The organism is Microbacterium sp. NPDC089695 (genome assembly GCF_044749085.1).
In the GTDB taxonomy this organism is placed as follows: domain Bacteria; phylum Actinomycetota; class Actinomycetes; order Actinomycetales; family Microbacteriaceae; genus Microbacterium.
The window spans coordinates 667452-776864 of record NZ_JBIVHG010000001.1; the positions used below are offsets into that span (position 1 = coordinate 667452).

At 69.6% G+C, this 109413-nt stretch carries 113 protein-coding genes (2 of these 113 running past the window's edge); 36 read left to right on the forward strand and 77 right to left on the reverse strand.

Annotated elements, in window-relative coordinates; translation table 11 throughout:
• Together ACIPYT_RS03320 and ACIPYT_RS03325 are read left to right on the forward strand one after the other, a co-directional pair.
• Positions 1–453 carry the 3' portion of an NADH:flavin oxidoreductase gene (locus tag ACIPYT_RS03320; RefSeq protein ID WP_401070626.1) on the forward strand. Its footprint begins 624 nt before the window's first position, so the window shows 453 of its 1077 coding nt (coding positions 625–1077); the start codon falls outside the window, past its left edge; the stop codon is at positions 451–453.
• 112 nt (positions 454–565) lie between these two features.
• On the forward strand, positions 566–1144 hold the full coding sequence (locus ACIPYT_RS03325; protein ID WP_401070628.1) for a TetR/AcrR family transcriptional regulator: 579 nt from the start codon (positions 566–568) through the stop codon (positions 1142–1144).
• A 37-nt stretch (positions 1145–1181) separates the two neighbouring features.
• Here the strand turns inward: ACIPYT_RS03325 and ACIPYT_RS03330 are convergent, their stop codons facing one another.
• From ACIPYT_RS03330 to ACIPYT_RS03340, 3 genes are read right to left on the reverse strand one after another with little or no spacing between them, the layout of a single operon-like run.
• A complete protein-coding gene (locus tag ACIPYT_RS03330) occupies positions 1182–2117 on the reverse strand; it encodes a DMT family transporter (protein ID WP_401070630.1) in 936 nt (311 codons plus the stop codon).
• Positions 2114–3346, reverse strand: coding sequence for a beta-ketoacyl-[acyl-carrier-protein] synthase family protein (locus ACIPYT_RS03335; protein WP_401070632.1), 1233 nt, complete (start codon positions 3344–3346; stop codon positions 2114–2116). Before ACIPYT_RS03335 ends, ACIPYT_RS03330 begins: the two co-directional genes overlap by 4 nt.
• Positions 3343–3870, reverse strand: coding sequence for a CGNR zinc finger domain-containing protein (locus ACIPYT_RS03340; protein ID WP_401070634.1), 528 nt, complete (start codon positions 3868–3870; stop codon positions 3343–3345). The genes ACIPYT_RS03335 and ACIPYT_RS03340 overlap by 4 nt, the downstream gene beginning before the upstream one ends.
• Positions 3871–3998: 128 nt before the next feature.
• Here ACIPYT_RS03340 and ACIPYT_RS03345 point away from each other — a divergent pair, with 128 nt between their 5' ends.
• On the forward strand, positions 3999–4877 hold the full coding sequence (locus ACIPYT_RS03345) for an alpha/beta fold hydrolase (RefSeq protein WP_401070636.1): 879 nt from the start codon (positions 3999–4001) through the stop codon (positions 4875–4877).
• A 116-nt stretch (positions 4878–4993) separates the two neighbouring features.
• Positions 4994–5761: an alpha/beta fold hydrolase gene (locus ACIPYT_RS03350; RefSeq protein ID WP_401070638.1), complete on the forward strand. Its 768-nt coding sequence runs from the start codon at positions 4994–4996 to the stop codon at positions 5759–5761.
• On the opposite strand, the gene ACIPYT_RS03355 is transcribed toward ACIPYT_RS03350, so the two are convergent.
• Positions 5704–6132: a MerR family transcriptional regulator gene (locus ACIPYT_RS03355; protein ID WP_401070640.1), complete on the reverse strand. Its 429-nt coding sequence runs from the start codon at positions 6130–6132 to the stop codon at positions 5704–5706. The genes ACIPYT_RS03350 and ACIPYT_RS03355 overlap by 58 nt on opposite strands.
• Positions 6133–6227: 95 nt before the next feature.
• Between ACIPYT_RS03355 and ACIPYT_RS03360 the strand changes: the two genes are divergently transcribed.
• The 4 genes from ACIPYT_RS03360 to ACIPYT_RS03375 all read left to right on the forward strand — a co-directional run bounded on the left by ACIPYT_RS03360 (position 6228) and on the right by ACIPYT_RS03375 (position 10711).
• A complete protein-coding gene (locus ACIPYT_RS03360) occupies positions 6228–7154 on the forward strand; it encodes a PHP domain-containing protein (RefSeq protein ID WP_401070641.1) in 927 nt (308 codons plus the stop codon).
• Between the two features lie 142 nt (positions 7155–7296).
• Positions 7297–9228, forward strand: coding sequence for a pyridoxamine 5'-phosphate oxidase family protein (locus ACIPYT_RS03365; RefSeq protein ID WP_401070643.1), 1932 nt, complete (start codon positions 7297–7299; stop codon positions 9226–9228).
• A 41-nt stretch (positions 9229–9269) separates the two neighbouring features.
• On the forward strand, positions 9270–9521 hold the full coding sequence (locus ACIPYT_RS03370; RefSeq protein WP_401070645.1) for a hypothetical protein: 252 nt from the start codon (positions 9270–9272) through the stop codon (positions 9519–9521).
• 104 nt (positions 9522–9625) lie between these two features.
• Entirely contained in the window at positions 9626–10711 is a 1086-nt protein-coding gene (locus ACIPYT_RS03375) for an NADH:flavin oxidoreductase (protein WP_401070647.1), read from the forward strand.
• 139 nt (positions 10712–10850) lie between these two features.
• Here ACIPYT_RS03375 and ACIPYT_RS03380 read toward each other — a convergent pair whose 3' ends face one another.
• The 9 genes from ACIPYT_RS03380 to ACIPYT_RS03420 all read right to left on the reverse strand — a co-directional run bounded on the left by ACIPYT_RS03380 (position 10851) and on the right by ACIPYT_RS03420 (position 19465).
• A complete protein-coding gene (locus ACIPYT_RS03380; RefSeq protein WP_401070648.1) occupies positions 10851–11849 on the reverse strand; it encodes a proline racemase family protein in 999 nt (332 codons plus the stop codon).
• Positions 11846–12871, reverse strand: a complete 1026-nt coding sequence (locus ACIPYT_RS03385) for an Ldh family oxidoreductase (RefSeq protein ID WP_401070649.1) — start codon at positions 12869–12871, stop codon at positions 11846–11848. Before ACIPYT_RS03385 ends, ACIPYT_RS03380 begins: the two co-directional genes overlap by 4 nt.
• 66 nt (positions 12872–12937) lie before the next feature.
• Positions 12938–13948, reverse strand: a complete 1011-nt coding sequence (locus tag ACIPYT_RS03390) for a Gfo/Idh/MocA family protein (protein WP_401070650.1) — start codon at positions 13946–13948, stop codon at positions 12938–12940.
• Positions 13945–14637, reverse strand: coding sequence for an N-acetylmannosamine-6-phosphate 2-epimerase (locus ACIPYT_RS03395; protein WP_401070652.1), 693 nt, complete (start codon positions 14635–14637; stop codon positions 13945–13947). The genes ACIPYT_RS03390 and ACIPYT_RS03395 overlap by 4 nt, the downstream gene beginning before the upstream one ends.
• Complete coding sequence (locus ACIPYT_RS03400; RefSeq protein ID WP_401070653.1) at positions 14634–15542, reverse strand: BadF/BadG/BcrA/BcrD ATPase family protein; 909 nt, start codon at positions 15540–15542, stop codon at positions 14634–14636. Before ACIPYT_RS03400 ends, ACIPYT_RS03395 begins: the two co-directional genes overlap by 4 nt.
• Positions 15539–16291: a glucosamine-6-phosphate deaminase gene (locus tag ACIPYT_RS03405; protein WP_401070655.1), complete on the reverse strand. Its 753-nt coding sequence runs from the start codon at positions 16289–16291 to the stop codon at positions 15539–15541. Before ACIPYT_RS03405 ends, ACIPYT_RS03400 begins: the two co-directional genes overlap by 4 nt.
• Entirely contained in the window at positions 16288–17121 is an 834-nt protein-coding gene (locus ACIPYT_RS03410; RefSeq protein ID WP_401070657.1) for a carbohydrate ABC transporter permease, read from the reverse strand. Before ACIPYT_RS03410 ends, ACIPYT_RS03405 begins: the two co-directional genes overlap by 4 nt.
• Positions 17118–18086 (reverse strand): carbohydrate ABC transporter permease, encoded by a 969-nt coding sequence (locus tag ACIPYT_RS03415; protein WP_401070658.1) that lies wholly within the window; start codon positions 18084–18086, stop codon positions 17118–17120. Before ACIPYT_RS03415 ends, ACIPYT_RS03410 begins: the two co-directional genes overlap by 4 nt.
• Before the next feature lie 32 nt (positions 18087–18118).
• Entirely contained in the window at positions 18119–19465 is a 1347-nt protein-coding gene (locus ACIPYT_RS03420; protein WP_401070660.1) for an ABC transporter substrate-binding protein, read from the reverse strand.
• A 183-nt stretch (positions 19466–19648) separates the two neighbouring features.
• Between ACIPYT_RS03420 and ACIPYT_RS03425 the strand changes: the two genes are divergently transcribed.
• The 3 genes from ACIPYT_RS03425 to ACIPYT_RS03435 all read left to right on the forward strand — a co-directional run bounded on the left by ACIPYT_RS03425 (position 19649) and on the right by ACIPYT_RS03435 (position 23221).
• Positions 19649–20347 carry a GntR family transcriptional regulator gene (locus ACIPYT_RS03425; RefSeq protein WP_401070662.1) on the forward strand — a complete coding sequence of 233 codons (699 nt, stop codon included), beginning with the start codon at positions 19649–19651 and terminating at the stop codon, positions 20345–20347.
• A gap of 142 nt (positions 20348–20489) precedes the next feature.
• A complete protein-coding gene (locus ACIPYT_RS03430; RefSeq protein ID WP_401070664.1) occupies positions 20490–22292 on the forward strand; it encodes an AMP-dependent synthetase/ligase in 1803 nt (600 codons plus the stop codon).
• A 17-nt stretch (positions 22293–22309) separates the two neighbouring features.
• Entirely contained in the window at positions 22310–23221 is a 912-nt protein-coding gene (locus ACIPYT_RS03435; protein WP_401070665.1) for a DUF1295 domain-containing protein, read from the forward strand.
• 30 nt (positions 23222–23251) lie between these two features.
• Here the strand turns inward: ACIPYT_RS03435 and ACIPYT_RS03440 are convergent, their stop codons facing one another.
• Complete coding sequence (locus ACIPYT_RS03440; RefSeq protein ID WP_401070667.1) at positions 23252–23641, reverse strand: TetR family transcriptional regulator C-terminal domain-containing protein; 390 nt, start codon at positions 23639–23641, stop codon at positions 23252–23254.
• On the opposite strand from ACIPYT_RS03440, the gene ACIPYT_RS03445 reads away from it, so the two are divergent.
• Both ACIPYT_RS03445 and ACIPYT_RS03450 read left to right on the forward strand, forming a co-directional pair.
• The gene (locus tag ACIPYT_RS03445; protein WP_401074862.1) at positions 23591–23731 is read left to right on the forward strand and encodes a hypothetical protein; all 141 of its coding nucleotides are present in this window, start codon (positions 23591–23593) and stop codon (positions 23729–23731) included. The two genes, ACIPYT_RS03440 and ACIPYT_RS03445, sit on opposite strands and share 51 nt — an antisense overlap.
• Positions 23732–23800: 69 nt before the next feature.
• Positions 23801–24142, forward strand: coding sequence for a hypothetical protein (locus tag ACIPYT_RS03450; RefSeq protein WP_401070669.1), 342 nt, complete (start codon positions 23801–23803; stop codon positions 24140–24142).
• Between the two features lie 37 nt (positions 24143–24179).
• On the opposite strand, the gene ACIPYT_RS03455 is transcribed toward ACIPYT_RS03450, so the two are convergent.
• Both ACIPYT_RS03455 and ACIPYT_RS03460 read right to left on the reverse strand, forming a co-directional pair.
• Positions 24180–26639, reverse strand: coding sequence for a glycosyl hydrolase 2 galactose-binding domain-containing protein (locus ACIPYT_RS03455; RefSeq protein WP_401070671.1), 2460 nt, complete (start codon positions 26637–26639; stop codon positions 24180–24182).
• Between the two features lie 62 nt (positions 26640–26701).
• A complete protein-coding gene (locus ACIPYT_RS03460; RefSeq protein ID WP_401070673.1) occupies positions 26702–27523 on the reverse strand; it encodes a helix-turn-helix domain-containing protein in 822 nt (273 codons plus the stop codon).
• A gap of 101 nt (positions 27524–27624) precedes the next feature.
• On the opposite strand from ACIPYT_RS03460, the gene ACIPYT_RS03465 reads away from it, so the two are divergent.
• Positions 27625–28578 carry an NAD-dependent epimerase/dehydratase family protein gene (locus ACIPYT_RS03465; protein ID WP_401070675.1) on the forward strand — a complete coding sequence of 318 codons (954 nt, stop codon included), beginning with the start codon at positions 27625–27627 and terminating at the stop codon, positions 28576–28578.
• A 16-nt stretch (positions 28579–28594) separates the two neighbouring features.
• On the opposite strand, the gene ACIPYT_RS03470 is transcribed toward ACIPYT_RS03465, so the two are convergent.
• The 7 genes from ACIPYT_RS03470 to ACIPYT_RS03500 form a co-directional block, all read right to left on the reverse strand.
• Positions 28595–29266 carry an AroM family protein gene (locus tag ACIPYT_RS03470; RefSeq protein ID WP_401070677.1) on the reverse strand — a complete coding sequence of 224 codons (672 nt, stop codon included), beginning with the start codon at positions 29264–29266 and terminating at the stop codon, positions 28595–28597.
• A complete protein-coding gene (locus ACIPYT_RS03475) occupies positions 29263–30942 on the reverse strand; it encodes an ABC transporter ATP-binding protein (RefSeq protein WP_401070679.1) in 1680 nt (559 codons plus the stop codon). Before ACIPYT_RS03475 ends, ACIPYT_RS03470 begins: the two co-directional genes overlap by 4 nt.
• A gap of 39 nt (positions 30943–30981) precedes the next feature.
• Positions 30982–31935 carry a DUF1177 domain-containing protein gene (locus ACIPYT_RS03480; protein ID WP_401070681.1) on the reverse strand — a complete coding sequence of 318 codons (954 nt, stop codon included), beginning with the start codon at positions 31933–31935 and terminating at the stop codon, positions 30982–30984.
• Positions 31936–31962: 27 nt separating this feature from the next.
• Positions 31963–33249, reverse strand: a complete 1287-nt coding sequence (locus ACIPYT_RS03485) for a M20 family metallopeptidase (protein WP_401070683.1) — start codon at positions 33247–33249, stop codon at positions 31963–31965.
• Positions 33250–33340: 91 nt separating this feature from the next.
• Positions 33341–34906: an ABC transporter substrate-binding protein gene (locus ACIPYT_RS03490; protein WP_401070685.1), complete on the reverse strand. Its 1566-nt coding sequence runs from the start codon at positions 34904–34906 to the stop codon at positions 33341–33343.
• A gap of 23 nt (positions 34907–34929) precedes the next feature.
• Entirely contained in the window at positions 34930–35823 is an 894-nt protein-coding gene (locus ACIPYT_RS03495) for an ABC transporter permease (protein ID WP_401070687.1), read from the reverse strand.
• Positions 35810–36823 carry an ABC transporter permease gene (locus ACIPYT_RS03500; protein ID WP_401070689.1) on the reverse strand — a complete coding sequence of 338 codons (1014 nt, stop codon included), beginning with the start codon at positions 36821–36823 and terminating at the stop codon, positions 35810–35812. The genes ACIPYT_RS03495 and ACIPYT_RS03500 overlap by 14 nt, the downstream gene beginning before the upstream one ends.
• A 164-nt stretch (positions 36824–36987) precedes the next feature.
• Between ACIPYT_RS03500 and ACIPYT_RS03505 the strand changes: the two genes are divergently transcribed.
• Positions 36988–37842 carry an IclR family transcriptional regulator gene (locus ACIPYT_RS03505; protein ID WP_401070691.1) on the forward strand — a complete coding sequence of 285 codons (855 nt, stop codon included), beginning with the start codon at positions 36988–36990 and terminating at the stop codon, positions 37840–37842.
• A gap of 17 nt (positions 37843–37859) precedes the next feature.
• Complete coding sequence (gene pepE, locus ACIPYT_RS03510; RefSeq protein WP_401070693.1) at positions 37860–38594, forward strand: dipeptidase PepE; 735 nt, start codon at positions 37860–37862, stop codon at positions 38592–38594.
• Between the two features lies 1 nt (position 38595).
• On the opposite strand, the gene ACIPYT_RS03515 is transcribed toward pepE, so the two are convergent.
• From ACIPYT_RS03515 to ACIPYT_RS03540, 6 genes are all read right to left on the reverse strand, one after another.
• A complete protein-coding gene (locus tag ACIPYT_RS03515; RefSeq protein ID WP_401070695.1) occupies positions 38596–39543 on the reverse strand; it encodes a ribokinase in 948 nt (315 codons plus the stop codon).
• Positions 39540–40484, reverse strand: coding sequence for an ABC transporter permease (locus ACIPYT_RS03520; RefSeq protein ID WP_401070697.1), 945 nt, complete (start codon positions 40482–40484; stop codon positions 39540–39542). Before ACIPYT_RS03520 ends, ACIPYT_RS03515 begins: the two co-directional genes overlap by 4 nt.
• Positions 40481–43231, reverse strand: coding sequence for an ATP-binding cassette domain-containing protein (locus tag ACIPYT_RS03525; RefSeq protein WP_401070698.1), 2751 nt, complete (start codon positions 43229–43231; stop codon positions 40481–40483). The genes ACIPYT_RS03520 and ACIPYT_RS03525 overlap by 4 nt, the downstream gene beginning before the upstream one ends.
• A gap of 60 nt (positions 43232–43291) precedes the next feature.
• Complete coding sequence (locus ACIPYT_RS03530) at positions 43292–44329, reverse strand: BMP family protein (protein ID WP_401070700.1); 1038 nt, start codon at positions 44327–44329, stop codon at positions 43292–43294.
• Positions 44330–44372: 43 nt separating this feature from the next.
• Positions 44373–45368, reverse strand: coding sequence for a nucleoside hydrolase (locus tag ACIPYT_RS03535; RefSeq protein ID WP_401070702.1), 996 nt, complete (start codon positions 45366–45368; stop codon positions 44373–44375).
• A 202-nt stretch (positions 45369–45570) separates the two neighbouring features.
• The gene (locus tag ACIPYT_RS03540) at positions 45571–46503 is read right to left on the reverse strand and encodes a nucleoside hydrolase (RefSeq protein ID WP_401070704.1); all 933 of its coding nucleotides are present in this window, start codon (positions 46501–46503) and stop codon (positions 45571–45573) included.
• A gap of 106 nt (positions 46504–46609) precedes the next feature.
• Here ACIPYT_RS03540 and ACIPYT_RS03545 point away from each other — a divergent pair, with 106 nt between their 5' ends.
• Entirely contained in the window at positions 46610–47623 is a 1014-nt protein-coding gene (locus tag ACIPYT_RS03545) for a LacI family DNA-binding transcriptional regulator (protein WP_401070706.1), read from the forward strand.
• A gap of 326 nt (positions 47624–47949) precedes the next feature.
• Complete coding sequence (locus ACIPYT_RS03550) at positions 47950–48492, forward strand: hypothetical protein (RefSeq protein ID WP_401070708.1); 543 nt, start codon at positions 47950–47952, stop codon at positions 48490–48492.
• Between the two features lie 131 nt (positions 48493–48623).
• Here ACIPYT_RS03550 and ACIPYT_RS03555 read toward each other — a convergent pair whose 3' ends face one another.
• A complete protein-coding gene (locus ACIPYT_RS03555; protein WP_401070709.1) occupies positions 48624–49241 on the reverse strand; it encodes a DUF1684 domain-containing protein in 618 nt (205 codons plus the stop codon).
• An 80-nt stretch (positions 49242–49321) separates the two neighbouring features.
• On the opposite strand from ACIPYT_RS03555, the gene ACIPYT_RS03560 reads away from it, so the two are divergent.
• Positions 49322–50227 carry an SDR family NAD(P)-dependent oxidoreductase gene (locus ACIPYT_RS03560; RefSeq protein WP_401070710.1) on the forward strand — a complete coding sequence of 302 codons (906 nt, stop codon included), beginning with the start codon at positions 49322–49324 and terminating at the stop codon, positions 50225–50227.
• 9 nt (positions 50228–50236) lie between these two features.
• Here the strand turns inward: ACIPYT_RS03560 and ACIPYT_RS03565 are convergent, their stop codons facing one another.
• From ACIPYT_RS03565 to ACIPYT_RS03575, 3 genes are all read right to left on the reverse strand, one after another.
• Entirely contained in the window at positions 50237–50926 is a 690-nt protein-coding gene (locus ACIPYT_RS03565) for a GPP34 family phosphoprotein (RefSeq protein ID WP_401070712.1), read from the reverse strand.
• Between the two features lie 120 nt (positions 50927–51046).
• On the reverse strand, positions 51047–51691 hold the full coding sequence (locus ACIPYT_RS03570; RefSeq protein WP_401070714.1) for an MIP/aquaporin family protein: 645 nt from the start codon (positions 51689–51691) through the stop codon (positions 51047–51049).
• Positions 51692–51880: 189 nt separating this feature from the next.
• Positions 51881–53164, reverse strand: coding sequence for a serine hydrolase domain-containing protein (locus ACIPYT_RS03575; protein ID WP_401070716.1), 1284 nt, complete (start codon positions 53162–53164; stop codon positions 51881–51883).
• An 86-nt stretch (positions 53165–53250) separates the two neighbouring features.
• Here ACIPYT_RS03575 and ACIPYT_RS03580 point away from each other — a divergent pair, with 86 nt between their 5' ends.
• Both ACIPYT_RS03580 and ACIPYT_RS03585 read left to right on the forward strand, forming a co-directional pair.
• Complete coding sequence (locus ACIPYT_RS03580) at positions 53251–53565, forward strand: DUF2470 domain-containing protein (protein ID WP_401070717.1); 315 nt, start codon at positions 53251–53253, stop codon at positions 53563–53565.
• 70 nt (positions 53566–53635) lie between these two features.
• The gene (locus ACIPYT_RS03585; RefSeq protein WP_401070719.1) at positions 53636–54283 is read left to right on the forward strand and encodes a heme oxygenase (biliverdin-producing); all 648 of its coding nucleotides are present in this window, start codon (positions 53636–53638) and stop codon (positions 54281–54283) included.
• A gap of 10 nt (positions 54284–54293) precedes the next feature.
• On the opposite strand, the gene ACIPYT_RS03590 is transcribed toward ACIPYT_RS03585, so the two are convergent.
• Complete coding sequence (locus tag ACIPYT_RS03590) at positions 54294–55688, reverse strand: ATP-dependent RecD-like DNA helicase (protein ID WP_401070720.1); 1395 nt, start codon at positions 55686–55688, stop codon at positions 54294–54296.
• Positions 55689–55855: 167 nt separating this feature from the next.
• On the opposite strand from ACIPYT_RS03590, the gene ACIPYT_RS03595 reads away from it, so the two are divergent.
• Entirely contained in the window at positions 55856–56926 is a 1071-nt protein-coding gene (locus tag ACIPYT_RS03595; protein ID WP_401070722.1) for a hypothetical protein, read from the forward strand.
• Between the two features lie 18 nt (positions 56927–56944).
• On the opposite strand, the gene ACIPYT_RS03600 is transcribed toward ACIPYT_RS03595, so the two are convergent.
• From ACIPYT_RS03600 to ACIPYT_RS03645, 10 genes are all read right to left on the reverse strand, one after another.
• Entirely contained in the window at positions 56945–58954 is a 2010-nt protein-coding gene (locus ACIPYT_RS03600) for a cytochrome c oxidase assembly protein (RefSeq protein ID WP_401070724.1), read from the reverse strand.
• An 85-nt stretch (positions 58955–59039) separates the two neighbouring features.
• Positions 59040–59327, reverse strand: coding sequence for an HU family DNA-binding protein (locus tag ACIPYT_RS03605; RefSeq protein WP_050724056.1), 288 nt, complete (start codon positions 59325–59327; stop codon positions 59040–59042).
• 333 nt (positions 59328–59660) lie between these two features.
• Entirely contained in the window at positions 59661–60350 is a 690-nt protein-coding gene (locus ACIPYT_RS03610) for an endonuclease domain-containing protein (protein WP_401070726.1), read from the reverse strand.
• Positions 60351–60751: 401 nt separating this feature from the next.
• Entirely contained in the window at positions 60752–61057 is a 306-nt protein-coding gene (gene rpsN / locus ACIPYT_RS03615; RefSeq protein ID WP_017829734.1) for a 30S ribosomal protein S14, read from the reverse strand.
• 3 nt (positions 61058–61060) lie between these two features.
• The gene (gene rpmG / locus ACIPYT_RS03620) at positions 61061–61231 is read right to left on the reverse strand and encodes a 50S ribosomal protein L33 (protein WP_017203558.1); all 171 of its coding nucleotides are present in this window, start codon (positions 61229–61231) and stop codon (positions 61061–61063) included.
• Positions 61231–61467, reverse strand: coding sequence for a 50S ribosomal protein L28 (gene rpmB / locus ACIPYT_RS03625; RefSeq protein WP_017203559.1), 237 nt, complete (start codon positions 61465–61467; stop codon positions 61231–61233). Before rpmB ends, rpmG begins: the two co-directional genes overlap by 1 nt.
• A gap of 206 nt (positions 61468–61673) precedes the next feature.
• Positions 61674–63008 carry an ABC transporter substrate-binding protein gene (locus ACIPYT_RS03630; protein ID WP_401070728.1) on the reverse strand — a complete coding sequence of 445 codons (1335 nt, stop codon included), beginning with the start codon at positions 63006–63008 and terminating at the stop codon, positions 61674–61676.
• An 89-nt stretch (positions 63009–63097) separates the two neighbouring features.
• Positions 63098–64000: a carbohydrate ABC transporter permease gene (locus ACIPYT_RS03635; RefSeq protein ID WP_401070730.1), complete on the reverse strand. Its 903-nt coding sequence runs from the start codon at positions 63998–64000 to the stop codon at positions 63098–63100.
• A complete protein-coding gene (locus ACIPYT_RS03640; RefSeq protein WP_401070732.1) occupies positions 63997–64926 on the reverse strand; it encodes a carbohydrate ABC transporter permease in 930 nt (309 codons plus the stop codon). Before ACIPYT_RS03640 ends, ACIPYT_RS03635 begins: the two co-directional genes overlap by 4 nt.
• A complete protein-coding gene (locus ACIPYT_RS03645; protein WP_401070734.1) occupies positions 64923–66932 on the reverse strand; it encodes a beta-galactosidase in 2010 nt (669 codons plus the stop codon). The genes ACIPYT_RS03640 and ACIPYT_RS03645 overlap by 4 nt, the downstream gene beginning before the upstream one ends.
• 140 nt (positions 66933–67072) lie before the next feature.
• Between ACIPYT_RS03645 and ACIPYT_RS03650 the strand changes: the two genes are divergently transcribed.
• Positions 67073–68083, forward strand: coding sequence for a LacI family DNA-binding transcriptional regulator (locus ACIPYT_RS03650; RefSeq protein WP_401070736.1), 1011 nt, complete (start codon positions 67073–67075; stop codon positions 68081–68083).
• A 17-nt stretch (positions 68084–68100) separates the two neighbouring features.
• On the opposite strand, the gene ACIPYT_RS03655 is transcribed toward ACIPYT_RS03650, so the two are convergent.
• The 22 genes from ACIPYT_RS03655 to ACIPYT_RS03760 form a co-directional block, all read right to left on the reverse strand.
• Positions 68101–68871, reverse strand: coding sequence for an IclR family transcriptional regulator (locus ACIPYT_RS03655; protein ID WP_401070738.1), 771 nt, complete (start codon positions 68869–68871; stop codon positions 68101–68103).
• Between the two features lie 89 nt (positions 68872–68960).
• Positions 68961–69404 (reverse strand): YbhB/YbcL family Raf kinase inhibitor-like protein, encoded by a 444-nt coding sequence (locus ACIPYT_RS03660; RefSeq protein ID WP_401070740.1) that lies wholly within the window; start codon positions 69402–69404, stop codon positions 68961–68963.
• 56 nt (positions 69405–69460) lie between these two features.
• Positions 69461–70303: an alpha/beta fold hydrolase gene (locus tag ACIPYT_RS03665; protein WP_401070742.1), complete on the reverse strand. Its 843-nt coding sequence runs from the start codon at positions 70301–70303 to the stop codon at positions 69461–69463.
• A 2-nt stretch (positions 70304–70305) separates the two neighbouring features.
• On the reverse strand, positions 70306–71241 hold the full coding sequence (locus ACIPYT_RS03670; RefSeq protein ID WP_401070743.1) for a 3-hydroxyacyl-CoA dehydrogenase NAD-binding domain-containing protein: 936 nt from the start codon (positions 71239–71241) through the stop codon (positions 70306–70308).
• A 25-nt stretch (positions 71242–71266) separates the two neighbouring features.
• Positions 71267–72040, reverse strand: a complete 774-nt coding sequence (locus tag ACIPYT_RS03675) for a class II aldolase/adducin family protein (RefSeq protein ID WP_401070744.1) — start codon at positions 72038–72040, stop codon at positions 71267–71269.
• A 29-nt stretch (positions 72041–72069) separates the two neighbouring features.
• Positions 72070–72654 carry an amino acid synthesis family protein gene (locus ACIPYT_RS03680; protein ID WP_401070746.1) on the reverse strand — a complete coding sequence of 195 codons (585 nt, stop codon included), beginning with the start codon at positions 72652–72654 and terminating at the stop codon, positions 72070–72072.
• The gene (locus ACIPYT_RS03685; RefSeq protein ID WP_401070748.1) at positions 72651–73796 is read right to left on the reverse strand and encodes an FAD-dependent oxidoreductase; all 1146 of its coding nucleotides are present in this window, start codon (positions 73794–73796) and stop codon (positions 72651–72653) included. The genes ACIPYT_RS03680 and ACIPYT_RS03685 overlap by 4 nt, the downstream gene beginning before the upstream one ends.
• A 43-nt stretch (positions 73797–73839) precedes the next feature.
• A complete protein-coding gene (locus ACIPYT_RS03690; protein WP_401070749.1) occupies positions 73840–74883 on the reverse strand; it encodes an ABC transporter substrate-binding protein in 1044 nt (347 codons plus the stop codon).
• Between the two features lie 89 nt (positions 74884–74972).
• Positions 74973–75818 carry an ABC transporter permease gene (locus tag ACIPYT_RS03695; protein WP_401070751.1) on the reverse strand — a complete coding sequence of 282 codons (846 nt, stop codon included), beginning with the start codon at positions 75816–75818 and terminating at the stop codon, positions 74973–74975.
• A complete protein-coding gene (locus ACIPYT_RS03700; protein WP_401070753.1) occupies positions 75815–76603 on the reverse strand; it encodes an ABC transporter ATP-binding protein in 789 nt (262 codons plus the stop codon). Before ACIPYT_RS03700 ends, ACIPYT_RS03695 begins: the two co-directional genes overlap by 4 nt.
• Positions 76604–76797: 194 nt before the next feature.
• Positions 76798–77508 carry a DNA-3-methyladenine glycosylase gene (locus tag ACIPYT_RS03705; protein ID WP_401070755.1) on the reverse strand — a complete coding sequence of 237 codons (711 nt, stop codon included), beginning with the start codon at positions 77506–77508 and terminating at the stop codon, positions 76798–76800.
• Between the two features lie 5 nt (positions 77509–77513).
• A complete protein-coding gene (locus tag ACIPYT_RS03710) occupies positions 77514–79271 on the reverse strand; it encodes a hypothetical protein (protein ID WP_401070757.1) in 1758 nt (585 codons plus the stop codon).
• Complete coding sequence (locus ACIPYT_RS03715) at positions 79261–80076, reverse strand: TIGR03943 family putative permease subunit (protein WP_401070758.1); 816 nt, start codon at positions 80074–80076, stop codon at positions 79261–79263. Before ACIPYT_RS03715 ends, ACIPYT_RS03710 begins: the two co-directional genes overlap by 11 nt.
• Positions 80069–81034: a permease gene (locus ACIPYT_RS03720; protein ID WP_401074732.1), complete on the reverse strand. Its 966-nt coding sequence runs from the start codon at positions 81032–81034 to the stop codon at positions 80069–80071. Before ACIPYT_RS03720 ends, ACIPYT_RS03715 begins: the two co-directional genes overlap by 8 nt.
• 71 nt (positions 81035–81105) lie before the next feature.
• On the reverse strand, positions 81106–81522 hold the full coding sequence (locus ACIPYT_RS03725) for a Fur family transcriptional regulator (RefSeq protein WP_401070760.1): 417 nt from the start codon (positions 81520–81522) through the stop codon (positions 81106–81108).
• 60 nt (positions 81523–81582) lie between these two features.
• On the reverse strand, positions 81583–82461 hold the full coding sequence (locus ACIPYT_RS03730) for a metal ABC transporter permease (protein WP_401070762.1): 879 nt from the start codon (positions 82459–82461) through the stop codon (positions 81583–81585).
• Positions 82458–83300 (reverse strand): metal ABC transporter ATP-binding protein, encoded by an 843-nt coding sequence (locus tag ACIPYT_RS03735; protein ID WP_401070764.1) that lies wholly within the window; start codon positions 83298–83300, stop codon positions 82458–82460. The genes ACIPYT_RS03730 and ACIPYT_RS03735 overlap by 4 nt, the downstream gene beginning before the upstream one ends.
• Positions 83297–84331, reverse strand: coding sequence for a metal ABC transporter solute-binding protein, Zn/Mn family (locus ACIPYT_RS03740; RefSeq protein ID WP_401070765.1), 1035 nt, complete (start codon positions 84329–84331; stop codon positions 83297–83299). The genes ACIPYT_RS03735 and ACIPYT_RS03740 overlap by 4 nt, the downstream gene beginning before the upstream one ends.
• Before the next feature lie 231 nt (positions 84332–84562).
• Entirely contained in the window at positions 84563–86254 is a 1692-nt protein-coding gene (locus tag ACIPYT_RS03745; protein ID WP_401070767.1) for a glycoside hydrolase family 13 protein, read from the reverse strand.
• 127 nt (positions 86255–86381) lie between these two features.
• Positions 86382–87260 carry a carbohydrate ABC transporter permease gene (locus tag ACIPYT_RS03750; protein ID WP_401070769.1) on the reverse strand — a complete coding sequence of 293 codons (879 nt, stop codon included), beginning with the start codon at positions 87258–87260 and terminating at the stop codon, positions 86382–86384.
• Positions 87260–88225 (reverse strand): carbohydrate ABC transporter permease, encoded by a 966-nt coding sequence (locus tag ACIPYT_RS03755; RefSeq protein ID WP_401070771.1) that lies wholly within the window; start codon positions 88223–88225, stop codon positions 87260–87262. Before ACIPYT_RS03755 ends, ACIPYT_RS03750 begins: the two co-directional genes overlap by 1 nt.
• Complete coding sequence (locus ACIPYT_RS03760) at positions 88222–89541, reverse strand: ABC transporter substrate-binding protein (protein ID WP_401070773.1); 1320 nt, start codon at positions 89539–89541, stop codon at positions 88222–88224. Before ACIPYT_RS03760 ends, ACIPYT_RS03755 begins: the two co-directional genes overlap by 4 nt.
• Positions 89542–89642: 101 nt before the next feature.
• Here ACIPYT_RS03760 and ACIPYT_RS03765 point away from each other — a divergent pair, with 101 nt between their 5' ends.
• The 3 genes from ACIPYT_RS03765 (at position 89643) to ACIPYT_RS03775 (ending at position 91758) form a co-directional block, all read left to right on the forward strand.
• Entirely contained in the window at positions 89643–90863 is a 1221-nt protein-coding gene (locus ACIPYT_RS03765; RefSeq protein WP_401070775.1) for an ROK family protein, read from the forward strand.
• Positions 90864–90865: 2 nt separating this feature from the next.
• The gene (locus ACIPYT_RS03770; protein ID WP_401070777.1) at positions 90866–91396 is read left to right on the forward strand and encodes a 2'-5' RNA ligase family protein; all 531 of its coding nucleotides are present in this window, start codon (positions 90866–90868) and stop codon (positions 91394–91396) included.
• Between the two features lie 158 nt (positions 91397–91554).
• On the forward strand, positions 91555–91758 hold the full coding sequence (locus tag ACIPYT_RS03775) for a hypothetical protein (protein ID WP_401070778.1): 204 nt from the start codon (positions 91555–91557) through the stop codon (positions 91756–91758).
• A gap of 217 nt (positions 91759–91975) precedes the next feature.
• Here the strand turns inward: ACIPYT_RS03775 and ACIPYT_RS03780 are convergent, their stop codons facing one another.
• Positions 91976–92869 (reverse strand): helix-turn-helix domain-containing protein, encoded by an 894-nt coding sequence (locus tag ACIPYT_RS03780; RefSeq protein ID WP_401070780.1) that lies wholly within the window; start codon positions 92867–92869, stop codon positions 91976–91978.
• A 100-nt stretch (positions 92870–92969) separates the two neighbouring features.
• Between ACIPYT_RS03780 and ACIPYT_RS03785 the strand changes: the two genes are divergently transcribed.
• Genes ACIPYT_RS03785 through ACIPYT_RS03800 form a run of 4 tightly spaced genes read left to right on the forward strand, consistent with a single transcriptional unit; the run spans position 92970 to position 96034 of the window.
• Positions 92970–94205, forward strand: a complete 1236-nt coding sequence (locus tag ACIPYT_RS03785) for a multidrug effflux MFS transporter (protein ID WP_401070782.1) — start codon at positions 92970–92972, stop codon at positions 94203–94205.
• Positions 94206–94227: 22 nt separating this feature from the next.
• The gene (locus ACIPYT_RS03790) at positions 94228–95253 is read left to right on the forward strand and encodes a zinc-dependent alcohol dehydrogenase family protein (protein WP_401070784.1); all 1026 of its coding nucleotides are present in this window, start codon (positions 94228–94230) and stop codon (positions 95251–95253) included.
• A 59-nt stretch (positions 95254–95312) separates the two neighbouring features.
• Positions 95313–95723 (forward strand): cupin domain-containing protein, encoded by a 411-nt coding sequence (locus ACIPYT_RS03795; RefSeq protein ID WP_401070786.1) that lies wholly within the window; start codon positions 95313–95315, stop codon positions 95721–95723.
• The gene (locus tag ACIPYT_RS03800; RefSeq protein ID WP_401070788.1) at positions 95720–96034 is read left to right on the forward strand and encodes a carboxymuconolactone decarboxylase family protein; all 315 of its coding nucleotides are present in this window, start codon (positions 95720–95722) and stop codon (positions 96032–96034) included. The genes ACIPYT_RS03795 and ACIPYT_RS03800 overlap by 4 nt, the downstream gene beginning before the upstream one ends.
• An 8-nt stretch (positions 96035–96042) precedes the next feature.
• Here the strand turns inward: ACIPYT_RS03800 and ACIPYT_RS03805 are convergent, their stop codons facing one another.
• From ACIPYT_RS03805 to ACIPYT_RS03820, 4 genes are all read right to left on the reverse strand, one after another.
• On the reverse strand, positions 96043–97380 hold the full coding sequence (locus tag ACIPYT_RS03805; protein WP_401070789.1) for a dihydrolipoamide acetyltransferase family protein: 1338 nt from the start codon (positions 97378–97380) through the stop codon (positions 96043–96045).
• Between the two features lie 122 nt (positions 97381–97502).
• On the reverse strand, positions 97503–98483 hold the full coding sequence (locus ACIPYT_RS03810; RefSeq protein WP_401070791.1) for an alpha-ketoacid dehydrogenase subunit beta: 981 nt from the start codon (positions 98481–98483) through the stop codon (positions 97503–97505).
• A 1-nt stretch (position 98484) separates the two neighbouring features.
• Complete coding sequence (locus ACIPYT_RS03815; protein WP_401070793.1) at positions 98485–99609, reverse strand: thiamine pyrophosphate-dependent dehydrogenase E1 component subunit alpha; 1125 nt, start codon at positions 99607–99609, stop codon at positions 98485–98487.
• Between the two features lie 107 nt (positions 99610–99716).
• A complete protein-coding gene (locus tag ACIPYT_RS03820) occupies positions 99717–100784 on the reverse strand; it encodes a histidinol-phosphate transaminase (protein WP_401070795.1) in 1068 nt (355 codons plus the stop codon).
• Positions 100785–100863: 79 nt separating this feature from the next.
• Here ACIPYT_RS03820 and ACIPYT_RS03825 point away from each other — a divergent pair, with 79 nt between their 5' ends.
• The 3 genes from ACIPYT_RS03825 to ACIPYT_RS03835 all read left to right on the forward strand — a co-directional run bounded on the left by ACIPYT_RS03825 (position 100864) and on the right by ACIPYT_RS03835 (position 101908).
• Positions 100864–101070, forward strand: coding sequence for a ribbon-helix-helix protein, CopG family (locus ACIPYT_RS03825; protein ID WP_401070797.1), 207 nt, complete (start codon positions 100864–100866; stop codon positions 101068–101070).
• Positions 101071–101073: 3 nt separating this feature from the next.
• The gene (locus tag ACIPYT_RS03830; RefSeq protein WP_401070798.1) at positions 101074–101436 is read left to right on the forward strand and encodes a type II toxin-antitoxin system death-on-curing family toxin; all 363 of its coding nucleotides are present in this window, start codon (positions 101074–101076) and stop codon (positions 101434–101436) included.
• Between the two features lie 67 nt (positions 101437–101503).
• A complete protein-coding gene (locus tag ACIPYT_RS03835) occupies positions 101504–101908 on the forward strand; it encodes a phage holin family protein (protein WP_401070800.1) in 405 nt (134 codons plus the stop codon).
• A 12-nt stretch (positions 101909–101920) separates the two neighbouring features.
• On the opposite strand, the gene ACIPYT_RS03840 is transcribed toward ACIPYT_RS03835, so the two are convergent.
• Together ACIPYT_RS03840 and ACIPYT_RS03845 are read right to left on the reverse strand one after the other, a co-directional pair.
• Positions 101921–103207, reverse strand: coding sequence for a hypothetical protein (locus tag ACIPYT_RS03840; RefSeq protein WP_401070802.1), 1287 nt, complete (start codon positions 103205–103207; stop codon positions 101921–101923).
• Positions 103204–103467: a hypothetical protein gene (locus tag ACIPYT_RS03845; protein ID WP_401070804.1), complete on the reverse strand. Its 264-nt coding sequence runs from the start codon at positions 103465–103467 to the stop codon at positions 103204–103206. Before ACIPYT_RS03845 ends, ACIPYT_RS03840 begins: the two co-directional genes overlap by 4 nt.
• Positions 103468–103623: 156 nt before the next feature.
• Here ACIPYT_RS03845 and ACIPYT_RS03850 point away from each other — a divergent pair, with 156 nt between their 5' ends.
• Both ACIPYT_RS03850 and purB read left to right on the forward strand, forming a co-directional pair.
• Positions 103624–104163, forward strand: coding sequence for a low molecular weight protein-tyrosine-phosphatase (locus ACIPYT_RS03850; RefSeq protein ID WP_401070806.1), 540 nt, complete (start codon positions 103624–103626; stop codon positions 104161–104163).
• Complete coding sequence (gene purB / locus ACIPYT_RS03855; RefSeq protein WP_401074734.1) at positions 104160–105542, forward strand: adenylosuccinate lyase; 1383 nt, start codon at positions 104160–104162, stop codon at positions 105540–105542. Before ACIPYT_RS03850 ends, purB begins: the two co-directional genes overlap by 4 nt.
• A 3-nt stretch (positions 105543–105545) precedes the next feature.
• On the opposite strand, the gene ACIPYT_RS03860 is transcribed toward purB, so the two are convergent.
• The 3 genes from ACIPYT_RS03860 to ACIPYT_RS03870 are packed head-to-tail and all read right to left on the reverse strand — an operon-like array spanning position 105546 to position 108013.
• The gene (locus ACIPYT_RS03860; protein WP_401070808.1) at positions 105546–106979 is read right to left on the reverse strand and encodes an MFS transporter; all 1434 of its coding nucleotides are present in this window, start codon (positions 106977–106979) and stop codon (positions 105546–105548) included.
• A 51-nt stretch (positions 106980–107030) separates the two neighbouring features.
• Positions 107031–107384: a hypothetical protein gene (locus ACIPYT_RS03865; RefSeq protein WP_401070810.1), complete on the reverse strand. Its 354-nt coding sequence runs from the start codon at positions 107382–107384 to the stop codon at positions 107031–107033.
• A complete protein-coding gene (locus ACIPYT_RS03870) occupies positions 107381–108013 on the reverse strand; it encodes an acyl-CoA synthetase (RefSeq protein ID WP_401070812.1) in 633 nt (210 codons plus the stop codon). Before ACIPYT_RS03870 ends, ACIPYT_RS03865 begins: the two co-directional genes overlap by 4 nt.
• 327 nt (positions 108014–108340) lie before the next feature.
• Here ACIPYT_RS03870 and ACIPYT_RS03875 point away from each other — a divergent pair, with 327 nt between their 5' ends.
• Entirely contained in the window at positions 108341–109249 is a 909-nt protein-coding gene (locus ACIPYT_RS03875) for a hypothetical protein (protein WP_401070814.1), read from the forward strand.
• A gap of 15 nt (positions 109250–109264) precedes the next feature.
• On the opposite strand, the gene ACIPYT_RS03880 is transcribed toward ACIPYT_RS03875, so the two are convergent.
• A protein-coding gene (locus ACIPYT_RS03880) for a sulfurtransferase (protein ID WP_401070815.1) crosses the window boundary here: on the reverse strand, positions 109265–109413 show its final stretch. The gene runs 685 nt beyond the window's last position; 149 of the gene's 834 nt are visible here — the last part of the coding sequence; its start codon lies beyond the right edge, outside the window; its stop codon occupies positions 109265–109267.

The window sequence follows — 109413 nt, forward strand, 5'->3', positions numbered from 1 at the left end:
CCGGACTTCCAGATCGGCTGGCGACTCTCGGTCGAGCGGTACGGACTCGAGCTCGAGGAACTCCGCGAGATCACTGCCGAAGTCTTCAACCGGGAGCTCATCGATTACCTCGACCTCGCACTCTGGGACACGACTCAGGTCGTGAGGGAAGGGACGCACGCCGGGCAGACCATGCTCAGCGTCTTCACCAGCCTGGATCGGAAGCAGGCTCGGCTCGGCGCAGCCGGGAAGATCATGACCGCCCGACGCGCTGGAGAACTGCTCGACGAGGGGTGCGACTTCGTCGTCATCGGCCGCGCCGGCATCCTTCAGCGCGACTTCCCCGAGAAGGTGCGCGAGAACCCGCTCTACGAGAGCCCGACGCTACCCGTCACCGCACAGTACCTTCGCGACGGCGGACTCAGCGAACGCTTCATCAACTACCTGCAGGGATGGCAGACGCTCGTCTACTAGACACTCCCTGAGCACGCCCCCTGAGTCATCCCCGGCCGCTCAGGGGGCGTTCTCGCGTTTGCAGTCATCACGGCCAGTCGATTGTTTACCGAAGATTCGGTAATATGGAGTGATGGCCCGCCCTCCACTCATCGACGACGACCAGCTCCTCGACCTTCTCACCGACGTCTTCCGCGCGAAGGGCTATGAGGGCGCCGGCATCAATGATCTCGCCGAGGCCTCCGGGTTGAAGCGCGCGAGCCTCTATCACCGGTTCCCCGGGGGCAAGGAGGAGATCGCCGAAGCGACCCTGGTCAAGGTCGGTGAGCGGTTCTCCTGGATCCTTGAACCGATGCGGGAGGATCCCGTCGTGGAACGTGGGATCGTGACGACCGCGGAACGGCTGAGCGACTTCTATGGCGCGGGCACGCTGGCATGCGTGCTCGACACGATGACGACAGACGGCACGCCTCCGGCCGTCGTGGATCGTGCACGGCACTTGGCGAAGGCGTGGATCGACTCCATGGTCGATGCGGCCATTCGTGCGGGTCAGGAGCCGGTGAATGCTCAGCGTGCGGCGAACGAGGTGTTCCTGAGGATCGAAGGGGCGCTCGTTCTCGCTCGAGTTACCGGAGAGACGCTACCGTTCGTGAATGTCGTCTCGCTCATCCCCAGCCTCCTCGTCGGAGAAGGAGAAGAGGCGGCAGCGTAGAACTCGCCCCCTTCGGGGGACGTAATCGGCAGTCCACTCACTCCACGAGCCGGTCGACGCCGCGCCGCCGCGTTCGAATGCGGTCTTGCGCGAGCAGGATGCCGAGGATCACGACCAGGCCACCCACCGGTTCGTTCCAGCTGACGGATTCGTGGAGGATGAGGACGCCGAGAGCCACGCCGACCATCGGGGTGAGGTAGGTCACCGTGGATGCACGCGTCGGACCCCAGGCACGGACGGTCGTCTGATTCCAGATGTAGGCGACACCCGTGCCCAGGGCGCCGAGGGCGAGGATCGCGAGGATCGGCCCCGCGGCCAGCGAGATCGGCTCAACTGCGAGAAGCGGAGTGAGCAGGATCATGACGGCCGCGGCGAGGCCGATGTTCATGAAGGAGAACACGAGCGGGCTCACTCCGGAGTTCGACACGAACTTCCGCATGTACGCGAAGCTGAACCCGTAGCACGCGGTCGCCGCGAGCATCGCCATCTGCGCCGGAACGCTCTGCTGCAGATCGAGACCCTGCCAGGGCGCGACGATGACAATGACTCCGACGATCCCCAGCGCGACGCCGGCGAGCTGGCCGGCGCGCAGCTTCTCGACACGGAACACCGCGCCCGCCATCACCGCCGCCATGATGGGTGTGGTCGCGTTGTAGATGCTCCCCAGGCCCGACGAGACGTACTGCTGCGCCCAGGCGAACAAGAGGAACGGCGCGACGCAGAACGTCAACGCGATGACGAGGAGGTGTCCCCAGAGTCTGATCGCCCGCGGGAGCCGTTCGCGCCGCACCAACATCACCACACCGAGCGTGAGCGCCCCGAGCACCAGCCGCGCCCAGACCAGCTGGCCGGGGCTGACGGCCTCGAGTCCGACCTTCATGAACAGGAAGCTCGAGCCCCACACCACGCCGACGAGGACGAACTGCACCGTCACCCAGGACGACCCCGGTGCCACGCGCTCGCTCTCGGTCATCCGACGGCCGGCGTGAAGACGACGGAGGCGTTGTGTCCGCCGAAACCGAACGAGTTCGAGATGATCGGCCCCGGCTGCCACTCATAGGCGCCGGTGACGACATCGATGTCCATCTCGGGATCCACCGCGGTGCCACCCAGGGTCGGTGGGATCGTCCCGGTGGCGAACGTCAGTGCGACGGCGACGGCCTCGACAGCCCCGGCTGCGCCGAAGGAGTGACCGGTGACGCCCTTGATGCTCGTGACCGGCGGCCGATGCTCTCCGAACAGCGTCGCGATGGCACGCGCCTCTGCCAGGTCACCGGCGGGCGTCGATGTGCCGTGCGCGTTGACATGCGCGATGTCCGCCGGTTCCAGCTCCGCGTCGTCGATGGCCTCCCTCATGCAGCGCAGTGCCCCCGCCCCCTCTGGTGACGGAGCCGTGAGGTGGTGGGCGTCGGAGGTGGAGCCGGCGCCCGCGACGACCATGTAGACACGTGCACCGCGCGCGCGGGCCTGCTCGAGAGGCTCGAGGACGAGGATGCCTGCGGTCTCGGACGCGGACAGACCGTCGCGGGCACTGTCGAACGGGCGGGAGATCCCCGAACTGCTGAGTGCGCGCATGTTCCGGAACCCTGCGATGCACGTCGGGGTCAGGCTGTGGTCCGCGCCACCTGTGAGGACGACGTCGGCTCGCCCTTCTGCGATGAGGCGCGCGCCGAGGGCGATGGCGTCCGTGGCGGATGCGCAGGCGGTGGTGATGGTCTGCGAGGTGCCCTGGATGCCGTACCGCAGGCTGAGCGCGGCAGCGGGTGCGTTGGGCATGGTCATCGGGACGGTGAACGGAGACACCAGACGTTCACCCCGTTCCGCGCGAACCCCCATCTGCGTCTCGAGGGTGTCCACGCCACCGATACCCGTCCCGAGCGCGATGGACATGCGGGCACGGTCGACGTCCGGCCGCAACTCCCGGCCATCCTCATCGGAGGCCGGCGAGTCAGGGTGAGCGAGGAGGCCCGCATCGGCGAGCGCCTGATGACCGGCGGCGACAGCCAGGTGTGCGACGCGGTCGAGCCGGCGCGCGGTCTTGTAGTCCATCCACTCGGACGAATCGAACTCGTCTACCGTGCGAACCGCGCGGGGCGGCGCCTCGTGGAACAGGCTCGTCCAGAACGCCTCCACCCCGACACCGCCAGGGGCGACCACTCCGATGCCGGTGACCGCGACGGCGCGCAGCTCCCTCTTCTTCACTTCGACTCCTCGTGTTCGCGGGTCTTGCGGTAGTGGCGAGCGGACTTGGTCCGGGCGCCACAGGTGTCCATGGAGTGCCACCGCCGGCTGCCGTTGCGCGACGTGTCGAGGAAGTAGAGCACGCACTCGGGGTGAGCGCACTGACGGATGCGATCCGGTCGGGTCTGCAGCAGCTCCGCGAACTGCCGTGCCGCTTGCCACGCTGCAGACCAGCCGGGCTCTGTCTCGGGCCTCGTGACAGGCGCTCCGTCGACGAGAAGTGTCACCTCATGGCCTCGGGCGAGTACGACATTGAGGGCCGAGTAGGCATCAGCGCCGGGAGCCTCGAGGCATGCCCTGATCGCAGCGCGAGCCTGGCGGAGCGCGTCGACATCCTCGGATCCCGCGTCGAAGCCGTACTCCGCGAACCAGAGCGACGCCGCATCCGGATCGTCGAGGAAGTCGACCTTCTTTCCCTGCTCGACCCATTCGGTGTTCACGAGGTCGAGCGAGAGCGTCTCGCCCACCAGTAGTCGTTCACGCATAACCGCAATCATACCAGCAAAGTTAACTTGACTGGTAAGAGATAGACGACGTATGGTCTTACCGTTCATCCTCGTTTAGACAGTTACAAGGATGCACATCGGTTCATACGCCCATAAGGAGAACAGTCGTGACCATCCCCATCCCCGCCGTCGAGTACAAGTCCGAGGAATTCGACGGCATCGAGATCTTCTACCGCGAAGCCGGCCCCGCCGACGGCCCCGTCGTCCTGCTGCTGCACGGCTTCCCGACGTCCTCGCACATGTTCCGCGACCTCATCCCGTACCTCGCCGACCGGTTCCGTGTCATCGCGCCCGACCTTCCCGGCTACGGCCAGAGCTCGGCACCCGCGCACACGGACTTCGACTACACGTTCGACAACGCGGCGCTGTACGTGCAGAAGCTGCTCACGCGCCTCGGCATCACGCGCTACGCGGTCAACGTGTTCGACTACGGCGCCCCCACGGCATGGCGCCTCGCCCTCGCCGACCCCGAAGCGGTCACCGCGCTCATCGTGCAGAACGGCAACGCCTACGACGAGGGCCTCGACAACGACTTCTGGGCGCCGATCAAGCGCTACTGGGCTCATCCGAGCGCGGAGAACCGCGACGCCCTCCGCGGTCTCCTTACCCTCGAGTCGACGAAGTTCCAGTACACCGACGGCATGGCGCACCTCTCGCGCATCTCGCCCGACAACTGGGTCGCCGACCAGGCGCTCATGGATCGGCCCGGCAACGACGAGATCCAGCTCGACTACTTCCTCGACTACGGCACGAACCCCGGCCTGTACCCGGCCGTGCAGGAGTGGCTGCGCACCCAGCAGCCGCCCACCCTCGTCGTGTGGGGCTCGAACGACGTGATCTTCCCCGAGGCCGGCGCTCACCCCTACAAGCGCGACCTCACCGACATCGAGTTCCACGTCTACGACAGCGGACACTTCCTCCTCGAGGACCGCCCCGACGAGGTCTTCCCCGTCATCCACGACTTCCTGCAGCGCACACTCGGCTGAGGACTCACAGCGGCGGTCGGCGTGAGTCCGCCGGCCGCCGCTTGCCTTCACACTGATGTCAATGTGGGACCATCCTCGGATCCCTATGCAGCCGATACGGCGAGAGGAAGCAGAAGATGGTGCGCATCGACTGGGGCCGCGAGACCCTCAACTACACCGACGAGGGAACAGGCACCCCGATCCTGTTCCTCCACGGACTGGGCGGCAACGCCAATAACTGGCTGAACCAGCGTCGAGCTCTCGCGGACCACCACCGTGTCATCACACTGGATCTGCCAGGTCACGGTCGCTCGACCGGCGCGCGCGTGCCTTTCGAGCGCTATGCGGAGGCCGCTGCCCGAGTCCTCGACCGCATCAATGCTTCGAATGTCTCCATCGTGGGGCTGGCCATGGGCGCGCGGGTGGGAATCGCTCTGGCACATCGCGCTGCGCGGCGAATCTCCCACCTCACTCTCGTCAACGCCTACCTCACGCTCCCACCTGACGAGCACGAGAAGCGTGTCGCCCTTTATGACCTGCTGCTGCAGCGAGATGGCGCACGCCGGTGGGCGGACACGCTCCTGGAGGGAATGGGCGTCGCGGACATTCCGGGCATCGCGAGAGGCTTCGTCGGCTCGCTCGACCAGATCCAGCCGCTGCACATCAATCGGATCTTCCACGAGGTCGACGAGATCGAGCAGAACAACGACCTCCGGGACCTGGATATCCCGATACAGGTCATGATCGGCGAGCGGGACAAGCTCATCCCCGCCAGCTCAACGGAGGAGCTGCTGACGATGATCCGCTGTCCGGTGATCCATCGATTCCCCGACAGCGGACACCTTCCCTACCTCGAGGAACCAGCCAGCTTCAACTCCGCGCTGGATGCCTTCATCCACTCCTGATCAATGTCGCCACCCGCATCGCCACCGGCGACAGCCCCCAGGTATTCGTCCAGCGCACGAAGGTTCTCGCACAGCAGGGCCACACGATCTCGCAGCTTGTCCCGCTCCTGGGCGATGCGGGACACGAACCCGGGGTCGTCGTACTTCGAGCACGCCGCCTCCGCCAGACACGGAAGGACCTCACGGATGATCTCGGTGGTCAACCCCGCGCCGAGGAGACCTCGAATCTGCTGAACCCGAGCAACGTGCGCCTCATCGTAAGCGCGATACCCGTTCTCCTCGCGCTTCGGAGACAGCAGACCCTGCTCCTCGTAATACCGAAGAAGACGCGTCGAGATACCGACCCGCTCGGACAGCTCCTTGATCCTCATCGTCACCCCTTCGCTCTTGACATCACATGGATGTCAAGGTTTGACACTAGTTTAGCGCCGCGTGAACGACGTGGGGCGGAAAGAAGAAGGCTCATATGACCCGCCCGTCGCCGCGCACGAGGTCAGGTATCGCGATTCAGGCACCTGGCACACCCGCCGACCTGCATCTGCATTCCAACCACTCCGACGGCACGGAGCGGCCGGCCGAGGTCATGCGGCGCGCTCACGACGTCGGGCTCCGTACGGTATCGCTCACGGACCACGACCAGATCTCCGGGTGGGAGGAGGCGGCCATCGCCGCGAACTCCCTCGGTATGACCTTCCTCCCTGGAATGGAACTGTCGGTCCGAGGAGCCAAGGACACCCTGCACCTGCTCGCGTACTTGTTCGATCCCGATGACGCACCTCTGATGGATGAGGTTCGTCGGATCAGAGAAGACAGGTTGACGCGCGCTCGACGCATCGTCTCCCGGCTCACGCCGACCTACGGCATCACATGGGACGACGTCACTGCAGGCACCGCGGACGGAGTGACCATCGGCCGCCCCCACATCGCCGATGCCCTGGTTTCCGCAGGCGTCGTGTCCTCCCGCGCTCAAGCGTTCGACGACATCCTCGATGTCCGCCACGACTACTACGAGCCGCTCTACTCGCCTTCCGTGATCACCGCGGTCCGTCTCGTCGTGGCTGCAGGCGGCGTCCCGATCCTCGCGCATCCCATCACCGGGCCGGTCGACAGAGTGCTCTCTACAGAGCGCGTCGCGGAGCTCGTGGAAGCAGGCCTTGCCGGGTTCGAGGTCGGGCACCGCGACAATACTTCCGAAGGACGGCAGATCCTCTCCGCCTACGCCCGCGCCCACGACCTCATCGTCACGGGATCGAGCGACTATCACGGAGACGGCAAGCCGAACCGACTCGCCGAGAACACCACAGACGCGGCGATGGTCGAACGCATCATCGCCCAGGGGAACGGGGCCACACCCCGTTACCCGGCAGCGGGACCACGAGGCGGCGCCGCATGAGCTCGTAGAAGGCATTCCCTCCAACATCGGCTGGCGCCTCACCCTCACCGGCGATCTACCGCTCACGCCACGCACGCGACCCCCATCCCCGCAGCACTCGATCATCACCCGCTCGCCGGAGCGGGCTTTAGAAGGAACAATCATGCGCCATTCCCCCCAAGCGAGCTGGCACGACGGCGAAGAGCACATTCACCGCATACTCGGGGTCCCGCTCGGGCCCAATCCGACCATCCACGGCCTTCCACCCGCCTACGGGATGTGGATGGCGGAAAGCCCACTGCTGGCTTTGGGGACCACCGACGAGGACGGTCGAGTGTGGACGACAGTCATTGGTGGCGCGGCGGGAGTGACTTCTCCCATCGCTCCAGGCGTGCTCGCCTTCGACACGCGAGCGCAGCTGGCATCACGCACGCGTGATCTGTCCTCCTTCAACGGCTTCGACCCAGTCATCAGCGCACTCTTCTCCGCCGACTCGGCACACGACATCGCATCGGATCCAGAAGCGCCGCGACAGGTAGAGCACTCCGGCAAGGGCAAGTTGCTTGCAGGGCTGGCTCTGAACCTCGAGGAGCGCACCCGCGTGAAACTCGCCGGACGGATGCTGAAAGGGATCGTCAACGATCTGCCTGCAACGGACGGAGCAGAATCCTCGCTCGTTCGCGTGAAGATGGCCGTCGCCATCGACGAGACCCTCGGCAACTGCCCGAAGTACCTCAACAGGAAAGCGGTCTGGCCGCACGACCCCTCGCCGAGGCTCGAGAGCGACACTCTGCCTCTCCCCGAGGACGCTGTGGCCCTCATCTCGAGAGCGGACATCATCTTCATTTCCAGTCGACACGGCAGCGACAGCATGGACACCAACAATCGCGGCGGCACCCCCGGATTCGTCCGAGTTGCCACCAACTCCGCAGAAGAGGGCGTCACCCTCGTCTACCCGGAGTACTCAGGAAATCGCCTGTATCAGAGTCTCGGCAACCTCGCCTCCGACGCAGCCATCGGAGTCGCGATCCCCGATTTCGAGACCGGCGACATCCTCCATCTCAGCGGGGTGGCTCAGATCCTCGTCGGGTCTGATGCGGAGCAGGAGCTACCGCACTCCCGACTCGCAGTCCGCATCACCGTCCACGACGCTCGGTTCGTGCGCGAAGGCCTACCGTTCCGAGGACAACTCCTGGATCCCTCGCCCTACAATCCCCCCGTCCGCGCACTCGCGCGGGAGATCGAGGCGAGCGGCGGGAGCGTGCTGCAGCCGACGAGAACGACCGGTCGGCTCGGTGCCGCAACCCTCATCGACCGCTCACCGATAACCTCGACCATCGCCAGGTACACATTCCGATTCGCCTCGGATGACGTCAATGCCGGCGAACGAGCGCCGTGGACGGTGGGACAGCATGTGACCCTCGACTTCTCCCGCGTCCTCGCCCAGGGTTGGTCCCACATGCGCGACCACGATCCGAGCTCCCTCAACGACGACTACATCCGCTCCTTCACGGTCATCACCGCGCCCCAGCGAGATACGTCGTGGGGGCACACGACGTTCGAGCTCATCGCTCGCACGCACGGCCCCGTCACCCGGCTGCTGTCGCTGGGGGCTGGAGGGGAACCGCCCGTTCGCGCCGACGTGCTCGCGTTCGACGGTCACCCCCTCCTCCTCGGCGATGACCATGAGTATGGTCGCCCCTTCCCCGACCTCACCATCGTCGCCGGCGGTGTCGGCATCACGCCCGTTCTTGCTGCAGCCGACGCCCTCGCAGTGGCGAGCCGCGACGGCACGGTGAGAATCCTCTGGAGTCTGCGCGGGGAAGACATCGCACTCGCCTTCCATCTCCTCGACCATGCCCCGGAGCTAGGCCCACTCACCACACTCCACGTCACCGGCGGCAGGCTCGACAGCGACGAGGATGCCGCCCTCGCGCGCGCTGGACTGCGCGTCGTTCGCAGACGCATTCAGGAGCAGGATCTGCGAGCCTCGCGCGATCACCGGTTCATCATCTCCGCGGGACGCACACTGGCCTCGGCCATCCAGTCATGGACCTCCGAACGGCAGGTCACACTTCACAGTTTCGATTACTAGCACTTGACATTCTCATCGATGTGAATCTTTGGCATGAGAGCGTGAGCACCAGTTCCCTCGATTCGCCGCTTCCCACCCGCACGAGTGCGGCCGACCACCCCGGCATGCGCGCAGCCTTCCGGCCCGGCCGCATGACACTCGGGGTGACCACACCGCTCGAGGGCTTCCCGGGATCGATGCCCACACTCGAACGACACGCGGAGCTCGTGGAACAAGCGGAGGCTGTGGGCTTCTCAACCGTGTGGGTCCGCGACGTGCCTCTCGTCGATCCCCGGTATGGGGACGCGGGGTGACCGGAGCGCGCTGAGCGATTCGACATCGCGTCGACTTGCCTTCACATCAATGTGAAGGTGTGACGCTGTAACCGTCCACCCCACATTTCGACTGCTGGAGCATCATGACCGTCTCAGACCTCTTCGAACCTCTGCCTTTGTTGCACGGCCGCCCCATGCGCAACCGCATCATGCTCGCCCCGCTCGTCACGCAGCAGAGCGAGCACGACGGATCCGCATCGCCGTTCGACAAGGACTGGTATCGCCAGGTCGCCGATGCCGGCTACGCCCTCGTTCAGACAGGCGCCACCACCGTCGAAGCGAGCGGCATCGCCTACGGTCGCCAACTCGGCATCCACAGCGACGCACATCTGCCCGGACTCACGGAGATCGCAAAGTCCATTCGAGAGGGCGGCGCACTCTCCGCTGTGCAGCTGCACCACGCCGGGCATCGAGCCAACCCGCTTCTCGGAGGCATTCCCGCCCCGGCGTCGCGTCACACCATCCCGGGGATTGCCGCGCTCAGCATCGACGAGATCGAACGGATCCGGGATAGCTTCATCACCGCCGCCCAGCGCGCCGAGCAGGCAGGCTTCGAGGGCATCTCCATCCATGGCGCCTTCGGATGGATTCTGTCGGAGTTCATGTCGCCGATGCTGAACGACCGCACCGACCAGTACGGGGGCAGCATCGAGAATCGTGCCCGCTTCACCATCGAGGTCATCGAAGGCATCCGCGCGCACACGAACCCCGACTTCCAGATCGGATGGAGGCTCTCCATCGAGCGCTACGGGCTGCGCCTGGAGGAGCTCCGCGAGATCACCGGGGAGATCCTCGACCGGGAGATCATCGACTACCTCGACCTCGCACTCTGGGACTCGAACCAGATCGTCCAGGAGGGCTCCTACCAGGGCAAGTCCATGCTCAGCGTGTTCACCTCCCTGCCTCGGAAGCGAGTCCGGGTGGGGGCCGCAGGCAAGATCAAGAGCGCGCAGCGTGCCGCGGAAGTCATGGAAGAAGGTGCCGACTACGTCCTGATCGGACGCGCTGGCATCCTCGAACGGGACTTCCCCCGGCTGCTGCAAGCCGACCACCATCACGTCAGCCCGCCCATCCCTGTCACGGCGAAGTACCTGCGCGACACAGGACTGAGCGAACGGTTCATCAATCATCTGCGGGGCTGGCCATACTTCGTCCGGCCCGAGCACTGAGCGAGGCCGTAGCACCATGACGCGAGTCGGATACGCGCCGTGATCCGATGACTTCCTCCAGCGGAATGTCTGGAATCGGAGTGCGCGCGACCGGCTTCACCCACTCCCCAGAGTGCATCGCCGAGCACCGCAGCACCCGTCAGACGACGAACCCCGCGGGGAACGGATCGGTCGGGTCGAGCATGTGCTGGGCCGTGCCCGTCACCCACGCGCGACCGGTGATCTCCGGGACGACCGCCTCTCGACCGGCGACCGCGACGGTCTCGACGAGTCGGCCCGTGAACGTCGTGCCGATGAACGACTCGTTGACGTGCGCGGCTCCGAGGGCGAGCTCGCCCCGTGCGTGCAGCTGTGCCATCCGGGCGCTGGTCCCGGTGCCGCCGGGCGAGCGGTCGATCCACCCGGGGTGGTTGATGAGGATGTGACGTGAGCGCGCGGCATCCGACTCGGGGGCGAGGAACACGACGTGCTCGCATCCCGCGTAGCCCGTCTCGGGATGCACGGGCCTCTCCTGCTCGTCGATCGCTGCCATGATCGCGACGCCGGCCGCGCGGAACGCCTCCCCCGCGTCGCGCTCGAACGGGATGCCGACGGCATCCGCGTCGACGATCGCGTAGAAGTTGCCGCCGAAGGCCATGTCGTACGAGACCTCGCCGAGGCCGGGCACCTCGACGACCTGGTCGGCTGCCTGGAGGAACGACGGCACGTTGACGATCGTGACCGCGGTCGCCGCACCGTCGTCGACCGCGACCCGGGCGGTGATGAGGCCGATCGGGGTGTCGAGCCGCACCTCCGTCACGGGCTCGACGACGGGCACCATGCCGGTCTCGACGAGCACGGTCGCCACCGCGATGGTGCCGGCCCCGCACATCGGAAGCACTCCGGTCACCTCGATGAACAGCACGCCCCAGTCGGCGTCGGCTCGTGTCGACGGCTGCAGGATCGCTCCCGAGAGCGTGCCGTGGCCGCGCGGCTCGGTCATCAGCAGCGTGCGCAGGTCGTCGGAGTGCGCGATGAACCACTGGCGCCTCTCCTCCATGGTCGCGCCGGGCATCGGCGCGACCCCGCCGGTCACGACCCGCACGGCGAGCCCCTCGGTGTGCGCTTCGACCGTGTGCAGCACGCGGGTGCTCCTCATGCTCCGACCACCTCCTCGCCGGTGGATCCTTCGCTCGCGATGCGCTGCAGGCGGGCGAGCACGTCCGCGGCGACCGTGACGTGCAGGGGCACCGCGCGGCGCCGACCGACGTCGATGCCGTGCTCGACGGAGAGACGCTGCAGATGGGTCTCGGCACGACCGGCGTAGTCGTCGTCGAACGCCGACGGGTCGACCACGAGCACGAAGAGCCCGAGACGCGGCGACGCACTGCCCGCATCGAAGGGCGCCGCATCCTGGGAGAACGACCCTCCCGCGAGCACCGCGAGCAGCTCCACCATCATCGCGATGTTCGCCCCCTTGGCGCCGCCGAACGGCAGCATCGCACCGCGCAGCGCCGCAGCGGCGTCGGTCGTGGGCTCGCCGTCGGCGTCGAGTGCCCACCCCTCGGGGATCGCCTCGCCGCTCGCGGCGGCATCCCGCACCGCGACCCACGCCGTCTGACTGGAGGCCTGATCGAAGCTCCGCACACCGCCGGATCCGGCTGTCGGATCGGGGATCGCGAACGCGAGCGGATTCGTGCCCGTCACCGGACCGCGGGACCCGAAGACGCTCATGAGCGCTGCGGAGTTCCCTGCGGCGAGCGCGATCAGGCCGCGCTCGGCGAGACGACGCACGTAGAAGCCCAGCGCTCCCCCGCTGTAGGCGCTGTGCACCGACAGCACGGCCACACCGTTGCGCCGAGCCGCCTCCGTGACGTCGTCGACAGCCGAGAGGAACGCCGCCTGCGCGGGACCCTCGTCGGCATCGGCGACGATCGCGGACCCGCGCCGCGCCTTCACCGCCGGATGCGGGTCGGGGTTCATGCGCCCGGCGCGAAGCGCCGCGATGTCGTCGAGCACGTGCGCGGCCCCGACCTCGCCGTGTCCGCGCCCCTCGGACTCGACCGCCGTGGCGGTCAGGGCCTCCGCGACGAGGGGCGAAGCGCCCGCCGAACGCAAGGCCGTGCGGCACAGGTCGCGGAGATCAGAGAGGGACACCGAGCGTGCAGTTGCAGAAGCCATACCCTTCCACGGTAACGCGGACAGGGGCGGGCCTCGCCGCTTTCGCGAGGCCCGCCCGTCGCGGTGTCAGCGGGTCACGGCGGCCCAGGTGCGCGTGCGCAGCGACTCGTCGATCGCGTCGAGCACGCGGGCCGCCGACACGGCCTCCTCGATGCCGATGCGGCTCGGCAGCCCGAACTCGATCATCTGCAGGAAGTGGTCGAACTGCTGCGGCACGACCCCCTCGAGCACGCCGTCGAGCTCGGGATCGAGCATGGTGTTCGGCAGCCTGTAGTCGTCGCGGGTGTCGAGCGCGATGCCCTCCGCGGTGACGTCGACCTTCACGGTGCCTTCGGTGCCGTACAGATCGAACTGCGAGGCGAGTCCGCTCGGCGTCGCTTCGGGCAGCACCCACGAGATCTCGATCGTGCCGACGGCGCCGTTCTCGAGCTCGGCGAGGATGAGGGCGACATCCACCCCCTCCTTGCCCGCTGCGGGGAGCACCTTCGCGGCGGTCGTCGCCGACACGCGCACGATCGGGCTGCCGGTGATCCACTGCACGAGGTCGATGTCGTGGATGCCCTGGTACATGTAGATCGGCGAGGCGCCGTTGTTCGCGAACCCGACGCTGCGGGGCACGATGCGCGAGGCGCGGAAGTGCACGGGCTCGCCGACGGATCCGGCCGCGACGATCTTGGCCGCCGAGCGGAAGCGCGGATCGTGACGCAGCACGTGCCCGACGAGCACCTTCGATCCGGATGCCGAGGCGGCGGCGTCGGCGATCGTGCGCGCTCCGTCGAGAGTGTCGGCGAGCGGCTTCTCGACGAGCACGTGGAGCCCGGCATCCAAGGCCTCGACCGTCACTCCGACATGCAGCCGGTCGGGAACGGCGATGATCACGCCGTCGAGGTCGACGTTCTCCCGCGCGGCGGCGAGAGTCGGGAACCACGGCGCTCCGTACTGCTCGGCGACACGGCGCCCGCTCTCCTCGAACGGGTCGACGACGGCCGCGAGTGCGGCCCTCGGGTTCTCGGCGACGATGCGGCAGTGCACCTGGCCCATGCGGCCGGCGCCGACGACGGCGATCGTGGTGGTCATGCGGATGCTCCCTTCGTGAGCGTCGGTACGGCGGCGAGGTAGCGCGTGGTGAGCGCCATCGGCTCCGTGATGGATGTTCCCACGACCACCGCGAACGCTCCGGCCTCGAAGGCCTGGCGCAGCTCGGCGGGCGACTTGATGCGCCCCTCGGCGATCACGGGGGTGGGCAGCGCCGCGAGGGCCCCGACCAGGTCGATGTCCGGGTCGCCGTCGCGGTTCTGCGGGGTGCTGGTGTACCCGGAGAGGGTCGTGCCGACGAGCTCGGCACCCAGAGCGCCCGCGTGCCGTCCGGCGTCGGCGTCGTCGATGTCGGCCATGACCGGCACGCCCAGCGCGCGGATCGCGGGGAGGAGCTCGTCGACCTCGGGCGTCCCCGGGCGCGCGCGCCGGGTCGCGTCGAAGGCGACGATGTCGGCTCCCGCGTCGATCAGCGCCTTCGCGAGGTCGACCCGGGGCGTGATCCACTGGCGCCCGTCGGTCACGACCTTCTCGAGTCCGATGATCGGCACGTCGACGCGCGCCCGCACCGCGGCGACGTGCTCGGCGCTGTTGATGCGCACGGCGGCGGCACCGGCGATCACGGCCGCCTCGGCGATGGCGGCGATGATGCCCGGGTCGCGCAGCGGCGATCCGTCGGGTGCCTGGCACGACACGATGAGGCGTCCCCGTAGCGTCTCGAGGTCGGTCATTCTTGCTCCTTCACTGCGATGAGACCGGCGAACGCCGATCGGATGTCGACGTCGTCGGCGATGATGCGCGCGCCCTGCAACGACGCGTCGGCGTCGACGACGATCCCGCCGTCGCCGAGTCCCCCGCGCGCGAGCGCGGTACGCACCTCGGCGACGAAGCCCTCGGCCCGCACCAGCCCGCCGGTGAGCCCGACCGGGCCGTCGGCCAGGCGCGCGGCCCGGATCGTGCGCGCGAGCTCGCGGGCGGCGTCGCGCAGGATGCCGGCGGCGATCGCGTCTCCGGCTCCGGCGGCGCGGATCACATCAGGGGCGAACGTCGCGACGAACGCGGGCGGTGGCGTCGATCCCATCGCCTGCAGGTAGATGTCGGACGGCGATCCGAGCCGCGCGCTGAGGTCGGACAGCATCGTCGGCTCTCCACGACCCTCGATCGCGTCGAGGGCGGCCTGGAGCCCGCGCTGTCCGATCCAGAACCCGCCGCCGAGGTCGCCGAGCAGGTAGCCGCGGGCGTCGACGCGCCGGGGCGCGGTGTCGACGCCGACGCCCAGAGCTGCGACGCCGGTGCCGCAGATCGCCACGGTGCCGGGTCGCGCACCGACGGTTCCGAGGAACGCGGTCACAGCGTCGGCCGCGACCACGACGACGCGTGCCCCGAGCATCCGCTGCACGTGCCCGGCGAGACGATGCGGGGCGTCCGAGCCGTCGACGAACCCCGAGAGCCCGATGCCGACGCGCTCGGGTCGCGCCTCGGAGCCGGCGGCCTCGACGATCCTCCGTGCGAGAGCGGTCACGTTCTCTTCGCTGGTCAGCGCGGTCACCCCGAGCGGTCGCTCGACGACCTCGCCGCCGTCGATCCGCAGACGGAACCCGGTCTGGCCGATGTCCACCGCCAGCGTGCCGGTCATGACGCCACCTCCGGGACGTCGCGCGTCGACAGCAGCGCTGCGGCGTCGTCGTCGAGATACCAGGTCACGTCTGCGTGATCCCTCAGCACGCTGGCGGGCATGCTCGCGGTGCGCGGTCCGTTCACGGCGGCCGCCACCGCGGCGGCCTTCTCGCGGCCCGAAACGAGCACGACGATCCGCCGCGCGTCGAGGATCGTGCCGATGCCCTGCGTCACGCTCTGCACCGGCACGTCGTCGGGCGTCTCGAAGAATCGAGCGTTCGCCTCACGCGTCGACGCCGCCAGGTCGACGATGCGGGTGCGGGAATCGACGGGCGAGCCCGGCTCGTTGAAGCCGATGTGCCCGTTGCGGCCCATTCCGAGGATCTGCCGGTCGATGCCGCCGTGCGCGGCGATGAGCCGGTCGTACGCTGCGGGGTCGCCTCCGTCGGGCAGATGCACCGCGCCGAGCGGGATGCCGAGGGGTCCTGCGACCTCGCGCGCGACCACCTCGCGGTAGCTCTGCGGATGCCCGTGCGGCAGGCCGAGGTACTCGTCGAGCGCGAACAAGCTCACCCCCGAGAAGTCGAGTCCGCGCCGGGCGAGTTCCCGGTAGAGCGGGCTCGGCGACGACCCGGTGGCGACGCCGAGGGTGCGCAGGCGCCCCGCCCGCAGGTCCGACTCGATCGCGTCGGCTGCCGCGACCGCGGCGGCCTCCGGACTCGGATGCGTCTCGACCGCCGTGCGCCGGGTCGCGGTCGCCGTGCTCACTTCACTCCTCCGAACGAGAGTCCACGCGCCATGTGCTTGCGGACGATGATCGCGAAGATCACGATCGGCAGCGCACCGATCACGCCCGCGGCGGTGAGCCGCGCCCAGTTCGTGCCGAAGAAGCTGAGGAAGCCGGCGATCGTCACGGGCACGGTCTGGCTGTCGCCGCTGGTGAGCACGAGCGCGTACAGGAACTCGTTCCACGACTGGATGAGCGCGAGCACGAACGTGGCGAACGCGGCGCCCCACACGTTCGGGAGCACGCACTGGAACAGAGTGCGCCACTCGCCGAGGCCGTCGAGCATCGCGGCCTCGCGGATCTCGCGCGGGAAGCCCACGAGGAACGAGCGGAAGATCAGCACCGCGAGCAGGATCGCGTAGAACGTGTGCACGATGGTCAGGCCGACCGGATTGCCCGTGAGCCCGATGCCGAAGAACGCGCGATAGAAGGGTGTGAGCGTGAGCACCGGCGGCACCGTCGTGAGCAGCAGGATCGCGAGCGTGACCCGCGCCGACCATGCCGACTCCGGCGGCCATACCTGGGTCGTGAGGTAGGCGAGCGGCAGGCCGACCACGATGCCGACGACGCTGCTGATGACCGCGACGAGGCTGCTGACGATCATCGCCTGCCCCATGCCGCCGTCGACCCAGGCGCTGACGTAGCTGCCGAACTGGGGCACGAAGAACCAGACCGGCTCTCGGCTGAAGGCGTCGACGTCGCTCTTGAGCGAGGTGCTCACCAGCCAGACGACGGGGAGGATGCACCACAGGACGAAGACGTAGACCGCGGCGACGCGGAGGGTGTGCATGATGCTGCGACGGGTTCTCATCGACGGGCCTTCCAGATGCGCAGCCCCATGAGGCGCGTGGCGGTGGGGAACAGGACGACGAGCACGACGAGCGACACGAGCGCGCCGACGGTGGTGGCGTAGCCGATGTCAAAGGTCTCGAAGCCGAGGCGGTAGACGTAGTTGCTGATCGCCAGGGTGGACGTGCCGGGGCCGCCCTTGGTCATGGTGTTCACGATCGCGAACGTCTTCACGGCGTCGATCACGCGCAGGAGCACGACGATCGACAGCACGGGGGCGAGCATCGGGAGCGTGACGTTCCAGAGCAGCCGGAAGCCGCCGGCGCCGTCGAGCTGCGCAGCCTCGAACGGGGAGGGATCGAGCGATTCGAGCCCCGCGAGCACGATGATGACCACGAACGGGGTGTTCTGCCACACCTCGACGAGGATGACGGCACCGAGCGCGGTCGCGGGGTCGGCGAGGAACGCGTGCCCGCCGATGCCGACGGTGTCGAGGAACCAGTTGATGAATCCCGAGGTGGGGTCCATGAGCAGTCGCCACATCAGACCGGCGACGACCGGGGTCAGCACCATCGGGATGAGGATGAGCGCACGGAGCACGCCCTTGCCCGGAATGCGGCCCTGCAATGCCAATGCGATCGAGACGCCGAGCACGAGCTCGATCGCGACTCCTGCGACGACGTAGATGAGCGTGACCCGGATGGATCCGAGCAGCGTGGGGTCGGCGAGAGCACGGGTGACGTTGTCCCATCCGACGAAGATGTCCTCGCTGCCGGGGCGCAGCAGGTTCTCGGCGTGTGTGACGAGGTTCGCGCCCTGCATGACGATGATCACCAGCAGGGGCACGATGATGATCACGGCGGGGAGGGCGAGGCTGGCCTTGGCCAGGCTCGGCCGGAGCGGCTTCCGGCGGGCGGTGCGCCGGAACGGAGGGTCCGTGACGGCGCGCTCCGCATCGGGGCGCGGTGGCGTCAGCAGGTCTGTCATGGTGGTGTTCCTCCGTTCCGGCGCTCGAGCGCTCAGCCGAGCTGCGCCTCGAGTGCGTCCTGCGCGGCCTTGAGAGCATCCTTCGCGTCGGCCTCACCGGCCAGGGTGCGCGAGAGCGCCTGTCCGACCTCGGTGATGATGGCGTTCGCGTCGGTGCCGGCGGGCAGGTAGTCGACGTTGCCGGTGGCGAGCTGCGCGAGCAGCGCATCCTTGAACGCACCGTACTTCTCGCCGTACTCCGGGCTCTCCAGCACGGAGTCGAGCGTGACGCCGACCGCCTCGGTCGTCGCGACCGCGTGGGCCTGCACCTCCTGGCTCGTCGCCCAGGCCATGAACTGGTAGGCGGCGTCCTTCTTCTGCGAGAACGAGCTGAGGTACAGGGCGTGCACGTTCAACGAGTTGTCGGTGTTGCCGCTGGTCGGAGCGTCGGAGATCGCGTACGGGATGGGGGCGTAGCCGACCTTGCCCGCGATGACGCTCGCCTCGGCATCCTCGTTGAAGGGTCCGTTGGCGGTCGCGTCGATGGTCATCGCGGCGGTGCCCTGCGTGAAGGCGATGCGGTTCTGCTCCCAGTCGAAGTTCCCGACGCCGGAGGGGCCGTAGTTCGTCAGCAGATCGGCCCAGAACTGCGTGGCCTCGACGGCCTCGGGCGAGTCGACGGCGAGCGTGTCGCCGTCGTAGAAGTCGCCGCCGAACGCACGCAGGAATCCGGCCCACGGGTAGACGCTCTGGATGCCGGGCGCTCCGCGCAGGGTGATCCCGGCGACGTCGCCGCCCGAGCCCTCGCTGATGGTCTTCGCCGCGGCCTCGAGCTCGTCCATCGTGGTGGGCGGACCGTCGATGCCGTACTGCTCGAAGAGGTCGGTGCGGTACATGAGCCAGGTGCTCTCGCCGTAGACCGGGAGGCCGAACGTCGCGTCGTCGGTCTGCATGGGCGCGAGGTACGGCTGGTAGAAGTCGTCGAACGCGACGACGTCCTCCGCGTCGGCCTCGTAGTCGGAGAGGTCGTCGATGTACCCCGACTCGAAGTAGCCGGTGCCGTAGGTGTTGTCGGTGAAGACGACGTCGTAGTCACTGGACTTCTGGCTGAAGTTCAGCAGGATCTTGGCGGCCTGGTCGCTGTACGGCACGGTCTCGATGTTGACCTTGATGCCGGTCTGCTCCTCGAACTCGGGCAGCATCTCCTTCCAGTTGCTCGTGTACGAGATGTCCTCGGCGAGGACGTTGATGGTCACGCCCTCGCCGTCGCCGCCGCCGGCGGAGCCGGACGGAGCGCAGGCGGTCATGCTTGCGGCCGCGGTCGCGAGACCGACGATGCCTACGCCGAGACGGACGGCGAGCCGTGGTGCACGCGAGCGGGTGGCTGAGACAGCGCTCATGGAGTCCTCCATTGGAAAGTGGTGCATTCGGGATGGTTCTTGATTACCATAGGGTAAGTAGAGCACCCTAGGGTTACAAGGAAGTTACACCGTGTTTCCGGCGAGTGCAACACCCCGCCGGACGGCCCGGAGGGCGGATGCGTGATAGTTATGAACCTGACGACTCACGCGAGAGGGAGGACCGTGGTCGCGAAGTACGAGCTCGTCATGAAAGAGCTCTCAGCGGAGATCGCGAGCATGCGCGCGGGCGATCAGCTGCCCACGGAGCAGCAGCTCGCGGCGCGCTTCGAGGTGTCCTCCATGACCGTGCGCCGGGCCCTCGAAGCCCTCACGAACGCGAAGCGCATCGTCGGCATCCGCGGCAAGGGCACCTTCGTCGCCGAGCCCTCGCTCACCAAGCGCATGACCCTCGCCTCGTTCACCGACTCGATGCGCGCCGCGGGGCGCACCGCGCGCGCAGAGGTGCTGGCCGCCGGCGTGGCCCCGGCGTCGCCCGAGATCGCCGCGGACTTCGGCCTCGAGGAGGCGGCGCAGGTCTACACGGTCGAACGACTGCGGTTCGGCGACGACACCCCGCTGAGCATCGACCGCTCACTGCTGCCCGCACAGATCTTCCCCAACCTGCTCGGCAGCGATCTGACCGGATCGCTGTACGAGATCCTGCGCCGCCGGTACGACGTGCAGCTGACCAGGGCGTCGTCCCGGGTCTCGGCGACCCTGCCCACCGCGCGCGAGGCCGAACTGCTCGGGATCACGACGGCACAGCCCTGTCTGCTCGTCACCGCGCGCGGCAGTCTCGCCGACGGTCGCGTCGCCGAGATCACCCGCGCGATCTACCGCGGCGACCTGTACGAGCTGCTCATCGAGCCCGAAGACGGCTGATCGCGTCCGGCGCACCGCGCGGTCTCGCCCGCCCCATCCGGAATACTGGTTCCATCCGGATTCCGATCGGTTCCGAACAGTCATCGAGGGTCGTTCAGCGCGCCTTCGGACGACACCGCTCTCACGACCGACAGGAGCCGCGATGATCGAGACATCCACGCCGCCGCTGGCCGCACTCGACGGCTACCGCAACATCACCGATCTGCTGGTCGCGCGTGTGGCCGCCGCTCCCGATCACGTGGCATTCGAGGTCGACGACGCGGCGCAGCCCGGAACCTGGCGCCCGGTCACGACCCGTCAGTTCGCCGATGCGGTGAGCGCGCTCGCGAAGGGCTTCATCGCCCGCGGCGTGCAGCCCGGCGATCCGATCGCGATCATGGCGCCGACGCGCTACGAGTGGGCGGTCGCCGACCTCGCCTCCTGGTACGCCGGCGCGGTCGTCGTGCCGATCTACGACTCCTCGTCGCCGTCGCAGGTCGACGCGATCGTCGCGGATGCCGGCGTGCGCCTCGCGATCGGCGGCACGGCCGCGCACGCCGATCTGCTGCGTGCGGCGTTCGACCGGGCCCCCGGCGACGCCCTCGGCGCCTGGACGATGGATGCCGCGGAATCCGGTTCGCTCGCCGACCTGGTCGCGAGCGGCGCCGACGTCTCGGATGACGAGCTCCAGGCGCGCAGGACGACGGCGACGCAGGACGACGCCGCCACGATCGTCTACACCTCCGGCACGACCGGCGCCCCCAAGGGCGTCGTGCTCACGCACCGGAACTTCCTCGGGCAGGTGCTCAACATCGCCGCGGCGTACCACGAGATCGTGCGCGAGAACGGCAACACGGTCATCTTCCTGCCGCTCGCCCATGTGCTCGCCCGCGGACTGCAGCTCATCTGCCTCGCGAGCGGCATGCGCATCGCCCACCTGTCCGACCCGTCGACGGTCGTCGCGACGCTCGACACCCTGCGTCCGACGTTCCTCGTGGTCGTGCCCCGGGTGCTGCAGAAGATCCAGGCCGCGGCCGGCGACAAGGCCGCCGACAAGGGTTTGTCGGCGGTGTGGGCGAAGGCCGTGTCGACCGCGATCTCGTGGGGTCGCCGTGCCGAGGCCATCGATCGCGGCGAGCGCGTCGGGGCAGAACTCGCGCTCACCCTGCGCCGCCGCCTCTTCGACGCCGTGTTCTTCCGTCGTCTGCGCACCGTGATGGGCGGGCGCGTCGAGTACATCCTCTCCGGCGGCGCGGCACTCGATGCCGACGTCTCGCTGTTCTTCCGGGGCATCGGCGTCCCGGTGATCGAGGGCTACGGGCTCACCGAGACCACGGCCCCGCTCACCGGCAACCTGCCCGGTCGCATCACCTCCGGCACCGTAGGCCCGCCGCTGCCGGGTCTCACGGTGCGCATCGCCGACGACGGCGAGGTGCTCGCCCGCGGCGTCGGGGTCTTCCGCGGCTACCGCGATCCGGAACACGACGGCGAAGCCTTCGTCGACGGGTTCTTCCGCACCGGCGACCTCGGCCGGCTCGACGACCGCGGCAACCTCGTGCTCGAGGGACGTGTGAAGGACGTCATCGTGACGTCGAACGGCAAGACGGTCGTCCCGACCCGGTGGGAGAGCACGGTCGAGTCCGATCCGCTCGTGTCGCACGCCGTGATGGTGGGCGAGGGCAAGCCGTACCTGTCGGCGCTCCTCGTGCTCGATCCGGAGCAGGCCGCGGCGGCCGCACCGACCGGAGGCGACATCCGCGTCGTCGACGACCCCGCGCTGCGAGAGCGCCTGCAGCGGGCGGTCGACGCGGCGAACGCGCTCGTCGCCCGCAGCGAGCAGGTGCGTCGGTTCACCGTCGTCCTCGCCGACCTCGACGACCGCGAACTGGTCACGCCGACCATGAAGCTCAAGCGCAGCGTGGTCCTCGACCGTGCCGTCGCCACCGTCGAAGCCCTCTACGTCTGAGAATCGAGAACAGCACCATGACCTCCCCCGCTCCCACGAAGCCCCGGTCGTCGCGCACCTCGCTCATCGCGATCGCGATCGCCCTCGTCATCGGCGCCCTCGTGGCACTCGCCGGCAGTCAGGGGGGCGAGAAGATCGGCGGTATCCCGATGTTCGCGATCGCGGTCGCCGCGGCCTTCGCGATCCAGGTCGTCGTGTACATCCCGTCGGCGATCGCGCGCACGGAGCGGTTCTTCGACCTCACCGGCAGCGTGACGTTCATCGTGATCTCGGTGGGTCTGCTGCTGCTCGCGCCTCTTCCCGACGCGCGCAGCTGGGTTCTCGCGGCAATGGTCATCCTGTGGGCGGTCCGGCTCGGATCCTTCCTGGCCGTGCGCGTGCACAAGGCGGGCTCCGACGGCCGCTTCGACGAGATCAAGACGTCGCCGCTGCGCTTCCTGCAGACCTGGGTGATCCAGGGGGCATGGGTCTCGCTGACGGCTGCGGCCGCGTGGATCGCGATCGGCGCGGATGCCGGAGCCCGGGCGACGTTCGGCTGGCTGAGCGTCGTGGGCGTGGTCGTCTGGGCCGTCGGCATGATCGTCGAGGTCGTCGCGGACGTGCAGAAGTCGCGCTTCCGGGCGGACCCCGCGAACCGTGACGAGTTCATCCGCACCGGCCTGTGGTCGCGCTCGCGCCATCCCAACTACTTCGGCGAGATCGTGATCTGGGTCGGGGTGTTCCTCACCGCGGCGCCCGCGCTCAGCGGATGGCAGTGGGTCGCGGTCATCTCCCCGCTGTTCGTGATCCTGCTGCTCACGCGGGTCAGCGGCATCCCGCTGCTCGAGGCGCGCGCCGAGAAGAAGTGGGGCGACCGCGCCGACTACATCGCCTACCGCGACAGCACGCCCGTGCTGATCCCGCGGCTCACGGTCCACCGCGCGGGCTGACGCGCGCAGCGCCCGGCGGCGCAGACGGGCTCAGCCGTCGAGGCGCGGCTCGTCGTGCGGGAGGAACCGCGTGATCGCCTCGAGATAGGCGGCGTGATCGAAGTCGGCGAGCAGAGCGCTCTGCACGAGGAACCCTTGCCCCAGCCCGATCGCCACGGGAAGCAGCGTCTGCGCCCAGTCCCGGGCGGCCTCGGGGTCGAGGCCTTCGCGTTCCTCCGCCCAGGCGGCGAAGTGGGTCGCGTAGACGTCGCGCAGGTCGGCGAACACCTCCCACAGGATCTCCCGCATCCCCGGCTCGGTCATCGCCTGTCCCCACACCTGCGCGACCTGTCGTACTTCCCCGACGCCGACACCCTGTTCCCGTGGCTCGTGCTCGGCACGTGGGCCCTCGCCGGCGCGCTGCTCGCTCTCGTCGGCCACTTCCGCCAGGGCATCACGGTCACGATGGTGCAGGACGACGTACCGGCGCCCCCCGCCACGCGACGCGAGCGACGCCTCGCGCTGAGCTGACCGCTAGCACTCCCCGGGGCCGGACACAACCACCCGGCGCTTCGGCGCTCGGCGTGAGATGGTCGGGTCATGGATGCTCCCGCCACCCCCTCGTCGCTCGGAGAGGATGCTGCGCGGGACGCGTCGGACGACGAGATGCGGGATGTCGCCGCAGGGAGCTCCCCGGCCATGGCACGCCTGTACGACCTCACCTCGGCCCGCGTCTTCGGGCTCATCCTCGGCGTGGTCTCCGACCGCGTCCACGCCGAGGAGCTGCTGCAGGACACCTATGTGGAGGTCTGGCAGCGCGCGCGTGACGTCGCCGGAGAGCGCGGGGGCGCCTCCGACCTGATCTGCGCGATCGCGCTGCGCCGAGCAACCGCCTACAACCGCACGGCAGGCCCGACCGCCGATCTCGACCTGTCGGCCTGAGGCCGGGTCGCCCCGAACGCCCCGGCATCCGCTCCGGTCAGCCGGCGATCACGTCGTTCACGCTCCGCAGCACCGGGTGCGTGCCGAGGGCCGAGGGGTCGAGCGGCGCAGCCGACTCCACGGTCAGCACGGTCGTGCGCCCGGGGATGACGTCGACGTCGCTGTCGTCGACCCACGCGGCGGGGTCGATGCGGTCGGGGAACAGGCACACACCCCGCACGAACACGTCGGCGGTCAGCTCGACCGTCTGACGGCCGTCGACCCAGGGGCCGATCACGACACCGAGGTCGGTCGCGGCGAGCGCGAGATCCTTGTCCTCCGCGAACACGTGCGAGCTCGGACGTGCACCCGAGACCTCGACGCTCACGAACTCCGCCCGCGCGTCGCCGGGCTGGGCGACGTCGGCCGTGAGCGCCACCGACACGCGGTCGAGCGCCGGCACCTCGACCGACAGGCTCTGCACGGCGCGCTCGTCGCCTCCGAACCCGAGACGCCGCAGCGCACCGGCGGCCTGCCAGGACTCGCGCGAGTCGTTCACGAGCACGAGGGCGAGGCCGCCGTCATCCGTCGGCTGCACGGTCGCGATGCGCTCGGCGTTCGCGCGGCGCAGACCGTGCCACAGCGGCTTGCGCCGCCCGTCGCCGTCGACCGCGGCCCACGAGGTCACGGGCCAGCAGTCGTTGATCTGCCACACGATCGTGCCCATGCAGTGCCCCCGCTGCGACCGGTACCACTCGGTGCCGAACACGATCGCCCGCGACTGGTTGAGCTGCGTGAGGTAGTGCCAGTCCTCCATCGACCGCGCCTCCGGCAGGTGCGGCGCCATGCCCCGCAGCAGCTTGCCGTTGCCGTCCTCCGCCTTCTGGTGCAGCAGCATCCCGGGAGAGTCCGGCGTGAGGGGGACGTCGTGGATCGCCCGGGTCAGGGTCGACCACGTGGGCGGCCCCTGGAAGCCGAACTCCGACACGAAGCGCGGCCGGTAGTCGCCGTACACGGTGTAGTCGACGCGGTTCCAGACGTCCCAGATGTGCATGTTGCCGCGAGACGGCTCGTTCGCGTGGACCTCCATCGACCCCGAGAACGGGCTGCCGGCCCAGTACGGGGTCGTGGGGTCGAGCTCGGCGACGACCTCGGGCAGCACCTCGGTGTAGTAGCCCAGGCCCCAGGTGCGGTCGCCGAGCTCGCTCTGCCAGTTCCAGTCGAACCAGCCCCAGATGTTCTCGTTGCAGCCGTTCCACAGCACGAGGCTCGCGTGGCTCGACAGGCGCAGCACGTTGTCGCGCGCCTCCGCGATCACCTCGGAGCGGATCGGCTCCTCCTCGGGGTAGGCGGCGCATGCGAACAGGAAGTCCTGCCACGTGAGCACCCCGAGCTCGTCGCAGATGTCGTAGAACTCGTCGCGCTCGTAGATGCCGCCGCCCCACACGCGCAGCAGGTTGAGGTTCGCGCCGATCGACTGCTCGATGCGGTCGCGGTAGCGCTCGGGCGTGATGCGCGAGGGGAAGCAGTCGTCGGGGATCCAGTTCGCGCCGCGGATGAACAGCGGGACGCCGTTGATCACGAACGTGAACGCCGAGCCCTCGGCATCCTCCCTCGTGTCGAGCTCGACCGTGCGGAATCCGATCCGGCGGGTCCATGCGTCGCGGACGTCGGCGCCGTCGCGCACCTCGACGGTCAGATCGTGCAGGGGCTGCTCCCCCATGCCGTGCGGCCACCAGACGGCGACGTCCGGCACGCGGACCTCGGCCTCGATGAGACCGGCGCCCGTCGCGGGCACCTCGACCCGCTGTCCCGCGACCTCGACCGCGAGCACGCGGTCGGCGACATCCGCGCCGACCGTCTCGAGCAGCACCGTGACGCGGGCCACCCCTGTCGTTCCGTCGAGGGTGACGGCGGTGCGCACCTCGGCGAGGCGGGCACCCGACCAGGACTCGAGGCGCGCCTCCTTCCAGATCCCGGCCGTGACGAGCTGGGGACCCCAGTCCCAGCCGAAGTTCGCGGCCATCTTGCGGATGAAACCGAACGGCGTGGGATACGCGTTGGGGAGGTCGCCGAGCTCGGCGATGACGCCCTCGGCGTAGTCCCACGCCGAGTCGAAGCGCACCTCGAGCTCGTTCGCACCCGGCTGCAGCAGCGCCGTGACGTCGAAGCGGTACGTGCGGTGCTGATTGAAGGTGCGACCGATCTCGACGCCGTTCAGTGTGACGACAGCGACCGTGTCGAGGCCGTCGAACACGAGGTCGGTGCGCTCCTCGGCGCTGCCCTGCCACTCGATCGTGGTGCGGTACACCCACGTCGTGCGGCCGATCCACTCGTCCTTCAGCTCGTTGAGGTCGAGGTAGGGGTCGTCGATGAGCCCGGCGGCGAGCAGGTCGGTGTGCACGGTTCCGGGCACGGTCGCGGGGATCTCGGCCGGCAGCGCGGCCGCGGGCGTGCCAGGTGCGGCGTCGACCGCACTGAGGGTCCAGCCGGTGGCGAGAGGGAGGGAGATCGTCATCGGTCCTGCTTCCTGCGTGGTGGGGGATCCCTCCCATGCTGTCAGATGCGCAGGCGATCTGACTACGCTGTCATGCTGGCGAGCAGGGCCAGTCTCTCGGCATCCGCGCTGCCCGGCTGCACGTGGTAGATGACGAGGACCATGCCGTCGGTGCCGCTGATCGCGAGCTTCTCCCGGTCGACGCGCAGCTCCCCGACCTGGGGATGCCGGAGCGTCATCTCCGCGCCCTGCGGCGGACGGATCTCGTGCCGCGCCCACAGCCGACGGAACTCCGGGCTCACGAGCGACAGCTCGCCGACGAGCTCGACGTATCGCGGGTCGTCGGTGTCGGTGCCGACCGACTGACGGAACCCCGCGACGATCGCGGCGGCCGCGGCCTCGCCCCAGAACGGGAACAGATCGCGTTCGGCCGGGTCGAGGAAGAAGTCGCGCAGGCGGTTGCCGCCCACCGTCAGGCGCGGCGAGACCATGTGGGCGAGGTCGTTCGCCGCCACCACGTCGAGGTACCGGTTCTCGACGAACGCCGGAAACGGCACCCGCTCGACGAAGCGCGCGGCGTGGGCCGGCACCGGCTCGACCCGCCGCCGACGCGGAGCGCGCCGGGCCCGCGGCGCGGCGAGATCGAGCAGATAGGCCGTCGTGTCGGCATCCAGCTGCAGCACCCGGGCGATCGACTCCAGTACCTGCGTCGAAGGGTTGCGGTCGCGGCCCTGCTCCAGCCGCAGGTAGTAGTCGGCGCTGATGCCGGCGAGCATCGCGACCTCCTCCCGGCGCAGCCCCGCGACCCGCCGCACCCCGAGCACGGGGATGCCGACCGCATCGGGCGTGACCAGCTCGCGGCGCGCGCGGAGGAACGCCCCGAGCTCGTTCGCGTCATCCGTCATCCCGTCAGGCTATCCCGCGCATCCCCGTCGATCCTGGTCCTGTCACCCCCAGGATCGAGGGGGCTCTGGGCGGCGTCGATCAGCGGGCGGACACTGGGGACATGAACGATTCCTCCGCTCCCGTCCTCGTCACCGGCGGCTCCGGCTTCATCGCCGGACACGTGATCTCCGCTCTCCTCGCGCACGGTCGCCGCGTGCGCACCACTGCCCGCTCGCTCGATGCGGATGCCGTCATCCGCGCGCAGCTCGCCCGCATCGGCACCGCCGACCCCGGAGGCCGACTCGAGGTCGTCGTCGCCGATCTCACTGCCGACGACGGCTGGTCGCAGGCCCTGTCGGGTGTCGAGGAGGTGCTGCACGTGGCCTCCCCCGTCGTCATCGGCGCGGTCGACGACGAGGATGCCGTGATCCGTCCGGCCCGCGAGGGCACGCTGCGCGTGCTCCGGGCCGCCGCGGACGCCGGTGTGCGCCGTGTCGTGCTCACCTCGGCCTTCCATGCGGTGAGCTGGGGCTGGACCGACACCGAGCACACCTTCACGGACGACGACTGGTCGAAGCTCGACGGGCCGGGGGTCGACGCCTACACGAAGGCGAAGACGCTCGCCGAACGCGATGCGTGGGAGTTCGCCGCCGCGCATCCCGAGATGGAGCTCGTGGCTCTGAACCCCGTCGCCGTGCTCGGCCCTGTGGTCTCCGATCGCCTCTCCGGCGGCAACGCCATGGTCGCGCATCTGTTGGCCGGCCGCATGAACCCCCTGCCGGATCTGTGGCTGCCGATCGTCGACGTGCGCGACGTCGCGGAGGCGCACGTCCTCGCCCTGAGTGCGCCGGGCGCCGCAGGACGGCGGCTGTTGCTGGCGGGCTCCGGCGGCATGCACCTCGCCGAGGTCGCCGCGCTGCTGGGCCGTGAGCTCGACCGACCGGACCTCGCCGACGCAGCTGGCGGACACGGCACGGTCAAGCGGATCGACGGGTCCTCCGCACGCGAGATCCTCGGATGGATGCCGCGGCCCACCGCCGAGACCGTGCTCGACACGGCCCGCAGCCTGCTCTGACGGCGGGGATGCGCGATTACGCGTCCATCGTCGCGAGCGCCGCACGCACCGCGATCGTGCGCGTGAGGTGCACGGGCAGGCCGGTGGCCGAGAGCACCACCGCGGCCATCGCCGACGAGTACCCGAAGCAGTCGAGCACGATCGAGGTCGCGCCCCTGTCGGCGAGTTCGCGCGCGGCGGCGGCGATCTCACGGTCGGTGGCCGTGTACGGATCGGCGGCGGAGACGGGCACACGCCCGCCGACGCGGGCCTCCCAGCGACCGCGCGACTCCTCGACCTGCTCGGGCACGGGGTTCATGACGCCAAAGCCGGTGACGCTCTCGACGATGGCCTGCTGCGCAAGCGGCTCGGCGGCGTACACCGGGATCGAGGTCTCGAAGGGCTCGAAGTGACCGGTGCACATGAGCAGCGCGGCCTCGGCGCCGTCGGCGGCGGCGCGCTCCACGGCGGCGGCGATGAACGGCAGCACCCGGGCGTGCACCATCGACACCCGCGAACCGTCGCGCATCCGCGACACGAGCGGCACCTCGTCGCCGACCGGGGCGATCGCGGCGAGGTCGTCGGCCGTGGCGTCGTCGAGGGCGCCGTACTCGGCGTAGCGGCGCCCTTCGAGGACCGGAAGCAGATCGGGCAGCACGTCGACGCGCGGCGACTGGCCGATCGTCACGAGCGCGAGCAGGCCGGTCATGCCGACGCCTCCGCCGCCGCGAGACCCTCGGCGATGACCTCGCGCCGGTGCTCGCGCGTCCACGCCGACCGGGGGTCCGACGGCGGCACGGCCGCGAGCAGCGCCCGGGTGTACGGATGCTGAGGGTCGCGCAGCACGTCGGCGACGGCGCCGCGCTCGACGATGCGCCCGAGGTGCATGACCTGCACGTCGTCGGCGATCTCGGCGACCACCGATAGGTCGTGCGTGATGAAGAGGTAGGTGAGACCGAGCGTGTCCTGCAGCTCGCGCATGAGCTCGAGCACCTGTGCCTGCACCGACACGTCGAGCGCCGACACGGGCTCGTCGGCGACGACCAGCTTCGGACGCAGCAGGAGTGCGCGCGCGATGCCGATGCGCTGACGCTGCCCACCCGAGAACTCGTGCGGGAAGCGGCCGGCGTGATCGGCCTGCAGACCCACGAGCTCGAGCGACTCGACCACGCGGTCACGACGTTCGGAAGCGGAGAGCGACGTGTGCCGGCGCAGCGGTTCGTCGAGCGAGTCGCCGACCTTCCAGCGCGGGTCGAGCGAGGCGTACGTGTCCTGGAAGATGATCTGCGCGTCGCTGCGCCAGCGCCGCAGCTCCTCGGGGTTCATGCCGAGCACGTCGCGCCCGTCGAACCGCACCGATCCCGAGGTCGGGTCGATCAGCCGCAGCACGGCGCGCCCCGTCGTGGACTTGCCCGAGCCGGACTCGCCGACGATCGCGAGCGTGCGCCCCGCGTCGACCGAGAAGCTCACGCCGTCGATCGCCGCGATCGTCTCGGCCTTGCGTCCGCGTCCGCGCGTGTAGTGCTTCACCAAGTCGGTTACCTCGAGCAGCGGCTGCGCGGCGGGAGCCGTCTCGACGCGCTCGCGCACGGGCTCGGTGATCGCGGGCGGGCGGAAGCTCAGCAGGCGCTTGGTGTAGTCGGCCTGCGGGTTCTCGAACAGCTCGGTGACCTCGGCCGTCTCGACCAGCGATCCCTGGTGCATGACCGCGACCCGCTGGCAGCTCTGCGCCACGACGCCGAGGTCGTGAGTGATGAGGAGGATCGCCGTGCCGTGCTCCTCCTGCAGACCGACCATGAGATCGAGGATCTGCGCCTGCGTCGTCACGTCGAGCGCCGTGGTGGGCTCGTCGGCGATGAGCAGCGAGGGCTCGCACGCCATCGCCATCGCGATCATGACGCGCTGACGCATGCCGCCCGAGAGCTGGAACGGATAGTCGGTCATGATCCGGTCGGCGCGACGAATGCCGACCATGTCGAGCAGCTCGACGCCGCGGCGCCAGGCGGCCTTGCGGCTCATCCCCTTGTGACGCCGCAGCGGCTCGGTGAGCTGGTCGCCGATCGTGAACACCGGGTTGAGCGCGGTGAGCGGCTCCTGGAAGATCGTGCCGACCCGTCCCCCGCGCACCTGCCGGAGGCGGCGCTCGCTCGCCGCGGCGAGATCCTCCCCCTCCAGCAGGATGCGTCCGGAGATCCTGGCCGACGGGGTGGGGAGCATCCGCAGGATCGACATCGCGGTCATGCTCTTGCCGCTGCCCGACTCGCCCACGAGGCCGAGCATCTCGCCCGGGCGGATCTCCAGGGAGACGTCGTCGACGGGCACGACGAGCCCTCGCGACGTGGGGATCTCGACGCGGAGACCTTCGATGCGCAGCAGCTCGGTCATGGGGTTCTCCTCGGGACGGGTCGGGCGGCGTGGTACGGGTCAGACCGCGGCGACGGCGGGGGCGCCGAGCGTCTGGAAGCGCTGGTTGTCGCCGTACAGGGCGATCATGTGCGCGAACTCCGGCTCGTCGTGGAACGCGACCTGGCCGGTGCCGAAGCCCTTCGCGACCTCGACCGCGAAACGCGCGGCGAGCGCGATGTCGACCTCGTGGCTCGCACCCGTGGCGCAGCCGGCGACGGCGGTGACGGTGGTCAGTGCGACGCCGACGACCGGGGCGGAGGTGGCGACCGCGGGCTGCAGGATCGAGTTCACGTGGTGCAGGTCGTTGCCGTAGGGCGTGATGTCCTGCTGCGCGAGGGGAAGGATCTTCGCGGGCTCACCCGACACGGTCTCGAGCACCGCGACGAGGTCGGGGGCGGGGCGCAGGATGTACCCCTCCTTGACGGTCGGCGAGATCGCGACGCCGCGGTGGTTGAGGATGCGGTTGCCCTTGGTCGTGTCGATCGAGACGATCGCATCCATGTCGGCCGTGACCTCGTTGGCGTTCATGGTCGCGATGTCGACGGCCGACGACATGAACGGCACGGGGTCGTGCGGCTCGGTCGGGGCGTCGGGGTCGACGTGCGTGCACACGACGACGTCGCCCGCGACGCGGTCGCCGCGCGAGGCCATCTGCAGCAGCTTGGCGGCGGCGGCGAGCGCGGCGGCCGCACCGTCGGCGTCGCTGACGAGACCGATGAGCTCGGGGCGCGCGCCGACGCCGCCGAGGCGGCCGATGATGCCGAGCGTGGGGGCGTCGCCGCCCGTGCTGCGGCCCGCGGTGCCGGGGATCACGACGCGCACGAAGTCGGTCGCGCCGCGCTCGGCGGAGACGGTCTCCACCTCGATCGTGGCATCGGCCGGGGCGAAGGTGCGCAGGTGCTCGGCGAGCGAGGCACCGGAGGCCGACGGGGAGTCGAGCAGGTCGACGACGGGGAGGACGTGGTTGAGCATGGGGGTTCTTTCCGGTGAGGTGGGGAGTCAGGCAGCGGAGTGCAGGCCGAGATAGCGGAGGGCGGTGGCGGCGTACACCTTGGCGGCGAGCACGACGTCGGCCGCCGGCGCCTTCTCGTCGAAGCCGTGGATGGTGGCGAGCTCGGCGGGGCCGTACTGCAGCACCGGGATGCCGTGGCTGCGGAACGTGCGCGCGTCGGACGACGCCCACTGCAGCACGCCCTTCGCCTCGGGGTCGCTGATGTCGCGCAGGGCGCCGATCAGGGTCTCGACGATGGGGTCGGTGGGCAGCGTCCAGTTCGGTTCGCTGCGGAAGCCGAGCGGTTCGAGGGTCGCCTCGATGCCCTCCTCGGCGAGGATCTCGAGGATGCGGTCGTTGACCGCCTCGCGGCTCAGGCCGATCGGCACCCGGGTGTCGACCTCGACGATCGCGCGGTCGGCGACGACGTTGGTCGAGGTGCCGCCGGAGATCTTCCCGATGTTGATCGTGACGTGCTCGAACACGTCGCCGATGCCGGGGCCGTAGCCCTCGCGCTCCTCGGCGTAGGCCTTGGATTCGGCGATCAGTTCGCGCACGTCCTCCGGAGCATCCGGCACCATGTCCCACAGCTTCTGCAGCGCGACGATCGCCTTCGCGGCGAGCAGGTTCGCGCTCACGCCGTGCAGGGGCTGCAGGCTGCCGTGGCCCGGCTTGCCGTCGATCGTCATCCGGAACCAGTTGCTGCCCTTCTGACCGATCGTGGGGTGCGAGCGCTCGGCGGGCTCGGCGATCACGCCGGCCGTCACGCCGTCGAGGTAGCCCTGTTCGAGCACCCAGTCGGCACCGCCGCGGTCGCCGGTCTCCTCGTCGCACACGCCCAGGAACGTCAGCGAGCCCGCCGCGGGCACGCCGAGCTCGGCCATGAGTCCGTAGACGAAGAGCGCACCGGCGAGGCCGGCCTTCATGTCGCTCGCGCCGCGTCCGCGCAGGTAGCCGTCGACGACGTCGCCCGCGAACGGCGGGAAGCTCCAGCGGGAGGTGTCGCCGACCGGCACGACGTCGTAGTGTCCGGTGAGCACGAGGTGACGGTCGCCGTCGGCGGTGTCGCCGCTGCGCGAGAGCACGTTGAGGCGACCTGTGGAGGCGTCGCCGATCACCTGGGCGTCGAGTCCTCGCTCACGCAGCCAGGCCGCCGTGAAGTCGGCGATCTCGGTGCAGTCGCCCGCGGGGTTCTCGCTGGGGATGCGGATCATCGCCCCCGCGAGCTCGAGCAGCTCGTCCGATCGCCGGTCGATCTCCTCGAGGAGGCGCTGCTCCCACGCTGCCGTGTCCATCGTGTCCTTCTTCTCTCGTGTCGTGGTTCTCGGATGCCGAGACGGATGGTGCCCCGGCCGGGGCTCGGGTGCCCCGGCCGGGAGGAGGGGGTCAGCCCTGGACGCTCAGCTGAGCGAACCGGATGATGCCGTCGGGGTACGAGGTGTAGCCCTCGGTGCCCTCGTGCAGGCCGACCACGATGTTGTACTCGTACAGGTACGCCCACGGCGCATCCGCCGTGATGAGCTCCTGGATCTCCTTGTAGTACTCGCCCCGGACATCCGCGTCGGTCTCGGCCGCCGCCTTCTGCCACAGCTCGTCCACCTGGGGGTTCGAGTAGTTCATGTAGTTGCTGGAGGTGTCGGTCGTCATCAGGAGACCCAGGTGGTACTGCGGGTCGTTGACGAACGACGTCCAGCGGGAGATGTACGCCTGCACCTGCTTGGTGTCGAGCGCCTCGAGGAACTGCGCGCGGGCCATGTTCTTGATGTTCATGGTGACGCCGATCTTGGCGAGCTCGGCCTGGATCAGCACGGCGTCGTCGGACCAGTCCTGGAAGCCGCCGCCGAGCGTGAAGTCGAACGTGAACCCGTCGGGGTAGCCGGCCTCGGCCAGCAGCTCCTGGGCCTTGTCGAGGTCGTGCTCGTAGCCGTAGGTGCTGTCGTCGAATCCGGGCATCGAGCTCGGCACGGCCGAGGTCATCGGGCTCGCCTGTCCCTGCATGACGTCGTCGATGAGCTGCTCGTAGGGGATCGCGTAGCTGATCGCCTCGCGCACCTTCTGGTTGTCGAACGGCGCGACCGCGTTGTTCATCGCGAAGAACAGCACCTTGTTGCTGGCACGCGAGTCGATCACGACGCCGTCGGTGTCTTCGAGGGAGGCCACGTCCTTGGCGGGCAGCTCGGTCGCGACGTCGATCTCGCCGCGGCTGAGCAGCTGCACGCGGTTGGAGGCCTCGGTGATGAAGCGCACGGTCACGTCGGCGACCGCGGGCTCCTCGCCCCAGTAGTCGTCGTTGCGCGAGAGCACGGCCTGGGTCGAGGGATCCCACGACTCGATGACGTACGGGCCGGAGCCGGCGGTGTTCGTGGCGAGCCACTCGGCGCCGCCGTTCTCCGCGACGAGCGTCGTGTCGACGATCGAGAAGGAGTACATCGGCAGGATCTGCAGGAACAGGTGGTTCGGACCGGTGAGGGTGATCTTCACCGTGTGCTCGTCGATCGCCTCGTAGGTGTCGATGCCGGCCATGCCGTACAGGAAGCTGGCGCTCGCCGAGGCCTTGATGAGGTCGAGGCTGCCGACCACGTCGGCCGAGGTCAGCGGGTTGCCGCTCTGGAATGTCACGTCGTCGCGCAGCGTGAACGTGTACTCGGTGGCGTCGTCGTTCACGTCCCATTCGCTGGCGAGCATCGGGACGATCTCGTCGGTCTTGGCGGTGGGCTTGCCGTCGACCTCCTCGGTCGCGTACGTGACGAGCTGGTCGTAGGCAGCCACGACGAACGTGTCGCTCGTGACGTCGTTGGCCTCGGCCGGGTTGAGGGTCGTGCCGCCTTCCGAGAAGGCGACGGTCAGGGATGCCGAGGTGTCGGCGTCTCCGGACTGGCTGTTGGCGTTGGCGCTGCAGCCGGCGAGGAGGATCGCCGTCACGGCGAGGGCGGGGAGTGCGAGCTTCCGCATGTCGTGCTCCTTGGGGTGGGGGGTCATTGGGTCGTGCGCAGACGTGGGTCGAGCACGTCTCGGAGCGCATCGCCGAAGAGGTTGAAGCCGAGGATCGAGGTGGCGATCGCGAGACCGGGGAACAGGGTGAGCCACCATTCGCCGCTGATGATGTAGCCACGTCCGTCGCTGATCATCACGCCCCATTCGGGTGTGGGCGGCTGCGCGCCGAGGCCGATGAAGCTCAGCGACGCGGCGGTGAGGATGGCGTATCCCATTCCGAGTGCCATGCGCACGACGATCGGTGCGAGCGCGTTGGGCACGATGTGACGCAGCAGGATGGTGTCGTTCCGCAGCCCGAGGGCGCGGCCTGCTTCGACGAACTCGCGCTGGGTGAGAGCGAGCGTCTGGCCGTACGTGATGCGGGCGAACTCGGGGATCCCGACGATGCCGACCGCGATCATCGCGCCGCCGACGCCGGGCCCGAGGGAGGCGGCGATGGCGAACGCGAGGACGAGTGAGGGGAAGGCGAGCATGACGTCCATGACGCGCATGATGAAGCCTCCGGTGACGCCGCCGACGTAGCCGGCGATGCCGCCGAGCGGTACGCCGATGACGACGGAGAGGGCCACGGCGATGAGCCCGGTCCACAGCGAGATGCGGGCGCCTTCGAACACGCGTGTGAGCACGTCGCGGCCGAAGTTGTCGGTGCCGAAGAGGTGGGCGAGGCTCGGGGCCTCGAGCAGCGATCCCGCGCCGGTCTGCGCGGCGCCGTAGGGGCTGAGGATGCCGATGAGCAGCCCGCCGATCGTCCAGAAGAGGATGATGCCGAGGCCGACCATGCCGAGGCGGTTGCGCAGCAGCAGGCGGAGGATGCCGGTGCCGTCGCCGCCGAGGCGCACGCGGGTACGGGTCTGGATCTGGTCACTTCGTTGCATAGCGGACCCTCGGATCGATCGCGGCGTTGGCAAGGTCGACGAGCAGGTTGATCACGAGGTAGATCGCGGCGGCGAGCACCGTGAACGCCTGCACGGGCGCGTAGTCGGTGGCGAGGATCGACTGCGTGACGTAGGAGCCGACGCCCGGCCAGCTGAAGATGGTCTCGGTGAGCACGGCGCCGCCGAGCAGCTGCCCGAACTCGAGGCCGATCACCGTGACGACCGCGGGCGAGGCGTTGCGGAACGCGTGCTTGCCGACCACAACGAGGGGCGAGAGGCCCTTCGACGTCGCGGTGCGCACGTAGTCCTGGCCGAGCACCTCGAGCGTCGCCGACCGCGTCATCCGCGAGATCATCGCGAGGCCGCCGGTGGCGAGCACCATGGCCGGCCAGATGATGTGCGCGAGCGACGAGCCGAGCGCCACCACATCGCCGGAGAGGATGCTGTCGAGCACGTACATCCCGGTGACGGTGGTCGGCGGGTGAATGCCGTCGCCGATGCGTCCGGTCGGGGCCGGCGCGATCCCGAGCTGGAAGTAGAACACGAAGATCACGAGCAGGCCGAGCCAGAACAGCGGCATCGAGGCGCCGGCCAGGGTGATGACCCGGGTGATCTGGTCGATGACCTTGCCACGGCGCACGGCGCTGGCGATGCCGAGCGGCACGCCGATCACGATCGCGATGCCGAGCGCGAAGAGCGCGAGCTCGATCGTGGCGGGCAGCCGGGTCAGCAGGTCTTCGGCGACGGGGTGGCCGGTGTGCCAGGCGAAGCCGAGGTCGCCGCGGAGCAGGCCGGTGACGTAGTCGACGAACTGCGCGGGTAGCGGCTGGTCGAGTCCCATCTGCTCGCGGATGCGCTCGACCGTGCTGGCGTCCGCCTGCTCACCCGCGAGCGTGCGGGCGGGGTCGCCCGGCAGCACGCGGGTGATCAGGAAGACGATCACCAGCACACCGAGCAGCGCGGGGATCATCGCCAGGATGCGACGGAGGACGTAGCGCATGGTCTCCTCGGGAGGGGGTTCGGGGGATCCGGTTCGGGGGCCGGATGTCGTCGAGTCTCTGCGTCGGGTGGCGAAGAGTGCAAGGACATTTCACTATGTGCAAGTTACGATCAGATTTCGACACCGACTGCTAGGGTTGCGGCACACTTCCCCGGGAGAGAGCGTTGACGACACCATCCACCAGCGGGTCCCCTCTGCAGACCGTCGACCGTGCGCTGCAGATCCTCCTGTCGTACAGCGACACGCGCACCGAGTGGGGCGTGACAGAGCTCGCCGAAGTGTTCGAGCTCAACATCTCCACGAGCCAGCGGCTGCTCGCTGCCCTCGCGAGCCGCGGCTTCCTCACCGCCGATCCGTACACACGGCGCTACAGCCTGGGCCCAGCGCTCTGGCACATGGCGGCGCTGTGGGAGCGCGGCGGCGGTCTCGCCCGCCTCGCCGAGCAGGTGCTCACCGAGCTCGCGGCCGAGACCGGCCGCACCGCGACCTTCACCGTCCCGGACGGCTTCTACGTGCGATGCATCGCCGCGGTCGACGGCCTCAGCGGCCCCGTCCGCTCGCATCCGCTCGTGGGCGACCTGTACCCCGCTCATGCCGGCGCCACGTCTCGCGCCTACTTCGCGTTCCTCGACCCGCTCGTGCGGCGGAACATGCTCGCGGGGCGCCCCTTCGCCCGGTACACCGAGATCACCGAGGTCGACGAGGATGCGCTCGAGGTCATGCTGCGCGAGACCTACCAGGCCGGCTGGGCGTACTCCGAGGGCGAGTACGACGCCACGACCAGGGCGATCGCGGTGCCGGTGCGCATCGGCGCCAAGCCGATCGGCTCGCTGACCCTCGTCGAGCCCAAGATCTACGACTACGACGACGACCTGCAGTCCCACCTGCCTGCGCTGCAGTCGGCCGCCGAACAGTTCGCCTCCCTGCTGTCGAGCAACCAGGCCCGCGCCCACCGCGACTGGCGGCGCGGCCGCTCCCGCCCGCTCGGCGCACCCGCCCGCTCGCCGCTCGACGCCTGACGTCCCGAAAGGACCCCGTGCAGCTCCTGCTCCTGTCGAACTCGACCAACCACGGCGAGCGCTACCTCGCGCACGCGATCGACGCCGTGCTCGCGCACCTCGACGGCCGTGCCCTGACGTTCGTGCCCTACGCGCTCGCCGACCACGACGCGTACACCGCGACCGTGCGCACGGCCCTGGCCCCGCACGGCATCACCGTGCGGGGACTCCACGAGCACGTCGATCCGCTCGCGGCCATCGCCGAGGCTGAGGCCGTCTTCGTCGGCGGCGGCAACACGTTCCGCCTGCTGTCGACCCTGCAGCGCCTCGGCGCGCTCGACGCGCTGCGCGCCCGGGTCCACGAGGGGATGCCGTACATGGGCGCCAGCGCCGGCACGAACATCGCCGGCCTCAGCATCCGCACGACCAACGACATGCCGATCGTCGAGCCCGCGTCGTTCGCGGCGCTCGGCCTCGTGCCCTTCCAGATCAACCCGCACTACCTCGACGCCGATCCGGCCAGCACCCACAACGGCGAGACGCGCGAACAGCGCCTGACCGAGTTCCTCGAGGAGAACGACGTCGCCGTGCTCGGCCTCCGCGAGGGCACCTGGCTGCGGATCGCAGGCGACCGCGCCGAGGTCGGCGGCACCGCGGTCTCGCCGTCGGCCCCCGGTCCGGCGATCGTGTTCGCGCGCGGCGCGAGCCCCCGCGAGGTCTCCGGCGACGTGAGCCCGCTGATGCAGGGCGCTCCCCGATTCGACGTCGGCTGACTCAGGCCCCGGTCAGCATCCGCTCGACCTCGGCCCGGTCGGGGTACGAGGCCTGCGCGCCCATCGAGCGCACGGAGATCGCCGCCACGGCGGTCGCGAACGCGACAGCGTCACGCAGCACGGCACCTCGGGCGAGTTCGCAGGCCATCGCCCCGACGAACGCGTCACCAGCGCCGGTGGTGTCGACGACGTCGACCGCGTGCGCGGGCACCCTCCCGACGCCGTCGACATCGGCGTGCAGAGCACCGGCCGCCCCGAGCGTGATCACGACCGACCGTGCGCCCCGTACGAGCAGATCGCGGGCGAGCTCCTCGAACGACCTGTCGCCGCCGTCGCCCGCGAGGATCCGCGCCTCGTGCTCGTTCACGACGACCGGGTCGCACACCGCGAGGGTCGCCGCGGAGAGCGGATGCGCCGGCGCGGCGTTCACCAGCACCCTCACGCCCCGCTCCGCAGCCCGCACCGCGACGTGCTCGACCGTGGCCAGCGGGGTCTCGAGGTTGAGCGCGAGCACGCCGGCTCCCGCCCATCGCTCCTCAGTCACCTGCGCGACGGACACGTCGAGCGCGTGGTTCGCGCCGGGCGACACGACGATCGAGTTCTCCCCGTCGGGCGTCACGAGGATCAGCGCGGTGCCCGTGGGGCGGCCGACGCTCGCGATCGCACCGACGTCGACACCCGCGTCCGCGAGCGCGCGGCGCACCAGCATCCCGTTCCCGTCGTCTCCGACGCAGGCGATGAGTGCGGTCGACGCCCCGCATCGGGCCGCAGCCGCTGCCTGGTTGGCGCCCTTGCCGCCCGCGAACACCCGCAGGTCCGACCCGAGCAGCGTCTCCCCCGCCCCTGGGCGGCGCGGCACCTCGACCACGAGGTCGGCGTTCGCACTCCCGAGCACCACGACACGGCCCGCTCGGCCGGCATCCTCTCTGCGCACTGCCGCCGTCATCATGCCGCCAGCTGCGCAAGACCGCGCCGCGTGCGCGCCCTGATCGCGGAGCGGATGCGCAGCGCCGCGACGATGAGCGCCACGATCGTGATGACGTACGGGGTGAGCAGCGCGAGAGAGGAATTGACCCCGCCGAGCGCGAGGCGGTCGGCGAGACCGTCGGCGGCGCCGAAGATCAGGCACACGACGAGCGTGGGCACCGGCCTGCCCGCCGCGAAGATCACCGCCGCGACCACGATGAACCCTCGCCCCGATGTCATCCCGGCGGTGAAGGACCCCACCGAGGCCATCGCGAGCTGCGCGCCGGCCAGCCCGCACAGCGCGCCCGACACCATGATCGAGATGAACTTGACGCGGAAGACCCGGATGCCGGCGGCGAGAGCAGCCGGTTCGTCTTCGCCGACCGCGCGCAGGTGCACGCCGTACCGCGTGCGATAGAGCACGAACCAGTACACGGGCACGAGCAGCAGCGCGATCCAGACCAGGACGGTGTGGTCGTCGAAGATCGGGCCGATCACCGGGATGTCGCCCACCGGGCCGAGGTCGATGCGCGGCAGCACCGACTTGACGTCGCCGGGGGTCACGCCCGCATTGCCGTAGAGCACCGTCAGCAGCAGCACCGTGACGCCGATCGCGAGCAGGTTGGTGCCGATGCCGACCACGATGTAGTCGGCCTTGAACACGAGCGAGGCGACCGCGTAGACGAGGGCGAGGAGCACACCGGCGCCGAGCGCGGCGAGCACGCCGATGTAGGGGTTCGTGACCGCGCCCACCGCGATGCCCGCGAAGGCGCCGACGAGCATGAGCCCCTCCAGCCCGATGTTGAGGATGTTGCCGACCTGGCTGAGGCCGCCGCCGATCGCCGCGAGGAGGATCGGCGTGGTCTTGGCCAGGATCACGGCGAGCGTGCCGACCGTGAGCACCTGTGCGAGGATCTCGTTCATTTCGATGCGCCCTTCGTGGAGCGGCGCCGTCTGCGGAGGTCGACGGCGAAGGTGGCGGTGATGGCGATGACGATGAGTCCCTGCAGCACGCTGATCATGGGGAACGGCACCCCGACGGCCTGAATGCCGGTGCCACCGGCCATCATGGTGGCGTAGAACAGTGCGGCGACGAGCGACGCCCAGGGGTTGAGCCGGGCGAGCAGCGCGACCGTGATCGCGAGGAAGGCGAAGCCCGGCGAGAACGCCTGCAGGAAGCGCCCTCCGTTCGGTCCGATCACGAACAGCGCGCCGGCGAGACCCGCCGCCGCTCCGCTGAGCGCCATGACCTGCATGGCCATGCGCGGCGACGAGGTGCCGATGTAGTCCGCGAAGCGGTTGCGCTCCCCCAGCTCCTTCACACGCAGGCCCCATGTGGTGCGGTGCAGCACGATGCCCAGGAGTACGGCGACGCCGATCGCGATGAGCAGGTCGGGGGCGAATCCGAACGCGGGTGAGAACACGGGCAGCAGTGCGGATGCTTCGACGCGCGGCGATCCTGCGAGCGTCGCCGTGGGGTCGGCGAACGGGCCGGTCACGAGGAAGCTCGTGATCAGCAGCGCGACCTGCGACAGGAGCAGCGTGATGACGACGATGTCGACCTTCAGGAATCCGGTGAGGAACCCGGGGATGAGTCCCCACAGCGCCCCCGCTGTCGCGCCGAAGACCAACACGAGGAGGATGTGCACGACCGGCGGCAGACCGTGGAAGGAGAACCCGGCGAAGGCGCCGAAGAACGCACCGAAGTACAGCTGGCCTTCGCCGCCGATGTTGAAGAACCCGGCGCGGAACGACACGATCGTGCCGGCCGCCATGATCGCGAGCGGCACGAACATCGCGATGATGCTGCCGATGCCGAACGGCGTGCGCCACGCGGAGGTGAACAGTTCGACGTACGCCGTGACGGGGTTCTGTCCGATCGCGAGGATCACGATCGCCCCGATCGCGAGCGCCACCAGAACCGCCACGACGGGCTGCGTCGCGCTGCGGAACGTGTGGGAGGCGAACTCCGACAGCACCGCGCTCATGCTGCGCGGGGTCGTCTCGACGGCGACCGTGCGCGGCACCACGACCGATGTCGTCGCGACCTCCTCGACGATCGCCACCTCGGCCGAGGCGTCGACCAGACGGGTGCCGCTGGCTTCGAGCTCGGCGGCGACGCGTTCGCGTTCGAGCGCGGCGTCGCGCAGCGCCTCCGCGGTCGGCGGCACTCCCGCCATCGCGAGCCCCACCGCGATCTCGGTCATGGTCTCCTGCGTGAACTCGGCCACGACCTCGCCGCGGTACATCACGAGCAGGCGGTCCGACAGGCTCATCACCTCGTTGAGGTCGGCGGAGAAGAGCAGCACGCCGGCGCCGCGATCGCGCAGGTCGACGATCGAGTTGTGCACGAACTCCATCGCACCGACATCGACGCCGCGCGTCGGCTGCGAGACCATCAGCAGTGCGGGCTCGGATTCGAACTCGCGGGCGATGATGACCTTCTGCATGTTGCCGCCGGAGAGGGAGCCGATCGGGGTGTCCGGTCGCGCTCCGCGTACGTCGAACTTCGCGATGAGCCGCTGCGCGTAGTCGTGCACGGCGCCGAGCGACAGCCATCCGCGTCGGGCGATCGGCGGGCGCAGGTGTCCGGCGGCGATGTTCTCGGCGATGCTCAGCGCGGGTGCCCCGCCCTCCTCGTGACGGTCCTCGGGGATGTACGCGAGCCCGCGCGCCCTGCGCTCGGCGACGGATGCCGTGGTGACCTCGTCGCCCGCGATCGCGATGCGCCCGCGTGGCGGACGGTACATCCCGGCGATCGCGGCGGCGAGCTCGGACTGCCCGTTGCCCTCGACCCCCGCGATGCCGACGATCTCGCCGGAGCGGACACGCAGCGAGAGGTTCTTCACGGCGACGGCGCCGCGCTGGTCGATCGCCGACAGATCATCGACCGCGAGCACCTCGGCACCGGGCGTCGGCGGTGTGTGCGCGACACGCAGCAGTACCTCGCGGCCGACCATCATCGAGGCGATGTCGCTCTGACTGAGCCCTTCGGCCGCACGGCTGCCGACGACCTCGCCGTCGCGGATGACGGTGATCTCATCGGCGATCGCGAGCACCTCGCCGAGCTTGTGCGAGATGAACACGACAGCGCAGCCCTGCGCAGCGAGACGGCGGACGACCACGAACAGCTCGTCGGTCTCCGACGGGGTGAGCACGGCGGTCGGCTCGTCGAGGATCAGGAGGCGCGTGTCGTGCGACAGCGCCTTGACGATCTCGACGCGCTGACGTTCGCCGACCGAGAGGTCCTGCACGCGGTCACGCGGGTCGAGCGCGAGTCCGAGGTCGGTGCTGAGCTGCGCGACGCGGTCGTCCATGGCCCGCCGGTCGAGCACGCCGGGGGCGCTGCTCATCTCGTTGCCGAGGAAGATGTTGGCGGCGACGCTCAGAGAGGGCACGAGCTTGAAGTGCTGGTGGACCATCCCGATGCCGAGCGCGTCGGCGCGCTGCGGGTCGGCGACCACCACGGTCTCGCCGTCGACGACGATGTCTCCCGAGTCCGGCTGCAGGTTGCCGGAGATCATGTTCATCAGCGTCGACTTGCCGGCCCCGTTCTCGCCCACGATCGCGTGGACGGTGCCGGGGAGGATGCGCAGCGACACGTCGCGGTTCGCGACCTTGGGGCCGAACGCCTTCGTGATGCCGCGGAGTTCGAGGATCGGGCGGTCCATTGTTCTCTCCTTCGAGTACGGGTCGGTGGCGGAGGCGAGCGCCTCCGCCACCGCGAGCGGTCAGAATCCGCTCGGGACGTCGATCTCGCCGTCGACGACCTTCTGCTTGTAGCCCTCTACCGCGTCGATCACGGTCTGCGGAACGATGCCGTCGTTGTCGTCGAACGTGAGTCCGACGCCGTCGTTCGCGAGTCCGAACGACGTGGTCTCGCCATAGGCGAGGTCGCCGCTCTCGTCGTCCTGCACGGCCTGCACGATCGAGGCGCCGACGTGCTTGAGCATCGAGGCGAGGATGTGCCCCTTCTGCAGCGCGTTCTGGTTGCTGTCGACGCCGATCGCGTACTTGTCGGCGTCGGCCGCGGCCTGCAGCACGCCCACTCCGGCGCCGCCCGCGACCTGGTAGACGACGTCGGCCCCCTGGTCGAACATCGCGGCGGCCTGGTCGTAGCCCTTCGCGGAGTCGCTGAACGACCCGACGTAGCTGACCAGCACCTGGATACTCGGGTCGACCGCCTCGACGCCGGCGCGGAAGCCTGCGGCGAAGTCGTTGATCACCGGGATGTCCATGCCGCCGACGAGCCCCACCTTCTTGCTGCCCTCGGCGAGCGGGAAGTCCGCGGGCTGCGTGGTGGCGAGTGCGGCCAGCACGCCGGCGAGGAACGAGCCCTCGTTCTGCTTGTAGGTGAGCGATGCCACGTTGGGGGCGTCGATCACGCCGTCGTAGAAGATGTAGTGCTGGTCGGGGAACTTCGGCGCGACCTCGGTGATCGTGTCGGATGCCGTGGAGCTGCCGATCACGACCACGTCGTTCTGACCAGTCGAGACCGACTGCAGGTTGGCCTTCCACTGCGCGGGGTTGTTGGCGTCGCCCTGCAGGGTCGTGGTGGTGTACCCCTCGGACTTCAGGTCGGCGATGCCGCTCTCGGCGTCATCGTAGAAGCTCTGGTCGCCCAGTGCTCCCGGCACGACGTTGGCGACGGATCGGCTGTCGTCCCCTCCGGAGCCGGCGTCGCCGCCGGCATCCGAGGAGCCGCACGCGCTGAGGGTCAGCGCGAGGACGGCAGCCGCGGCGATGAGGCTGTACCGCGTGGTGTTCATGGACGGTCCTTTCATGGTGTTCGGGTATCTCGGGTGATGCGGGTCAGAGCGTGGCGGTCGTCGACGCCTTCGCGGCCGTGAGGTGCGCCGCGGAGTCGACGATGAGGTCGGCGAACCGGTCGGCGTCGAGGGTGATCGCGACCTTCGTGCGGTAGTCGGTCTGCGCGCTCGCGGTTCCGCCGAAGTGGCGCATGCCGCTCGCGCTCTCGAAGTTCGCCACGGTCTGCCCCTTGGTCCAGCGGCCTTCGAGCTCGACGCGTACGTCGGCGTTCTCGGTCGTGATGATGTCCGGCGCGATGACGGCGGCGACGCAGCACGCGTCGTGGATGGCCGGGTACGGAATGTCGAGCAGGCCGTTGTGGGTCGTGTGCACGAAGTCCCAGGTGTCGAGGATGAAGGTGCTGATGTCGCCGCCGATCGCCCGCACGCGCTCCTGCAGCTCGGGGGTCGCGAGGGCCTGGTGCTGGGTGAGGTCGAGTCCGATCATGGTCACGTCCCACCCGGCGCTGAACACGACGTGCGCGGCGTCCGGGTCGGCGTAGATGTTGAACTCGGCCGCGGGGGTGATGTTGCCGCGGGTGTACGCCCCGCCCATCACGATGACCTGCTTGACGCGGTCGACGATGCGCGGTTCCTTGCGCGCGGCGAGGGCGATGTTCGTGTACGGACCGACCGGGACGAGGGTCACGGTGTTCGGCTCGTGCGCCATCACGGTCTCGATGATGAAGTCGACCGCGTGGCGGGGGTCGAGGTCGAAGGAGGCGGGCGGCAGGTACGGGCCGTCGAGGCCGGTGGTGCCGTGGATCTCCTCCGCGATCACCTGGTCGATGACGAGCGGCCCCTCCGAGCCACGAGCGACCGGGACCCGGATGCCGAAGACCGTGCACACCGACAGGGCGTTGCGGGTGACGTTGTCGATCGTGTGATTGCCGGCCACGGTCGTGATCCCGAGCAGATCGATCTCGGGGCTCGCTGCGGCGAGCAGGATCGCGATCGCGTCGTCGTGGCCCGGATCGCAGTCCAGGATGATCTTCTCCATGTCACTCCTTCGTGTCCCGCGGCATCGACGTTGCAGGACGACGGATGCAAACCGTTTCCCACTTTGAGAAACGTTTTACGCGGTATGGAGACAGCGAAGCGACCGGAAGAGGGCGCTGTCAAGCGGGTTATCAACCTGTGACACAGGTGCGTAAACGATTACACTCGTCGCTCGATCGAGATGCAGCACAGCCTCGATCAGGTCAGCGCAGAGCGGCGACCGCTGATTCGATCAGCGCCCAGTAACGGTCGACGTCGAGCTCGAGCGCGACCGTGGCATTCTTCGGCCGGTGCGTGAGCTCGAGCAGGTCGACGGCGGTCGCACCGCGTGTGTGCTCGCCGCGCAGTTCGATGTCGACGCGGGCGCGCACGGTGGTCGCGACCGTCGGGTCGACGATCATGGCGATCGTCAGTGGGTCGTGCAGCGGTCCGTCCGGCATGTCGCCGAACGCGTCGTAGGTCGAGCAGAAGCGCTCGAGCAGGTCGGCTCCGAACCGTGCGGTCGCGGTGTCGATGCCGCGGATGCGCGCCCGCACCTCGCGGGTGATGAGCGCCTGGTGCGTGATGTTCAGCCCCACCATCGTCAGCGCGACCCCGCTCCCGAGCACGATCGCGACCGCCTCCGGATCGGTGGAGGCGTTGAACTCCGCGTAGGGCGAGACGTTGCCTCGCCCGGTCGATCCGCCCATCCAGACGATCCGCTCGATGCGATCGAGGAGGTCGGGATGCCGCTGCACGAGGTGCGCGACGTTCGTGAGCGGCCCCGTCGCCGCGATCGTCACGAGTTCGTCCGCGGTGCGCAGCACATCCGCGATCAGTGCGACGGCGTCGCGGTCGTCGAGCGACATCGCGACGTCCGGGAGCTCGACCCCGCCGAGCGCGTTCGCGCCGTGGATCCAATCCGCCGGCGCGAGCTCCTGGGCCAGCGGCCCCGCCGCGCCGCGGGCGATCGGCACCCCGCGAACACCGGCGACCGTGCACGCGATGCGGGCGTTGAGCGCCGTGTGCTCGATGGCGCCGTTGCCGGCCACGGTCGTGATCGCGCGGAGGTCGACCGACGGATGCGCGGCCGCCAGCCAGATGGCGAAGACGTCGTCGTAGCCGGGGTCGCAGTCCAGGATCACGGGCGTCGGCATGGCGCACCCTCTCTGCTAATCTTCGTGTAATCGTTTACTTGAACGCAGATTTTAGCATCGCATTCTCGTCGATCTCCTCGGATCGCGAGCGAGGAACGGAGCACCCGTGAAGTCCACCGTGACGCTGTCCGACGTCGCCGCCGGCGCGGGCGTCTCGATCGCCACGGCCTCGCGCGCCCTCGCCGGCAAGCCCCGCGTCTCCCGCGAGATGGTCGACCGCGTCCGCGCGGTCGCCGCCGAGCTCGGCTACCGGGTCGACCCCATCGCCCGTGCGCTGCGCGACGGTTCGTCGCGCCTCGTGGGCATGATCGTGCCCGTCATCAGCATCCCGTTCTACGCGCAGCTCGTCGACGCGATCGAGGAGGAGCTGAGCCGCGCAGGCTTCGAGCTGCTGCTCGCGGACTCCCACGGTTTCGTCGACGAGGAGGTGCGACGCCTGCGAGTGCTCGGCGACCGCCGGGTCGACGGCATCCTGATCGTGGCGTCCGATCGCACTGCGTCGATGCCGTCAATCGTCAACGTTCCCGACGACATCCCCGTGGTGACCGTCGACCGGGCGACCGACAAGCCGATCGCCGACTTCGTCGGTGTCGACAACGAGCTCGGCATGCAGCTGCTGTTCGAGCACCTCGTCGAGCAGGGCGTCGCGACCGTCGCCTACGCCGGCACCGATGACGCGACCACGAGCGGGGTCGAGCGCTGGCAGGCCTTCCATCGCCTCGCGCGTCGTCATGACGTCGAGATCGGCGCCACCTTCCGCGGCGAGTTCAGCGTCGAGAACGGCACCGCAGCGGCCGATCACATCCTCGCGGCGGGCCCGCTGCCCGATGCGATCGTCGCCGGGTCCGACCAGATCGCGGTCGGCGTGATCGCGCGGTTGCGCGAGCGCGGTCACGACGTGCCCCGCGACGTCCTCGTCACGGGCTTCGACGGGGGCGACCTGTCGCGGATCTCCTGGCCGACCCTGACCACCGTGGTGCAGCCGCTGTCTTCGATCGCCGCGGATGCCGTCACCCTGCTCGTCGACCGCATCCGAGGCGGGTCGGGAGCTCTCCGCCGCAACCGGCTGACGCCGGAGCTGCAGCTCGGCGGGTCGACGGCTCGCGTGCCCTCCGCCTGACGCGCGCTCCGCGCATCCGACGCGCCCGGGATCCCGACCTCACCCGTCGGGTGAACCTTTCGCGCGTCGGCCTCGTTCTCCGGTGAGAAGGCCCCGTCCGGTGCGCCCGCTTCGATGCGTGCGCGAGCCGGCCGGGCCGTCGTCATCAGCCCAGGGAGCACCGCATGACAGCGGGGATGCCGTCGACCGACACCGACGCGATCCCCCTCCGCCGCCACCCTCGGTATTCCGGAATGACGCGTGCGGACGCGCATCCATGCCGTGGCGTCCCGCCCTGACGTCGAGACGCCTCCGCTCCCGCATCCGCTCCCCACGTCAGGAACCCCATGACCACCGCTTCATCACACACTCCTTCATCGACCGCCCCCTCCCTGCTGATCCCGGTATCCCCCGCCGCCCGCGTGCTCCTGCCCCTCCTGCGCATCACCCTCGGCCTCGTGTACCTGTGGCCGTTCGTCGACAAGATGTTCGGCTTCGGCTTCGCCACGCCGCCCGAGGGCTCGGTGCTCGCCGGCGGGTCGCCGAGCACGGGCTATCTCAGCCACACCGAGGGCGCCTTCGCCGATGTGTTCCGCGCCATGGCGGGCAATCCCCTCGTCGACGTGCTCTTCATGCTCGGCCTCGGCGCCGTCGGCATCGCCCTCGTCACCGGCGTCTGCCTGCACCTCGCCGCGATCGGCGGCACCTTCGTGATGGGTGGCATCTACCTGAGTTCGGTGCCGCTCGCGAACAACCCGCTGATCGACGAGCACATCGTGTTCATCGTGCTCGGGTGGCTCCTCGCCACGCTCGGCGCCGGCACGATCGCCGGCCTGGGCGCGTGGTGGCAGCGACTGTCACTGGTGCGCCGACACCGCTGGCTCGCCTGACCCCGGCGGGTCCCCTCTCCTCATACAGGACCCACCGGCACCGCGCGACACCACGCCCCTCGTCGTGTCGCGCGAGAGCGCCGGCGTGCTGTGCTCCCCGCAGCGCGCCGGCGCTCATCTCTCCGCCCGGATCAGCCGCCGTACATCTCCCCCACCGGCACCGGGACGTCGAGTACGTTGCCCGGCTGAGCCAGCGGGCATGCCCAGGCGGGGTCGTAGGCACACGAGGGGTTGTACGCGAAGTTGAAGTCGAGCACGAGCGTGCCGCTGTCGGCATCCGCGCCGAGATCGGCGCCCTTGATCGTGTCGATCAGATACCGACCGCCGCCGTACGTGCCGCCCGGCCGGCCGGCGAGCGCATCCCTGACCGGCACGAAGAGACCGCCGCCGTAGGTCGTCAGCCGCCACACGTCGAGCGAGCCGACGTTCGGGACATCGACGCGGCCGATGCGCGCGAACGGCACGACGCCGTCGGTGCCGGTCGCGAACTCGAACCCGCCCGGCTCGGCCTCGAGGATCGGGAGCTCGAATCGCCACTCCGGGTCGTACGACGCGATCGGCAGACCCTCGAAGCGAGCACGGTCCTCGGGGAGGAGGGCAGTCGCCGGATGCCGGAGCATCAGCTCGTCGCGCTCGATGCGCCACAGCTCGTGCGCCTCCTCCGGCGAGTCCGCCCGACGGATCGCCGCATAGAGGGCGAAGACCCGCCGCCGCCAGTCGACGGCCGTGCGTGCACTCGTGCTCGTCATGGCTCCAGGCTACGCGAGCCTAGGCGCTCGGGACCTGCGGCGACGGCCCCGGCATCCCCCGCGCACCGTAGGTTGGAGGCATGCCCTTCGCCGTCGCCCCTGCGAACGACCTCGCCGGTCGTACCGTGCTCGTGACCGGGGCGAACGCCGGAATCGGATACTGGTGCGCCGAGAAGCTCGCCGCCCGCGGTGCGCGCGTTCTCCTGGGATGCCGTTCGGCCGAGCGCGCGGCCGTTGCCGTCTCGTCGATCCGCGCGCACGCGCCGAGAGCGGATGCGCGCGTGATCCCGCTCGATCTCGGATCCCTGCCGGCGATCGCCGAGGCGTCCGCGCGTCTCGATGAGCGCATCGACATCGTGGTGTGCAACGCCGGCGTGAAGTCGGCGGCCCGTGAGGCGCGCACCGCCGACGGGCTGGATCTCATGATCGGCACCAATGCGCTCGGGCACTTCGCACTGCTCGCGGGGATCGCGCGCGTGCTCGCCGACGACGCCAGGGTCGTCGCGGTGGGGTCGCTCGCCCACCGCTTCGCGCGGATCGACCCCGACCGGCTCGACGAAACGTGGACGAGCACGTCGCTGCGTCAGTACGGCAGGTCGAAGGCCGCTCTCATGTCACTGGCCTTCGAGCTCGACCGGCGTTGGCGAGGTACCGCGAGATCCGCGCTGTGCGCACACCCCGGCTATGCCGTCGACCCGCTGACGCCGCCGCGCGAGGGACTCGCCCCCGTGTCCGCGTTCGCAAGATCCCTCGCGGCCCCGACCCGCGTGCTCGTGCAGGGCAAGGATGCCGGGGCAGACCCGATCGTGCACGCGGCCACCGCGACCGATGCCACGGGCGGCGACTACTGGGGTCCGGGAGGACTGCTCGAGTTCCGCGGCCTCCCGGCGCGCGTGCGCGCGGCCGACGAGGTGCGCTCCCGTGACGTCGGCACCGCGCTGTGGACGGCGGCCGAGACCCTCACCGGCACCCGCTTCGACGCCTGACTCTCGCTGTCAGACGCTCGTGGCGACGACCACTGCGGGCGTCATCGCGGCCATCATCGCCGCAGCCATCGCGAGGTCGATCGCCGTCGCGACGGCAGCGCCGGCAGCAGCGCCAGGAGCCTCGGTCGAGCCGGCGACGAGCTCGCCGATGCGGGTCTTGAGCTCTGAGGCGGACACGCCGGCGCACTCCTCGCGCAGGAGGGCGTGGGCGGCACCCAGATGCTGCAGGATGCTGAGCAGCGACAGATCCGTGCGGGTCGGCGTGCGGGCTCCCGCGAGCACCTCGGCCAGACGAGCACGCAGGATGAGCTCGGGCGCGGGGTCGGACTCGGGCGTCCGGGCGGAGCCCCATCCGAAGAATCCGCGCTCTCCGCGCACCAGCACGCCCTGGACGACGAGCGACTCGACGACCACGTCGAGCGGATCGAGCTTGGGTCGCGCGACGAGCGACTGCAGCCGCTTTCCGCGCAGCGGTACGAGACGCTCGAGCGTCTCGTCGAGCACCGGATGCCCGGTGGGCTCGGTCGACGCGATCTCTACCACCGGATGCCGGTCGTCGGTGATCCGGATACGACCGCGCAGAGCGAGATCGGTGAGGACCGCGGCGATCTCGCCGTACAGCCGGTTGACGCTCACCGAGGACTCGACGCGTCCGTCGGGGCGGAGGAGGAGCATGTGGAGCTCTTCGACGATAAGCATGACCTCACGCTACGCGGCGGCGCCGACGCCGGCATCCACCGTGGGGATGATGTCGGGGCACCCCGGGGGACGACGAACGCCGCGCCCTCCGGGAGGACGCGGCGTTCGGGGATGCGGTGGTCAGGCGCCGATCTTCTTGGCGTCGTCGGTGTTGAGCACGCGGAACAGCAGGGCGGCGATCACCGCGCCGACCACCGGCGCGACGATGTAGAGCCACAGCGACGCCCAGTCGAAGTAACCGCCGACCGACAGTCCGAGCGCCACGGCCGGGTTGAATCCTCCGCCCGAGATCGACCCGACGGTCGCCGCGCCGACGAACACCGTGCCGCCGATCGCGAGTCCGTAGAACGAGTTGCCCTCGGTGTCCTTCGATGTCGCGGTGTTGAGCACGACCCACACGAGGACGAGGGTGAACAGTGCTTCGACGAAGAACGCCGGGCCGACCTCGATGACCTTGGCCTCGGCCCCCGCCGGCCAGACCGCGAAGCTCGTCAGCGCGGCGAGCGCGCCTCCGACGAACTGGGCGATGAGATACGCGATGAAGTCGGTGACGCTGAGGCCACCCCGCAGGAACACGCCGACCGACACGGCCGGGTTCAGGTGGGCGCCCGAGATGTGGCCCGTCGAGAAGACGAGCACGGCGAGCGTGAAACCGATCGCGAGCGGCGTGAGCGGACTCTCGCTGTTCACGGCGGCGATGATGGTGAGTACGAAGAGGAAGGTCGCGATCGCCTCGGCGAGCGCCTTGCGTGCAGTCCCGGTCATGTCAGTGCCCTTTTCTCGAATCGGAGGAGGGCGACCGCGTCATCGATCGGCGGACACGACCGACGCACCCTCCTGTGCGGCACGAATATATCGGCATGTCAGTGGGCGACACGCCGCGCCGCGCGACATTCCTGAGAAAAGTCTGAGAGCGCTATGGGTGCGCTCCCGCACCCTCGGGTACCGCTCGGGTCAGCCCTCGGCCGGCGCGACGCACGCGAGCGCGGCGTCGGAGATGGCCTGGTGGTACTGCTCCGCCGTGAACGGCAGCCCGAACTCCGGAGCCGTCTGACCGGATGCCGCGGGGGCCTTCGACGCGATGGCCGCCAGCTCCCAGGCGAGGTACGCGGCGATCGATCCGCCCGCGGTCGAGTCGTTCAACGAGACCGCGACCGTGAAGCCCGTCGTCGGATCGGAGTACGCCGCAGTGGCGTAGCCCGGCGTCCAGCCGAACTGTCCGACGAGGGAGCCGATCAGGCTCGCACCGCCGGTCGCCTGCATCCAGGACGGGGCTTTGGCGGAGGCGGGAAGGGGTTCGCCGAACCGGTTCGGCTCCTCCTTCGTGCGCAGCACCTGTGCGGCCTCGGCCTGCACGTAGCGACCGAGATCCTCGATCGTCGAGACCACGCCGGAGTCGGTGTAGCCGCTGCTCGACGAGAGGGTCGTGATGTCGACCGGGGCCGCACACGCGTATCCGCCCTCGACGGCCGGGAGGTAGTGGCCGTTCATGGAGGCACCGGTCGACGGCGCGGCCGCGGCGGCGCCGGGCAGCGAGGTCGACGACAGTCCCAGCGGCTGCGCTACGTACTCGGCGATGAGCTCGGATGCCGTGAGCCCCGACGCCCGCTCGAGAGCCAGCCCCAGCATGAGGTAGCCGGCGTCCGAATCGCTGTACTGCGCGCCCGGGGCGGTGCGTGCGGCGCCCAGTCCGTACGAGGCCATCTCGAGCGGAGCCCACACGCGCTCCGGAGTGTTCAGCCACGCGGACTTCACGACCGCCTCGGAGGATCCGACGCCGCTCGTGCCGTTGCACAGGTCGAGCAGCGTGACGTCCTGCAGATCCGGGACGCCGGACACGTAGTCGGGCACCGGTGCGTCGAGCTCGACCACGCCCTCGTCGGCCAGGCCGTAGAGCACGTCGCAGGTCATCAGCCGCGTCACGTCGCCGATGCGGAAGGCCATGTCGGTCGTGATCTCGGCGTCGGACCCCACGCCCTGAGTCCCGACACCCGCGACCCAGGTGCCGCTCCACGGCACCCATACGCCCACGACCGCGCCGGAGGCGCCGGAGGCGGTGAGCGCGTTCGTGACGGCATCCTGCATCGCGGCGACCGTGTCGTCGGGCAGGGCGCCGTCGACCTGGGCGGGCGGTTCGTAGCTGAACGAGGGCTCCGAGGTGCACCCGGTGAGGGCGAGTCCGAGCACGGCGACGCCGGCCGCTGCTGCGCGGAACGTGCGCGACGAGAGAAGCTGCATGGAAGGGACCCCCGGAAGACGTGTCTCCCGAGTCTAGAACGCGGATCCTGAAAGTACGCATCGCGCGGCCCCATAGGGTGATGTTCATGCCCCATTCCTTCGAGCCCGACGTCGTCGCTGCAGTCCTGCGCCACATGAACGACGACCACACCGACGACAACCTCCTGATCGCCCGCGCCTTCTCGTCTCCCGATCAAGGCGAGATCACGGATGCGACCATGTCGGGCTTCGACGGCGACGGCGGCACCTGGAGCGTGACGCGCGGCGGCACGGCATCCGAGCTCGTGGTCCCGTGGCCCGGCGGTCCCATCGACGACCGCCCCTCCGTGCGCCGTCAGGTCGTCGCGCTCTACGATCTCGCCTGCGAGCGCCTGGGCATCGAACCGCGTCCGCACGACTGAGCGCACGCGTCAGCGAATCCGGTCGTCACAAGGGTTTCGCGGAAACTTAGGCAACCCTTACACTGGGGTCATGTCCGAGATCCTCTCCTTCTCCGCCGCTCTGCGCGAGCGCTCCTCCGGTTCGCACTCGCGCAGCGAAGGCGCGGGCTTCATGTCCGACCTGCTGAAGGGCGAGGGGTCCCGCGAGGACTACATCGCGCTCGTCGCGCAGCACTACTTCATCTACGAGGCGCTCGAAGGCGCGGGCGAGCGGATGCGCAACGATCCGGTCGCATCGGTGTTCCTGAGCGACAAGCTCACCCGCCTCCCGGCGCTCGAGGCCGACCTCGCGTTCCTGCTCGGCGACGACTGGCGCGACCAGATCACCGCGCTACCGACCACACGCGCCTACGTCTCGCGCATCCGTCACGTCGGAGCGACCTGGGCGGGCGGTTTCGTCGCCCACCATTACACGCGTTACCTCGGCGACCTCTCCGGCGGCATCTTCATCGGCCGGGTCATGGCGCGACGGTTCGGCTTCGAGACCAACGGCATCGGCTTCTACCTGTTCGACGACATCGCCGACCCGAACGCATTCAAGGACGTCTACCGCGAGCAGCTCGACGCGGCCCCGTGGGACGACGCCGAGCGCGAGCGCGTGATCGACGAGGTGCTCCTCGCCTACCGTTTCAACACCGAGCTCTTCGAAGACCTCGACCGGGCGCGCGCCGCGGCCTGACGACGGGCTCTCAGCCCTTCCCGACCTCGGGCGTCGAACGCGCGAGCCACGCCTCCCGCATGAAGCGCCGCACGTCCTCGTCGACGCGGATGTCGCTCGGACGCAGCGCACGCGACAGGTACAGACCGTCCAGCGCGGTGAGCCGTGACAGGGCGACGTAGGTCTGCCCCGGCGCGAAGGCCCCCGAGCCGAGGTCGATCACCGCACGGTCGTACGTCTTGCCCTGCGATTTGTGGATCGTCACGGCCCACGCGAGCCGCAGGGGGAACTGCGTGAACTCGGCGATCACATCGCGCGACAGCTTCTTCGTCGACGGCTCGTACGAGTAGCGGAACCTCTCCCACACGGCCGGCTCGACGTCGACCTCCTCGCCATCGATCTCGACGCGGACCGTCTCGCCGAGGATCCGCACGACCGTGCCGATCGTGCCGTTGACCCAGCGCGGCGGCTCACCCGACATCGAGGTGTCGTTGCGCAGGAACATCACCTGCGCGCCGATCTTGAGCTTGAGCTCGGCCTCCGCGGGCAGCGAGGCCTCGCCGCGGCCGAACTCGCCGTTCACCTCGGCCCTCGCGGTCTGCTCCTTGCCGGGGAGGGCGGCGAGATGCCGGCTGTTGATGCCGTTCACGATGTCGTTGCGCGTCGCGAGTGTGATCATCGGCACCTCCCCCGGCTCGGGATCGGGTGGCGTACGGGCGCCCTGCGTGTTCAGCACTCCGGCGATCTCCGCGGTCACCCGCCCGTAGCGCACCGCGTTCAGCATGGCCTTGAAGCCGTCGTCGGACTGCCGGTGGATCTGCACCAGTTCGCGCACGTGCAGCTCGGCGCGGACGTCGACTGCGAACAGCCCGCCGTCGTCGTCGGGGTTCTCACCCCCCGACGACCCCGCCCACACCTTGGCGTCGAAGAACCAGAACGATCGGTAGTGGTCCTTCACGTACCGCAGCTCGTCGCCGCGCGGCGGCACCGGGGCGAGCTGGTACGGATCGCCGAACATCACCACCTGCACGCCGCCGAACGGGATGCCGCGCTTGCCGCGCGCCTGCCGGAGCGACCGATCGATCGCGTCCATGAGATCGGCGTTGACCATCGAGATCTCGTCGATCACGAGCGTTTCGATGGCGTTGAGGATGCGTCGGGTGTTGTCGTTCTGCTCGATGTCGGAGTCGCCGATGAGTCCGATCGGGAGCCGGAACAGCGAGTGGATCGTCTGTCCCTCGACGTTGAGCGCCGCGACGCCCGTGGGTGCGCAGATCGCGATCTGCTTCTTCGTGTTCCACGAGAAGTGCTGCAGCAGCGTCGACTTGCCCGTGCCGGCGCGACCGGTGATGAAGACGTGCTCGCTCGTGTCCTCGATCAGACGGAACAGCTCCTGCTGCTCCTCGGACAGGGCGGGAAGGGACACGACGCTCTCACACGGGACGAAGACGGACGCACGCGGCGGAGCGTGACGGCGCGGCTCGCGCGCCCTCCCATGCTACGCGGCGCCGCTCCACGGCATCCTCCGGACACGGATGTCGCACGCCGTCACGCGCTCGGCGACGTCCCAGCCCGCCCTCCTAGACTGACCGCATGCAGCAGGTCGAGACGAGGGCGCCCCGACGCAGGCGACTCGTCGGTGACCTCGCCATGCTCGCCGTGGTCGGGGTCCTCCTCGTCGCCGCGCTTGCTGCCGGCGGAGCGAGCCTGTATCAGCAGTTCTACGGACCGTCCGCGTTCGTCACCCGCTACCTCGATCTGCTGTCGGAGGGACGTGCGGCCGACGCGCTGCGGATCCCCGGAGTCGCGATCGACCGCGAGACGCTGCAGGATGCCGGACTCGGCGCGACCGCATCCGAGGCGATGCTCCGGCGTGCGGCTCTCGGCCGGTTGTCGGACGTCGAGGTGGTGTCGGAGACGCACGACGGCGATCGCTTCGACGTCACGGTGACCTACACGGCGGGCGAGCACGCGGGCACGACGACCTTCTCGGTCGCACAGGACGGATGGGCCGGCGTCACGCCGAACTGGCGCTTCACGACCAGTCCCCTCGCCGTCGTCGACCTGACGCTGCTGGGCGCGGACCAGTTCGCGATCAACGGCTTCGAGGTCGACCGGCGGCAGATCTCGTCCGCGGGCGCCGAGGCGACGGCGACCGATCCGCTGCCGATGCTCGTGTTCACGCCCGGGCTCTACTCGGTCACGGTCGATACCGCGATCTCGCACTCCTCCGGCACCGGCGTGCTCGCGGACACCCCGCTCGCGACGACCCCGGTCGATGTGCAGACCGAGCCGACCGACGAGTTCGTCGCCGTCGTCCAGCAGCGCGTGGAGGAGTTCCTCACCGCGTGCACGACGCAGGAGGTGCTGCAGCCGACCGCCTGCCCGTTCGGGATCCAGGTGTCGAACCGCATCGACTCGCTGCCGAAGTGGTCGATCGCCACCCAGCCGCAGGTGTCGGTCGTGCCCGACGGCGGCCAGTGGCAGATCCCGCCGACGGATGCCGTGGCGCACGTCGAGGTCGAGATCCGCTCGCTGTTCGACGGCGAGGTCGAGGCCATCTCGGAGGACGTGCCGTTCCAGGTGAACGGATCCATCGTGCTGCTGCCCGACGGCTCGGTGTCGATCCGCGTCGGCTCCCCCGGCGACGCCCCGCAGGACTGACGGTTCGGGGCTGACGGCTCAGCGCGCGGCGCGCTCGGCGTCCCGGCGGTCGCGCTCGGCGAGCGCCGCGAGCTGCGCGTTGTACTCCTCGAGCTCCGCGTCACCCGTGCGATCGGCGTGACGGTCGCGGCGCTTCTGCAGGCGGGTATCGCTGCGGCTCCACTGGATCGCGACCGTGATCGCGAGGATGAGCGTCGGGATCTCGCCGATCGACCACGCCACACCCCCGCCGATGTACTGGTCTTCCATGGGAGTGGGCCCCCAGTCGCGGCCCATCGAGCCGAACCAGTCGGCGACCATGAGCCCCTCCTGCATCATCATCGCCACGCCGAAGAACGCGTGCATGGCCATGACCGCGATCAGGGTGATGAGGCGCCCGGGGTACGGCAGCCGGTACGGCACGGGATCGGCGCCGATCAGGCTCATGACGAACAGGTAGCCCGAGATCAGGAAGTGCGCGATCATCCACTCGTGACCGAGGTGCTCGTACATCGACCAGCGCACGAGATCCGTGAAGTAGAACGCCCACAACGACACGATGAAGATCGCCGCCGCCACGAACGGATGCGTCACGACCTTCGCGAACGGCGAGTGCACGGCCCACATGATCCATTCGCGTCCGCCGCGGGTGCCGTCGTCGCGCTTGTGGATCGCGCGGAGCGCGAGGGTGATCGGCGCGCCCGACACCAGCAGGAGCGGGATCGCCATCGACAGCATCATGTGCCCGAGCATGTGCACGCTGAACAGGTACTCCTGGTAGGCGTTGATCGGCCCGCCTGTGACCCACACGAGCATCAGCATGCCGAGCACCCAGAAGACCGTGCGATGTATCGGCCAGCGGTCGCCGCGGCGCGCCAGGCGCACCACGCCCGCGATGTACAGGAACAGCCCGAATCCGGCTGCGACGAGCCACAGGATGTCGATGTCCCAGGCGGTGAACCACCGGTCGATCGTGAACTCGGGCGGCAGCGGCGACCGGGTGAGGTTCTCGGCCGGCGTCTGCACGAACGCCTGTTCCTCACCGGTGGGGGGAGGCGTGCGCGCGAGCGCGGCGGCGGCCCCCGAGGCGAGGCCCATCAACGAGATCTCGCCGAGCACCAGCATCCAGAACCACCGTGCGGCACGAGGGCCGCCGAGTCGCGGGATCAGGCGGAGGCGGTACCAGGCGCCGAAGAGCCCCAGACCCACCAGCAGCACGACCTTGGCGATCAGGATGCCGCCGTAGGGGGTGAAGAGCTGCGAGATGTCGCCCAACGCGACCGCCGAGCGTGCGACGCCCGAGATCGCGACGACGACGAACGCGGCGACCGCGAGGCTCGAGTAACGGGCGACGAGTGTGGCGGTGCCGATGCCCGAACGGTCGCGGAGGATCACGATGAGCAGCAGGCCGCCCAGCCAGACGGCCGCGCCGATCGTGTGGAGGAGGATCGAGTTGACCGCGACGTTGTGTCCGGCCAGTTCGCCCGAGTGACCCTGCGTCGCGAGCGGCAGGAAGGATGCCGCGGCCAGGATCGCCGTGATGAGGGTCGGCGTCCAGGTGCGCCACGCGAACACGAGCACCGTGATGACCGAGCCCATGATCGTGGTGATGAGCCACGACTGACCGAGCGCCGTGTCGAGCAGGAAGCGTCCGAGCTGGGTGCCGAACTCCCGCTCGGCGCTGAGCTTCGGGTTGAACGCCGCCATGAACGTGAGGAAGGCGCTGACCCCGGCGGCCACGGTGAACGTCGCAGCGCCGACCGAGGCGGTGTTGAGCGCGATCTCGAAGGGCTTCTGCTCGGCCTTCAGCGCGAACAGCGCGAGCACGAGCGAGCCGAGCATCGCCGCGGCCGCGATGTTCATGACGAGCTTGACGATCGGGATCGTCCAGCGCACGACGGGGCCGGGGTCCTGCAGCAACAGCGGTGCCGCGCCGCCACCGAGCGCGAGCGCGACGATCACGGCCACGAGAGCCGCCGCGAACAGGATGCCGATGCCGACCGCGCGGTAGGCGGGGCTCGTGGGGGTCGGAACGGCGCGGGAACTCACCTCACAAGCCTAAGCCGCGCCGCCCGTGAGAACGCACGAGGGCCCACCCCGATGGATCGGGGTGGGCCCTCGGTGAGGCGCGGTCTTACTTGACGGCGGCCTTGAGCTTGGAACCAGCGGTCACCTTGACGCGCTTGCCGGCCGGGATCTTGATCTCGGCGCCGGTCTGCGGGTTGCGGCCCGTGCGGGCGGCCGTGGCGACCTGCTCGAACGAGATCCAGCCCGGGATCGAGACCTTGCTGCCCTTGGCAACGGCGTCGGAGACCGAGGAGAACAGCGCGTCGAGAACGCCCGAGACGGTGGCCTGGCTCTGGCCCGTGGCGGAAGCGATGCTCGCGACGAGCTCGGTCTTGGTGATGGACTTGTCAGCCATGTCATCCTCCAGCGACGGATTCGTCGCATCGTTGTCGTGCGGGAAGCGAATGCATCCCGTTGGTCGAGTGACCGCCTCGAATGTACCAACCAGGACCCACATTTCCGCGTCATTTCGCGGGTTTTGGGTGATTCCATGGCGTGTCGTGGTGCAGATGTGACGAAAGTGACGTGTGAGAGGGGGACTTGACGCCCCGTTCCCGCGCCATGGCAGGCCTGGCGCGGAGTTCTCCGCGATGGGCGGAGGTGTTTATCAGGAGATCTCGCGATCCGAAGGATCATCTGGGGCAGCACGTCCTTCAGATCGAGAGATCTCCTTCGGAGGGCGGTCAAGTCAGGCCAGATGTCGCCCTTGCGCGATCGCCTCCATGACGGCCGCCTGGACGTCGGGCCATCGATCCATGATCTGCTCGTAGCTGAAACGGAGCACATGGTAGCCACGCAGGGTCAGCTGCCTGTCGTGAGCGATGTCGTTCGACCTCTGCAGGCCGGTGTGCGTCGCCCCGTCAGCCTGGATGACGAGTCGTTCGCCCATCAGCAGGTCGACGCGCCGCCCCAGGATCCACGCCTGGGGCAGCATCCGCACCCCCAGCCAGCGAAGCCGGAACACCAGAATGCTCTCGAGGCCCGAGTCCGCGAAGGGACGCGCACGGTCGAGCACGGCCCGTGCAGCGGACGGGAGTTCGAAAGCGGAGAGGAATGCACGGTCGACGACTCCTGCGTTGAGCGCGGACTCCCACACCACGACAGCGTGCTCGAGCGGCAGGCATCCCGCGATCAGCACCAGGGAATTGACGATCCCGTCCTCGAGGAGCTCGGGATCGCGGGGGACCAACGGACGCGCCCAGTGCACGACGACGCCAGGGGGCACCTCGAGGCGAGCCGCGTTGGGCCGCGCGGCGACATGAAGGAGGCGCTTCTCCGGCACCCAGAGCCCGGCTCGTTCGGCGGCCGTCACGCATGACAGCACGACACCGCGCGCGACGGCGCCGACGAGACGCGGATCGAGCCCTGGAAGAACCACCCACCCTCTTCGCGGCGTGCGGACGGCGCCGCTCTCCTTCGCGGCTCGGAGTCGATGCGCCGAAACTCCCGCCGCCCGAAGAGTCCGAACGCGCGCCGCTCCGCCGCGCCGGGCGAGCTCTTCCACAGGATCCATTCCCTGATGTTGGGGCATCCCGAACTCGCGCCTGCGCCAGGAAACTGGGATTCGTGGATGGAACGGATGCCTTCAGTGTTGTGCAGACGAGGTCATCCCCGTCGCTGTCACCTCGTCATCGGCGCGGACGGAAGGTGTTCGCATGATGCGAAGGAGAGATTCACGGCATCCGTCCTGCAGATCGTGAGATCTCCTTCGCGACAGGAAGGGCAGGGATGCAGAAGGGGCGAGGATCCGAAGATCCTCGCCCCTTCAGGTGCTGTGGCTTACCAGCTCGACTTGGTCACGCCGGGCAGCTCGCCGCGGTGCGCCATGTCACGGAAGCGGACACGCGAGATGCCGAACTTCGTGAGGACACCGCGGGGGCGGCCGTCGATGACGTCGCGCGAACGCACGCGAGCCGGCGACGCGTTGCGCGGCAGCTTCTGCAGGCCGACGCGTGCGGCCTCGCGGGCCTCGTCGGTGGCGTTTGGGTCGACCAGGGTCTTCTTCAGCTCGGCGCGACGCTCGGCGTAACGCTCGACGATGACCTTGCGCTGCTCGTTGCGAGCGATCTTGCTCTTCTTAGCCATTGATCAACGCTCCTCTCGGAATTCGACGTGCTGACGGATGACCGGGTCGTACTTCTTGAGCACGAGGCGGTCGGGGGTGTTGCGGCGGTTCTTCTTCGTCACGTACGTGTAACCCGTACCTGCCGTCGAACGCAGCTTGATGATCGGACGGACGTCCTGTGCCTTCTTGGCCATTAGAGCTTCACACCCTTCGCCTGGAGGTCCTTGACCACATTCTCGATGCCGCGGACGTCGATCACCTTGATGCCCTTGGCGGACACGTTGAGCGTGATCTTACGACCGAGCGACGGAACGAAATAGGTCTTCTTCTGCACGTTCGGGTCGAAGCGGCGCTTCGTCCGGCGGTGCGAGTGCGAGACGTTGTGACCGAAGCCGGGAACTGCTCCGGTCACCTGGCACACTGCTGCCATGATGTGACTCCTTCTCTACCGTGGGGCCGGACGGCCCCACCCAAGATCCCTTGTCTGCGCGCAACCCCGAACCGCCGATCGCTCGGCGAGAAGAAGGGGAAGCACACGAACTACGCACAGGAGTGTGCGCAGACAAAGAGTGAGTCTAGCACGACGGAGGGGGCCCGCCCGCAGGTCGCGGTCGGGCCCCCTCCGGGTGCGATGGACTACTCGGTCACCGGGATGGATGCCGCCTTCAGAGCGTCGATCGTCGAGGTCTGACCCTTCTCGATCGCGTCGAGCAGCGTGCCGTTGCCGCTGACCGCAGCCTTGAAGCCGTCGGACACGTCGGCGTAGGTCTGGGTCATGGTCGGGCCCCACGCGAAGTCGGGCGAGACCTGCGTGGCGGCGTCGGCGAAGACGTCGTAGATCTTCTGGCCGCCGTAGAACTCGACGCCCTCGGAGAACACCGGGAGCTTCAGGCCCGCCGTCGTGGCCGGGTAGAGGTTCGCGGCCTCGGCGAGTGCCGTGAGCGCCTCATCCGAGGTGTTCAGCCACAGCGCGAACTTCGTCGCCTCGTACACGTGCTCGCTGCCCTTGAGAACCGCGGTCGACGATCCGCCCCAGTTGCCGGCGGCCGATCCTCCGGCCTCCCACTGCGGCAGCGGCGCGACGGCCCATGAGCCCGCCGTGTCGGGAGCACCCGAGGAGATGGAGTTCGCGCCCCACACGGCCGAGTTCCACGTCCACACGCTGCCCGAGTTGTAGGCGTTGTTCCACTCGTCGGTCCAGGCGGGCACGGTGGCGACGAGGTCGTCGTCGAGCATCCCCTGCCAGAAGTCCGCGACCGTGGTCGTGGCGTCGTCGGCGAGCGTGACCGACCAGCCGGCGTCGTCGCTCGAGAACCACTTCGCGCCGTCCTGCCACGCGAAGCCCGCGAACTGGTTGATGTCGGACTGCGAGAAGTTGGTGATGTAGCCGCCGAGGGCGCGGATCTGCACGGCGGCGTCGCGGTACTCGTCCCACGTAGTCGGGATCGCGATGCCGTTCTGCTCGAACAGGTCGGCGCGGTAGAACAGGGCCATGGGGCCGGTGTCCTGCGGGATGCCGTAGACGCCCTCGGTGCCGAGCGTCACCTGCCCCCACGCCCAGTCGACGAACTGGTCCTCGGCGGCGACGACGTCGGCGCAGGCGCTGAGGTCTTCGACGCCGTCCTGCACGAGGAAGTTCGGCAACGCGTCGTACTCGATCTGCCCGAGGTCGGGGGCGTCGCCCGCCTTGATCTGGTTGAAGAAGTTCTGGTAGGTGCCGCCGTTGCCGTTGGGGCCGGTCTGCACCTTCACCTGGATCTCGGGGTTCTCGTCGTTCCAGATCTTCACGACGTCTTCGATGCCGGGGATCCAGGACGTGAACTCGAGCGTGACGTCGCCGTCGGCCGGGGTGCACGAGGCGGCCGCGTCGCCGCTCCCGCCGGTGGAGTCTCCGCCGCCGGCGGAGCAGCCTGCGAGCGCGAACGCCGAGATGGCGATGACGGCCGCTGCCTTCTTCTTCGAATGCTGCATGTCGATCCCTTTCGTGGATGCGATGTGGATGGTACGGGTATGGAACGGGTGGTGCGGATGCCGGGCGGTCGGTCCGTCCGGCAGCCTGCTCACTTCAGGGCGCCGGCGCCCAGTCCGTTGCGCCAGAAGCGCTGGAGCAGGAGGAAGGTGACGATCAGGGGGATGACCGAGAGGAGCGCGCCGATGAGCACGAGGCCGCGCAGCTCGGGGATCTGGTTCAGCTGGTTGTTCCAGTTGTAGAGACCGAAGACGACGGGGAAGAGCTCTTCGCTGCGGAGCATGATCATCGGCAGGAAGAAGTTGTTCCAGATCGCGACGAACTGGAACAGGAACATCGTCACGAGCGCCGGGGTCATGAGACGGATGCTGACCGTGAAGAACGTGCGGATCTCGCCCGCCCCGTCGAGACGGCTCGCCTCGAGCAGCTCGTCGGGCACCGACGACGCCGCGAAGATGCGCGCGAGGTACACGCCGAACGGGCTGACGATCGAGGGCAGGAACACCGACCAGAAGGTGTTGGTGAGCTGCGCCTGGCTGAAGATCAGGAACAGCGGGAGCGCGAGCGCGGTCGCCGGCACGAGCACGCCGCCCAGCACGATGTCGAACAGTACGTCGCGCCCGGGGAAGCGGTACTTCGCGAGCGCGTATCCGGCCATGGCGGCGAGGAGTGTGGCGATCGCTCCGCCGAGCGCGGCGTACAGCACCGAGTTGAGCAGCCAACGGAGGTAGACGCCGTCGCGGTAGGCGAACAGCTCGGCGATGTTGTCGAACAGGTGGAAGTCGGCGAACCACAGCGGGGCCGTCGTGAGGATGTCGCCGGTGTCCTTGCTGGAGGCCACGAGCAGCCACCAGATCGGCAGCAGGAAGTAGACCGTGAAGACGGCCATGATGAGCATGGCGCCGCCGCGGGAGATGCCGGACTCACGGGCAGCCCTGCCGTGCGACGGCGCACCCGCCTTGCGGCCGGGGGCGACGATCGTCATGGTGCTCATGCGTTCTGCTCCTTGCGCTGCATGTACTTCATGAATCCGAACGACAGCACGAACGTCGTGACCGCGAGCACGACCGAGAACGCCGCCGCGAGGTTCGTGTTCGGGATGGATGCCGTGGCGTAGACGGTCATGTTCGGGGTGAACGTGCTGGTGACGGCGGAGCTGAACGAGCGGAAGACCTGGGGCTCCGCGAGCAGCTGCAGCGTGCCGATGATCGAGAAGATCGCGGTCATGACGATCGCGGGCCGCACGAGCGGGATCTTGATCGACCACGCGATGCGCCACTGGCTCGCGCCGTCGAGGCGTGCGGCCTCGTACAGCTCCTGCGGGATCGACAGCAGCGCCGAGTAGATGATCAGCATGTTGTAGCCGACGTACACCCAGGTCACCACGTTCGCGATCGACCACAGCACGAGGTCGGCGCCGAGGAAGTCGATGCTCTGCGTGAGGGCCGTGAACGGCGAGAGGTTGGGCGAGAACAGCGAGCCCCACATGATGGCGGCGATGACGCCCGGCACCGCGTACGGCACGAAGAACGCGAGGCGGAAGAAGCGCTTGCCGCGCACGAGCGGCGAATCGAGCAGCAGCGCGAACAGGAGGGCGAGTCCGAGCATGACCGGCACCTGCACGACGCCGAACATCAGCATCCGTCCCATCGACGCCCAGAACGCCTCGTCCTGGAAGACCAGGAGGTACTGCGTGAGCCCGCCGAAGACGAGCTCGGCCTTGCCGAACGTGCCCTCGCGCCGCACGACGAGCAGCGACTGCCAGAACGCGTACGCGATGGGCACGACGTAGAAGAGGAGAAACAGGATGCCGAAGGGCACGATCAGGAACGCGATGGCGCCCTTGTGCGGGATGCGGCGGCGGCGACCGGACGCGGCCGGAGCCGAGCCGACCGCCGGTGCGGCGAGCGTGGTGGTCATGCATCCTCCTTGATGATGCGCACGGCGCCCGCGGGGACGGACCCCGTGGTGGGCGCGTCCGTCACGAGGTCGTGCCCCGTGACCGCGACCTCGATGTCGCTCGTGCCGTGGTTGATGACGAACAGGAAGCGGCCGCTCTCCCCCGAGCGGCGGACGATCTCGACGTCGCGCGCCGATCCGGCGATCGGCACGATCCCCGCGGTGGCGGCGAGACGGGCGACCAGGTCACGGTACGCGTCGCGCGAGGGCTGCGTCGCGAGATACCAGGCCTCGCCCGCACCGGCCACGCGGCGGGTGAGGGCCGGTCCGCCGGCCGACGGGCCGTCGACGAACGAGGCCACGACCTCGGCATCCGTCGCCTTGAGCCGCTCGGTCCACACGGTCGCGGCGGTGCCGTCGTCGAGCGCGACGTGCTCGCCGGGTCGCAGCGGCGCGAACTCCTCGGAGCGGATGCCGAGCAGTTCGCGGAACGCGCCGGGGTAGCCGCCGATGCGCACGCGGTCCTCCTCGTCGACGATGCCGCTGTAGAACGTGATGAGAGCGGTGGCGCCGTTCTCGACCGCGCGGGCGATCGCGGCGGCCTCCTCGTCGCGCACGAGGTGGAGCGCGGGCACGACGATCAGCCGGTAGCCGTCGAGGTCGCCTCCGGGGCGTACGACGTCGGCCGTGATCCCCGCGTCGCCGAGGGCGGCGTGCGCGGCGTGCACCTGACCGAGGTAGCTGAGCCCCTCGCTCGGACGCCCTTCGTCCTCAGCGGCCCACCAGCTCTCCCAGGAGAACAGCACGGCGGCATCCGCCTCGACACGCGTGTCGGCGATCACGCCGAGCCGGTCGAGCAGGCCGCCGAGCTCGACGACCTCGCGCCACTGGTCGGAGTCCTCACCGGCGTGCGGCAGCAATGCCGTGTGGTACTTCTCGGCGCCCTGCGTCGACGCCCGCCACTGGAAGAAGCAGATGCCGTCGGCACCGCGGGCGAGGTGGCCGGCGACGTTGCGCCGCATCTCGCCCGGACCCTTCGCGAGGTTGTAGGGCTGCCAGTTCACGGCACCGGTCGACGTCTCCATCAGCAGCCACGGCGCGCCCTGCGCGAGGCCGCGGGTGAGGTCGGCGGCGAACGACAGCTCGCCGCTCGGGTCGTCGAGGCGGCGGTCGAGGTAGTGGTCGTTCGCGATCAGGTCCATGTCGCCGGCCCACGACCAGTAGTCGAGGTTGCGGATGTGCGCCGTGACCATGAAGTTCGTCGTCACCGGCAGCGTGCTGCGTTCGCGGAGGATCGCGGCCTCGGCGCGGTACAGCGCGAGCTGCTCGTCGGAGCTGAATCGCTGGAAGTCGAGGATCTGCCCGGGGTTGCGCAGCGACAGCACCTGGGCGGGCGGCTGCACGTCGTCGAAGGAGCTGTACCGCTGGCTCCAGAACGTCGTGCCCCACGCGCGGTTCAGCGCCGCGATGTCGTCGGCGTAGCGGTCGCGCAGCCACGAGCGGAAGGCCGAGGCGCTGGCCTCGCAGTAGCAGAGGGCGTTGTGGCAGCCCAGCTCGTTCGAGACGTGCCAGAGCGCGACGGCGGGGTGGTCGCCGTAGCGCTCGGCGACGCGGGTGACGACCTCGGCCGCGTAGGCGCGGAACACCGGCGAGCTCGGGCAGTAACCCTGCCGACCGCCCTGGCGGAAGACCGTGCCGTCGTCGCCGACGGGGAGGATCTCGGGATGCCGGGCGCTGAGCCAGGGCGCGGGCGACGATGTGCCGGTGCCGAGGTTGATGCGGATGCCGGCGTCGTGCAGCAGCGCGATGATCTCATCGAGAGCCGTGAAGTCCCACTCCCCCTCGGCGGGGTTGATCGACGACCAGCCGAAGATGTTGATGGCGACGAGACCGATGCCGGCCTCGCGCATGAGGCGCACGTCGTCGGGCCACACGCTGCGGTCCCACTGCTCGGGGTTGTAGTCGCATCCGAACACGAGGCCGTCGCCCGAGGAGAGGGCGGCGATGCGGGCGGGTGCGGCGGCCATGCGAGGCGCTCCTTTGCGAGTCGTGTGTGCACGTGCACAGTCGGGGTCGGGCAGATCGGGAGCCGATATTCTGTGAACGTGCACACATCGTCACATGTCGCACCGCTGCGCGTCAAGTCCTGGTCGCTAGGCTGTCGATCATGACCATTCCCGCGCGCCGGCGCAGCACCGTGCACGACGTCGCACGCGTGGCCGGAGTCTCGCGCGGAACCGTGAGCCGCGTGATCAACGGCGGCTACGTCTCGGACTCCGCACGCACGGCGATCGAGGACGCGATCCGCGAGGTCGGCTACGTGCCGAACACCGCGGCGCGCAACCTCGTGCGCCAGCGCACCCAGGCCATCGCCTTCATCGTGCACGAGCCACACGCGCTGTTCCTCGAAGACCCCAACATCGGCGCGATCATGCTCGGAACGAACGAGGCGCTGTCGGAGGCCGACTACCAGATGGTCTGCCTCGTGGTCGACTCGGTGCGCGATACCGAGCGGGTCGCCCGCTACCTCAACGGCGGATTCGTCGACGGCGCCGTGATCGTATCGGCCCGCGTGCAGGATCCGATCACCAACGCCGTGCTGCGCCTCGACCTGCCGGTCGCGTACGTCGGCCATCCGCCCGACGTCGACGCGCCGTGGGTCGGCATCGACAACCGCGGGGCGGCGGCCGCCGTCACCTCGCGCCTGCTCGACACGGGCCGCACGCGGGTCGGCATGATCGCCGCCGCGCTCGACCGCGACTCCGGCACCGACCGCCTCGCCGGATTCGCCGACGCCCTCGGCGATCGCTTCGACCGCGCGCTCGTCGAGGAGGTGCCGCTGTACTCGTATGCGGAGGGCGCCGCCGCGATGACCCGGCTGCTCGAGCGAGCACCCGACATCGACGGGGTGTTCGCCGCCTCCGACGCGGTCGCCGCCGGGGCCATGTGGGCGCTGCGCGAAGCGGGGCGCCGCGTGCCGGAAGACATCGGCGTGGTCGGATTCGACAACAGCACCTGGGCGACCAGGACGACGCCGCAGCTCTCGACCGTCGACCAGCCGGCCGAGGGGCTCGGGGCGGCAGCCGCGGCATCCGTCCTCGCCCAGCTCCGCGACGGCGAACGGTCGCGCGAGGGCACGATCCTCGACACCCCGGTGGTCTGGCGGCACTCGGCCTGAACGCCCGGGCGGCGAGATCAGCCCACGCGGGACCGTTCGAGCGCGACCTCCAGGTCGGCCGCCGCCTGACGCACGGACTCGGCGATGTCACCCTGGTGCTGCTCGGTCAGGCGGAACGCCGGCGCGGCCACCGTCACGGCGCCGACCAGCGTGCCGCGCACCCGCACGGCCGCCGCAGCCGCCCACACTCCCCGGTCGACCTCGCTCGAGCTCTCGGCGTATCCGGTGCGGCGCACCTCGTCGAGCTCCTCCTCGAGGCGGCGGCGAGCTGCGGGGGCGAGCTCGGTGCGCGCCAGGTACTGGTCGCGCCGCGCATAGTCGGCGAGCAGGACCTTCGCGGCGGCTCCGCCGTGCAGCGGCATGAGGTGACCGATCGAGAACGAGATGCTGATCGGCTGATCCGATTCGGCGATCGCGAGGCACACCGCCGACTCGTTCACGCGACGCAGGTACAGGGCGGTCTCGTCGGTCTCGCGCGAGAGACGGTCGAGGAACGGCTGCGCGTCGGCGCCGTAGTCGAGGGTCTGCTCGGCTGCGCGAGCCAGTCGGATGACCTGCGGCGACAGCACGAACACGCCCTTCGAGCGCTCCTCGACGAGGTCGAGCTCGCGCAGCAGGGAGATGTACCGGTAGGCGCTCGGCACCGACAGACCGTGGTTCTCGACCACGTGGTCGAGCGTCAGCTCGGGCTTGCCCTCGGAGAACTGCAGCAGGATCTGCAGGGCCCGGCGAGCGCTGTCGACGCCCTTGGTGCGGCCTGTGCTCCGCGGCTCGTCATCGTGGTCCATCGCCCCGCCTTTCTCGTTCCGACGAACGCTCACGCTACGGCATGCCGATCACGCGAGCGCATCATGCCGTCATCTCGGTTCTCGACACGTCAGTTCTCGTACGTGCCGACGGTCCGCGCCTGCTCGATCACGGCATCGCCGTACTGCGCGAGGAACTCCTCGCGGGTGGGGGTGCCGCCGACCGTGCGGCTGAGCGCGTACACCCAGAAGTAGTAGTGGTGGCGGCCGTGACCTGCCGGCGGCTGCGGACCGAAGTACCCCTCCCCGAAGCTGCGCGGCCCCTGGCGGCCGGTCGATGCGTCGACGACGGTCGTCTGCGGGTCGATGCCGTACACGGTCCAGTGCGTGAAGCCCTGCGGCAGCGGCGCATCGGGGTCGTGCGCGATCACGGCGAGCTCGACCGTGCCCTCGGGCAGGCCGCTGATCTCGAACACGGGCGCCTCATTGCCGCCGTCGGCGGTGTGGACGTCGGGAATGCGCTCGAGCGTGGCGAACGCAGAGGTCGTGATGGCGAGCTTGTCGAACAGGGGCATGTGCCTCTCCTTCGTGGTGATGGCCTCGTGACGAGGATGACGTGGTTCGTGGGTGGTCAGTGTACGGCCGACAGCACTCGTCGGATCTCTTCGGCGACGACGCCTGGATGCTCCTCGGGCACGTAGTGGTCGGCATCGGCCACGACACGCCAGGCGTCCCCCGGACGCGCCGCGGCAGCCGATGCCCAGGCGGCATCGCTCACGATCGCGCTCCCCGCGCCGCGGACGTGCCGGGCCGGAGCCGTGAACGCACGGAACTCGGACTCGTGCGGTGCGTGGAATCCGTCGATGAGCTGCATCAGGGCCGAAGGATCGGCGAGCGGGCGCAGCCCACCGGACCCCGTGGGGCGGTACCCCCACTCGGCGCGGCGCGCGACGGCATCCGCGGGCAGCAGCGGATAGCGCTCCTGGAGGTACGCCCTCACCGCGGCGGCCTCGGGGAACTCCCGATCTCCTGCCGCGACCCGCTCGCGGAGCACGTCGAGCACGCGGCGCTCGACCCAGGGGGTGTAGTCCACGCAGACCACACCCCGGATGCGATCGGGATGCCGGGCTGCGGCGACCCAGGCGTTGCGGGCGCCGAGAGAGTGGCCGACGACGACCGCGGTCTGCGCCCCGACCGCATCGAGCACGGTCACGACGTCGTCGGCGAAGTCGGCAGCCGCGTAGCCGGTCGCAGGCTTGTCGCTGCGCCCGTGGCCGCGCTGGTCGACCGCGACGGTCGTCGCCTCGTCGATCAGGCGATCGGCGATCGGCTCCCAGACGGCATGGCTCGCGCTCGTGCCGTGCAGCATCACCACGACCGGGCCGCTGCCGCGCACGCGGAAGGCGAGGTCGACCTCGGCTCCTCGGGTGCGCTCCAGTCCGCCGGCGAGCGGCTCGGTCGTGATGGTCGGCATGATCAGACCACCGGGATCGCCGACAGCGTCTTGCGCGTCTCGATCAGGCCCGTGATGATCTCGCCGCGCTTGGCGGCGATCGCGGCCTCGTCCTCGTAGTCGTACATGCCTGCGCCGGTCTTGAATCCGAGTCGCCCCTCGGCGATGCGGTCGAGGATCGACTGCGGGGTCGTCGTCGAGGCGTCGAGGTCGGCGTTGAGGTAGCTCGAGACGGCCTGGTAGATGTCGAGTCCGGCCATGTCGAGCAGGCGCGTCGGGCCGATCACGGCGAGCTTGTAGCCGATGCCCCATTTGACGCAGGTGTCGAGGTCGGCGGGCGTGACGATGCCCTCCTCGAGCAGCGCGACGCATTCGCGCAGCACCGCGTACAGCACGCGGTTCTCGACGAATCCGGCCTTCTCCTTCTCGAGCACGGGCAGGTAGTCGAATGCCTTCACGATCTCGATCAGGCGCTCGGTGACGGCCTGATCGGTGGCCTCGCCCGGGACGACCTCGATCATGGGGATCAGGTGCGGCGGGTTCGACCAGTGCATGCCGATGAATCGCGCCGGCACGCGCAGCTGCTCGGCGATCGTCGTCACCGGGATGCCGGAGGTGTTCGTCGCGATGATGACGTCGTCGCCGATGAGGGCCTCGACCTTGCCGAGGACGTCGGTCTTGATGTCCAGCCGCTCGGGCACCGCCTCGATCACGAGTCCGGTGCCGTCGAGGGCTGCGGCGAGGTCGGTGCCGAAGCTCACGGATCCGCCCGGGGTCGGCTCGCCGTTGATCGTGACGAGCACGGATGCGCACATCTCGGCACCGGCCTTCGCACGGGTGAGGGCCTCGTCGCTGATGTCGAACACGCGCACGGTCACGCCCTTGTGGGCGAGGGTGGCGGCGATGCCCGGTCCCATGGTGCCGGAGCCGACGACGGTGGCGATCGCGGGAAGTGTCATGTTGTCTCCTTCGATTCGGGGATGCTCAGTGCTGGATGTCGGTGGTCATGCCGATGCCGAAGTGCTCCTCGTACCGCTCCAGACGACGGTTGAAGAACATCCAGAAGTTGCCCTGCGCCTTCTTGGGGTAGATCCGGGCGAACTTCTCCTTGATCTCCTCGGGGTCCGGGGTGATCGGGGTGAGGCCGGCCGAGCGCATGTCGACCTGGAAGCGCGACGCCTTCTCGAGGAAGATCCCGGTGAGGGTGACCTCCTCGACCGTGGCGCCGACGAACGCGACGCCGTGGTTGGCGAGGAAGATCGCCTGCGCCTCGCCGAGCGCCTCCGCGACCTCGACGCCGCGGTGCACCTCGGTGATGATGTGCGCTGTCTTGTCGTAGCGGGGCACGTCGTGCTCGGCGAACCACACGCCGTGGTTGTTGTACGGCATGAGCTTCTCTCCCTCGGCGGCGCCGAGCACGGTGGCGTAGTGCGCGTGCGAGTGCCCGACGAAGTTGACGTCGGGGCGCGCCCGCATGATCTCGGCGTGCAGCGGCCACTCGATGTGACGCAGGCCGGTGCCCTGCAGCACGGCTCCATCGAAGTCGATGAGGATGAAGTCGTCTCCCTCGACCTCGCTCAGCGCGAGGTTGCCGCGCTTGAGCCAGAGCCCGCGACCCCAGGGGTCGCGGTACGAGAGGTGCCCCATGGACATGTCGCCATGCCCTTCGAGCTCGAGGATGCGGTGGGCGCGGGCGACGTCGTCGAGCACGGCGGCGATCGACTCGTCGGCGTCGTAGCGGGTGGGCTTGTAGGTCACGGTGTGTCTCCGGTTTCGAGAGGTAGGGCTTAGGCGGTGCGGGCGGCGGCCTCGGCCGCGGTCATCCCACCGACGCGGGCGTGGAGTCGGCCGCCGGTCGCGACCGCGGCGATGATCACGAGCTCGTCGGGACGAGGGGCGTCGGGCAGCGCGATCGTGATCGCGTCGTAGTGCGATCGCACGTAGACCTCGTCCTTGTACGCAAGCGGGATGTCGATGGGCGTGCCCGCGACCGCGACCTTGGTCGCCGAGCTGATCCACGCCTCCCCGCCGCCGATCGCGTCGCGGAACGCGTTGCCGAACGTGGTCGTGACGCACGCCACGACGTGTTCCTGCTCGCCGGCGATCCCGACGAGTCCGCCCTTGCCGTAGCTCTCGGCGGGGCGCCCGCCGAGCAGGGCGAGCGCGCGCTCACCGAGCGCCGTGCCCAGGCTCGCGCTGGGCAGCGTGAGCGGCGACAGGTCGTCGGCCCAGACGCCGGCGAACGGGTTCTTGATCACGACGGCGCTCGCGGCCTTGATCAGGGTCTGCGCGGCGGGGCGTCCGCCGTCGGTCACGGTCTCCTGCACGACGTCGTGCCAGGCGCGGATCTCGTAGTAGGGGTCGACGGTCATGCGTACTGCTCCTCGTGGCGTCGCGGGTCGGTGGGGTCGTACAGAGCCATCTCGACGGAGTCGTCGACGAACTGGCCGCCCTCGCGCATGGAACGCGTGTCGGCGTACCACTGCGAGCGGGTCTGCGTGCGATCGGTGAGCGGCCGCTCGACGCGCTCCCACTCCTCCAGCGCCTCGGGCAGCCCATCGACGGATGCCGCGGTGACGGCCTCGGCGAGCGTGAAGGCGTTCGTCATCGCGCAGCCGGCGCCCTGGGCGAGCGCGGGGCACATGGCGTGCGCGGCATCGCCGATCACGGCCACCCGACCGCGGGTCCAGTGGTCGAGGCGACTCGTCTGATAGCCGTAGTACTTTCCGGCGATCGCCGCGGCATCCTTCAGCACGGGCGCCAGCTGCGGGAACGTCGAGGTCCACAGATCGAGGTCGATCGGCACGCGCGATCCGCGTGGATCGGCTGCGGCGGCCATGAGCGCGATGTAGAGCTCGTCGTCGTTGCACGGCGTGTAGAGCACGCGCAGACCGATCTCGTCGTCGTTCCAGAAGTCGATGACGTTGTCCCAGTCGGTGTCGGGCTCGAGCGCGGCGAGCTCGTCCTTGCGGCGGGGCACGAGGAACCGGGTGATCCCGTCGCGCGCCCGCTCCCGGGCGAACGGGATGCCGAGGCTGTCGCGCACCGCCGAGCCGACGCCGTCGGCGCCGATCACGAGATCGGCCGTGGCGCGCGAGCCGTCGCCGAAGGTCACCGTGCCGTCGGGGGTCGCCCCCGTGACGGTCGATCCGGCGATGACCTCGACGCCGGCCTCGCGCGCCGCCGTGAGCAGCACCTGGAACAGGTGAGGCCTGGTCTGGGTGCTCCAGCGGATGCCCTCCAGGGCCTCCTGCGACACGATCCGGTTGTTCATCCTGGTCTCGTAGTGCGGCGGGACCATGGCGTTCGCCCGCAGGTCGGGGGTGACGCCGAGATCGTCGAGCACTCGGAGGCTGTTGCCCCAGAGCACGATCCCGGCGCCCTCCGCCCGCAGCTGCTCGCCGCGCTCGTGCACCCTGACGCGCCAGCCGCGCTGGGCGAGGGCCGTGGCCGCGGTGAGTCCGGCGAATCCGGCACCGGCGATCTCCGCGGTGCGTGCAACCGAATCGGTCATGCTGTCTCTCTCCTTGCAGTTCTGAGCGGGTCCGACGGCCGGATCAGCCGTTGGCCGCGCTGATGAAGCTCGAGTCGCGCACGTCGTCGACCGTGGGCGCGTCGGTGATGACGCCCTGTTCGACGAGCAGGTCGATCGTGGTCTGCCACTGGTCGTCGCTCATCGCGCCCAGACCCTCGGCCTCGGTCGTCTCGCTCTCGAAGGTGAGGTCGATGTCGGTCTCGAGCTGCGTCGTGTAGAGGTCGACGTTCTCGGCGAGCTGCGGCGAGGAGTCGGCGAGGATCTTCGCGGCCTCGGCGGGGTTGTCGATCGTGTACTGGAACGCCTTGACGTAGGCGCGCAGGAAGCGCTCGACGACATCCGGGTTCTCCTCGAGGTAGGCGTCGCTCGCGAAGATGCCGGTGCCGAGGGCCTCGTAGCCCCAGTCGACGCCCTTGAGGACGCTGATCTTGTCGTCGCCGCCGGCGTGCTCGGCGAGCAGGGGGAACTCGGCGTCGAGGTAGCAGGGCACGGTGTCGACCTGGTCGGACAGCAGGTAGTTCTCATACGGCGGCTTGACGGTGAGCTCGGTGAGCTCGCTCTTGTCGATGCCGTTGAGCGCCAGCAGCGCCTGGTAGAAGACGTACGTCGAGCCCGACGCCTGCACGCCGACGCTGAGTCCGCGGAGGTCGTCGACGGTCTCGAGCTCGACGACGTCCTTCTTGGTGCACATCGCGAGCGGCGACACCTGGTTCATCGCGGCGATCGCCTTGACCTCGACGCCCTGCGAGCGTGCGAGGGCGAGCGTGGGGAGGTCGGCGACGCCGATGTCTCCCGAGCCGGAGCCGACGAGGCGCAGGGTCTCGCCCGAGCTCTGTCCGACGAGGATGTCGTCGATCACGATGCCCTCCTCCTCGAAGTAGCCCAGCTCGTCGGCGACGTAGAACATGGCGTGGTTGCCGCGCGGCTGGAAGTCGAGCTGGACGGTGACGTGGTCGACGTCTCCGCTCGCCCCCTCCGCGGGGGCCTCGGCCTGGGCGCACCCGGCGAGGGTGAGCGCTGCGGCCACGGATGCGGCGCCGAGAGCGGCGATTCGGACGCGGTTCATGATTCTCCTTCGGGTCGTGCAGTCGGGTCGTGCGGATGGATCGGGTGGTGCGTCGGGTGGTGCGGGGTGCGGTCGGGTGGTGGTCGCGGTCAGCGCTGCTCGTCGTCGGTCGCGATGTGCGGGAAGGCACGGGCGACGATGAGCTCGACGAGGTCGATCGCGTAGTAGCAGATGAGGCCGAGGACGCTCACGACCACGAGCGCGGCGAACATCATCGGGGTGTCGAGCTGGGTCGATGCGAACTGGATCAGATAGCCGAGGCCGTTCTGCGAGCCGGCGAACTCGGCGACGACCGCGCCGATCACGGCCAGGGTGATCGCGATGCGGATGCCGGCGAACAGGTTCGGCAGCGACATCGGCAGCTGCACCTGGAAGAGGATCTGGTTGCGCGAGGAGCCGACCGACCGCATGAGCAGCAGGTGGTCCTCCTCGATGCGCTTGAGCCCGAGGACCATGTTGATCGTGATGGGGAAGAACGCCATGACGACGATGAGCACGAGCTTCGGCACCATCGAGTAGCCGAACCAGAGGATGAAGATCGGGGCGAGCGCGACCTTCGGCACGACCTGGAACAGCACGATCAGGGGGTAGACGGCCCGTTCGACCCATTCGAAGCGCACGATCACGAGAGCGAGCGCGATGCCGACGACGACGCTGATCAGGAATCCGAGGATCACCTCGGCGGCCGTGATCCAGGTCGCGGGGCCGAGGATGCTCCAGCCGGTGACGAGCTCGGCGGCGATCTCGGTGGGCTTCGCGATCACGAAGCTCGAGACGCCGAACACGACGACGGCGGCCTCCCAGAGCACCAGCACGACGACGAGCAGGAGCGCTGCGGGCCAGACGCGCGAGGCGGCGGCTCCGAACGCCTGTGCGGCCGTGCGGGTCGAGGTCGTGAGGGTCGAGGTGGTCGTGGACGACAGCGTGGTGGTCATGCGATCGCTTCCTTGATCTGCGCGGGGTGCAGCTGCTCGCGCAGTCGCGCCGTGTACTCGGCGAACCGCGGCGAGGAGAACGCCTCGTCGGTGCGCGGGCGGGGCAGCTCGACGTCGATCGTGTCGACCACGCGCCCGGGGTTCGCGGCCATCATGTGCACGGTCGAGCTGAGGAACACGGCCTCGGAGATCGAGTGCGTGACGAACAGGATCGTCTTGCCTGTCGCGGCCCAGATGTCGGCGAGGGTCGTGTTCATGGTGTCGCGGGTGATCGCGTCGAGCGCGCCGAAGGGCTCGTCCATGAGGAGGATCGTGGGGTCCATCGCGAGAGCACGGGCGATCGAGACGCGCTGCGCCATGCCGCCGGAGAGCTCGTGCGGCAGACGGTCGGCCGCATGCGAGAGACCGACGAGTTCGAGCGCCTCGTCGGCGGCGCGATAGGCCTCCTTGCGGTCACCGCGGGCGAGGTGACGCAGATGCGCCGCGTTCTCGCGGGCCGTCTTCCAGGGCAGGAGCGCGGCGCGCTGCAGCACGAGGCCGATCTCCTTGTCGCGCACGGCGTCGGCGGCGGACTTCGCGCCGATGCGCACGTCTCCGGCGGTCGGACGCAGGATGCCGCCGAGGATCTTCAGCAGCGTGCTCTTGCCGCAGCCCGAGGGACCGAGCAGCGTGACGAAGCTTCCCGGCTCGATCTCGATGTCCAGGCTCTGCAGCACCGTGTTCGATCGTCCGCGACGTGTGAACGTCATCTCGATGCCGTGTGCCGTGATTCCCGAAGAACTCACATCGACTCCCTTTTCTCATCATGTGATGTGGGCTTATTGCATTGAGAAGAGTCTGGGGGCGACGAGAGTCAGTTGCAAGACTTTTTTTGCGATGTAACAATCGATTTACGCGATCGAAACACAGAGGTGGAGACCGCGATCCGAACGCGCCCGAGAACCGGGCCTCGCCGCGATGCGGAGGGTCGCTCCCGGCGTCAGCGTCGGTCGGCGGATGCGGCGGAGGTCGACGCGTCCTGCGCACCCCTCCCCCAGCGGAACGGCGACACCGTGGGGTCGCCGGGGATCCAGAAGCGCCAGGGGAAGGCATCCGTGCCGGCGATGCCGGCGACTCCGACCCGCGGCCCCGACGCGATGTCGACGAGCGGTTCGTCGCGCAGCCACAGCTCCGCCGTCGCGCCGGCGAGTTCGAGACCGGTCACCGCATCGATGCCGTCGTGGATCGGATGCCGGAGGCCCGCGGCCTGTCCGAATCTGCCCGGTCCGCGCGCGAGGTCGCGCACGACACGACCCGTGAGCGGCGCCTCCACCCCGCGGCGCACCGCCGCGGCATCCGCTCCGTGCACGATCTCGCCCGCGCGCAGGAGGATTCCGCCGGCCTGACCGGCGGGGCCGCACACCACGTTGACGCAGGAGTGGATGCCGTGACTGAGGTACACGTACAGGTGGCCGGGCTCGCCCCACATCGTGGCGTTGCGGACCGTGCGTCCCATGCGCGCGTGGGAACCCGGGTCGGGCTCTGGTCCGGTTCCCTTCCCGTGATACGCCTCGACCTCGGTGAGCCGCAGGTGCACAGCCGATCCGGCCACACGGGTGCGCACCTCAGCGCCGAGCAACCGCGGCGCGACCGTGACGGCGAGGCCCGAGAGCTCGGCGCGGTTCGCGCGATGCAGCCCGTCGGAGCCCATGGCGCTCAGAACTGCGGGGCCGTCTGGCACCACGAGGCGTCGAAGCCGGTCAACGCCACCATCTCGTCGCCCGTGCGGAGATCGATCAGGTGCGTCTCCATGTTCTCGGGCAGCGGCAGCAGCATCTGATCGTAGGGGTTGTCGGTCATGTCGGGAGCGATCACGACCGCGGCGTACTGACCGCTCGGCGACGCGCACGCCTGCAGGATCGAGTCGGCAGGGCCGACCTCGACGAGCGGCGTCGCGGCGCCCTCGTCGTCGACCGTGATGATGGCCTGTCCCTGCGGCACACCGCCCGCATCGCGCGCGACCACGTGACGCAGCGTCCCGCCGGGGTACGGCGTGATGGTCATGGCTGTGCCGTAGTCGGGGTTCGATGCCGCGAGGGGCTGCTCCGATCCGTCGGCGAGGTTGAGCTCCACGACCGTCCCGTCGAGACGCTCGACGATCGCGGTGTAGGTGCCCCTTGAGATGCCCTGGATGGTCGTCGCGAGCCCGAGGGACTGCACCCCGGCATCCGTCGAGCGGTCGACGAGCGAGAGCGCGCCGTCGAAGTCGATGAAGAGCACGGCGGCGCTGTCGGGCACGAACTGCCACACGAAGATGCTCGCATCCTCGCCCCCGACCTGGGTCACGACCGGCTCGTCGTCGCCGCTCAGCGACTGGGTGACGAGCACGCTCGCGCGGCCCTCGGTGTCGGTCAGCTTCTTGTCGGAGTAGCTGTACCCCACGAACCCGCCGCGCTCGGAGACCTGGATCGCACCGACGTAGCCGTCACCGGGGAGCGGCAGCTCGCGCTGATCGGAGCCGTCGCGGTTCATGACCAGCAGGGACGAGCCTTCGTCGTCCTCGATCGACACGACGAGCTGGGTCGACGTCGCCCGGAAGTCGTTGATCTTGTCGGCCGCGAACACCGGCACGCCCTTCTCGCCGGTGAGGTCGGTGCGGAAGATCTTGTCATCGCCGTTCGCATCGCGCCGGAGCAGGAAGATGCTCGACGCGGGCGTCGTGAAGCTCGTCTCGAGAGTGGCCGCGGGCCCGCCCCCGGCGCCCGTCGCATCCGCGATCTTCACGGTGTACTCGGTGTCGTCGTCGAGCGGCACCGTGAAGCGGATGCCGACGCCGCGCCCTGCGGCGTCGAGCGTGAACGGTACCGCGGGTTCGACCGTGACCTGCGACTCGTCGATCGACTCCAGAGACTGGTTGGTCGTGAGGATCACGCGGCTTCCGGACGACTCGATCGCGTGCGCCGGATCGACCTGCACGTCGGTGATGCGCGGCCCCTGCGTGAGGCTCACGGCGCCGAGGCCGGCGCCGACCAGCACCAGGATGCCGAGCACGGCGCCGAGTGCGATGAGGAAGCGCCGGTCGCGCGGAGGCTTCGGGGAGGCGGGGGCCGGTGGCGTCGTCGGGCGCGATGCCGCCTCGGGATCTGCCGCCCCGGGGTCTGCCGCCTCGGAATCTGCCGCCTCGGAATCTGCCGCCTCGGAGGTCGATGCCCCGGGGTCGACGTGTCCCCGGGTCACATCGGGGGCCGACACGCCAGATACCAGCGGTTCCTCGCCTCCGAGTCCGACATGTGGCGTGTCGGCCCCCGAAGTGTCACCGGAATCCGGGTCGGCGGGGGCAGCCTCAGCCGGGGCGGCAGCCGCGGCGGGGGCAACGGCCGCAGCCGCAGCGGCCTCCGCCTCGCGGGCGGCCCGCATCTCGGCCCTGGTACGCGGGGCGGCGGGCACCTCGGGGCGCTCGTCGTCAGTACTCATACGGGTCCTCGGGCTCGTCGATCTCCTGCACGCTGGTCGGCTCGACGTGCAGTCGGCCGTCGGCATCCGCCTTCACCGTGCCCTCGACCTGCACCCACTGACCGGTCGAGAACTCGCCGGCGTCGATCGTCACCGGAAGCGTCGCGGTCTGAGCGTCGATCACGCAGTGCGTGATGACGAGGCGAGTGAGATTGACCCCGTCGTCGCCGGTCGGCGTGACGAATCCGGTCAGCGACACGGTCTTGCCGTCGTACGCCGCGGTGTTGGTCGCGGTGGCGAACACGCTCGCCCAGTCGCCGACGCCGAACGTCGCGGTGTCGGCGACCCCGAGCGACACGTCGTCGGCGCCCACGAACAGCGCGGTCTGCTCGCCTGCGCGCGACATCGCGAGCTCGACCGAGAGCGAAGCGGGCGGCAGCACGAGCGCCGCGATCACGACGCCCGAGGCCACGACGCCGCCGGTCACGGTGCCCGCGAGGGCGAACGCACGACGCGGGGATGCCGGTGCGGCAGCCGCTCCGTGGTCGTGGGCGTCGTCGACGGCATGCCCGTGGCCGTGATCGTGGCCGTGGTCATCTTCCGCGCCGAGCGGCAGGGCGAACGACCAGATGGCTCCGGCCAGTGTTGCGACGGCCGCAGCGCACGCGAACCACACCGACTCGGGGCTGATGTACAGCGTGAGACGCCCGGTGATGCCGAGACCGAGCGTGACGACCGACACGACCGAAGCGAGACCGACGCCGAGCCAGCGGGTCGCGAGCGCGCGGCGCCGAGAGACGCGCGGGGTGGACGACTGCTCAGACAAGGACGTTCACCCCGATCCCGATCGCGAAGGCCGCGAGCACGACCACCCCGACGATCCCGAGCAGCGTGCGGGTCGTGAACGTGGTGCGCATGAGCGCGAGCATCTTGACGTCGACGAGCGGCCCGACCAGCAGGAACGCCACGATCGCCCCCGACGAGAACGTCGATGCGAACGACAGCGCGAAGAAGGCGTCGACGTTCGAGCAGATCGCGACCGTGATCGCGAGCGCCATCATGGCGACGATCGACAGCACCGGGTTCGAGCCGATCGCCAGCAGCAGGTCGCGCGGGATCAGCACCTGCACGGCCCCGGCGAGCGCCGAGCCGATCACGAGCGCCGGCATGACCGCCCGCAGCTCGACCAGGAACTGCGTGAGGCTGCGGCGCACCGGGGTGCCGGGCTCGTGGGTCACCCGCTCGCACGTGTCGATGAAGCGCTGGGTGAGCAGCGAGTCGGGCGAGGGATGCCGACTGTAGATCCATCCGATCAGGTTGGCGATCAGGTAGCCGCCGACGAGTCGGGCGACGAGGATGCCGTCGTCGAAGCCGAACGCGGCATGCGTCGTGAGGATCACGATGGGGTTCACGATCGGCGCCGCGATGAGGAAGGTCAGTGCCTCGGCCGGTGCGAGGCCGCGCATCATCAGGCCTCGCGCGAACGGCACGTTGCCGCACTCGCAGACCGGGATCAGCATGCCGAGCAGCGACAGCACGGCTCGCCGCGCCCAGGCGCGCTTCGGCAGCCAGCGGTGGATGACGTCGGACGGCAGCCACACCTGCACGACGATCGACAGCAGCACGCCGAGCACCACGAACGGCAGCGCCTCGATGAGCACGCTGAGCGCGAGGGTGAGTCCGTCCTGGGCGCGGCTCGGCAGAGCGGCCTGGTACAGCGAGGGGAGGAACCGGTCGACGAGGAACAGCGCCGCGACGATCGCCGCCCCGAGACCGACCCCGATCCAGGGCGATCGCGGCGGTCGGACGGGCCGATGCGAATGCCCGTGCGTCGGCCTGGTCGCGGTATGCGAGCTCACGCCGTCGCAGCCCGTTCCGCGTCGCGCTTGTTCGTGCAGGGCGCGCAGAGACCGAAGATGTCGACGACGTGTGCGGCATCCGTGAACCCGTGCAGCGCGGCGGTGCGATGCGCCCACTGCTCGACGTCGGTGGCCTCGATCTCGACCGTGAGCCCGCAGTTGCGGCAGATCAGGTGATGGTGGTGGCCCTGGGTCGTGCAGGCGCGGTAGAGCGCCTCCCCCTCGGGGCTCTGCAGCGAATCGGCGTCGCCGGCGGCGGCGAGACCCGCGAGGGCACGATAGACCGTCGCGAGGCCGATGCCGGTGTTGTCGTCGCGCAGCGAGGCGTGCAGGCTCTGGGCGCTCACGAATCCGCGTGCGTCGGCGAGCGCTTCGCGCACGCGTTCGCGCTGCCAGGTGTTCCGCTGAGCCATACCCACGATTCTAGGCGCGCGGGGCTTGTCGGGGGCTGGGAGCGGATGCAGGGCCGGAGATCAGGCGCGCACGCGCCGCACCCCGCCACGCACGCGCTGCACGATCCAGCAGACGACGTAGATCGTGAACGACAGCGTCGTGATGTACGGGCTGACCGGGAGGGTTCCGGCGAGCGCGAGCAGGATGCCGCCCACCGCCGACACGAAACCGAACATCGCGGCGAGCAGCGGCACGGCGACGGGTCCGGCCGTCACACGCATGGCCGCCGCGGCGGGAGTGACGAGCAGCGCCATCACGAGCAGCGCGCCGATGATGTGCACGCTGACCGCGACGATGAGCCCCAGCAGCACCATGAAGAGCAGGCTCACGGCGCGGGTGGGCACCCCGCGCGCGGCCGCCGACTCCGGGTCGAGCGAATCGAAGCGCAGCGGGTTCCACATGAGCAGCAGGCCCAGCAGCACGACGATGCTGATGCCGAGGAGCCAGCCGAGGTCGGGACTCGACACCGAGACGATCTGCCCCGTGAGCAGGCTGAACCGGTTGGCACTGCGTCCCTCGTAGAGCGACAGGAACAGGATGCCGAGGCCGAGGCCGAACGGCATGAGCACGCCCACGATCGAGTTGCGGTCGCGGGCCTTCGAGCCCAGGATGCCGATCAGCATGGCCGCGACGAGCGCTCCGCCGAGGGACCCGGCGACGACGCTGCCGCCGAACAGGAGCGCCGCGGCGGCCCCCGCGAAGGACAGCTCGCTCACGCCGTGCACCGCGAACGCGAGGTCGCGCTGCATCACGAACACGCCGATGAGGCCGCCGACGATGCCGAGCACGGCGCCCGCGATGATCGAGTTGGCGAGCAGCGCGACGAGGTCGCCGTAGTCCTGGAACGAGAAGACGTCGCTCCAGTCGACGGCGGAGACGATGCCGGTCACGGCGGTCATGCGGCGCCCTCGTGCTCGTGATCGTGATGCGGCTCGGCGTCGGGCACGCCGACGACCACGAGCCGGTCGCCGGCGCGGAGCACGAAGACCGGGGTGCCGTAGAGCTCGGTGAGCACGCGGGTCTGCAGCACCTCTTCGGGGGTGCCGAGCACGAAGCGACCGCCCGCGATGTACAGGATGCGGTCGACACGGCCGAGGATCGGATTGATGTCGTGCGTGACGAACAGCACCGCGGCGTCGCGCTCGCGGCGCTGGCGGTCGATGATGTCGGTCACGGCGACCTGGTTCGCGAGGTCGAGGTTCGAGAGGGGTTCGTCGCACAGCAGCAGCGAGGGCTCATCGGCGAGCGCCTGACCGACCCGGAGCCGCTGCTGCTCGCCGCCCGAGAGAAGCCCGACGCGACGGTCGGCGAAGTGAGCGGCGCCCACGGATGTGAGCAACTGGTCGACCTTGGCACGGTCGCCGCGGTGCGGCACCGGGAAACCGAAGCGGCTGCCCTGCACGCCCAGGGCGACGAGGTCGCGTGCCCGCATGCTCGTGTCGGGGGCGAGCGAGCGCTGCTGCGGCACGTAGCCGATGCGGCGGTTGCCCCGGCGCACGGCGCCGCCCGCGACGCGGATCTCGCCCGACGACAGGGGCTGCAGGCCCAGGATGCTGCGCAGCAGCGTGGTCTTGCCCGAGCCCGACGGCCCGAGCACGGCGATGAACTCCCCCGCCTCGACGGTCAGGTCGAGGCCGGACCACAGTTCGCGGTCGCCGCGGTGCAGGGCCGCGCCGCGCACCTCCAGGACGGGGGTGCGCGGCGCGGTCGCGGCGTTCGTGTCGGCGTCGCCGCTCACGACTGGAGCGCGTCGGCGAGGCTCTGGATCGCGTCACTCATCCACTCAGAGTACGACGAACCCTCCGGGAGCAGCTCCGTGAAGGCGACGACCGGGATGCCGGCCTCCGTCGCGGCGTCCTCGACGCGCTGGGTCTCCGCCCCGCCGGTCTGCGCATTCGTGAGCACGGCGGCGACGTCGCCCGACGAGATCACGTCGAGCGTGGCGAGCAGCGTCGCGGGCGCGACATCGGTGCCCTCCTCGACAGACTCGGCGAAGCCCTCGGGCGTCACGTCGGTGAGGCCGGCGGCCGCAGCGAGGTAGCCGGGCACGGGCTCGGTGATGATGACGTTGGCGCCGGCCGCACTCGTGCCGACGGTCTCGAGGTCGCTCTCGAAGCCCTCGAGATCGGCGACGATCGCCTCGGCGTTCGCCGTGAAGTCCGCCTCACCGTCGGGGTCTAGCTCGCTCAGCTCGTCGGCGATCGCCTCGACCACGTGGATCATGGTGTGCGGGTCGAACCACACGTGCTCGTTGAAGCCCTCGATGTGGTTGTGACCCTCGTGACCGTCCTCGCCCTCGGCGTGGTCGTGGTCGTCCTCGGTGGACTCCGCATCAGGGGCCGCGGTCTCGTCGGCGTGGTCGTGGTCGTCGTCTTCGGCGTGCTCGTGACCCTCGTTGCCCGGGTAGTCGTGCGAGAACTCGACCGCCGTGACTACGTGCGGGTCGTTCGCGTCCTGCAGCAGCGTGTCGATGAAGGCGTCGTACCCGCCGCCGTTCTCGATCACGAGGTCGGCCTTCTGCACCGTGAGGCGGTCGCGCGCGGTGGCCTCGTAGGAGTGCGGGTCCTGGGTGACCGAGGTGATGATCGACTCGACGTCGATGCGGTCGCCGCCGATCTGCGCCGCGAGCGAGCCGTAGACGTTCGTGCTCGCGACGACCGTGATGCCGTCGTCGCCGCCGCCCTCTCCCGCTGCAGGGGTCGAGGAGCATCCGGCCAGCGTCAGGACGGCGACGGATGCGAGGGCGAGGGCGAGCACGGGCTTCTTCATGCTCACACTCTAAGCGCTAATGAGAACCATTATCAAATCGGATCGCGGCCTCCCGCCCCCGCCCCGCGCCCCGCGCCACCCACCCACTCACTTCGGGGGCCGACACGCCAGATCGCGGCCGGATCCGTCGAAACGGTCCGACATGTGGCGTGTCGGCCCCCGAAGTGGAACGAGTCGAGACGCGACGAAACGCGACGCGACGAAACGCGACGAAACGCGCGAAACCCGGCGTCAGGCCACGAGACCCGCGGGCGCGATCCAGACCGTCGAATCCGCAGGCACCGCGCCGTCGACCACCGTGCCGAGCACGACGTCGCCGGCATCCGCGCCGAGGTCGAACGGCTCCGAGCCGAAGTTCGTCACGATCTGCCACCCGTTCGGTCGCGCGAAGCGCAGCACGTCGGCGCGCCCGGTCTCGATCCACTCCAGGGACTCCTCGGTCTGCAGCACGTGCCGCAGACGCAGCGCCTCGCGGTACAGCGTCAACGTCGACGTGGGGTCGCCGTCCTCGGCATCCACCGCGTACTCCGCGAACCACGCCGGCTGCGGCAGATGCGCCTCGCCCGCGCCGAACCCGAACGACGAGCCGGATGCGGTCCAGGGCAGCGGCACACGGCATCCGTCCCGTCCGAGTCCGTCGAAGTCCGCCCCGCGGAAGAACGACGGGTCCTGCCGCTGCTCCGGTGCGATCTCGGCGACCTCCTGCAGTCCGAGCTCCTCGCCTTGATAGAGATAGGTGCTGCCGGGAAGGCCGAGCAGCAGCAGCGTCGCGGCGTGCGCGCGGCGCAGGCCGAGCTCGCGGTCGAGCTGCTCGGCGGGCCCTCCGTCACGCACCCATTCCACGCCCTGTTTGACCCCTTCGCGCCCGGCGAGAGGGGCGAGGCCGTACCGAGTGGCGTGCCGTGTCACATCGTGGTTCGAGAGCACCCACGTCGTCGACGACCCGGTCGTGCGCGCCTGTGCGAGGTTGTCGGTGATGATCGTGCGGAACGACGGAGCGTCGAAATCGGCGACGAGCAGGTCGAAGTTGAACGCCTGCCCCAGCCCCTCCGCCGAGGCGTAGCGGGCGCGGCGTTCCGGCGTCGACACCCACGCCTCGGCCACGGCCGTGCGGGGCGGGTCGTACTCGTCGAACACCCGACGCCACTCGGCGTACACCTCGTGCACGTCGTCGCGGTCGTGCAGCGGGTGGTTGCCGTCGTGCGGCAGGGCGTCGAGCTCAGCGCGATTCGGCAGCGGCTCACTGAGGTCCTTCGTGAGCATGTGGGCCACGTCGATGCGGAACCCGTCGACGCCGCGGTCCGACCAGAAGCGCAGGGTCTTCAGGAAGTCCGCGCGCACCTCCGGGTGATCCCAGTTGAAGTCGGGCTGCTCTGGGGCGAAGCTGTGCAGATACCACTGGCCGTCCTCGACGCGCTCCCACGCGGAGCCGCCGAACGCGGCGCCCCAGTCGGTGGGCGGCTCGGAGCCGTCGGGCCCGCTGCCCTCGCGGAAGATGTACCGCTCGCGCGCGGCCGATCCGCGGCCTGCGGCGAGCGCCTCCTGGAACCACTCGTGCAGGTCGGACGAGTGGTTGGGCACGATGTCGACCACGACGCGGATGCCGCGGGCGTGCAGCGCCGCGACCATGTCGTCGAAGTCGTCGAGCGTGCCCAGCCGCGGGTCGACGTCGCGGTAGTCGGCGACGTCGTAGCCGCCGTCGGCGAGCGCCGAGGGGTAGAACGGGCTCAGCCAGACGGCGTCGATCCCGAGTTCCGCGAGGTAGTCGGCGCGCGAGACGATGCCCGGGATGTCGCCCAGCCCGTCGCCGTTCGCGTCCGCGAAGCTGCGGGGGTAGATCTGGTACACGGTCGCCTGACGCCACCATGCGGCGGCATCCGACGGGTGCTCGTTGCGGGTCTCGGTGAGAGTCGCATCGGTCATAGCGGGGTGGTGCTCCTTCTTCTTCGTTGCGGTGGTGCGGTGGTGCGTTTCGTCTCGTCGCTGCGCTCCTCGCTCAACGACCGGGGACTCAGAGGTCGTTGAGCGAGCGCAGCGAGACGAAACGTCGTCAGCCCTTGACGGCGCCCTGCGTGACGCCCTCCATCACGAAGCGCTGCGTGAACAGGTACGCGAGGATCGCCGGGGCCATGGCCATGAGGTACGAGGCGAAGGCGACGTTGTAGTTGTTGCTGAACTGGTTCTGGAACAGGTTCTGCCGCACCGGCAGCGTCTGCAGCGCCGGATCGGAGATGATGAGCGACGGCATCATGAAGTCGTTCCACGCATACAGGAACGCGAAGATGCCGACCGTGGCGCTCATGGGGGCGAGCAGCGGGAAGATCAGCCTCCAGAAGGTCTGCCACGTGGTCGCGCCGTCGATGCGGGCGCTCTCCTCGAGCTCGATCGGGATCGACCGCAGGAACGCCGTGAACAGCAGCACGCTGAAGCTCAGCTGGAACATGGTGGCGAGGATGATCACGCCGAACGGGTTGTCGAGGCCGACGCGTCCGGTGAGCTGGATCTGCGGGAGAGCCACGACAGGGAACGGGATGAACATCGCGGCGAGCAGGTAGAAGAACGACCAGCGGAACAGCTTGCGGTCCCAGTTGCGCACGATCGCGTACGAGGCGAACGCCGCGAGCACGATCGTCGCGGCGACCGTCCCGGCCGTCACGAGCAGCGAGATCCCGGCGCCGACCGGGAACTTCGTGAGGTTCCACGCCTCGACGAACCCGTCGAGGCTGAAAGGGGCGGGGAACGAGAAGGCGTTGCCGTCGACGGCCTGGTTCGTGGTCTTGAACGCCATCGAGATCGTGACGTACAGCGGCAGCAGCACCGTGACGGCGCACAGGATGAGGATGATCGTGCCCGACCAGTTGACGCGCTCCATGCGGATGCGCGGCTTCTTGCCGGAGGCGGTGACGGTGGTGAGTGTCTGCGTCGACATCAGAGGGCGTTCCTTCCGCGGGTCAGCGAGAGCTGCAGCAGGGAGATGAGCACCGCGACGATGAAGAAGATCGTGGCGTTGGCCATCTGGTAGGCGTAGTCGCCGCCGTTGAAGCCGGCGATGATCGTCATGGCGACGCTGCGGGTCGCGGTGCCCGGTCCGCCGTTGGTGAGTCCGACGATGATGTCGTAGGCGTTGAGGAAGCCCTTGAACCCGAGGATCACGTTGATCACGACGTAGCCCGCGACGAGCGGCACCGTGATGCGCATGAGCTGCTGGGTCTTGCTCGCGCCGTCGATGCTCGCGGCCTCGTACACATCGCCCGGAACCGACAGGAGTCCGGCGATGTAGATCAGCAGCGTGCCGGGCGTCGCCTGCCACGCGGTGACGATCACGATCGCGACCCACGCGAGGTCGGGGTTCGCGAGCAGACTCGTCTCGAGCCACGGGATGCCGGTCGCGGCGCCCGCTGCGGGGATCGAGTTCGAGAACAGGAAGTTGAAGACGTAGGCGATGATGATGCCCGAGATCACCATCGGGATCACGAAGATCGTGCGGAGCCCGGTCTTGAAGCGGATGCGGGAGGTCAGCCCCACCGCGAGCATGAACGCGATCACAGTGACGACGATCACGGTCGCGATCGAGAAGCCGAACGTGAAGAGGTAGCTCTGCAGGATCGACGGGTCGCTGAACATCGCGATGTAGTTCGTGAGGCCGTTGAAGCTCCACTCGCCGATGCCGATCGAGTCGGTGAAGCTGAAGAAGATGCCCATGACGCCGGGGACCGTGATCGCCAGCGTGAACAGGATCAGCGTCGGCACGAGGAAGAAGTAGTAGATCGGCTCGACGCGACGGCGCTTGTGCAGCGTCCGCGGGGCGCCGGTGACGATCGCGGTCGTGTCGGTCGTCGGGGTGTTCGGCTTCGTGAGGTTCGACACCGCAGGTGCCGGGGTCGCGTTCGTCATGGCGTCGGCTCCTCTGCCTCGGCGTTGTCCTGCGTGGTGGGGATCGGCGCGCGGAACGCGATGCGCGCCCAGTCGGCGTCCATGGTGCGCAACGTCGAGTCGGGAGAGGCACCCAACACCATCGCCTGCACGTAGTTGTTCAGGGGCAGCGTCTTGGGCACGAGCACGGAGGGGCCCTGGTAGATCTGGCCGTTGTCGTAGTACTCGATCATTCCCTCGATGCGCGGGTCGTCGGGGGCCGGGGCATCCGTCGTCGGCGTGAAGCCGAGCTGGGATTCGTTGTACGCCTCGATGTTCTCGGGCAGGTAGAGGTACTCGAGGAAGTCGCGAGCGGCCTCCTGGTGACGCGACCCCTCGGGGATCATCGCGGCGAGGTCCATGTTCACGCGCACGCCGAGGTCGGCGGGGTCGTCGGTCATCGGCAGCGGGAACGTGCCGAGTGCGAGGTCGGGCGCGGTCTTCGCGATCTCGCTGAACGCCCACGGCCCCTGCAGGTACATCGCGGCCTCGCCCTTCGAGAACGCGAGGTTGCCGTCGCCGTAGCCGCGGCTCGCGGCATCCGTGTTCGTGTAGTCGTTCGCGAGCTGCATCATGCGGTCCATGGGCTCGGCGAAGTCCTTCTCGAACGAGACGGGCGAGTCGGCGCCGACGTCGGCGCCCTCGGTCGCCATCGCGTCGAAGAAGTCGATCACGTCGACCGAGCCGCCGGCCGAGTAGTCGTACCAGCCCTGGGCGACGGTCCAGTCGTCCTTGAACGTGGCGTAGAACGGGTCGATGCCCGCGGCCTTCAGCTGATCGCACACCGCGAGCAGCTCGTCCCAGGTGGTCGGGACCTCGAGGCCCTGCTGGGCGAAGATGTCCTTGTTGTAGATGACGGATGCCGCCATCACGGAGTACGGCAGAGCACTCGTGCGGCCTTCGCAGGAGCCGTACTGGTCCATGAGCGGGCCGAGATCGTCGCGGATGCCGGCGGCGGCCTCGGTGCCGGAGAGATCGGTGAGCGCGCAGCGCTGCACGAACCGGGCGACCTCGTAGTTGTAGTTGGCGAGCATGATGTCGGGTGGGTTGCCGCGCACGAAGCTGGCCGAGACGACGTCGACGCCCGAGGTGTCGATCTCGACCTTCACCTTGTCCTGCGAGGCGTTGTAGTCCGCGACCAGCTGGGTCATGAACTCGATGGCCTCGCGCTTGCTGAAGGTGAAGCGGATGGTCTCGGCGCCGCCCGCCGAGGAGCAGGCCGTGAGCGATGCGCCGACGAGCGCGAGCGTGGCTACCCCGGCTGCGATGCGCGCCGGGCGTGGGGATCTGTCAGACACCGTCGTCCTTTCATCCTGTAAATCACACGACTAAATCTAGTGAGCGAATTTACTTCGATGAGGGGTACTCTCTCATCTGAACGAGAGTGAGGTCAAGACCCGTGGCAGAATCCAGCGCCGGACTCGGCACCGGACGCGCGAGCGTCAGCGCGGTGCTCGACTTCGCCTGGACCGCGGGCGAGTTCACGGCCACCGAGGTCATGGCCGGCACCTCGCTGACCCGGTCGACCGCGATCGATGCGATCGACACCCTCGTGGGAGCGACCGTGCTGCGCGAGCTCCCCAACGCGCGCGCCGCCGGCAGCTACCGGTCAGGGCGCCCCGCCCGGCGCTTCCGGCTCGCCGACGACCTCGGGGTCGTGATCGGAGTGGATGCCGGAGACACCCACCTGGCCGTCACGATCGCCGACCCGATCGACCGCACCCTCGTGCACCACCGCACCGATCTCGATCCGACGCAGACCGCAGGCGAGCGGCGGGCGACGATCCTCGGGCAGATGGACGAGGCCCTCGCCGAGGCGGGCGTCACGCGCGACGCCGTGCTCGCGATCTGTGCGGGCGTCGCGGCGCCCGTCAACCGCGCCGGCGTCTCACCCCCGCATCCCGACGGCTTCTGGGAACGCACGAACCCCGGGCTCGCCGCCGCCCTCGCCGAATGGGCGCCGATCGTCGACGTCAAGAACGACGCGCAGCTCGCCGCGGTCGCGGAAGGCTCGTCGGGCGCCGCGATCGGATGCCGCGACTATGTCGCCCTCCTGGCGAGCGAGCGCTTCGGCGGCGGGGTGGTGGTCGACGGACACGTGCTGCACGGAGCGCACGGCGGTGTCGGCGAGGGCATCGTCTTCGACCACATCATCGGCGTGGGATCGGCCTTCGGCCTCAGCCACACCCTGCCCGCGCAGGTGCGCGCCGCCGTCGACGCCGGGGAGATCGACCACGACACCGCGATCGGTCGCCTCGCCGACGCCGACCGCATCGACCCTCGGGTCGTGCTCACGGCCGCAGCCTCGGGAGATGCGGATGCACTGCTCGTGACCGGTCGCGTGGGTGCGACGCTCGCTCGCGTGGTCGGCGTGCTGGGCAGCATGTACGACCCGGCGCGCGTGATCGTGTGCGGCGCCGTCGCCGAGAGCATCGAGCCCGTGCTCGCCGCGGCCCGCGAGGTGCTGCCCAGCCAGCTGCACCTCCCCGCGCCCGAGATCCTCGCCTCGACGCTCGGCGCCGAAGTCGTCACGATCGGCGCCGTCACGACCGCCCGCCGCGCGGCCAGGGAGGTCGCCGTGCCACGGCTGGCGGAGCGCCGGCTCGCCGCGCGGGCGTAGCCGTGACCGAGCCGCGGCTCTCCCCCTCCTCTCTCGAGCTGCTGCTCGACCCCGAAGCCGAGGCGGCCGTGCGCGCGGAGTGGGAGGCGCTCGCCGCACTCGGTGTGTCGAGCCTCGCGCGGCACACCGCTGCCAGCAACCGCCCGCACGTGACGCTCGTCGTGCGCATCGACCTGCCCGTACCCGACGCCGGAGTCTTCACCGACCTCCGCGCGGTGCCGATCACACTGGGCGCCCCCGTGCTGTTCGGCTCCGGAGACAGGCGGGTGCTGGCCCGCAGCGTCGTGCCCAGCGCAGAACTGCTCGAGTTCCACCGGGCGGTGCACGCGGCGGTCGGGCCGGGCGAGGATGCGCCGCACACCGCACCCGGTTCGTGGACCCCGCACGTCACCCTCGCGCGCCGGCTCCGCGTCGCGGATCTTCCGACCGCGCTCGACGTCGTCGGCGGCGACATCCCCACGCACGCCCGGGCCCTCCGGCATTGGGCCCCTGAGACCGCGACCGTCACCACGGTGACGGAGCGGCGCGCATGAGGTCACGGAGGTCATTGCCGTAGGAGAAGCGTGGCGCCTCGGCTCGTGCGACTGCGCGGGCCGCTGCGTTCACCGCCGCGTCGGACGGTTCGCCCTGCGGCCTCCGGATGCGACCCTCGCTCTCGACAAGCATCGGCCGACTCTGCAAGGGTGGGGAAATGCGAGGGCGAAGTACGGAATCGGTGCTCGGGTGGGTAAGCCTCACCTTCGCGGTCGTTCTGGCCATCCTCTGCGTTGTGCTGCTGGTCACCGGGGGCGCGAACGGCGGTCTCTGGTTCACAGTCGTCGCGATGGTGATCCTCGCCACGACGAGCATCATCCGGCTCGTCAGCGTTCACCGCCGTACGCAACGGAACGACTGACTGCCCCGGCTCCGGTACCTCGGAACGGCGGATCGTGAGGACTTCGTCGGCCAGCTTGACCCGCGAGCAGAGCGGGCTGTGGTCATGTCTCTCGCCCGTGCAGCTCTGGCAGTAGCAGGGCGCTGCCGATCCGCATGGGCGGACTCGACCACTCGTTCGAGCTGCGCCCGGATGGCGCCCCCGATCCCGAGAGCGGCACGCGCGTCTCGGAGAACGTCTACGCGGACTGATCCGCGGCGTCGCTTCGCGACGACGCCGCGGGCTCCTGCGCCCAGGAGGCGAGCAGGCGCAGCCGCTCGGCGGAGGGCGAGCCGGGTTCGGCGGTGTAGATGAGCATGACCTGGCCGGGCTCGGCGGTGATGGCGAGCTCCTCGTAGACCAGGGTCAGCTCGCCGACGACCGGATGCCGGAACCGCTTCTGCCCGGCGCCGTGCGTGCGCACATCATGCGCGGCCCAGAGTGTGCGGAAGAGGTCGCTGCGGGTCGACAGCTCGCCGACCAGGTCCTGGATGCCCTTGTCGTGCGGGTCCCGACCGGCCTCCGCGCGGATGACGGCGACGCACATCTCGGCGAACCGCTCCCAGTCGGGGTAGAACTCGTGTGCGGCCGGGTCGAGGAACTGGAAGCGGGCGAGGTTCGGCATGCGTCCGCCGTCGCCGATGACCGGCGAGTAGAACGCGCGCCCCAGCGCATTGGTCGCGATGAGGTTCTGCCGCTGGTCGCGCACGACACCGACGGCATCCGTGAGGGAGTCCAGCGCCCACTGCAGACTCGGTCGCACCTCCGCAGGACGTGACGCGCGTCGACGCGCACGACCCGATGAGGGGATGCCGTCGGCTGCACGCGCGAGATCGAGCAGGTGCGCGTGCTCGGCATCCGTGAGCTGCAGCGCGCCGGAGATCGCATCGAGAACCGAAGCGGATGCTCCGGCGATCGCGCCCCGCTCGATCTTGGCGTAGTACTCGACCGAGAGGCCGGCGAGCAGCGCGACCTCGCTGCGGCGCAGGCCCGCGACGCGGCGGTTGGTCCCCGCCGGCAGCCCAGCCGCCTCGGTGGTGAGGCGAGCGCGCCTGGTCATCAGGAACTCGCGCACCTCGGATCGGTTGTCCATGATCTCAGGGTAGGCGCGCGCGTCGCGGCGAGGGGTGCCCTGTCGGTACACGTCTCATCAGGGCCTCCCGCGACGCGTGCGAGAGGCGAAGACTGGGGCCATGACCGCCGTTCCCGTCGATCCCCCTCTGCGCAGAGCGCTGCCATCGCTGCTGCTCGTCCTCACCGTCTTCGGGCCGATCTCGATGGATCTGTACCTTCCGGCGCTGCCCGCGCTCACGCGGGAGCTCGGGGCGACGACCTCCGTCGCGCAGCTGACGGTGACCGCCTGCCTCATCGGACTCGCGGCAGGACAGCTGGTCGCCGGCCCGCTCTCCGACCGGTTCGGGCGCAGTCGCGTCCTGTTCATCGGCATCCTCGGCTACATCGCGACGTCAATGCTGTGCGCGCTGAGCCCGAGCGTGGAGGTGCTCATCGTCGCCCGTCTCGCACAGGGCCTCGCCGGCGGAGCGGGCATCGTCATCGCGAACGCCGCGGGGCGCGACGTGTTCTCGGGCGGCCGGTTGATCCGGTTCTACGGCCGGCTGACCGTCGTGGGAGGGTTCGCGGCCATCGTCGGCCCGCTTCTCGGGGGCGTGCTCACGACCTTCACCGACTGGCGCGGACTCTTCGTCTCCCTGGCGGCCGCGGGCGTCGGCATCCTCATCGCCACCCTCGCCGTGTTCCGTGAGACGCTTCCCGTCGATCAGCGCACCACGGGGGGCTTCAGTCATACAGTGCGGGACTTCCGCGCGCTCGTCGCGGATCGCGTGTTCCTCGGCGCCGTCCTGAACCAGGGCTTCCTCTACGCGGCGCTGTTCGCCTATCTGGCGGGCGCGACGTTCGTGCTCCAGGACATCTACGGACTGTCACCGCAGTGGTACGCCGCCGCTTTCGGGCTCAACTCCGCGGGCTTCATGGTCTTCGGCTATCTCGCCGGACGGTCCGCGGAACGGTGGTCGATCGGCGGCACCCTCGCTGTCGGGATCGTCGTGGCCGCCGTCGGCGCGCTCGCCCTTCTCCTCGCAGGGTTCACACCTCTTCCGCTCTGGGCGGTCGTGGCGGCGCTCTTCACGCTGGCGAGCGGCGTGGCCATGACCTCGCCCCCGGCGACGACCCTGGCGCTGCAGGGATATCCGCAGCTGGCCGGCACGGCATCCTCCCTGCTCGGCATGGCGCGGTTCGGCTTCGGCGGCGTCGCCGCACCCTTCGTAGGAATCGCCGGAGCGCTCAGCATCCTCCCCCTGGGCATCGTGACGACCACGACGACCCTGTTGGCCGCGGCGTCCTGCCTCCTCATCGCCCGAGCGCGGCGGACGGCGGATGAGTCCGCCCCCGCGCTCGCACCCCTCCCCTGACCCCCAGAGAAAGGACACCACCATGCGTGGAGTCATGCTGTACGCACCCGGCGATGTGCGCGTCGAGGACCGGAACGATCCCGTCATCCTCGAACCCACCGACGCCATCATCCGTCTCGCGGCGACCTGCATCTGCGGGTCCGACCTGTGGCCCTATCGAGGGGCCGAGGATCTCTCCGGCGCCCCGCAGCCCATGGGCCACGAGTACGTCGGCGTCGTCGCCGAGATCGGCGCCGATGTCACGACCGTGAAGGTCGGCGACTTCGTCGTCGGGAGCTTCTTCACCTCGGACAACACGTGCGAGATCTGCCGCGCCGGCTACCAGTCGCACTGCGTGCACCGCACGCCCATCGGGGCCGAGGGCACGCAGGCCGAGCTCGCCCGCATCCCGAACGCCGACGGCACGCTCGTCGCCACTCCCGGCCAGCCCGAACCCGACCTGATCCCGGCCCTGCTCGCGGCCTCCGACGTGCTCGGCACCGGCTGGTTCGCCGCCGTCGCCGCCGAAGTCGGACCGGGTAAGACCGTGGCCGTCGTCGGCGACGGAGCGGTCGGTCTGCTCGGCATCCTGGCCGCGAAGCAGCTCGGCGCCGAACGGATCATCGCGATGTCGCGCCACGCCGATCGGCAGGAGTTGGCGCGACGCTTCGGTGCGACCGACATCGTCGAGGAACGCGGCGACGAGGGCGTGGCGCGCATCAAGGAGCTCACCGACGGGCTCGGCGCGCACTCCGTGATCGAAGCGGTCGGCACGCAGGAGTCGATGCAGCAGGCCGTCCGGGCGACCCGGGCCGGCGGGCACGTCGGATTCGTCGGCGTCTCGCACGACGTCGCACTCGACGGCACCGAGCTGTTCTTCTCCGGGGTGCACCTGCACGGCGGCCCCGCGCCCGTGCGGCGGTTCCTCCCCGAGCTGATCCGGCTCATCTGGGACCGCGAGATCGACCCGGGCGTGGTCTTCGACCTCACGCTGCCGCTCGAGCAGGCCGCCGAGGGCTACACCGCCATGGACCAGCGCACCGCCACCAAGGTGCTGCTCACCGTCTGAGCCGGATGCGGGGCGGCCGGCGCTCCGGTCGCCCCCGCACCATCCTTGAGGAGGAAAGCATGAACATCGAACCCGCCGTGCCGACCGCCAAGAACCCGCCGGAGCAGTTCGTCGGCGACGTCTGGGTCGACCGCGTCGCCGCGCCGCACGAGGACGATCAGCGGATGACGGTCGCCATCGTCCGCTTCGCACCCGGCGCCCGCACCGCATGGCACTCCCACGCCCGAGGCCAGTACCTGCGCGTCACGCAGGGCGTGGCCCGCTTCGGCACGCGCGACGGTCAGATCATCGAGGTGCATCCCGGCGAGACGCTCTACACCCCGCCCGGGCAGGATCACTGGCATGCCTCCGCCGACGGCACGTTCATGGAGCACATCGCGATGCTCGAGAACGGCGACGACCCCGCGACGACCACCGTGTGGAAGGAGCACATCACGGACGAGGAGTACGAGGGGGTGGTCGGTCGATGACCGGCTGGACCGGCGGCGAGCGCGCGATCGGAGACATCGCCCCCACCCTCGCCCATTACACCGACAAGGTCCTGTTCGACGAGGTGTGGGCACGCCCCGGGCTCTCCCGCCGCGACCGGAGCCTCGCAACGGTCTCCGCACTGGTGACGCTCGGCGCGACAGACCAGCTCCGGTTCCACCTCGGCTATGCCCGCGACAACGGCGTCACCGAGGAGGAGCTCATCGAGACGATCACGCACCTCGCGTTCTACTCCGGGTGGCCGCGCGCGATGGCCGCCGTCTCAGTTGCGCGCGAGGTGTTCGTCGACTAGCCCTCACATCACTCCACGAGCAGTGCGGGCTCCTCCAGCACGCTCGCGACATCCGCGATGAAGCGGCTCATGCCGTCGCCGTCGATCACCCGATGATCGAACGACCCGGCCACCGTGGTCACCCACCGAGGGCGCACTTCGCCGTCGACGACCCACGGCTTCTGGCTGATGGTTCCCATCGCCACGATGCCCGACTCCCCCGGGTTGATGATCGGCGTCCCGGCATCCATCCCGAACACCCCGATGTTGGTGATCGTGATGGTGCCGTGCTGCTGGTCGGCGACCGGCGTCTTGCCCTCGCGCGCCGTGAGCGTCAGGCGGTTCAGGGCGCGGGCGAGGTCCTTCATGCTGAGGTCCTGAGCGTCCTTGATGTTCGGCACGAGCAGACCGCGCGGCGTCGCCGCGGCGATGCCGAGGTTCACGTAGTGGCGCACCGCGATCTCGGCGCCGTTCTCGGTGTCGACCCACGCGGCATTCACGAGCGGGGTGCGACGAGCGGCCCAGATCACGGCGCGCGCCATGATGAGCAGCGGCGAGACGCGGATGTCGGCGTAGTCGGGCGAGGCCTTGAGCCGCTTGACGAGCTCCATCGTGCGGCTCGCGTCGATCTCCTTCCACACCGTGACGTGCGGCGCGGAGTACGCGCTCTGCACCATGGCCGACGACGTCGCCTTGCGCACGCCCTTGACCGGGATCGACTCGATGCGGTCATCGGATGCCGGGGCCAGCCCCCGCGCGAGACCGGCGGACTGCGACTGCGGGGCCGGCACGGTCTCCTCGCGCACATCGCCCCACTCGGGGGTCTGGATGTTGCGGAACACGCTGGCCTGTTCGGCGTGCTTCACGACGTCGTCGCGCGTGACCTCGCCGTCGGCACCGGTCGGCGTCACCGTCGTGAGGTCGACACCGAGGTCGCGGGCGAGCTTGCGGATCGGCGGCTTCGCGATCACGCCCACCGAGGAGCGCACGGGCCGCTCGGCCGGGCGCTTGCGCCGCGAGGTCGCTCCCCCACCGGAGCCGTAGCCGACGAGCACGGATCCGCCGCCCTCCTCGGGCGCCGGCGCCTCGGCGGTCGCGATCACTCCCGGGCCGGCGTCGTCACGAGCATCCGTCACGAAGGTGATGATCGGCGAGCCGACCTCGACCGTCGCGCCCTCCGCGACGAGGAGCTCGCCGACGACGCCGGCGTGCGGAGAGGGCAGCTCGACGAGCGACTTGGCCGTCTCGATCTCGCAGATCACGTCGTTGATCGCGACCGTGTCTCCGGGAGCGACCTTCCACGCCACGATCTCGGCCTCGGTCAGGCCCTCGCCGACGTCGGGGAGGGTGAAGTTCTGCGTGCTCATGCTTGATCCTCTCGTGCACGGGGTTCACAACTCCGGAGAAACTCGCTCGCACCGGCGTTCCCGGCCCTGAGTGGGGCCAGCCTCGCCGCGATCTCCGGAGTTGTGAACATGAGACGGCTGTGTCAGTAGGCCAGGGAACGGTCGACGGCCTCGAGGATGCGGTCGGCATCCGGGAGGTAGGCGCCCTCGAGCTTGGCGGGCGGGAACGGGGTGTCGTACCCCGAGACGCGCAGCACCGGGGCTTCGAGCGCGTAGAAGGCGCGCTCCATGACCGTGGCCGCGACCTCGCTGCCGATGCTCGTGTGCCCCTGCGCCTCCTGCGCGTAGACCATGCGTCCGGTCTTGCGCACCGAGTTCAGGATCGGCTCGTAGTCGATCGGCGACAGCGAGCGCACGTCGACGACCTCGCAGCTCGTGCCCTCGGACTCGGCGAGCGCGGCCGCCTGCAGCAGCGTCGTCACCATGGCGCCGTGGCCCACGAGGGTCACATCCGATCCGGTGCGCACGACGCGGGAGGCATGCAGCGGCGCGGCGGAGGCGTCGAGTTCGACCTCGCCCTTGGGCCAGTAGCGGCTCTTGGGCTCCATGAAGATCACGGGGTCGTTCGAGGCGATCGCCTCCTGGATCATCCAGTACGCGTCGTTCGGCGTCGACGGCGACACGACCCGCAGACCGGGCGTGTGAGCGAAGTACGCCTCAGGGCTCTCCTGGTGGTGCTCGACCGCGCCGATGTGTCCGCCGTACGGGATGCGGATCACGATCGGCAGGCTGAGCGCGCCCTCGTGCCGGTTGGTGAGCTTGGCGAGCTGCGTCGTGATCTGGTCGAACGCCGGGAACACGAAGCCGTCGAACTGGATCTCGACCACCGGACGGAACCCGGCCATCGCGAGGCCGATCGCCGTGCCCACGATGCCCGACTCCGCGAGCGGGGTGTCGAGCACGCGCTTGTCGCCGAAGTCGCGCTGCAGGTGCTCGGTCACGCGGAAGACGCCGCCGAGCTTGCCTATGTCCTCGCCCATGAGCAGGACCTTGTCGTCGTCCTCCATGGCCTTGCGGAGCCCGGCGTTGAGCGCCTTGCTGAACGGCATCGTCTCGAGAGTCATCTCAGTTCCCTCCCTCGAGCGACGCCTCGTACCGGGCGCGCCACGCCTTCTGCTCGTCGATCAGCGGATGCGGGTCGCTGTAGACGAAGTCGAACATCTTGTCGGCGCTGGGCGGCCCGAGCTCGACCGTGCGAGCGCGGAGGTCTTCGGCGGCGTCGGCCGCCTCGGCATCCGCGTCGGCGAAGAACTGCCCCGAGGCGCCGCGGTTCTCGAGGAACGCCCGCAGCCGCACGATCGGGTCGCGCAGCGCCCACGACTCCTCCTCGTCGGAGCCGCGATACTTCGTGGGGTCGTCGCTCGTAGTGTGCGCGCCGAGCCGGTACGTGACGGCCTCGATCGCCCGCGGGCCGAGTCCGCTGCGCGCCTCGTCGAGGGCCACGCGCGAGACGGCGTAGCTCGCGAGCACGTCGTTGCCGTCGACGCGCACGCTGGGGATGCCGTAACCGGCGCTGCGCTCGACGAGCGGCACTCGCGACTGCGTCTCGACGGGGACCGAGATCGCCCAGTGGTTGTTCTGCAGGAAGAACACGGTCGGGGCCTGGTAGCTGGCCGCGAAGACCATGGCCTCGTGCACGTCTCCCTGGCTGGAGGCGCCGTCGCCGTAGTAGACGATCACGGCCTCGTCCTTCTCGGGGTCGCCCGTGCCGCTGCGTCCGTCGAAGTTCAGGCCCATCGCGTAGCCGGCGGCGTGCAGGGTCTGCGATCCGAGCACGAGCGTGTACAGACGCGTGTTGCCGTTCTTCGGATCCGTCGGGTCCCAGCCGCCGTGCGAGACGCCGCGCATGAGCTTGATGATGTCGAGCGGGTCGACGCCGCGGATGCGGGTGACGACGTGCTCGCGGTACGAGGGGAAGATCGTGTCCTGCGCGCGGGCGGCCCGGGCCGAGCCGACCTGCGCGGCCTCCTGTCCACGGCTCGGCGGCCACAGCGCGAGCTGCCCCTGTCGCTGGAGGTTCGTCGCCTGGGTGTCGATCGCACGGATGCTCACCATGTCGCGGTAGAACTGCTCGAGCTCCGCGTCGCTGATCGCTTCGATCAGGGGCAGATACTGCTCGGCAGACGCGCTGGGCGCGAAGCGCCCGTCGGCATCCAGAACACGCACGAGGGGGGTCTCGGAGGTACTCACGCGCTCCACGCTACCCGCGGCCGCATGCCAGGTCACGCATACCTAGGACGTCCTCGTATCTGCCGGGAATCCGGAGAAAAGGCCGGTCAGCGCGAGTCGAGATGCCGTCAGCGCAGCGTGGCGGCGACCGCGAGCACCCGGTCGATCGACTGCTCCTCGCCCACCGAGATGCGGATGCCGTCGCCCGGGAACGGACGTACCACCAGGTCGTTCTCGACGAACGCCGACGCCGCGGCCTCGGTCTGCTCTCCCGTGGGCAGCCAGACGAAGTTGGCCTGCGAGTCGGGCACGTTCCACCCCTGCGCGCGGAGGCCCGCGATCAGGCGTGTGCGCCGCTCGACGATCACCGCGACGCGTTCGAGCAGCTCTGCTTCGGCGTCGAGGCTGGCGATCGCGGCGTTCTCGGCCGCCGAGGTGACCGACAGCGGGATGCCGGTGGTCCGCGCCGCGTCGAGCACCTTCTCGTGACCGATCGCGTAGCCGACGCGGAGACCCGCGAGCCCGTACGCCTTGGAGAACGTGCGCAGGATGACGACGTTCGGGTGCGCCTCGAACACGCGCTCGGCGAGACCGTCGACCGCGTCGGGAGCGGTGACGAACTCGGCGTAGGCCTCGTCGAGGATTACGAGGACGTCGGAGGGGACCCGCTCGATGAACGCCTCGAACTCGGCGGAGGTGATGATCGGGCCCGTCGGGTTGTTGGGGGTGCAGAGGATGACCGCGCGCGTGCGCTCGGTCACGGCATCCGCCATCGCGTCGAGGTCGTGACGGGACTCGCCCGTGAGCGGCACCGGGACGCCGGTCGCGCCCGCGACGAGCGGCAGGCTGGGGTACGCCTCGAAGGAACGCCACGCGTAGACGACCTCGTCGCCGACCGATGCGGTCGCGAGGATCAGCTGGTGCAGGATCGACACGCTGCCCGCGGCGACGTGCACCTCGTCGGCCGCCACGCCGTAGCGCTCGCCGAGCCGCTCGCGCAGCCGCAGTGCCGTCGCGTCGGGGTACCGGTTGATCGGCGTGATGCGCTGCAGCGCCTCGACGACCGAGGGCAGCGGCTCGAACGGGTTCTCGTTGCTCGACAGCTTGAACGCCTCGGGTCCCGCCTGCTTGCCCTGACGGTAGGGCGGGAGCGAGGCGATGGCAGGACGGATGCGGGGCAGGATCGGGTCGGTCACACGTCCACTCTAGGATCAGCCGCGCACTCTCAGCCAGGATGCCCTGGCGGGCGCACCCCGGCGGTAGTACCATTCTGGTATGGCTATGAATCTGCGGCTTCCGGCGGAACTCGACGCACAGCTCGAGGAGATCGCCCGCGCCCGCCATACGTCCAAGCACGCGGTGATCATCGAGGCCGCTGCTCGCTTCGCGCAGACCGAATCGAAGACCGAGCGGGTGCTCTCGCTCGCCGACGAGATCACGGTGCGCTACGCGGACACGCTCACGCGCCTCGAAGACGCCTGAGCGGTGACGGAGTACATCGAGCCGGAACAGGCTCTCGCCGTCATCGCGAAGCTCGGCCTGCACGTCCGCGACGAAGGTCTGCTCTTCTCCGCCCTGGCACGGCCGTCCGCCGGGATGTTCGGGGTCGATGCGTACCCGACCTTCGAAGGCAAAGCCGCAGCGCTCATCAGCTCGCTGGCTCAGAATCACTCCCTGTTCGACGGGAACAAGCGGATCTCCCTGATTCTGACCTTCATCTTCATCCGCCTGAACGGATTCGAACTGACCTTCACGAACGATGAAGCGTTCGACTTCGTGCTCGACGTCGCGCAGAGCCGGATCGATCTGGAGCAGACCGCGGCGATCATCGCCGCACACATCCGTTGACAGCCTGACCGGTCCGCCCGCCACACTCCTGCACATCCCCGCACGCGCGTGCGAGACTGGCCTGACCATGCGTTTCATCATCCGAGTCATCGTCAACGCGTTCGCCCTCTGGGTGGTCACGCTGATCCCCGTACTGCAGGTCACGATCACGGCGTTCCCGCCCGCCGAGACCCTGCAGCTCGTGCTGACGCTTCTCGCGGTGGCCGCGATCTTCGCCCTCGTGAACACGATCATCGGCACGATCGTGAAGATCGTCGCGTTCCCGCTGTACATCATCACCTTCGGTCTGATCGGATTCGTGATCAACGGGTTCCTGCTGTGGCTCACGGCGTGGATCACGAGCGGCTTCGGCTGGGGTCTCAGCGTCGGCCACTTCTGGTGGGGCGTCGTCGCCGCGCTGATCATCTCGATCATCAACGGCATCTTCGGCTTCATCCTGCGTCCGCAGAACAAGCGCTCACGCCGCGACTGACCCTCCCTCCCTCTAGTCGGAGCGCTCGACGCGCTCGGCGCGGAACTCTGTCCGCTCGATCACCTCGGCCTCGTCGAGGTGCTCCCAGACGGTGTCGAGTTCCTTGATGCGCGGATCGCCCGAGGCTTCGGCCTCCTCGGCGAGGTCCACGTACGAGGTGAGGTGATGGGGATCGCCCGCGTCGTTCCACGTGAATCCCGGGTCATACTCCCGCGTGATCGCGATGCTGTCGGAAGACCCGGTGCCGCCGGGCGAACCCCCGCCCGACAGCGCCCGCACGCCGTCATCCGAGTGCCCCAGGGTCACGAGCGTCTGGCCCTCGCCCAGCGTCGGATCGACCGGACTCCCGGCGGTGACGACGAGCGGCACCTCATAGCCGCCCTGCATCGCGAGACGGGTCGCGATCGCACCGCCCTGCGAATGGGCCACGATCTGCACCTGATCACCGGGCCGTGCGCCGGCCGCCTCGAGGGCGGCGACCGTCGAGGCGTACGACGCCGACATCCGCCCCGAGTAGAGCTCCGCGTTCGACTTCATGTCCCAGGGGTCGCGTCCGCCGTAGTCCTGCGGCATGAACGTCTGCGTGCCCTTGATGTAGACCACGTACGACGTGGCCCCGCCCGCGAACGAGTACTTCTCCACCGCGACCTGCGCACCGCGCTGCCCGGGGATCCGTTGCAGGGCCCCGGCGAGTCCGGCCGGCGCCGAGCCCGGGGCGGACGACCTCACGGGTGCGACGACGACCGGCTCGGCGGCGCCGTGCAGCACCGCGCCCCGGGGCACCACACCGAGACCCGCACCGCCGCCGATGAGCGCGAGCGGGAGGAACGCCGGACCGACGAGACCCCACAGGGGCCACTGCGTGCCCAGTCCTTCGAAGCGTTCCGCCCGCCACTGCGCGACCAGCCCCTCGGCCAGGCCCGGGATACGCCCGTCCGCGTCTTCCAGCCGCCGCATCGCCTCGCGGGCGTCGCGCCCCGCCTCGCCCTGTCCACTCATGAGCGACTCCACCTTCAGCTCCACGTACTCGAACACATCGGCCATGAGCAGAGTGCCGTCGACCGCACCCCGGCACTCGTCGTGCAGCGCGCGAACGCGCTCGCCGAGCGACCAGAGCCCGACCAGATCGAGGTGCGCGCTGAGCCCCGGCGTGTCGACCACGTGCTCGTACGCCCGCTCGATCACGGTGCTCGCCCGCTGGTAGTTCATCGCGACCGCCTCCAGACGGGCGCCGATGCGCCGGAGGTCGTCGGGATCGACCGAGATCGCACCGCCGTGGTCGATGCCGAGGCCGCTCACGCGGGGACCCTCTGCAGCTCGCTCACCCGGTCGGCGAGCCCCGCGCTCGCGGCCCGCGTGCGAGAGAGCAGCTCCTGGATCGTCTCCTGCAGGGCCTCGACGCCATCCGAGCGCCACTGCGAATCGGCGCGCACAGCGATGAGCACCGGCGCCGCGTCGTCGAGTTCGGCACCGGCGGCGCGGAGCAGCGCGAGCGCATGCAGCACGGCCCACGCGGGCGGAGAGGACAGGGGCTCGGCGATCGGAGAGAGGAGCAGCATGGCGACAGCATCCTCGGATCAGGCGTCCCGATGGCGCGCTCGGCAGCGTCCGAGCCGCACATCGTGCACGCCCGCGTGCGATCGCCGATTGTGCAGTGCGAGTCGCCCGGGTCGCCCGGCGTCGCGCGAACGGCCCTCGACGGGCAGAATGGTCGAGTGACATCCCCGGATCCCTTCCGCGTGATCTTCGTGTGCACGGGGAACATCTGCCGCTCTCCGATGGCGGAGGTCGTCTTCCGCGATCTCGCCGAGCGGCAGGGACTCGGTGCGCGCATCGTCTCGCGCAGCGCCGGCACGGGCGACTGGCACCTCGGCGAGCGCGCGGACCATCGCACGATCGACGCCCTCACGCGTCGCGGCTACGACGGATCGCAGCACCGCGCCAAGCAGTTCACGTTCGCGTCGTTCAGCGACAACGACCTCGTCGTCGCGCTGGACCGCACGCACGAGCGCAACCTGCGCGAGTGGGCACGCGACGAAGACGAGGAGGGCAAGGTCGCCCTGCTGCTCGCCTTCGACCCCGCCGCGCCCTCCCTCGACGTGCCCGACCCGTACTACGCCGGAGCCGAGATGTTCGATTCGGTGCTCGGTATGATTGAGGCGGCGACCCGCGGGCTGTTCCGCCAGCTCGAGCCGGCTCTTCGCCAGCCCCGCTCGCCCCGAGGGATCGGGGCCCGATCAGGAGGACTCCCCTGACTTTCACGCCCTCGCTCCCGCCGCAGCCCCTGAGCCCCCTCGACGGTCGCTACCGTAGCGCCGTCACCGGTCTCGCCGACTTCCTCTCGGAGGCCGGACTCAACCGGGCGCGGGTCGAGGTCGAGGTCGAGTGGCTGATCGCCCTCACCGACCGCTCGCTGTTCGAGACGACCCCGCTCTCGGATGCCGAGAAGCAGAGCCTCCGTGCCCTCTACCGCGACTTCGGCCAGGCCGAGATCGACTGGCTCGCCGAGAAGGAGGCCGTCACGCAGCACGACGTGAAGGCCATCGAGTACCTGGTCCGTGACCGCCTGTCCTCGCTGGGCCTCGACCGCATCGCCGAGCTCACGCACTTCGCCTGCACGAGCGAGGACATCAACTCCGCCTCCTACGCGCTCACCGTCAAGCGCGCGGTCGAGGAGGTCTGGCTCCCGGCCCTCGACACCGTGATCGCGAAGCTGCGCGAGCTCGCCGCCGAGCACGCCGACGCGGCCATGCTGTCACGCACGCACGGACAGCCCGCGACGCCGTCGACCATGGGCAAGGAGCTCGCGGTCTTCGCATGGCGTCTCGAGCGCGTGCGTGGCCAGATCGCCGCGAACGACTACCTCGCCAAGTTCTCGGGAGCCACCGGCACCTGGTCGGCGCATCTCTCGGCCGACCCCGACGCCGACTGGCCGACCATCGCCCGCGAGTACATCGAGGGGCTGGGGCTGGGATTCAACCTCCTGACGACGCAGATCGAGTCGCACGACTGGCAGGTCGAGCTGTACGACCGCGTGCGTCACGCCGGCGGCATCCTGCACAACCTCGCGACCGACATCTGGACGTACATCTCGCTCGGCTACTTCGCGCAGATCCCCGTCGCCGGCGCGACCGGGTCGTCGACCATGCCGCACAAGATCAACCCGATCCGCTTCGAGAACGCCGAGGCGAACCTCGAGATCTCGGGCGCCCTGCTCGCCTCGCTCGGCCAGACGCTCGTCACGAGCCGCCTGCAGCGCGACCTCACCGACTCGACCACGCAGCGCAACATCGGCGTCGCGTTCGGGCACTCGCTGCTCGCGCTCGACAACCTGCGCCGCGGCCTGAACGCGATCTCGCTGCGCCGCGACGTGCTGCTCGCCGACCTCGACGTGAACTGGGAGGTGCTCGCCGAGGCGATCCAGACCGTCATCCGCGCCGAGGTCGTCGCCGGCCGCTCCACCATCCGGGACCCGTACGCGCTGCTCAAGGAGCTGACCCGCGGACACCGAGTGGGCGCGGCCGACCTCGCCGCCTTCGTCGAGGGACTCGAGATCGGGGATGCCGCCAAGCAGCGCCTCCTCGCCCTCACCCCCGCCACGTACACGGGCATCGCCGAACAGCTGGCGAAGTAGCGGTCAGGCCCCGGTCGCCCCGGAGCGCGCGGCGCCGGAGTCGCGCGGCATGAACGCCGCCGCGAGCAGCGTGAGCCCGGCCACGATCGCCGCGGCGACGAAGACCCAGAACGAGGCGTCGACGATGGTCGCGGGGTCGCCAGGCCCCGCACCGCGGGCGATCACGGCGTTCGAGATCGCCCCGAATACGGCGACGCCGAGCGCGCTTCCCGCCGACCGCGCGAACGCGTTCATGCCGGTCACCGCGCCGCGCTCGCCCCAGCCGACCGCGGCCTGAGCGGCGATCAGCGTCGGCGCGGCACTCCACCCGAGGCCGAATCCGAGCACGAAGGCCACCGCGGCGACCACGATCGGGTTCGGCCACGGAGACACCGCCGCGAGGGCGATCGCCGCGACCGTCGCGATCACGAGTCCGGTGAGCGCCGTGCGGCGGAAGCCGATGCGCAGGTACAGACGCCCGGCGTTCGCGGCGGCGAGCGGCCATCCGAGCGTGAGCGCCGCCACCGCGAGACCCGACAGCAGCGGGGCGATGCCGATCGACCCCTCGAGGTAGGCGGGAGCGAAGCTCGTGACACCCGTGAGCAGTGCGCCGATGCCGAGCGACACGATGGTGGTCGTGAGGATGAGCGGACGTGCGGCGAGCCGCAGATCGACGATCGGCTCGGCGGCGCGGCGCTCCACGACCGCGAACACGACGAGCGCCGCGACGCCCACGCCGAAGCACACGGCGCTGGGGAGGGAGATCCAGTCCCAGGCGTTGCCGCCCTCCAGCATCCCGAGGATGAGTCCCGTCAGCCCGACCGTGAGCAGCGCCGCGCCCAGGTAGTCGATCCGATGCCGTTGCGGTTCGACCTTCTCGTGGTACCTGCGCAGCAGCATCCATGCCGCGATGAGACACAGCGGGATGTTGACCCAGAAGATCCAGCGCCAGGCGTCGAGCTGGGCGAAGATGCCGCCGAGTGCCGGACCGACGACCGATGAGATCGCCCAGACCGAGGCGATGTAGCCCTGCACCTTGGCGCGTTCGGCGACCGAGTAGATGTCGCCGACGATGGTCATCGACATGGGGGCGACGGCACCGGCGCCGAGGCCCTGGACGACACGGAAGACGATGAGAGCGGTCATGCTCCACGCGAACCCCGACAGCACGGATCCGAGCAGGAACAGTCCGATGCCGAGCAGGATGATGGGTTTGCGCCCGACAGTGTCGGCGAACCGTGAGTAGATGGGCACACTGACGGCCTGCGCGAGCAGGTACACCGAGAACAGCCACGGGAACTGCTGGTAGCTGCCGAGATCGCGCACGATGCTGGGCACTGCGGTCGCGAGGATGGTGGCGTCGATCGCGATCAATCCGGTCGACAGCATGAGCGCGCCGAGCACCGGTCCGCGCTCGGATCGGAGTCCGATGGAGGCGCGGTCGACGGATGCTGTCACTCTGAGGACAAGCCGATCGGTGCTCGGGCTATTCCGGCCGATCCGCCGGGATCAGGACGAGGCGGAGGTGCCGGGGGTCTCGGAGTCGGCGTCGTCTGCGGGCTCGGGGTCGTAGAGCACCGGCCGGTCGACGGTCTTGGTGACGTCGGCGGGGTCGACTACGAGGATGAGCATCGCGAGGAACAGGAGCGTCACGATGAACGCGCCGCCGCCGACGACGAGGCCCAGCGCGATGGGCGTGAGCCCGTCGTATGTGCCGTTCGCGATCGCCGAGTTCACGCGGGCGGTGAAGGCGCCGGTCGACACGAGCGTGACGATCGCCGCGAACACGCCGCAGCCGAGGGCGATGCCGAGCAGATGCAGCGGGCGAAGGATGTCGCGCCGGGTGGGCTTGTCGTCGCTCATCGGTCGCCTCCCTGCTCGACGGGAGCGGATGCCGGGGCGGCGGCCTCGCGGCGCTGCGGCGAGAGCCCGGCGATCCCGAGGAACACCGCGACGATGGCCGCGTAACCGCCGAACATGCCGACGCCGAGGATGATGCCGGTGAGCTCGAACTCGCCCGCGCCCTGGATGGCGTACGGCTGCACGAACCCTGCGGGGATCGCGATCAGCAGGAGCGCGAGGAGCAGACCGAAGGCGCCGACCGTGATGGCGTCGCGGGCCTCCGCACCGCCCGTGCGGCGTGCGCGGAGCCCGACGATGAGCTCGACGAGGCCGGTCGTCGCGGCCCAGGCGATCACCACGATGAAGAAGAGGTCCTCGGTGCGGAATTCCGGGAATCCGGCGGTCATGCCTGCGGCGGCGCCGAGGATCGCGAGGACCACCCACGACCAGCGCTCACCGGCGGGGAACACGAGCCAGACGGCGAGGAAGAGCACGAGGGACGTCGCGATGGCGAACCCGCTGAACACGGAGAGGCCCACAGCGGCGGAGTGGTCGGGAGAGAACGTGATCATCACGGCTGCGGCGGCGGCGAAGAGCGCGCGCATCAGTTGGACGTGGCGCGCGGTGAACGCGCGGGCAGGGGCAGACATGACGATCCAGAGTCCTCCGGGGTGTTCCCCCCAGTCTACGCGGGGGCGCGGGATGCTCGAACGCGCAGCCGCAGGCCGGCGACGATCGACACCGGACGTGTTCGTGGGGCCTGACGGATCTCCCCAGATCGATCGTCAGGCCCCACGAGAACACGCAGCGACGGGGGCGACACTGCGTCGAGACGTTCGAGTACAAGGTCGGGCACCCTGCCTGTATCGAACGACTCTGTCGACCCCAGAAATAGCACCCCGTCCCCTACGCGATGCCGGTGTGGTCGTATGCTCACTGTAGGGGCCGGTTGTTCACATACCGGAGGGGGACGTGTGATGAGTTTGGAAAAAAGTCGTAGAACGGCATCGGATGCCTTCTCAGATGTCTTCCGCGACGCCATCAACGCCCGCGGGCTGTCGCTCTCCCGCCTCCACGAACTGCTTCGCGCCCGGGGCAACGGCGTCTCGATGACGACGCTCAGCTATTGGCGCTCGGGCCGCCGCCGACCCGAGGGCGTGCAGTCACTGACCGCGGTCTCCGACATCGAGGTGCTGCTCGATCTGCGCCCGGGTGCGCTCTCGGGCCTTCTCGGATCCACCAACCGCACCGGGCCCGTCGGACCGAATCTGTTCCCGATCGACGAGCTCGAACTCGAACGCGCCGTGATGGATGCGTTCGAGGCGATGGGCGCCGAGTACCCCGACACCTCGCGCGAACTGACCACCCACTCCATCACCGACGTCGACGAGCACGGCAACGTCTCGCACTGCGCGACCCGCAGCATCATCCAGTCGACGGTCGGCACGGTGCGGGCGATCCCGTTCCTCGAGCTGACGCCGGGCGAGAACACCCCGGCGCCCATCATCAGCGCGATCTCGGGCGGACGCATCGCGACGAGGTACTCGCATCCCAGCGGCGAGGTGCACGGGGTCCTGTTCGAGCTCGACACTCCCCTCACCGCCCCCGACACCGCGATCGTCGAGTGGTCCGTCGACTTCCCGCCCGGATATCCGCCGCAGCGGGACTCCGGCCACGCCGTCGCGATGAAATGTCGGGAGCTGCTGGTGTGGACGCGGTTCCACCCCGACGCCCTGCCGGATCGGATCGAGGAGCGCGTCGACACCCCCTCGGGCGTCGTGACGACGGAGATCGACCTCGGCGGTCGCACCTCGGTGCATCAGGTGCGACGCGCCTTCGGCCCCGGCGCGCTCGGCATCGGCTGGAGCTACGCCGACGGCCGCTGAAGCGGCGCCCCGTCGTCAGGGCTGATCGCCGACCGCCACCGGACGCCCCGGCGTGTTCGACCACTGACTCCACGAGCCCGCGAACACCTTCGACGGAATGCCGATCTCATCGAGCACGAGCGCGGTGTGCGCCGCCGTCACCCCCGATCCGCAGTACGCGGCGA

What these genes read in the sequence shown, in the direction of transcription:
- ACIPYT_RS03795 (WP_401070786.1), top strand. Translation starts at nt 95,313, where the DNA reads ATGAACATCGAACCCGCCGTGCCGACCGCCAAGAACCCGCCGGAGCAG.
- ACIPYT_RS03360 (WP_401070641.1), top strand. Translation starts at nt 6,228, where the DNA reads ATGACCCGCCCGTCGCCGCGCACGAGGTCAGGTATCGCGATTCAGGCA.
- ACIPYT_RS03455 (WP_401070671.1), bottom strand. Translation starts at nt 26,639, where the DNA reads ATGACGATCTCCCTCCCTCTCGCCACCGGCTGGACCCTCAGTGCGGTC.
- ACIPYT_RS03430 (WP_401070664.1), top strand. Translation starts at nt 20,490, where the DNA reads ATGATCGAGACATCCACGCCGCCGCTGGCCGCACTCGACGGCTACCGC.
- ACIPYT_RS03750 (WP_401070769.1), bottom strand. Translation starts at nt 87,260, where the DNA reads ATGTCGACGCAGACACTCACCACCGTCACCGCCTCCGGCAAGAAGCCG.
- ACIPYT_RS03520 (WP_401070697.1), bottom strand. Translation starts at nt 40,484, where the DNA reads ATGAACGAGATCCTCGCACAGGTGCTCACGGTCGGCACGCTCGCCGTG.
- ACIPYT_RS03595 (WP_401070722.1), top strand. Translation starts at nt 55,856, where the DNA reads ATGCAGCAGGTCGAGACGAGGGCGCCCCGACGCAGGCGACTCGTCGGT.
- ACIPYT_RS03690 (WP_401070749.1), bottom strand. Translation starts at nt 74,883, where the DNA reads ATGAACCGCGTCCGAATCGCCGCTCTCGGCGCCGCATCCGTGGCCGCA.
- ACIPYT_RS03645 (WP_401070734.1), bottom strand. Translation starts at nt 66,932, where the DNA reads ATGGCCGCCGCACCCGCCCGCATCGCCGCCCTCTCCTCGGGCGACGGC.
- ACIPYT_RS03400 (WP_401070653.1), bottom strand. Translation starts at nt 15,542, where the DNA reads ATGACCGGCACGCTGGCGGTGGACATCGGCCAGACCGGGTTCCGTCTG.
- ACIPYT_RS03670 (WP_401070743.1), bottom strand. Translation starts at nt 71,241, where the DNA reads ATGACACTTCCCGCGATCGCCACCGTCGTCGGCTCCGGCACCATGGGA.
- ACIPYT_RS03515 (WP_401070695.1), bottom strand. Translation starts at nt 39,543, where the DNA reads ATGATGACGGCGGCAGTGCGCAGAGAGGATGCCGGCCGAGCGGGCCGT.
- ACIPYT_RS03495 (WP_401070687.1), bottom strand. Translation starts at nt 35,823, where the DNA reads ATGCAACGAAGTGACCAGATCCAGACCCGTACCCGCGTGCGCCTCGGC.
- ACIPYT_RS03755 (WP_401070771.1), bottom strand. Translation starts at nt 88,225, where the DNA reads ATGACGAACGCGACCCCGGCACCTGCGGTGTCGAACCTCACGAAGCCG.
- ACIPYT_RS03375 (WP_401070647.1), top strand. Translation starts at nt 9,626, where the DNA reads ATGACCGTCTCAGACCTCTTCGAACCTCTGCCTTTGTTGCACGGCCGC.
- ACIPYT_RS03460 (WP_401070673.1), bottom strand. Translation starts at nt 27,523, where the DNA reads ATGACGGATGACGCGAACGAGCTCGGGGCGTTCCTCCGCGCGCGCCGC.
- ACIPYT_RS03325 (WP_401070628.1), top strand. Translation starts at nt 566, where the DNA reads ATGGCCCGCCCTCCACTCATCGACGACGACCAGCTCCTCGACCTTCTC.
- ACIPYT_RS03340 (WP_401070634.1), bottom strand. Translation starts at nt 3,870, where the DNA reads ATGCGTGAACGACTACTGGTGGGCGAGACGCTCTCGCTCGACCTCGTG.
- ACIPYT_RS03705 (WP_401070755.1), bottom strand. Translation starts at nt 77,508, where the DNA reads ATGGGCTCCGACGGGCTGCATCGCGCGAACCGCGCCGAGCTCTCGGGC.
- ACIPYT_RS03570 (WP_401070714.1), bottom strand. Translation starts at nt 51,691, where the DNA reads ATGACCGGGACTGCACGCAAGGCGCTCGCCGAGGCGATCGCGACCTTC.
- ACIPYT_RS03550 (WP_401070708.1), top strand. Translation starts at nt 47,950, where the DNA reads ATGACCACCGCTTCATCACACACTCCTTCATCGACCGCCCCCTCCCTG.
- ACIPYT_RS03395 (WP_401070652.1), bottom strand. Translation starts at nt 14,637, where the DNA reads ATGACCGACCTCGAGACGCTACGGGGACGCCTCATCGTGTCGTGCCAG.
- ACIPYT_RS03680 (WP_401070746.1), bottom strand. Translation starts at nt 72,654, where the DNA reads ATGACCGTCGACCCCTACTACGAGATCCGCGCCTGGCACGACGTCGTG.
- ACIPYT_RS03575 (WP_401070716.1), bottom strand. Translation starts at nt 53,164, where the DNA reads ATGCAGCTTCTCTCGTCGCGCACGTTCCGCGCAGCAGCGGCCGGCGTC.
- ACIPYT_RS03580 (WP_401070717.1), top strand. Translation starts at nt 53,251, where the DNA reads ATGCCCCATTCCTTCGAGCCCGACGTCGTCGCTGCAGTCCTGCGCCAC.
- ACIPYT_RS03800 (WP_401070788.1), top strand. Translation starts at nt 95,720, where the DNA reads ATGACCGGCTGGACCGGCGGCGAGCGCGCGATCGGAGACATCGCCCCC.
- ACIPYT_RS03525 (WP_401070698.1), bottom strand. Translation starts at nt 43,231, where the DNA reads ATGGACCGCCCGATCCTCGAACTCCGCGGCATCACGAAGGCGTTCGGC.
- ACIPYT_RS03470 (WP_401070677.1), bottom strand. Translation starts at nt 29,266, where the DNA reads ATGACCGGCCTGCTCGCGCTCGTGACGATCGGCCAGTCGCCGCGCGTC.
- ACIPYT_RS03630 (WP_401070728.1), bottom strand. Translation starts at nt 63,008, where the DNA reads ATGCAGCATTCGAAGAAGAAGGCAGCGGCCGTCATCGCCATCTCGGCG.
- ACIPYT_RS03485 (WP_401070683.1), bottom strand. Translation starts at nt 33,249, where the DNA reads ATGGACACGGCAGCGTGGGAGCAGCGCCTCCTCGAGGAGATCGACCGG.
- ACIPYT_RS03710 (WP_401070757.1), bottom strand. Translation starts at nt 79,271, where the DNA reads ATGAGTACTGACGACGAGCGCCCCGAGGTGCCCGCCGCCCCGCGTACC.
- ACIPYT_RS03330 (WP_401070630.1), bottom strand. Translation starts at nt 2,117, where the DNA reads ATGACCGAGAGCGAGCGCGTGGCACCGGGGTCGTCCTGGGTGACGGTG.
- ACIPYT_RS03535 (WP_401070702.1), bottom strand. Translation starts at nt 45,368, where the DNA reads ATGGAGAAGATCATCCTGGACTGCGATCCGGGCCACGACGACGCGATC.
- ACIPYT_RS03560 (WP_401070710.1), top strand. Translation starts at nt 49,322, where the DNA reads ATGCCCTTCGCCGTCGCCCCTGCGAACGACCTCGCCGGTCGTACCGTG.
- ACIPYT_RS03420 (WP_401070660.1), bottom strand. Translation starts at nt 19,465, where the DNA reads ATGAGCGCTGTCTCAGCCACCCGCTCGCGTGCACCACGGCTCGCCGTC.
- ACIPYT_RS03605 (WP_050724056.1), bottom strand. Translation starts at nt 59,327, where the DNA reads ATGGCTGACAAGTCCATCACCAAGACCGAGCTCGTCGCGAGCATCGCT.
- ACIPYT_RS03415 (WP_401070658.1), bottom strand. Translation starts at nt 18,086, where the DNA reads ATGACAGACCTGCTGACGCCACCGCGCCCCGATGCGGAGCGCGCCGTC.
- rpmG (WP_017203558.1), bottom strand. Translation starts at nt 61,231, where the DNA reads ATGGCCAAGAAGGCACAGGACGTCCGTCCGATCATCAAGCTGCGTTCG.
- ACIPYT_RS03635 (WP_401070730.1), bottom strand. Translation starts at nt 64,000, where the DNA reads ATGAGCACCATGACGATCGTCGCCCCCGGCCGCAAGGCGGGTGCGCCG.
- ACIPYT_RS03725 (WP_401070760.1), bottom strand. Translation starts at nt 81,522, where the DNA reads ATGGCTCAGCGGAACACCTGGCAGCGCGAACGCGTGCGCGAAGCGCTC.
- ACIPYT_RS03480 (WP_401070681.1), bottom strand. Translation starts at nt 31,935, where the DNA reads ATGCTCAACCACGTCCTCCCCGTCGTCGACCTGCTCGACTCCCCGTCG.
- ACIPYT_RS03640 (WP_401070732.1), bottom strand. Translation starts at nt 64,926, where the DNA reads ATGACCACCACGCTCGCCGCACCGGCGGTCGGCTCGGCTCCGGCCGCG.
- ACIPYT_RS03810 (WP_401070791.1), bottom strand. Translation starts at nt 98,483, where the DNA reads ATGACTCTCGAGACGATGCCGTTCAGCAAGGCGCTCAACGCCGGGCTC.
- ACIPYT_RS03785 (WP_401070782.1), top strand. Translation starts at nt 92,970, where the DNA reads ATGACCGCCGTTCCCGTCGATCCCCCTCTGCGCAGAGCGCTGCCATCG.
- rpmB (WP_017203559.1), bottom strand. Translation starts at nt 61,467, where the DNA reads ATGGCAGCAGTGTGCCAGGTGACCGGAGCAGTTCCCGGCTTCGGTCAC.
- ACIPYT_RS03410 (WP_401070657.1), bottom strand. Translation starts at nt 17,121, where the DNA reads ATGAGAACCCGTCGCAGCATCATGCACACCCTCCGCGTCGCCGCGGTC.
- ACIPYT_RS03585 (WP_401070719.1), top strand. Translation starts at nt 53,636, where the DNA reads ATGTCCGAGATCCTCTCCTTCTCCGCCGCTCTGCGCGAGCGCTCCTCC.
- ACIPYT_RS03355 (WP_401070640.1), bottom strand. Translation starts at nt 6,132, where the DNA reads ATGAGGATCAAGGAGCTGTCCGAGCGGGTCGGTATCTCGACGCGTCTT.
- ACIPYT_RS03875 (WP_401070814.1), top strand. Translation starts at nt 108,341, where the DNA reads ATGAGTTTGGAAAAAAGTCGTAGAACGGCATCGGATGCCTTCTCAGAT.
- ACIPYT_RS03390 (WP_401070650.1), bottom strand. Translation starts at nt 13,948, where the DNA reads ATGACCACCACGATCGCCGTCGTCGGCGCCGGCCGCATGGGCCAGGTG.
- ACIPYT_RS03500 (WP_401070689.1), bottom strand. Translation starts at nt 36,823, where the DNA reads ATGCGCTACGTCCTCCGTCGCATCCTGGCGATGATCCCCGCGCTGCTC.
- ACIPYT_RS03745 (WP_401070767.1), bottom strand. Translation starts at nt 86,254, where the DNA reads ATGACCGATGCGACTCTCACCGAGACCCGCAACGAGCACCCGTCGGAT.
- ACIPYT_RS03365 (WP_401070643.1), top strand. Translation starts at nt 7,297, where the DNA reads ATGCGCCATTCCCCCCAAGCGAGCTGGCACGACGGCGAAGAGCACATT.
- ACIPYT_RS03435 (WP_401070665.1), top strand. Translation starts at nt 22,310, where the DNA reads ATGACCTCCCCCGCTCCCACGAAGCCCCGGTCGTCGCGCACCTCGCTC.
- ACIPYT_RS03790 (WP_401070784.1), top strand. Translation starts at nt 94,228, where the DNA reads ATGCGTGGAGTCATGCTGTACGCACCCGGCGATGTGCGCGTCGAGGAC.
- ACIPYT_RS03825 (WP_401070797.1), top strand. Translation starts at nt 100,864, where the DNA reads ATGGCTATGAATCTGCGGCTTCCGGCGGAACTCGACGCACAGCTCGAG.
- ACIPYT_RS03730 (WP_401070762.1), bottom strand. Translation starts at nt 82,461, where the DNA reads ATGACCGCCGTGACCGGCATCGTCTCCGCCGTCGACTGGAGCGACGTC.
- ACIPYT_RS03655 (WP_401070738.1), bottom strand. Translation starts at nt 68,871, where the DNA reads ATGGACCACGATGACGAGCCGCGGAGCACAGGCCGCACCAAGGGCGTC.
- ACIPYT_RS03865 (WP_401070810.1), bottom strand. Translation starts at nt 107,384, where the DNA reads ATGAGCGACGACAAGCCCACCCGGCGCGACATCCTTCGCCCGCTGCAT.
- ACIPYT_RS03665 (WP_401070742.1), bottom strand. Translation starts at nt 70,303, where the DNA reads ATGCCGACCATCACGACCGAGCCGCTCGCCGGCGGACTGGAGCGCACC.
- ACIPYT_RS03465 (WP_401070675.1), top strand. Translation starts at nt 27,625, where the DNA reads ATGAACGATTCCTCCGCTCCCGTCCTCGTCACCGGCGGCTCCGGCTTC.
- ACIPYT_RS03650 (WP_401070736.1), top strand. Translation starts at nt 67,073, where the DNA reads ATGACCATTCCCGCGCGCCGGCGCAGCACCGTGCACGACGTCGCACGC.
- ACIPYT_RS03565 (WP_401070712.1), bottom strand. Translation starts at nt 50,926, where the DNA reads ATGCTTATCGTCGAAGAGCTCCACATGCTCCTCCTCCGCCCCGACGGA.
- ACIPYT_RS03780 (WP_401070780.1), bottom strand. Translation starts at nt 92,869, where the DNA reads ATGGACAACCGATCCGAGGTGCGCGAGTTCCTGATGACCAGGCGCGCT.
- ACIPYT_RS03350 (WP_401070638.1), top strand. Translation starts at nt 4,994, where the DNA reads ATGGTGCGCATCGACTGGGGCCGCGAGACCCTCAACTACACCGACGAG.
- ACIPYT_RS03695 (WP_401070751.1), bottom strand. Translation starts at nt 75,818, where the DNA reads ATGACCACCACGCTGTCGTCCACGACCACCTCGACCCTCACGACCTCG.
- ACIPYT_RS03835 (WP_401070800.1), top strand. Translation starts at nt 101,504, where the DNA reads ATGCGTTTCATCATCCGAGTCATCGTCAACGCGTTCGCCCTCTGGGTG.
- ACIPYT_RS03450 (WP_401070669.1), top strand. Translation starts at nt 23,801, where the DNA reads ATGGATGCTCCCGCCACCCCCTCGTCGCTCGGAGAGGATGCTGCGCGG.
- ACIPYT_RS03385 (WP_401070649.1), bottom strand. Translation starts at nt 12,871, where the DNA reads ATGGCTTCTGCAACTGCACGCTCGGTGTCCCTCTCTGATCTCCGCGAC.
- rpsN (WP_017829734.1), bottom strand. Translation starts at nt 61,057, where the DNA reads ATGGCTAAGAAGAGCAAGATCGCTCGCAACGAGCAGCGCAAGGTCATC.
- ACIPYT_RS03555 (WP_401070709.1), bottom strand. Translation starts at nt 49,241, where the DNA reads ATGACGAGCACGAGTGCACGCACGGCCGTCGACTGGCGGCGGCGGGTC.
- ACIPYT_RS03530 (WP_401070700.1), bottom strand. Translation starts at nt 44,329, where the DNA reads ATGAACACCACGCGGTACAGCCTCATCGCCGCGGCTGCCGTCCTCGCG.
- ACIPYT_RS03805 (WP_401070789.1), bottom strand. Translation starts at nt 97,380, where the DNA reads ATGAGCACGCAGAACTTCACCCTCCCCGACGTCGGCGAGGGCCTGACC.
- ACIPYT_RS03475 (WP_401070679.1), bottom strand. Translation starts at nt 30,942, where the DNA reads ATGACCGAGCTGCTGCGCATCGAAGGTCTCCGCGTCGAGATCCCCACG.
- ACIPYT_RS03775 (WP_401070778.1), top strand. Translation starts at nt 91,555, where the DNA reads ATGCGAGGGCGAAGTACGGAATCGGTGCTCGGGTGGGTAAGCCTCACC.
- ACIPYT_RS03540 (WP_401070704.1), bottom strand. Translation starts at nt 46,503, where the DNA reads ATGCCGACGCCCGTGATCCTGGACTGCGACCCCGGCTACGACGACGTC.
- ACIPYT_RS03740 (WP_401070765.1), bottom strand. Translation starts at nt 84,331, where the DNA reads ATGAAGAAGCCCGTGCTCGCCCTCGCCCTCGCATCCGTCGCCGTCCTG.
- ACIPYT_RS03660 (WP_401070740.1), bottom strand. Translation starts at nt 69,404, where the DNA reads ATGCCCCTGTTCGACAAGCTCGCCATCACGACCTCTGCGTTCGCCACG.
- ACIPYT_RS03685 (WP_401070748.1), bottom strand. Translation starts at nt 73,796, where the DNA reads ATGACCGATTCGGTTGCACGCACCGCGGAGATCGCCGGTGCCGGATTC.
- ACIPYT_RS03845 (WP_401070804.1), bottom strand. Translation starts at nt 103,467, where the DNA reads ATGCTGCTCCTCTCTCCGATCGCCGAGCCCCTGTCCTCTCCGCCCGCG.
- ACIPYT_RS03490 (WP_401070685.1), bottom strand. Translation starts at nt 34,906, where the DNA reads ATGCGGAAGCTCGCACTCCCCGCCCTCGCCGTGACGGCGATCCTCCTC.
- ACIPYT_RS03870 (WP_401070812.1), bottom strand. Translation starts at nt 108,013, where the DNA reads ATGTCTGCCCCTGCCCGCGCGTTCACCGCGCGCCACGTCCAACTGATG.
- ACIPYT_RS03380 (WP_401070648.1), bottom strand. Translation starts at nt 11,849, where the DNA reads ATGAGGAGCACCCGCGTGCTGCACACGGTCGAAGCGCACACCGAGGGG.